Annotated in this window: 102 protein-coding genes and 5 pseudogenes (2 of these 107 only partly in view); 45 read left to right on the top strand and 62 right to left on the bottom strand. The window is 67.0% G+C overall.

The features are described 5' to 3' along the window. From ACWDUM_RS23575 to ACWDUM_RS23540, 8 genes are all read left to right on the top strand, one after another. Positions 1–1,271, top strand: partial view of an alpha/beta fold hydrolase gene (locus ACWDUM_RS23575; RefSeq protein ID WP_450135855.1) — the 3' portion only. The gene continues 1,153 nt to the left of window position 1, outside the view; the window shows 1,271 of its 2,424 coding nt (coding positions 1,154–2,424); its start codon lies off the left edge, out of view; its stop codon occupies positions 1,269–1,271. A 43-nt stretch (positions 1,272–1,314) separates the two neighbouring features. Beyond that, complete coding sequence (locus ACWDUM_RS23570; RefSeq protein ID WP_450135854.1) at positions 1,315–2,073, top strand: SDR family NAD(P)-dependent oxidoreductase; 759 nt, start codon at positions 1,315–1,317, stop codon at positions 2,071–2,073. Beyond that, entirely contained in the window at positions 2,066–3,475 is a 1,410-nt protein-coding gene (locus ACWDUM_RS23565) for an amidase (RefSeq protein WP_450135853.1), read from the top strand. Before ACWDUM_RS23570 ends, ACWDUM_RS23565 begins: the two co-directional genes overlap by 8 nt. Further along, positions 3,472–4,299, top strand: coding sequence for an enoyl-CoA hydratase/isomerase family protein (locus tag ACWDUM_RS23560; RefSeq protein WP_450135852.1), 828 nt, complete (start codon positions 3,472–3,474; stop codon positions 4,297–4,299). The genes ACWDUM_RS23565 and ACWDUM_RS23560 overlap by 4 nt, the downstream gene beginning before the upstream one ends. 9 nt (positions 4,300–4,308) lie before the next feature. Further along, positions 4,309–5,487, top strand: coding sequence for an acyl-CoA dehydrogenase family protein (locus ACWDUM_RS23555; RefSeq protein WP_450135851.1), 1,179 nt, complete (start codon positions 4,309–4,311; stop codon positions 5,485–5,487). Continuing rightward, a complete protein-coding gene (locus tag ACWDUM_RS23550; protein ID WP_450135850.1) occupies positions 5,484–6,278 on the top strand; it encodes a MaoC/PaaZ C-terminal domain-containing protein in 795 nt (264 codons plus the stop codon). Before ACWDUM_RS23555 ends, ACWDUM_RS23550 begins: the two co-directional genes overlap by 4 nt. 86 nt (positions 6,279–6,364) lie before the next feature. Continuing rightward, entirely contained in the window at positions 6,365–7,723 is a 1,359-nt protein-coding gene (locus ACWDUM_RS23545) for an MFS transporter (RefSeq protein WP_450135849.1), read from the top strand. 51 nt (positions 7,724–7,774) lie between these two features. Then, on the top strand, positions 7,775–8,920 hold the full coding sequence (locus ACWDUM_RS23540) for an acyl-CoA dehydrogenase family protein (RefSeq protein WP_450135848.1): 1,146 nt from the start codon (positions 7,775–7,777) through the stop codon (positions 8,918–8,920). A gap of 108 nt (positions 8,921–9,028) precedes the next feature. On the opposite strand, the gene ACWDUM_RS23535 is transcribed toward ACWDUM_RS23540, so the two are convergent. The 8 genes and pseudogenes from ACWDUM_RS23535 to ACWDUM_RS23500 form a co-directional block, all read right to left on the bottom strand. Next, the gene (locus tag ACWDUM_RS23535) at positions 9,029–9,886 is read right to left on the bottom strand and encodes a 3-hydroxyacyl-CoA dehydrogenase (RefSeq protein WP_450135847.1); all 858 of its coding nucleotides are present in this window, start codon (positions 9,884–9,886) and stop codon (positions 9,029–9,031) included. Then, complete coding sequence (locus ACWDUM_RS23530; RefSeq protein ID WP_450135846.1) at positions 9,886–10,521, bottom strand: TetR/AcrR family transcriptional regulator; 636 nt, start codon at positions 10,519–10,521, stop codon at positions 9,886–9,888. Before ACWDUM_RS23530 ends, ACWDUM_RS23535 begins: the two co-directional genes overlap by 1 nt. Positions 10,522–10,817: 296 nt before the next feature. After that, positions 10,818–12,470 (bottom strand): DUF222 domain-containing protein, encoded by a 1,653-nt coding sequence (locus ACWDUM_RS23525; protein WP_450135845.1) that lies wholly within the window; start codon positions 12,468–12,470, stop codon positions 10,818–10,820. Between the two features lie 187 nt (positions 12,471–12,657). Beyond that, positions 12,658–14,247, bottom strand: a complete 1,590-nt coding sequence (locus tag ACWDUM_RS23520; RefSeq protein ID WP_450135844.1) for an AMP-binding protein — start codon at positions 14,245–14,247, stop codon at positions 12,658–12,660. A 291-nt stretch (positions 14,248–14,538) separates the two neighbouring features. Continuing rightward, positions 14,539–15,040, bottom strand: a pseudogene (locus ACWDUM_RS23515) (oxidoreductase); the annotation flags it as partial. Between the two features lie 20 nt (positions 15,041–15,060). Then, positions 15,061–15,363: pseudogene (locus ACWDUM_RS23510) on the bottom strand (nuclear transport factor 2 family protein); the annotation flags it as partial. Positions 15,364–15,640: 277 nt separating this feature from the next. Next, positions 15,641–16,102 carry a nuclear transport factor 2 family protein gene (locus tag ACWDUM_RS23505; protein WP_450135843.1) on the bottom strand — a complete coding sequence of 154 codons (462 nt, stop codon included), beginning with the start codon at positions 16,100–16,102 and terminating at the stop codon, positions 15,641–15,643. Positions 16,103–16,172: 70 nt separating this feature from the next. Further along, positions 16,173–17,675: an MFS transporter gene (locus ACWDUM_RS23500; protein WP_450135842.1), complete on the bottom strand. Its 1,503-nt coding sequence runs from the start codon at positions 17,673–17,675 to the stop codon at positions 16,173–16,175. 604 nt (positions 17,676–18,279) lie between these two features. On the opposite strand from ACWDUM_RS23500, the gene ACWDUM_RS23495 reads away from it, so the two are divergent. Further along, positions 18,280–18,825, top strand: coding sequence for an LLM class flavin-dependent oxidoreductase (locus ACWDUM_RS23495; RefSeq protein WP_450135841.1), 546 nt, complete (start codon positions 18,280–18,282; stop codon positions 18,823–18,825). A gap of 65 nt (positions 18,826–18,890) precedes the next feature. Here the strand turns inward: ACWDUM_RS23495 and ACWDUM_RS23490 are convergent, their stop codons facing one another. After that, entirely contained in the window at positions 18,891–20,372 is a 1,482-nt protein-coding gene (locus ACWDUM_RS23490) for an MFS transporter (RefSeq protein ID WP_450135840.1), read from the bottom strand. 335 nt (positions 20,373–20,707) lie between these two features. Between ACWDUM_RS23490 and ACWDUM_RS23485 the strand changes: the two genes are divergently transcribed. After that, positions 20,708–21,895: a hypothetical protein gene (locus tag ACWDUM_RS23485; RefSeq protein ID WP_450135839.1), complete on the top strand. Its 1,188-nt coding sequence runs from the start codon at positions 20,708–20,710 to the stop codon at positions 21,893–21,895. Positions 21,896–22,063: 168 nt separating this feature from the next. On the opposite strand, the gene ACWDUM_RS23480 is transcribed toward ACWDUM_RS23485, so the two are convergent. The 6 genes from ACWDUM_RS23480 to ACWDUM_RS23455 form a co-directional block, all read right to left on the bottom strand. Continuing rightward, positions 22,064–23,215 carry a Rieske 2Fe-2S domain-containing protein gene (locus ACWDUM_RS23480; RefSeq protein ID WP_450135838.1) on the bottom strand — a complete coding sequence of 384 codons (1,152 nt, stop codon included), beginning with the start codon at positions 23,213–23,215 and terminating at the stop codon, positions 22,064–22,066. Between the two features lie 161 nt (positions 23,216–23,376). Next, a complete protein-coding gene (locus tag ACWDUM_RS23475; protein WP_450135837.1) occupies positions 23,377–24,951 on the bottom strand; it encodes an FAD-dependent oxidoreductase in 1,575 nt (524 codons plus the stop codon). Positions 24,952–25,427: 476 nt separating this feature from the next. Next, positions 25,428–25,757, bottom strand: coding sequence for a DUF202 domain-containing protein (locus ACWDUM_RS23470; RefSeq protein WP_450135836.1), 330 nt, complete (start codon positions 25,755–25,757; stop codon positions 25,428–25,430). Next, entirely contained in the window at positions 25,754–26,068 is a 315-nt protein-coding gene (locus ACWDUM_RS23465; RefSeq protein ID WP_450135835.1) for a YidH family protein, read from the bottom strand. The genes ACWDUM_RS23470 and ACWDUM_RS23465 overlap by 4 nt, the downstream gene beginning before the upstream one ends. Before the next feature lie 85 nt (positions 26,069–26,153). Further along, the gene (locus ACWDUM_RS23460) at positions 26,154–27,638 is read right to left on the bottom strand and encodes an FAD-dependent oxidoreductase (protein WP_450135834.1); all 1,485 of its coding nucleotides are present in this window, start codon (positions 27,636–27,638) and stop codon (positions 26,154–26,156) included. A 382-nt stretch (positions 27,639–28,020) separates the two neighbouring features. Continuing rightward, the gene (locus ACWDUM_RS23455) at positions 28,021–28,872 is read right to left on the bottom strand and encodes a TauD/TfdA dioxygenase family protein (protein ID WP_450135833.1); all 852 of its coding nucleotides are present in this window, start codon (positions 28,870–28,872) and stop codon (positions 28,021–28,023) included. A 153-nt stretch (positions 28,873–29,025) separates the two neighbouring features. On the opposite strand from ACWDUM_RS23455, the gene ACWDUM_RS23450 reads away from it, so the two are divergent. Beyond that, positions 29,026–29,712, top strand: coding sequence for a TetR/AcrR family transcriptional regulator (locus ACWDUM_RS23450; protein WP_450135832.1), 687 nt, complete (start codon positions 29,026–29,028; stop codon positions 29,710–29,712). Positions 29,713–29,741: 29 nt separating this feature from the next. On the opposite strand, the pseudogene ACWDUM_RS23445 reads toward ACWDUM_RS23450, so the two are convergent. The 7 genes and pseudogenes from ACWDUM_RS23445 to ACWDUM_RS23415 all read right to left on the bottom strand — a co-directional run bounded on the left by ACWDUM_RS23445 (position 29,742) and on the right by ACWDUM_RS23415 (position 38,253). Next, positions 29,742–31,239 (bottom strand): annotated as a pseudogene (locus ACWDUM_RS23445) (FAD-dependent oxidoreductase). A gap of 306 nt (positions 31,240–31,545) precedes the next feature. After that, positions 31,546–32,535: an ABC transporter ATP-binding protein gene (locus tag ACWDUM_RS23440; protein ID WP_450135831.1), complete on the bottom strand. Its 990-nt coding sequence runs from the start codon at positions 32,533–32,535 to the stop codon at positions 31,546–31,548. Continuing rightward, positions 32,535–33,587: an ABC transporter ATP-binding protein gene (locus tag ACWDUM_RS23435; RefSeq protein ID WP_450136028.1), complete on the bottom strand. Its 1,053-nt coding sequence runs from the start codon at positions 33,585–33,587 to the stop codon at positions 32,535–32,537. Before ACWDUM_RS23435 ends, ACWDUM_RS23440 begins: the two co-directional genes overlap by 1 nt. A gap of 11 nt (positions 33,588–33,598) precedes the next feature. Continuing rightward, complete coding sequence (locus ACWDUM_RS23430) at positions 33,599–34,714, bottom strand: ABC transporter permease (protein ID WP_450135830.1); 1,116 nt, start codon at positions 34,712–34,714, stop codon at positions 33,599–33,601. Further along, positions 34,701–35,654, bottom strand: coding sequence for an ABC transporter permease (locus ACWDUM_RS23425; RefSeq protein ID WP_450135829.1), 954 nt, complete (start codon positions 35,652–35,654; stop codon positions 34,701–34,703). The genes ACWDUM_RS23430 and ACWDUM_RS23425 overlap by 14 nt, the downstream gene beginning before the upstream one ends. A 100-nt stretch (positions 35,655–35,754) precedes the next feature. Further along, on the bottom strand, positions 35,755–37,371 hold the full coding sequence (locus ACWDUM_RS23420; protein WP_450135828.1) for an ABC transporter substrate-binding protein: 1,617 nt from the start codon (positions 37,369–37,371) through the stop codon (positions 35,755–35,757). Positions 37,372–37,449: 78 nt separating this feature from the next. Next, positions 37,450–38,253: an MBL fold metallo-hydrolase gene (locus ACWDUM_RS23415; RefSeq protein WP_450135827.1), complete on the bottom strand. Its 804-nt coding sequence runs from the start codon at positions 38,251–38,253 to the stop codon at positions 37,450–37,452. A gap of 670 nt (positions 38,254–38,923) precedes the next feature. Here ACWDUM_RS23415 and ACWDUM_RS23410 point away from each other — a divergent pair. From ACWDUM_RS23410 to ACWDUM_RS23355, 12 genes and pseudogenes are all read left to right on the top strand, one after another. Continuing rightward, positions 38,924–39,469 (top strand): SDR family NAD(P)-dependent oxidoreductase, encoded by a 546-nt coding sequence (locus tag ACWDUM_RS23410; protein ID WP_450135826.1) that lies wholly within the window; start codon positions 38,924–38,926, stop codon positions 39,467–39,469. Continuing rightward, positions 39,466–39,906 (top strand): nuclear transport factor 2 family protein, encoded by a 441-nt coding sequence (locus ACWDUM_RS23405; RefSeq protein ID WP_450135825.1) that lies wholly within the window; start codon positions 39,466–39,468, stop codon positions 39,904–39,906. The genes ACWDUM_RS23410 and ACWDUM_RS23405 overlap by 4 nt, the downstream gene beginning before the upstream one ends. A 99-nt stretch (positions 39,907–40,005) precedes the next feature. Continuing rightward, complete coding sequence (locus tag ACWDUM_RS23400; protein ID WP_450135824.1) at positions 40,006–40,878, top strand: alpha/beta fold hydrolase; 873 nt, start codon at positions 40,006–40,008, stop codon at positions 40,876–40,878. A gap of 117 nt (positions 40,879–40,995) precedes the next feature. Then, complete coding sequence (locus ACWDUM_RS23395; RefSeq protein WP_450135823.1) at positions 40,996–42,177, top strand: acyl-CoA dehydrogenase family protein; 1,182 nt, start codon at positions 40,996–40,998, stop codon at positions 42,175–42,177. Between the two features lie 161 nt (positions 42,178–42,338). Continuing rightward, positions 42,339–43,010: a PadR family transcriptional regulator gene (locus ACWDUM_RS23390; protein WP_450135822.1), complete on the top strand. Its 672-nt coding sequence runs from the start codon at positions 42,339–42,341 to the stop codon at positions 43,008–43,010. Positions 43,011–43,210: 200 nt separating this feature from the next. Then, positions 43,211–43,978, top strand: a complete 768-nt coding sequence (locus ACWDUM_RS23385) for an IclR family transcriptional regulator (RefSeq protein WP_450135821.1) — start codon at positions 43,211–43,213, stop codon at positions 43,976–43,978. 336 nt (positions 43,979–44,314) lie between these two features. Beyond that, entirely contained in the window at positions 44,315–45,526 is a 1,212-nt protein-coding gene (locus ACWDUM_RS23380; protein WP_450136027.1) for an NADH:flavin oxidoreductase, read from the top strand. 76 nt (positions 45,527–45,602) lie between these two features. Beyond that, entirely contained in the window at positions 45,603–46,061 is a 459-nt protein-coding gene (locus tag ACWDUM_RS23375; RefSeq protein ID WP_450136026.1) for a DUF3237 family protein, read from the top strand. An 11-nt stretch (positions 46,062–46,072) separates the two neighbouring features. Beyond that, positions 46,073–46,558 (top strand): hypothetical protein, encoded by a 486-nt coding sequence (locus ACWDUM_RS23370; RefSeq protein WP_450135820.1) that lies wholly within the window; start codon positions 46,073–46,075, stop codon positions 46,556–46,558. A 59-nt stretch (positions 46,559–46,617) separates the two neighbouring features. Then, positions 46,618–46,764: a hypothetical protein gene (locus tag ACWDUM_RS23365; RefSeq protein WP_450135819.1), complete on the top strand. Its 147-nt coding sequence runs from the start codon at positions 46,618–46,620 to the stop codon at positions 46,762–46,764. Positions 46,765–47,021: 257 nt separating this feature from the next. Then, positions 47,022–47,945 (top strand): biphenyl-2,3-diol 1,2-dioxygenase, encoded by a 924-nt coding sequence (gene bphC / locus ACWDUM_RS23360; protein ID WP_450135818.1) that lies wholly within the window; start codon positions 47,022–47,024, stop codon positions 47,943–47,945. Between the two features lie 569 nt (positions 47,946–48,514). Then, positions 48,515–48,607: pseudogene (locus tag ACWDUM_RS23355) on the top strand (hypothetical protein); the annotation flags it as partial. Positions 48,608–48,792: 185 nt separating this feature from the next. On the opposite strand, the gene ACWDUM_RS23350 reads toward ACWDUM_RS23355, so the two are convergent. After that, entirely contained in the window at positions 48,793–50,382 is a 1,590-nt protein-coding gene (locus tag ACWDUM_RS23350; RefSeq protein WP_450135817.1) for an FAD-binding protein, read from the bottom strand. Between the two features lie 313 nt (positions 50,383–50,695). Here ACWDUM_RS23350 and ACWDUM_RS23345 point away from each other — a divergent pair, with 313 nt between their 5' ends. After that, positions 50,696–51,478, top strand: a complete 783-nt coding sequence (locus ACWDUM_RS23345) for an IclR family transcriptional regulator (protein ID WP_450135816.1) — start codon at positions 50,696–50,698, stop codon at positions 51,476–51,478. A gap of 343 nt (positions 51,479–51,821) precedes the next feature. On the opposite strand, the pseudogene ACWDUM_RS23340 reads toward ACWDUM_RS23345, so the two are convergent. From ACWDUM_RS23340 to ACWDUM_RS23305, 8 genes and pseudogenes are all read right to left on the bottom strand, one after another. Then, a pseudogene (locus ACWDUM_RS23340) lies at positions 51,822–52,085 on the bottom strand (response regulator transcription factor); the annotation flags it as partial. Next, positions 52,007–52,318, bottom strand: a complete 312-nt coding sequence (locus ACWDUM_RS23335) for a hypothetical protein (protein ID WP_450135815.1) — start codon at positions 52,316–52,318, stop codon at positions 52,007–52,009. The pseudogene ACWDUM_RS23340 and the gene ACWDUM_RS23335, both read right to left, overlap by 79 nt. A 192-nt stretch (positions 52,319–52,510) precedes the next feature. Then, positions 52,511–53,347 carry a mycofactocin-coupled SDR family oxidoreductase gene (locus ACWDUM_RS23330; protein ID WP_450135814.1) on the bottom strand — a complete coding sequence of 279 codons (837 nt, stop codon included), beginning with the start codon at positions 53,345–53,347 and terminating at the stop codon, positions 52,511–52,513. A 73-nt stretch (positions 53,348–53,420) separates the two neighbouring features. Continuing rightward, positions 53,421–53,918, bottom strand: a complete 498-nt coding sequence (locus ACWDUM_RS23325) for a nuclear transport factor 2 family protein (protein WP_450135813.1) — start codon at positions 53,916–53,918, stop codon at positions 53,421–53,423. Beyond that, a complete protein-coding gene (locus ACWDUM_RS23320; protein ID WP_450135812.1) occupies positions 53,918–54,811 on the bottom strand; it encodes an SDR family NAD(P)-dependent oxidoreductase in 894 nt (297 codons plus the stop codon). The genes ACWDUM_RS23325 and ACWDUM_RS23320 overlap by 1 nt, the downstream gene beginning before the upstream one ends. A 46-nt stretch (positions 54,812–54,857) precedes the next feature. Then, complete coding sequence (locus ACWDUM_RS23315; protein ID WP_450135811.1) at positions 54,858–55,721, bottom strand: N-acyl homoserine lactonase family protein; 864 nt, start codon at positions 55,719–55,721, stop codon at positions 54,858–54,860. A 100-nt stretch (positions 55,722–55,821) separates the two neighbouring features. Next, positions 55,822–57,045 carry an ABC transporter substrate-binding protein gene (locus ACWDUM_RS23310; RefSeq protein WP_450135810.1) on the bottom strand — a complete coding sequence of 408 codons (1,224 nt, stop codon included), beginning with the start codon at positions 57,043–57,045 and terminating at the stop codon, positions 55,822–55,824. A gap of 279 nt (positions 57,046–57,324) precedes the next feature. Continuing rightward, entirely contained in the window at positions 57,325–59,886 is a 2,562-nt protein-coding gene (locus tag ACWDUM_RS23305) for a CoA transferase (RefSeq protein ID WP_450135809.1), read from the bottom strand. 191 nt (positions 59,887–60,077) lie between these two features. Between ACWDUM_RS23305 and ACWDUM_RS23300 the strand changes: the two genes are divergently transcribed. Continuing rightward, positions 60,078–60,839, top strand: a complete 762-nt coding sequence (locus ACWDUM_RS23300) for an SDR family oxidoreductase (protein ID WP_450135808.1) — start codon at positions 60,078–60,080, stop codon at positions 60,837–60,839. A 74-nt stretch (positions 60,840–60,913) separates the two neighbouring features. Here the strand turns inward: ACWDUM_RS23300 and ACWDUM_RS23295 are convergent, their stop codons facing one another. From ACWDUM_RS23295 to ACWDUM_RS23265, 7 genes are all read right to left on the bottom strand, one after another. Next, entirely contained in the window at positions 60,914–62,458 is a 1,545-nt protein-coding gene (locus tag ACWDUM_RS23295) for an MFS transporter (protein ID WP_450135807.1), read from the bottom strand. A 263-nt stretch (positions 62,459–62,721) separates the two neighbouring features. Then, positions 62,722–63,405 carry a hypothetical protein gene (locus ACWDUM_RS23290; protein ID WP_450135806.1) on the bottom strand — a complete coding sequence of 228 codons (684 nt, stop codon included), beginning with the start codon at positions 63,403–63,405 and terminating at the stop codon, positions 62,722–62,724. Between the two features lie 100 nt (positions 63,406–63,505). Next, positions 63,506–64,276 (bottom strand): SDR family NAD(P)-dependent oxidoreductase, encoded by a 771-nt coding sequence (locus ACWDUM_RS23285; protein ID WP_450135805.1) that lies wholly within the window; start codon positions 64,274–64,276, stop codon positions 63,506–63,508. Between the two features lie 43 nt (positions 64,277–64,319). Beyond that, positions 64,320–64,757, bottom strand: coding sequence for a nuclear transport factor 2 family protein (locus tag ACWDUM_RS23280; RefSeq protein ID WP_450135804.1), 438 nt, complete (start codon positions 64,755–64,757; stop codon positions 64,320–64,322). Between the two features lie 115 nt (positions 64,758–64,872). Then, positions 64,873–65,316, bottom strand: coding sequence for a Zn-ribbon domain-containing OB-fold protein (locus ACWDUM_RS23275; protein ID WP_450135803.1), 444 nt, complete (start codon positions 65,314–65,316; stop codon positions 64,873–64,875). Further along, entirely contained in the window at positions 65,313–66,401 is a 1,089-nt protein-coding gene (locus tag ACWDUM_RS23270; protein WP_450135802.1) for a thiolase C-terminal domain-containing protein, read from the bottom strand. The genes ACWDUM_RS23275 and ACWDUM_RS23270 overlap by 4 nt, the downstream gene beginning before the upstream one ends. Positions 66,402–66,516: 115 nt before the next feature. Continuing rightward, positions 66,517–67,716, bottom strand: coding sequence for an amidohydrolase family protein (locus ACWDUM_RS23265; protein ID WP_450135801.1), 1,200 nt, complete (start codon positions 67,714–67,716; stop codon positions 66,517–66,519). Positions 67,717–67,967: 251 nt separating this feature from the next. Between ACWDUM_RS23265 and ACWDUM_RS23260 the strand changes: the two genes are divergently transcribed. The 3 genes from ACWDUM_RS23260 (at position 67,968) to ACWDUM_RS23250 (ending at position 71,603) form a co-directional block, all read left to right on the top strand. Next, positions 67,968–69,239, top strand: a complete 1,272-nt coding sequence (locus ACWDUM_RS23260; RefSeq protein ID WP_450135800.1) for an alpha/beta fold hydrolase — start codon at positions 67,968–67,970, stop codon at positions 69,237–69,239. Positions 69,240–69,288: 49 nt separating this feature from the next. Continuing rightward, positions 69,289–70,758 carry an aldehyde dehydrogenase family protein gene (locus ACWDUM_RS23255; RefSeq protein ID WP_450135799.1) on the top strand — a complete coding sequence of 490 codons (1,470 nt, stop codon included), beginning with the start codon at positions 69,289–69,291 and terminating at the stop codon, positions 70,756–70,758. 290 nt (positions 70,759–71,048) lie between these two features. After that, complete coding sequence (locus tag ACWDUM_RS23250; RefSeq protein ID WP_450135798.1) at positions 71,049–71,603, top strand: hypothetical protein; 555 nt, start codon at positions 71,049–71,051, stop codon at positions 71,601–71,603. A 67-nt stretch (positions 71,604–71,670) separates the two neighbouring features. On the opposite strand, the gene ACWDUM_RS23245 is transcribed toward ACWDUM_RS23250, so the two are convergent. After that, positions 71,671–72,603, bottom strand: coding sequence for an LLM class flavin-dependent oxidoreductase (locus ACWDUM_RS23245; protein WP_450135797.1), 933 nt, complete (start codon positions 72,601–72,603; stop codon positions 71,671–71,673). A 35-nt stretch (positions 72,604–72,638) separates the two neighbouring features. Further along, positions 72,639–73,055: a nuclear transport factor 2 family protein gene (locus tag ACWDUM_RS23240; protein ID WP_450135796.1), complete on the bottom strand. Its 417-nt coding sequence runs from the start codon at positions 73,053–73,055 to the stop codon at positions 72,639–72,641. Positions 73,056–73,510: 455 nt separating this feature from the next. On the opposite strand from ACWDUM_RS23240, the gene ACWDUM_RS23235 reads away from it, so the two are divergent. Further along, entirely contained in the window at positions 73,511–73,633 is a 123-nt protein-coding gene (locus ACWDUM_RS23235; protein WP_450135795.1) for a hypothetical protein, read from the top strand. Between the two features lie 711 nt (positions 73,634–74,344). On the opposite strand, the gene ACWDUM_RS23230 is transcribed toward ACWDUM_RS23235, so the two are convergent. Together ACWDUM_RS23230 and ACWDUM_RS23225 are read right to left on the bottom strand one after the other, a co-directional pair. Beyond that, positions 74,345–75,424 (bottom strand): aldo/keto reductase, encoded by a 1,080-nt coding sequence (locus ACWDUM_RS23230; RefSeq protein ID WP_450135794.1) that lies wholly within the window; start codon positions 75,422–75,424, stop codon positions 74,345–74,347. Between the two features lie 129 nt (positions 75,425–75,553). After that, positions 75,554–78,841 (bottom strand): protein kinase domain-containing protein, encoded by a 3,288-nt coding sequence (locus tag ACWDUM_RS23225; protein ID WP_450135793.1) that lies wholly within the window; start codon positions 78,839–78,841, stop codon positions 75,554–75,556. A gap of 234 nt (positions 78,842–79,075) precedes the next feature. Between ACWDUM_RS23225 and ACWDUM_RS23220 the strand changes: the two genes are divergently transcribed. Beyond that, positions 79,076–80,917, top strand: a complete 1,842-nt coding sequence (locus tag ACWDUM_RS23220; RefSeq protein WP_450135792.1) for an AMP-dependent synthetase/ligase — start codon at positions 79,076–79,078, stop codon at positions 80,915–80,917. 72 nt (positions 80,918–80,989) lie between these two features. Here ACWDUM_RS23220 and ACWDUM_RS23215 read toward each other — a convergent pair whose 3' ends face one another. From ACWDUM_RS23215 to ACWDUM_RS23200, 4 genes are read right to left on the bottom strand one after another with little or no spacing between them, the layout of a single operon-like run. Beyond that, positions 80,990–81,505 carry a YbjN domain-containing protein gene (locus tag ACWDUM_RS23215; RefSeq protein ID WP_450135791.1) on the bottom strand — a complete coding sequence of 172 codons (516 nt, stop codon included), beginning with the start codon at positions 81,503–81,505 and terminating at the stop codon, positions 80,990–80,992. Then, a complete protein-coding gene (gene mshA / locus ACWDUM_RS23210; RefSeq protein WP_450116628.1) occupies positions 81,502–82,830 on the bottom strand; it encodes a D-inositol-3-phosphate glycosyltransferase in 1,329 nt (442 codons plus the stop codon). Before mshA ends, ACWDUM_RS23215 begins: the two co-directional genes overlap by 4 nt. Positions 82,831–82,876: 46 nt before the next feature. Beyond that, entirely contained in the window at positions 82,877–83,704 is an 828-nt protein-coding gene (locus ACWDUM_RS23205; RefSeq protein ID WP_450135790.1) for an alpha/beta fold hydrolase, read from the bottom strand. 58 nt (positions 83,705–83,762) lie between these two features. Beyond that, positions 83,763–85,184, bottom strand: a complete 1,422-nt coding sequence (locus ACWDUM_RS23200) for a cation:dicarboxylate symporter family transporter (RefSeq protein ID WP_450135789.1) — start codon at positions 85,182–85,184, stop codon at positions 83,763–83,765. 238 nt (positions 85,185–85,422) lie between these two features. On the opposite strand from ACWDUM_RS23200, the gene ACWDUM_RS23195 reads away from it, so the two are divergent. Beyond that, positions 85,423–87,018, top strand: coding sequence for a sensor histidine kinase (locus ACWDUM_RS23195; protein WP_450136025.1), 1,596 nt, complete (start codon positions 85,423–85,425; stop codon positions 87,016–87,018). Further along, positions 87,015–87,722 carry a response regulator gene (locus ACWDUM_RS23190; RefSeq protein WP_450135788.1) on the top strand — a complete coding sequence of 236 codons (708 nt, stop codon included), beginning with the start codon at positions 87,015–87,017 and terminating at the stop codon, positions 87,720–87,722. Before ACWDUM_RS23195 ends, ACWDUM_RS23190 begins: the two co-directional genes overlap by 4 nt. Positions 87,723–87,876: 154 nt before the next feature. Here ACWDUM_RS23190 and ACWDUM_RS23185 read toward each other — a convergent pair whose 3' ends face one another. Continuing rightward, positions 87,877–88,404, bottom strand: coding sequence for an AAA family ATPase (locus tag ACWDUM_RS23185; RefSeq protein ID WP_450135787.1), 528 nt, complete (start codon positions 88,402–88,404; stop codon positions 87,877–87,879). Between the two features lie 455 nt (positions 88,405–88,859). On the opposite strand from ACWDUM_RS23185, the gene ACWDUM_RS23180 reads away from it, so the two are divergent. Together ACWDUM_RS23180 and ACWDUM_RS23175 are read left to right on the top strand one after the other, a co-directional pair. Then, positions 88,860–89,252 carry a PaaI family thioesterase gene (locus tag ACWDUM_RS23180; RefSeq protein WP_450135786.1) on the top strand — a complete coding sequence of 131 codons (393 nt, stop codon included), beginning with the start codon at positions 88,860–88,862 and terminating at the stop codon, positions 89,250–89,252. 20 nt (positions 89,253–89,272) lie between these two features. Further along, positions 89,273–90,325, top strand: a complete 1,053-nt coding sequence (locus ACWDUM_RS23175; RefSeq protein WP_450135785.1) for a tocopherol cyclase family protein — start codon at positions 89,273–89,275, stop codon at positions 90,323–90,325. A 74-nt stretch (positions 90,326–90,399) separates the two neighbouring features. Here ACWDUM_RS23175 and ACWDUM_RS23170 read toward each other — a convergent pair whose 3' ends face one another. From ACWDUM_RS23170 to ACWDUM_RS23150, 5 genes are all read right to left on the bottom strand, one after another. Then, positions 90,400–92,049: a dipeptide ABC transporter ATP-binding protein gene (locus ACWDUM_RS23170; protein WP_450135784.1), complete on the bottom strand. Its 1,650-nt coding sequence runs from the start codon at positions 92,047–92,049 to the stop codon at positions 90,400–90,402. Positions 92,050–92,137: 88 nt separating this feature from the next. Next, positions 92,138–93,016: an ABC transporter permease gene (locus ACWDUM_RS23165; RefSeq protein ID WP_450135783.1), complete on the bottom strand. Its 879-nt coding sequence runs from the start codon at positions 93,014–93,016 to the stop codon at positions 92,138–92,140. Continuing rightward, a complete protein-coding gene (locus ACWDUM_RS23160) occupies positions 93,013–93,972 on the bottom strand; it encodes an ABC transporter permease (RefSeq protein WP_450135782.1) in 960 nt (319 codons plus the stop codon). The genes ACWDUM_RS23165 and ACWDUM_RS23160 overlap by 4 nt, the downstream gene beginning before the upstream one ends. Before the next feature lie 17 nt (positions 93,973–93,989). Continuing rightward, a complete protein-coding gene (locus ACWDUM_RS23155) occupies positions 93,990–95,588 on the bottom strand; it encodes an ABC transporter substrate-binding protein (RefSeq protein WP_450135781.1) in 1,599 nt (532 codons plus the stop codon). Then, on the bottom strand, positions 95,585–96,871 hold the full coding sequence (locus ACWDUM_RS23150) for an ROK family protein (protein ID WP_450116618.1): 1,287 nt from the start codon (positions 96,869–96,871) through the stop codon (positions 95,585–95,587). The genes ACWDUM_RS23155 and ACWDUM_RS23150 overlap by 4 nt, the downstream gene beginning before the upstream one ends. A gap of 479 nt (positions 96,872–97,350) precedes the next feature. On the opposite strand from ACWDUM_RS23150, the gene ACWDUM_RS23145 reads away from it, so the two are divergent. The 3 genes from ACWDUM_RS23145 to ACWDUM_RS23135 all read left to right on the top strand — a co-directional run bounded on the left by ACWDUM_RS23145 (position 97,351) and on the right by ACWDUM_RS23135 (position 101,465). Continuing rightward, positions 97,351–98,295, top strand: coding sequence for a TauD/TfdA dioxygenase family protein (locus ACWDUM_RS23145; RefSeq protein ID WP_450135780.1), 945 nt, complete (start codon positions 97,351–97,353; stop codon positions 98,293–98,295). Continuing rightward, the gene (locus ACWDUM_RS23140; protein ID WP_450135779.1) at positions 98,295–100,613 is read left to right on the top strand and encodes an arylsulfatase; all 2,319 of its coding nucleotides are present in this window, start codon (positions 98,295–98,297) and stop codon (positions 100,611–100,613) included. Before ACWDUM_RS23145 ends, ACWDUM_RS23140 begins: the two co-directional genes overlap by 1 nt. 108 nt (positions 100,614–100,721) lie before the next feature. Continuing rightward, positions 100,722–101,465: an SDR family NAD(P)-dependent oxidoreductase gene (locus tag ACWDUM_RS23135; RefSeq protein ID WP_450116615.1), complete on the top strand. Its 744-nt coding sequence runs from the start codon at positions 100,722–100,724 to the stop codon at positions 101,463–101,465. Positions 101,466–101,548: 83 nt separating this feature from the next. On the opposite strand, the gene ACWDUM_RS23130 is transcribed toward ACWDUM_RS23135, so the two are convergent. After that, entirely contained in the window at positions 101,549–102,799 is a 1,251-nt protein-coding gene (locus tag ACWDUM_RS23130; RefSeq protein ID WP_450135778.1) for a L,D-transpeptidase, read from the bottom strand. A gap of 58 nt (positions 102,800–102,857) precedes the next feature. Beyond that, complete coding sequence (locus ACWDUM_RS23125) at positions 102,858–103,970, bottom strand: UDP-N-acetylmuramate dehydrogenase (RefSeq protein ID WP_450136024.1); 1,113 nt, start codon at positions 103,968–103,970, stop codon at positions 102,858–102,860. On the opposite strand from ACWDUM_RS23125, the gene ACWDUM_RS23120 reads away from it, so the two are divergent. From ACWDUM_RS23120 to ACWDUM_RS23105, 4 genes are read left to right on the top strand one after another with little or no spacing between them, the layout of a single operon-like run. Continuing rightward, on the top strand, positions 103,969–104,472 hold the full coding sequence (locus tag ACWDUM_RS23120) for a DUF2505 domain-containing protein (RefSeq protein ID WP_450116613.1): 504 nt from the start codon (positions 103,969–103,971) through the stop codon (positions 104,470–104,472). The genes ACWDUM_RS23125 and ACWDUM_RS23120 overlap by 2 nt on opposite strands. A 27-nt stretch (positions 104,473–104,499) precedes the next feature. After that, entirely contained in the window at positions 104,500–105,003 is a 504-nt protein-coding gene (locus tag ACWDUM_RS23115; RefSeq protein ID WP_450116612.1) for a DUF2505 domain-containing protein, read from the top strand. Positions 105,004–105,059: 56 nt separating this feature from the next. Then, positions 105,060–105,560, top strand: a complete 501-nt coding sequence (locus ACWDUM_RS23110) for a DUF2505 domain-containing protein (RefSeq protein ID WP_450116611.1) — start codon at positions 105,060–105,062, stop codon at positions 105,558–105,560. A gap of 9 nt (positions 105,561–105,569) precedes the next feature. After that, positions 105,570–106,355 (top strand): class I SAM-dependent methyltransferase, encoded by a 786-nt coding sequence (locus ACWDUM_RS23105; RefSeq protein ID WP_450116610.1) that lies wholly within the window; start codon positions 105,570–105,572, stop codon positions 106,353–106,355. 18 nt (positions 106,356–106,373) lie between these two features. On the opposite strand, the gene ACWDUM_RS23100 is transcribed toward ACWDUM_RS23105, so the two are convergent. After that, positions 106,374–106,967: a type IV toxin-antitoxin system AbiEi family antitoxin domain-containing protein gene (locus ACWDUM_RS23100; RefSeq protein WP_450135777.1), complete on the bottom strand. Its 594-nt coding sequence runs from the start codon at positions 106,965–106,967 to the stop codon at positions 106,374–106,376. Positions 106,968–107,090: 123 nt separating this feature from the next. Here ACWDUM_RS23100 and ACWDUM_RS23095 point away from each other — a divergent pair, with 123 nt between their 5' ends. After that, positions 107,091–107,861 (top strand): LmeA family phospholipid-binding protein, encoded by a 771-nt coding sequence (locus ACWDUM_RS23095; protein ID WP_450116608.1) that lies wholly within the window; start codon positions 107,091–107,093, stop codon positions 107,859–107,861. Between the two features lie 79 nt (positions 107,862–107,940). On the opposite strand, the gene deoC is transcribed toward ACWDUM_RS23095, so the two are convergent. Further along, positions 107,941–108,621 carry a deoxyribose-phosphate aldolase gene (gene deoC, locus ACWDUM_RS23090; protein ID WP_450135776.1) on the bottom strand — a complete coding sequence of 227 codons (681 nt, stop codon included), beginning with the start codon at positions 108,619–108,621 and terminating at the stop codon, positions 107,941–107,943. Between the two features lie 99 nt (positions 108,622–108,720). Here deoC and ACWDUM_RS23085 point away from each other — a divergent pair, with 99 nt between their 5' ends. From ACWDUM_RS23085 to purU, 3 genes are all read left to right on the top strand, one after another. Next, complete coding sequence (locus tag ACWDUM_RS23085; RefSeq protein ID WP_450135775.1) at positions 108,721–109,245, top strand: GNAT family N-acetyltransferase; 525 nt, start codon at positions 108,721–108,723, stop codon at positions 109,243–109,245. A gap of 69 nt (positions 109,246–109,314) precedes the next feature. Then, positions 109,315–110,133 carry a class I SAM-dependent methyltransferase gene (locus ACWDUM_RS23080; protein ID WP_450135774.1) on the top strand — a complete coding sequence of 273 codons (819 nt, stop codon included), beginning with the start codon at positions 109,315–109,317 and terminating at the stop codon, positions 110,131–110,133. 67 nt (positions 110,134–110,200) lie between these two features. Next, complete coding sequence (purU, locus tag ACWDUM_RS23075) at positions 110,201–111,088, top strand: formyltetrahydrofolate deformylase (protein WP_450116604.1); 888 nt, start codon at positions 110,201–110,203, stop codon at positions 111,086–111,088. Between the two features lie 42 nt (positions 111,089–111,130). Here purU and ACWDUM_RS23070 read toward each other — a convergent pair whose 3' ends face one another. The 6 genes from ACWDUM_RS23070 to ACWDUM_RS23045 all read right to left on the bottom strand — a co-directional run. Further along, positions 111,131–112,177, bottom strand: coding sequence for an alpha/beta fold hydrolase (locus ACWDUM_RS23070; protein WP_450135773.1), 1,047 nt, complete (start codon positions 112,175–112,177; stop codon positions 111,131–111,133). 38 nt (positions 112,178–112,215) lie between these two features. Continuing rightward, positions 112,216–113,133, bottom strand: a complete 918-nt coding sequence (locus ACWDUM_RS23065) for an AurF N-oxygenase family protein (protein ID WP_450135772.1) — start codon at positions 113,131–113,133, stop codon at positions 112,216–112,218. A gap of 144 nt (positions 113,134–113,277) precedes the next feature. Further along, on the bottom strand, positions 113,278–113,571 hold the full coding sequence (locus ACWDUM_RS23060) for a DUF2516 family protein (protein ID WP_450116601.1): 294 nt from the start codon (positions 113,569–113,571) through the stop codon (positions 113,278–113,280). Between the two features lie 74 nt (positions 113,572–113,645). Continuing rightward, the gene (locus ACWDUM_RS23055; RefSeq protein ID WP_450135771.1) at positions 113,646–114,473 is read right to left on the bottom strand and encodes a heparin-binding hemagglutinin; all 828 of its coding nucleotides are present in this window, start codon (positions 114,471–114,473) and stop codon (positions 113,646–113,648) included. Then, positions 114,466–114,903, bottom strand: coding sequence for a helix-turn-helix domain-containing protein (locus ACWDUM_RS23050; protein WP_450117048.1), 438 nt, complete (start codon positions 114,901–114,903; stop codon positions 114,466–114,468). The genes ACWDUM_RS23055 and ACWDUM_RS23050 overlap by 8 nt, the downstream gene beginning before the upstream one ends. Positions 114,904–114,989: 86 nt before the next feature. Next, positions 114,990–115,343: the final stretch of a DUF445 domain-containing protein gene (locus ACWDUM_RS23045; RefSeq protein ID WP_450117050.1), read on the bottom strand. Its footprint extends 909 nt past the window's final position; the window shows 354 of its 1,263 coding nt (coding positions 910–1,263); its start codon lies beyond the right edge, outside the window; its stop codon occupies positions 114,990–114,992.

Here is a 115,343-nt window from a genome sequence, read left to right as displayed (position 1 = left end):
CGCCCTCATTGTTTCTCGGCTACATCGGCCAGGACGAGCTGTACCGCACCTCGTTCACCTCCGACGGCTGGTTCCGCACCGGCGACACCGGAATCGTCGACTCCGACGGCTACCTGAGGCTGACCGGCCGGATCAAGGACCTGATCATCCGTGGCGGCGTCAACATCTCGCCGGTGGAGATCGAGAACGCCGTCGCCGGACACCCGCAGGTGGCCCGCGTCGCCGTCATCGGACGCCCCGACGACCGCCTCGGAGAACGGATCTGCGCCGTCCTCCAGCCGCTCGGCACCGCCCCCGGCTTCGACGAGTTCGTCGGCTGGCTCGCCGAGCGCGGCGTCCCGCGCCGGCTGTGGCCCGAGTCCATCGAAGTGGTCACCGAAATGCCCGAGACCCCCGCCGGAAAGATCCGCAAGAACGTTCTCAGAGACATGATCTCGACAGGAGCAGACATGACCAGCGGCACCACCGATCTCGTCACCGAGACCGTCACACTGCGCGACATCGACGTCACCTACACCCGCGCCGGCTCCGGGCCCGCCGTCGTGCTGATCCACGGCCTCGCCGAGGACCGCCTGAGCTGGCGCACGGTGCAGGAGGCCGGAATCGGCGAGTACACCACCTACGCCTACGACCTGCGCGGGCACGGCCGGAGCACCGCCGGCTCCGGCGACGGCACCCTCACGCAACTGCGCGACGATCTGATCGCCTTCCTCGAGCAGGTCACCGGACCGGCCGTCTGCATCGGTTTCTCCCTCGGCGGCACCGTCGTCCTGTCCGCCGCCGCGCAGCGCCCCGACCTGGTCACCGAGGTCGTCGCGCTCGGCACCTCCAGCGTCGTCGGCCGCGGCGCCGCCGGCTTCTACGCCGGCCGGATCGAACTGTTCCGCGGCAACGACGAGGCCGCACAGCGCGAGGCCCTCCACGCGGACACCGCTGCCGCCCTCCACAATCCGTCCTCCGACGTGGACGCCGTCACCACCGCCCGGCTGGCCGCCGTTGGAGACGCCGCGGGCTACCTCAACGCTTCCACCGCGATGGCCGCGCTCGTCGACGCACCGCTCACCCCGGCCCTCGCCGAGATCGGCACCGACACCCCGGTCACGATCATCGGCGCCGACCACGACAACTTCTGTCCCAGGAAGGCCGCCGACATCGTCCTCGGCGCGATCGGGCACGCGAGCTACGCCGAGATCACCGAAGCCGGGCACCTGATGCTGGTCGACCAGCCCCAGCAGACGATCGCCCTCCTCCGCCGCACCCTCGCCGGCTGACCCCGCGCACCGCGCACCCCTTCCCCCCTCGAAAGGCCTTGCCATGCAAGAACGTCCCACTGCCCTCGTCACCGCCGCCGCCGGAGCCGGCATCGGCGCCGCGATCGCCTCACGCCTCGCCGCGGACGGCTTCGACGTGATCGTCACCGACATCCACGAGCGCCGGTGCGGCGAGCTGGCCGCCAAGCTGTCCGCCGAGCACGGTCGCGAGTTCTCCCACCACCTGCTCGACGTGACCGACGAGGCGCAGGTCGAGGCCGTCGTCGCGAAGATCGCCGAGACGAAGGGCCGCCTCGACGTGCTGGTCAACAACGCCGGCTGGTCGAAGATCGAGCCGGTCGCCGAGATGTCCTCCGAGACCTGGAAGCGCTGCCTGGACGTCGACCTCACCGGCACCTTCCACACGATGCGCCACGCCCTGCCCCTGATGCAGCAGGCCAACTCCGGCGCAATCGTCAACATCTCCTCGATCTCCGCCTACGAGACCAGCACCGAGCACGGAGCCGCCTACTCCGCAGCCAAGGCCGGTGTCCTCGCGCTCACCCGCGTCGCCGCCGCGGAGAACGGCAAGTTCGGCATCCGCGTCAACGCGGTCACCCCCGGCCTGATCTACAACGACTTCCTCCGCAAGATCTACCCCGACGAGTTCTTCTCCGGCTACGCCGAGGACCGGTCCCTCGTCGGCCGCGTCGGCCGCCCTGAGGACGTCGCAGGCCTGGTGTCGTTCCTCGTCGGCCCCGACTCCGGTTACGTCACCGGCGAGGTGTACGGCATCTCGGGTGGGGTGCATCCGCATGGCTGAGTCTCCCCTGTACCTGCCGGTGCGTGAACTCACCGGCGCCTACGCCCGCGGCGACCTGGACCCGGTCGAGGTCACCGAGGAGGTCCTGGACCGGATCGAGCGCCTCGACGGCCGACTCCACGCCTACGTCACGCTCACCCCCACGCTGGCCCGCGCGCAGGCCGCCGACGCCGCCGCCCGCTACCGGGCCGGCGAGACCGGACCGCTGCTCGGCGTGCCGGTGTCCATCAAGGACGCCTTCCACCTCGCCGACACCGAAACCGGCCTCGGCTCCCTCACCCAGCGCGGCCGCATCGCCCGCTCCGACTCCGGGGTCGTCGCCCGGCTGCGTGCCGCAGGCGCCGTCATGCCCGGCAAGACGAACGTTCCCGAGTTCTGCCAGTCCGCCACCAGCGACAACCGGCTCGGCCCCGACACCGGCAACCCGTGGGACGTCACCCGCACCCCCGGCGGGTCCAGCGGTGGCGCCGCGGCCTCCCTCGGCGCCGGCCTGGCCTCCCTGGCACTGGGCTCCGACGGCGGCGGCTCCATCCGCATCCCCGCCGCGTTCAGCGGCCTCGTCGGGTACAAGCCGACCACCGGCATGTGCCCCGACGAGCGCGGGTTCCGGGCGATGACCGACTTCGTCACCGCCGGCCCCCTGGCGTGGACCGTGGACGACGCCCGTCTGATGGTCGAGGTCCTCGCCGACACCACCCTGGTGCGGCGCACCGGGCCGAAGCTGCGGATCGCGTACTGCCCACGGCCCGAGGGCCGTCCGGTGGATCCGGCGATCGCCGCCCGGCTCGACGTGGTCGCGGGCGTGCTGTCCGATCTCGGCCACGAGGTGGTGCAGCGGGACATCCCGATCGACGGATGGAGCGACATCTTCGGTCCGCTCGTCCTCGACGACGAACTGCGCGAGCGCGGGCACCTGCTCGCGAACCCGGACCTGCTCACCGCATACGAGCACGCCAGTCTGCGGGCGGCGAACAGGCTGGCCAGTTCCGACGTCGCCCGGGCCAGGGAGGCGCTGCCGGAGTTCCGCCGCCGAATCGACCTGTTCCTGGGTCGTTTCGACGCGGTGCTCACCCCGACCGTTGCGACGGTGGCGTTTCCGCACGGCGACCGGCCCGAGGCAATCGACGGCGTCGAGGTGGACTGGCTGTGGGGAGCGTTCCCGTTCACCTCCCCGTTCAACGTGGCCGGCACCCCCGCGATCACGCTGCCCGTCGGCCTGTCCGACGGACTGCCGATCGGCGCCCAGCTCGTCGCCGCGCAGGACCGGGACGCGGACCTGCTGAACCTGGCCGAATCCCTCGAATCGGCACTGGCGTTCGACTACAACCCGCTGCGTGAGCGGTGGGCCGTCCCGCGTCTAGACGCCGTCGAGGTCATGCCACAACCGGAGCCGGTGTCGTGACCGGCGGCATGCTCGCCCAGCGCCGGCACGGGGACGTCCTCGAGGTCGTCCTCGACCGCGCCGACCGGCGGAACGCGTTGTCCCGCAGTCTGCTGCGGGAGCTGCGAGACACGTTCACCGCTCTGCCGGCGGACGTGCGGACGGTTCTGCTCACCAGCAGCGGACGCGTGTTCTGCGCCGGAGCCGACTTCGCGGACATCACCGGCACGTCCGCCGACCTGGACTACGACGCCGATCTCGACGCGGCGGCCGCCGCGATCCGTGACTGCGCGGTCCCGGTGGTCGCCGCGATCGACGGACCGTGCGTCGGCGCCGGGGTCGAGCTGGCCACCTCCTGCGACGCCCGCATCGTCGGCGCCGGGGCCTGGTTCCGGGTCCCCGCCGTCGAACTCGGGCTGCTGTACAACCCGAAGTCGATCCGCAGGATCCACGCCACCCTGCCGCGGGCCACCGTCACCCGGCTGCTGGTGCTCGCCGACCGCTTCGACGCGGACGACGCCGTCGCCGGCGGCCTGGCGACCCACCGCGCCGACGGTGAGCCGCGCGAGCAGGCCCTGGCGCTGGCCAACCGGCTCGCGTCGATCCCGCCGGACGCGCTCGCCGCGACCCGCGCGCTGCTGCGCAGTCTCGACGACGGCCGCTACGACGACACCGAATGGCAGGCCACCCGCATCGGCCTGCTCGACAGCCCGGCCCGGCACGCCGCTGTCGCGGCCGCCTCCGAAAGACACGGCGGCAGTGCCGCTGTCACCACAGTCCCCGAACCCACCCCCGGCGGCACCGCCGCCCCCACCCCCGGCGGCACCGCCGCCCCCAAGCGCTGAGGACATTCCATGACGAACACCTCCCTCACCCCCGATCCCCGCGACTTCCTCGCGCTCGAGCAGCTGCTCAGCGAGGAGGAGCGGATGGTCGCGCACACCGTCCGCCAGCTCGTGGGCGAGCAGATCAAGCCGAACGTCGGCGAATGGTTCGAGAACCACGAGTTCCCGAAGGAGATGGCGCTCGAGTTCGGCAAGCTCGGCATGCTCGGCATGCACCTCGAGGGCTACGGCTGCGCAGGCATGAGCGCCGTCGCCTACGGCACGGCCTGCCTCGAGCTCGAGGCAGGCGACAGCGGCGCCCGCAGCTTCGTCTCGGTGCAGGGCTCGCTGGCGATGTTCCCGATCTGGAAGTTCGGATCGGAGGAACAGAAGCAGGAATGGCTGCCGCGGATGGCCGCCGGCGAGGCCATCGGCTGCTTCGGCCTGACCGAACCCGACTCCGGCTCCGACCCGTCGAGCATGCGCACCACCGCCAAGCGCGACGGGGACGACTGGATCCTGGGCGGCACCAAGATGTGGATCACCAACGGTTCCCTCGCCGACGTCGCGGTGATCTGGGCGATGACCGAGGAGGGCATCCGCGGGTTCGTCGTCGACACCAAGACCCCCGGCTACCAGGCCCGCAAGATCGAGAAGAAGCTCTCGCTGCGCGCCTCGGTGACCGCCGAGATCGTCCTCGACAACGTGCGCCTGCCCGGCTCAGCGGTGCTGCCGAACGTCGTCGGGATGAAGGGCCCGCTGTCCTGTCTGAACGAGGCCCGCTTCGGCATCCTGTTCGGCGCGGTCGGCGCCGCCCGCGACTGCTACGAGACCGCGCTCGAGTACACACTGCAGCGCACCCAGTTCGGCAAGCCGATCGCCGGCTTCCAGCTCACCCAGGGCAAGCTCGCCGACATGCTGATCCGGGTCAACCGGGCGCACCTGCTGGCGATCCACCTCGGCAAGCTCAAGGACGCAGGCCAACTGGCTCCGGCGCAGATCAGCTTCGGCAAGAAGGACAACGTCGCCCAGGCCCTGCACGTCGCCCGCGAGGCCCGCGGCATGCTCGGTGCCAGCGGAATCACGTTGGAGTACCCCGTGATCCGGCACATGAACAACCTCGAGTCCGTGTACACCTACGAGGGCACCAACGAGGTGCACACCCTGGTCCTCGGCCAGGCCGTCACCAACATCGGAGCCTTCCGGTGAGCGCCGTCGCCGCCCTCGAGGGCCACGACCTCGGCACCCGGGTCGTCTCCTACACCGAGACCGACGCGATCCTCTACGCGTTGTGCGTCGGAGCGAAGCCGGACCAGCTGCCGCTGGTCTACGAGCGGGACCTGCGCGTGCTGCCCACGTTCGGGCTCGGCCTGGGCCTGTGGGCCGTCGAGGACGCGGGCGGGCTCGGCGCCTACGACCGGCTCGAGTCGCTGCACGCGGCGCAGCAGTTGGTCGTGCACGCTCCGCTGCCGAAGGCCGGGAAGCTCGAGATGCGCGGCTCCGTCGCGCAGGTGTGGGACAAGGGCAACGCCGCCACCATCGACATCGCCGTCGAGTGCGAGCAGTTCACCGCCACCTACGCCATCCACCTGCCCGGCTCCGGCGGCTGGGGCGGCGAGCGCGCCCCGTCGAGCCCACGCGTCGATCTGGACGGCGCCGCCTTCGAGCGGCAGTTCCGGGTCGAGCCGAATCTGCCTGCGCTGTACCGGCTCACCGGCGACCTGCACCCGGTGCACATCGACCCCGAGGTGTCCACCGGCTACGGCTTCGACCGCCCGATCCTTCACGGCCTGGCCACCCTCGGCATCGCCGCCCGCACCGTCGCGGAGGCGGCCGGCGCCCAGCCCTGGGAACTGACCGAATTGCGGGCCCGGTTCGCCGCACCGGTCCTGCCCGACAACACCCTCACCATCCGCGCGCAGGCCGGCGATGGCGGCGTGGACTTCGACGCCCGCATCGACACCACCGGCGTGCTCACCGGCGGGCACGCTCGCTTCTGACCGCTCGCCCAGTTCGAACCGGATTTTCAGCTCTACCGAAGGACCCCCAAGTACCTCGAGAAGTCCCCGCTGAAAGGGCACCTCCCATGACCACACCCGCAGCCTCCAGCTTCGGCACCAAGCAGCAGAAGCGCGCCTTCCTCGCCAGTCTCGTCGGTACCACCGTCGAGTGGTTCGACTTCTTCATCTACGCCACCGCGGCCACCCTGGTCTTCAAGACGATCTTCTTCCCGGCGTTGGGGGGCAACGTCGGCACCCTGGCATCATTCGCCACCCTCGGCGTCGCGTTCCTCGCCCGCCCGGTCGGCGCGTTCATCTTCGGTCACCTCGGTGACCGGCTCGGCCGGCGCACCACCCTGATCACCACCCTCACCGTGATGGGTGCCGCCACCGGCCTGATCGGTCTGCTGCCCACCTGGGATCAGGTCGGCATCTGGGCGCCGATCATGCTGACCGCCCTGCGGTTCCTGCAGGGCGTCGCCGTCGGCGGCGAGTGGGGCGGCGCGGTGCTGATGAGCGTCGAGAACGCACCGAAGTCCCGGATGCGCTTCTACGGCTCGGCGCCGCAGATCGCCAGCCCGCTCGCCCTCGTGCTCGCCACGATCGTCATGTACTTCGTCGCCCGGATGCCCGAGGACCAGCTGATGTCCTGGGGTTGGCGGATCCCGTTCCTGGCCGGCTTCGTGCTCGTCGTGATCGGGATGATCATCCGCCTCGGCGTCGAGGAGTCCAGCGAGTTCACCGAGGTGAAGGAGACCGCCGCCGTCGTCGAGCATCCGATCCTCGAGGTCATCCGCACCATGCCCGGCAAGGTGCTCGCCGGAATCGGCTTGCAGGCCAGCGTGATCGTGCTGTTCTACCTGATCACCACCTACATGCTCACGATGGCCACGAACATCCACGGCTTCACCCGGAGCGACACCCTGATGATCCTGCTGATCGCCGCGACGGTCGACCTGTTCGCGATGATCGGGGTCGGCATCCTCTGCGACAAGGTGCCCGCGTGGACCGTCTTCATCGGCGGCGTGGTGTTCACCGGTGCCTTCGCCTTCCCGCTTTTCGCCCTGTTCAACACCGGCAACATGGCGCTGATGACGGTCGCGTTCACCGGCGCCCTCGTCCTCGGCCACGCCACCACCTACGCCGTCGTCTCCTCGATGACCGCGCAGCTGTTCCCGACCGAGGTCCGCTACAGCGGTGTCGCGCTGTGCAGCGCGTTCGCGGGTGTCGCCTGGGCCGCCCCGACCCCGCTGGTCGCCGCCGCACTGGTACCCACCGACGGCTCGAAGCACTGGTGGCCGCTGGCTGCGGGCCTGGTCCTGTGCGCGATCATCTCGTTCGTGTCCGCGTACAGCACCCGCCGCTCGTTCGTCACCGAGACCGAAGACGCCGTCGGCGAACGCGACACCGTCGCCCGACCGGTTCCCGTCGCAGACCCGGTGTGACCCACCCCGCTGCGGCCGCAGCCCATCTCGCCCATCCAGCCAGGAGTAACCATGACCGTCACGCTCACCGAGGAGCAGCGCGAATTCGCTGCCGCAGTCCGCGACTTCTGCCGCCGTGAGGTCGGTACCCGCGAGCAGCGCGACAAGCTCACCGACTGCGGCCGCGAGGGGCACAGCCTCGAACTGAACCGGCGGATCGCCGAATTCGGCTGGGCCGCCATCAACGTCGCCGAGGAGTACGGCGGCGCCGGTGGCAACCACGTCGACCTGTGCGTGCTGCTCGAGGAGTTGGCCCGCGGCATGGCGCCGGTGCCCTGGCACGGCACCACGCTGATCACCGGCGGCATCTACTCCAAGTTCGCCTCCGAGGAGCTCAAGACACAGGTCCTCGGCCGGCTCGCCGAGGGTGCAGCGCTGGCGATCTCGATGTCGGAGCCGGGCGCCGGATCGGATGTCGCGGCCCTGGCCTGCCGCGCCGAGCGTACCGACGACGGCTGGATGATCAACGGCCAGAAGACGTGGTGCACCAATGCGCACCTCGCCGACAGCATCCTGCTGGTGGCCCGCACCGAGCGCGGCGAGCGCAAGCACCACGGGCTCACCATGTTCCACGTGCCTGCAGGCACGCCGGGCATGGCGGTCAAGGGCATCGACACGATGAACGGCACCGAGGTCAACGACCTCTACTTCACCGACTGCGTGCTGCCCGCCGACGCGGTGGTCGGTGAGGTCGGGCAGGGCTGGGCCCAGCTGATGGCTGGGCTGGCCACCGAGCGGCTGATCCTGGCCGCGCAGCTGCTCGGCACCGCCGAACGGGCCTTCGACGACTGCCTGGCCTTCGTCACCGACCGCACCCAGTTCGGTCAGCGGGTCGGCTCGTTCCAGGCGGTCAAGCACCGGCTGGCGGACCTGGCGACGGAGATCGAGTGCGCCCGGCTGCTGGTGTATTCCGTTGCGGCACAGGCCGACGACCCGGCGAGCACCGGAAACCTCGCGCGGGCATCGTCGATGGCCAAGCTCAAGGCCACCGAGGTCGCCAAGGCGATGTCCCTCGAGGGCATGCAGATGATGGGCGGCTACGGCTACTCCACCGAGTTCGACATGGTGCAGCACGTCCGCACCGCCCTCGGTGCCACCATCTACGGCGGCACCAACGAGATCCAGCGGGAGATCATCGGAAAGTCGTACGGTCTCTGAGCCGCCCGCCGCCTCCCCGGGTGGCCGGAGACCGTCACAGAAGTGGGCGTCGGGCACGGGAAGCGATTCCCTTGCCCGACGCCCACTTTCCGTCGGCGGCTGCCGCGCCTAGGAGGTGTACTTGTAGAAGCCCTCGCCCGTCGCGACCCCGAGTTTGCCCTTGTCGATGTAGTTCTCCTTGATGTACTTCGCGAACCGCTGCTGCGGCTCGTCGCCGGCGGCGGAGATGTTGTAGGCGGTGGTCAGACCGACGATGTCGTAGATCTGGAACGGTCCGAGCGGTGCTCCGGTGCCGATCCGCCACGTCTTGTCCACGGTCTCGGGGTCGGCGATCCCGTCGACGAGCAGCTCGGCGCCCGCACGGAGGAACGGGACGAGCAGCGAGTTGAGGACGTAGCCTGCCTTCTCCTTCTTGAGCTCGATCGGGACCATGCCGATCGCGGTGGCGAAGTCGACGACGCGGCGGTAGACCTCGGGATCGGTGCTGTCGGTGCCCATCACCTCGGCAGTGTTCTGCCGCCAGACGTGGTTCGCGAAGTGCAGGGCCAGGAACTTCTCGGGGCGGCCGGTGAACTCCTTCAGGTCGCTCGGCAGCAGCGTCGAGGAGTTGGTCGCGAAGATCGTCTTCGCCGGCGCCACCTCGCCGAGCCTGGTGTAGGTGTCGCGCTTGAGGTCGAGGATCTCGGGGATGGCCTCGATGACCAGGTCGGCGTCCCTGACGGCATCTGCGAGATCCGAGGAGTACGAGATCCTGTCGAGCGCGTTCTGCACCAATTCGTCACTGGCGCCGGGAACCTCGGCCTTGTAGGTCTCGGCGAGGCCCGCGAACCGCGCCTTCGCCTTCTCGAGGATCTCGTCGCTGATGTCGTAGGCGACGACGTCGACGCCGTGATAGGCGCTCTGGTAAGCGATCTGGGAGCCGAGGACACCCGTCCCCAGCACGGTGATCTTGGTGATGGCGGTCATCAAGCTCTTCCCTTCGTTGACTGCTGTTGTGGACGGCGGGCCTGGTAGCCCGCCACGATCAGTTCGACCTGACGGCGCAGCGCGCCGGAGGCGACGCCGGGCTCGGACGCCCGGACGACTGGCCCTGCGATCTCCAGGTGGAGGACGGCGAAGACCGCCCGCCCGGCGGCGGTCGCGTCCTCGTCCGCAGGATCGCCGCCCGTGAGGCACGCGGCGATCAGCTCCTCGAGGCGGGTGACGATCTGCAGCCCGGCCACCCGGAACGGGGCGTCGGGCGGACCGAACAGCAGGTCGCGTTGATAGGCGACGAGGTTCTCGTCGTGATCGCGGCCCGAGTGGATCACCGGGCCGATCAGCGCGAGCACCCGCTGCACGGGGTCGGCGACTCCCGCCGACTCGACCTCGCCCTGGGCGACCGCCGCGGCGAAAGCCTCGTTGTAGACCATGAGAAGCAGTTCGGCCTTCGACGACGCGTATCGGAAAAGCGTCCCGATCGCGACGTCCGCGCGGTCGGCGACCTGCTGGGTCGTCACGGCCTCGTAACCGTTCTCGGCGAACAGGTCCCGCGCGGCGCGGCAGATCCGGGTCTGCTTCTCGGCCTTGCCGCGTTCACGGCGACCGGAGACTCGTTCCATCGGATCTCACCTCCCGCAGCCACCTGATCGGATTTGACTCATTAATGAGTCTACTCAGTTTTCTGCCTTTGACCCCAGGTAGTGGTGGGTTTCACGCGGCACCACCAAGCCGACCCGAGCCACGACGGCGAATACCACCCTGACACAGATGGGCTAGGTCCTCCGGGTGAACCGAATGCCTGAGCACCTCGGCCAACTCCGATGATCCGGGCGCACGCTTGCGGACATGTGTGGGTACGCGCTCCGATTCGCGGGTCGACATCCGAGCATGTGGGACAGCGGATACATCGGCTTCGTCAGGGCGCGTCGCCGTCGTCTTTCCCTTTCCGGTCGCGCCCCCACCGCCGCCGATGCTGGCGCAGTTCTGCGTCGCGGCGGGCGCGGTGGTGCGCCAGCGCTGCGGCGAGGATGTCGTCGAGGTGGTGGCGGTGATTGACGCGCGGTGTGCGGGTGGGGTCGATGTGCGGTGGTGGGATCCATTCGGTGCGGCCGGCGTGGCCGCTGCGGTCGGGGGTCGTCGCCGCGGTACGGCTGGTGCGGCCTGCATTGCCCGTTGTTTCTGCTTCGGTACGGCGGGAGCAGCGTGCGTGGCCGGTGGCTTCTGCTGAGGTTCGGCGGGTGGTTTCTGCCATGGTGCGGTCGGCGCGGTGGGTTGTGTTTGCTGTACTGCGGGTCTGCCAGCCGCCGGGGCCGTCGTGGACGAGGGCGTGGCAGTGATCGCACGCGAGATCGAGAGCGTCGATGTCGGTGCGGCCGCCCTTGTTCCATTCGGTCAGGTGATGCACGGCGGTCATCGACGCCGGTGCATCGCAGCCCGGCCGCGTGCAGCCACGCGAGGCGGCGATGAGTGCGAGTCGCTGATCAGCCGATGCCAAACGCTTCGACCGACCGAGATGCAGCGGCCGGCCGTCGTGATCGAAGAGCGCGAGCACCGGATGTGCCTTCTCGGCCATGCGCAGCGCATCACGGATCGGGACGAGGCCGCCGGTGGCGGTGGTGGCCACCCCGGATGCTTCCTCGACCTGCCGCACGGACATCGTCAGGATCGCGGTGACGGGCAGTCCGCGGTGACTGCCCAACACCCCGGACGAGAGCAGGTGCCGTAGGGCGACTTTCAGTGCGTCGTGGTTGCGTTGCACGGCGGTGCGGGTGTCTCGGGCGGCGGCTTTCGCCAGCGCCGTTCGGTCGAGGGTGTCGGATTCGATGTCGCCGCAGGGCGATTCGGGGTCGTCGGGGTTGTTCATGCCGGGGCGGGCGAGTTTCGCGAGGACCGGATCGAGCAACGCCTTCGTTTCCGGATCCAGTAATCCCGAGATCGGTGTCATGAGATCGGCGCCCTGCTTCCCGATGCGCAGGCCCCGACGGCGCTTACGGTCCTTCTCGTCGGGACCGTCACCATCTGGGTTCAGGTGCGCGAGCAGATGCACACCGACCTTCGTGACGTCTTCGGGTGGCATGGTTCGGGCGGCGTCGGCCAGGATCTTCTCCGCCACCGCGATCTCGTCGGCGCCGGTGCCGTGGGGGACCTTGCGCATGGTTTTCGCGATCGCCGCGACGTGATCGGGCCCCACGTCGCCGTCATGAACAGCGCGGGCGGTCACAGGCAGGACTGGATCCTGATCGTCGCCGCCCAGGGTGTGCCATGTCCCAACTTTGTTCGCGCCCTTGACTCGTCGGGCGGCGTCGGCGCCGGAGATTCGCAGGGTTTGGGTGAGGAATTCGTTCACCGATCGGCAGTGCAGGTTTCCAGGGATCGACCGCTCCACCGTTTCGACGATCAGCCGGTGTCCGAGTGCGGATGCCTTCCGCAGCGTCACTTCCATTCGCTGCAACGCGTCGATGACCTCACTGTCGGTGAGCCCGGTCAGCGGGTCGGTGAGCAGGCCGTCAACGGCGGCGGCGAGCGCCGTCAGGTGTTCGTCCATCCGCTCGTCACCCCCCCGTGACATCGAACTTATGTTCGAATTCTAGCGAAGAATGGGCTCGATGTATGTACTTTCGCGCGGTCAGCCAACCTCAATCCGCTCGGGAGGCACATTCCTCTCGCACGATCGCGACGGACCACCCGTGAATGACCAGGGCGCCGTCGTCCGGTTGAATCAGACGACGGCGCCCTGCGACGGGACCCGACGAGAACTACCCTTGCGCCTCCGCGGCCCGCAGATCCTTGCGCAGGATCTTGCCCGCCGTGGACTTCGGAACGGTGTCGATGAACTGCACCCGGCGCACCTTCTTGTGCGGCGAAACCCGCTCGGCGACAAATGAGATGACCTCTCCCTCGGTCAGCTCCGCGCCGGGCTGCAGGACGACGAACGCCTTCGGCACCTCCTCGCCCTCGTCGTCGAGGACGCCGATGACCGCGGCGTCGGCGATCTTCGGGTGCGTGAGCAGCAGTGCCTCGAGCTCCGCCGGCGGCACCTGGTAGCCCTTGTACTTGATGAGTTCCTTGAGCCGGTCGACGATGTAGACGTTGCGGTCCGCATCGACGACGGCGATGTCGCCGGTGTGCAGATAGCCGTCGGCGTCCAGGGTCTCCGCGGTCGCGGCGTCGTTGTTGAGGTAGCCGAGCATCACGTTCGGCCCCTTGACCCACAGCTCACCCGGCTCGCTGCGCCCCTCGGCAGGGACCGCTGTCTCCTCGCCGGTACCGGGGTCGACGATCTTGTTCTCGGAGTTCGCGACCGGCTTGCCGACGGAACTGAGCGGCACACCCTCCTCGTCGTACGCGAGGTTGTGGCTGACCGGGCTCAGCTCGCTCATGCCGTAGCCCTGCAGCACCCGCAGGCCGAGGCGGGTCGCGACGGCCTTGCCGAGTTCCTCGTCGAGCGAGGCCGCCCCGGACAGGATGGTGTGCACGCTCGACAGGTCGTACTCGTCGACCATCGGATGCTTGGCCAGGGCCAGCGCGACCGGCGGTGCGACAAAGACGTAAGTGCACTTCTTCTCCGACACCAGCGTCAGGAACTCCGGCAGGTCGAACTTCGCCATCGTGACCAGGCTGGCGCGCTGGTACAGCGAGGCGTTGAGAAGCACGGTCAGGCCGTAGATGTGGAAGAACGGCAGCAGAGCGAGGACGCGGTCGTCGGTATGGACCCCGAGTCGGGGCCGGATCTGGCAGACGTTCGCGACCAGGTTCCGATGAGAAAGCTTGACGCCCTTCGGGTTACCGGTGGTGCCGGACGAGTACGGCAGCACCGCGACCTGGGTGGCCGGGTCGAAGTCGACCTCGGGGGCGACGGCGTCCTCCGCGATCAGGTCGGCCAGAGACAGGTGGCCGTCGGCGCCGTCGAGCACGAAGACCCGCTCGGCGGGGATGCCGACCTGCTCGGCGGCGGAGACCGCCTGGGCCAGCATCGGCGAGACGGTGAACAGTGCCTTCGCCCCGGAGTCCTTGAGCTGCTTGGCGATGTCGGCGGCGGTGTAGAGCGCGTTGATCGTGGTCGCCGTGCCGCCGCCGCGCAGAATGCCGTGGAAGGCGATCGCGAACTCGGGCGAGTTCGGCGAGTGCAGGCCCACGACGTCCCCGACCTGCAACCCACGTGCCGCGAGCGCGCCGGCCACGGCATTGACCTTCGCGATCAGCGTGCGGTAGTCGGTCTCCGCACCGGTTCGGCCGTCGATCAGGGCGACCCGGTCCAGGTCCGCCTCCGCGATCGAGCCGAACAGGAAGTCGTAAAGACCGAGGTTCGGGATCTCGACATCGGCGTAGGGGCTCTTGAAGCTCACGGGACCACTCCTCGTCCGGGTACAGAACTAAGCGCGCGCTCAGTGTCCCGAATCTACTTCAACACGTCCCCACGGCCGATGCCGGGGTGGCGCGTCAGCGCCGGTGGCATCCGTTGCTCACGAGAGGTCGGACAACCACTCCACCACCGACCACCTGGTGACAAACCGCACATGACCTCAGTGCAGCCGTCGCTCGCGCATCTCCCGATCGAAGAACGGCAGCGGAGACCCGCTGCGAATGGTTTCGGCGATCGCCGGATCGGCCAGGTGCAGCCGACCGATTCCGACGAGGAGCAGGTGCCCGTGTCCTCCATGGATCGCGATGCCGTCGAAGCCGACGTCAATGGCATTCCGGGCCAACCGTGCATACGCGGCGATGACATCGGCAATGTCTTCTTCGGTCATCGCTTGCACCGGGACACAGGCGCGTTGGATGCAGTCGGGCGGGTAAACAGTGTGACCGACCGTGCCCCACAGACCCGAGGGGCGCATTGGTCTGATGGCGGGATCCACGTCGACCATCGCGCCCACAGCGGACCGACGTGTCAGAGTTGCGGGACGACGCGCCCGCCGGCGCCATGAACGGATTCATGGCCACGCGGCGCCACCCCGCCAGCGCATCATCACCATGCAGACGTGGAACGTCCGGATTGTCCACCGCCGTCGAGTGGTCGATGGCGACACCCTCGGTGATCAGCAGTCCGGTGCCGCCTTCAGCTCGGCGCCGGTAGTAGTCGACCACCTCGGTAGTGGGGACGCCACGAGGCGAGTACCCCCTGGTCATGGGAGACATCACCAGGCTGATTCGGCAGCGTCAGCGTGGTAATGCCCGTAGCCGTGCAGGTGTTCCTCGGCGTCACCGTTCGTCCACCACAGTTCGTCCTCCATCGCCCAGATGCCACGGGCCGTGGTGTCCGAGGCCAGCTCGATCTCGGGTGTGTGGCCGTGGTGGACGGTGGTGACCCGGGTCGGCCCATCAAGGAGGCCGCTGATTGCCTCCGTCAGCCTTTCCTTGCCCACAATGCGATTTGCCGTTCCATCGGTCTGCGGCTGCTGATCGTCCGGCAGGTCGCCCCACGTCTCCGACACCACGTCGTCCGTGTGCAGCGTGGGGTAGCGGTGAGAGGGGTCCAACGCAACTGTCCGTTCAGTGGACCTCCGCACGATCACCGCGGTTCTCCTTGCCACGTGTTCCGACCCGAGAAATGATCGTTCGCCGAGCCGATCGCAGCACGGGCCCCGGGCCGGCATCGAGCAACACGCGCACGTACCCCTCGGGAGGGGACCGCTAGATCTGCTCGGTGGTCCCGGTCTCGACGACCTCATCAGATCTCAAGACCACCACACGGTCGGCGATCAACCCTCGGTACATCCCACGCCCATGACGGCGGAATCAGTGATTCGCACTCATCGACGCGTAGCGACGGTGGCTGAGCTTCCAACCGTCTTCTGTACGACAGAGCGTGTCACGGTAGTGGCCTACGGCATCGATGACGGGTCGCGGTTTCGCCCCATCGACGATCAGGAACTTCGAATCGGCTTGGGCGGTGTCGTCATCCGATACCGTCACGGCCAGGGTGGTGATCAGGTGCCGGCCGGTCCGGCCGGGACCGAAACGCCCCGAGTCCCGCATCCGCTGCCGATCCGCGAGAATCAGATCCCGCCCCACCAGCCGGGTGTCGAGGTGGCTGCCGCGGCCACCGCCATCGACACGTTCCCAGATCGCGTCCTCGGTGAAGTTGGCCCCGTACACCTCCAGATCGGGCTCCTCATCCGCCATCAGGTACACCCTGGCGATGAGATTTCGAATCTCGAGCTCGTCCACCGCCCGCTGCAACTTCTCCATCGGATCCATCAGACTCTCCGTCCTACTGTTGACATTCGAATCGGCGCGACGCTCGTGGTCGGCCCAAGTCTCGTGGTGATCAGTCGGCGACGAGCGCCGGCTCACGGACCTCGGCCTGCGGAACCCGGATCTGCTCGATTCGCCGGGGAAGGGCGAACAACACCAGGGCGCTGATCACGGCACATGCCGCGGCAATCAGGAAGGCGGCCTGAAATCCACCGACCTCGTAAACGACAGCGCCCTGCGTCATCTCCTCCGGAAGGTCCGCGATGAAGGAGTTGTTCATCACCGCGAAGGCGATCACTGGTGTCACCGCCGAGAGCATGGACTGCACGACGCCGACGATGCTGGCGGTGCTCGCCTGCAGTTGCGGCGGGACGGCCTCGATGAGCAGGTTCGGAATTGCCGCGTAGCACATTCCCATTCCGGTGCCGAAGACACCGGCGGCGAGGATGACGGCAACCTTGCCGTCCGGCACTGCGGCGACACACACCGCGGCCGCAGCCATGAGCAGCGACCCGATCACGATCAGTCCTCTCGGACGGATCCCACGGCCGACGAGCACGCCCACCGCGATGCCGCCGATCACGATCATGCCGCCAAGTGGCGTCTGGAAGATCGCAAAGCCCCCTGCGCTGACACCGAATCCATAGCCGAGCCCGAACACGATGGGGGTCATTGCCAGCATCGGCAGCATCAGCGTGAACAGGCTCGTGGTGCCGTAGACAAAACCGGCACCGAGTGAGGTCAGCAGTACGGGGCGCCGTCCGAGCACGTCCAGATCGATCAGCGGTTCCCGGACCACCCGCGCGGACCAGAACCACGCCCCGATCAACAGCAATCCGGCAAGCAGGAAGATCATCGTTCCGCTGTCCGCCCAGCCCCATGTCGGACCGAAGCTGACGGCGACGAGGACACCGGCGATACCCGTGGCCAGGAGCAGCGCGCCGACCAGGTCGATACGCGAACGCAAACGCACGGTGGACTCGGCGGTCGTGATGCGGATGAAGACGGCGAGGACGGCCAGGCCGACGGCACCGAACCAGAAGACGCTCCGGAACCCGAACGTGTCGATCAGCCACCCGGACAGGAACGGCGCGGGAATCGCGATCAATCCCATCCCGCTGGTCGCGATGCTCACGGACAGTGCGATCGTCTTCGCGGGGAACACGTCCCGGATCAGGGAATAGCTCAGGAACAGGGTCGGCACCATCATGCCGGCGATCGCACGGCCCACGATGAGAACGGAGAAGCTCGGCGCCAGGGCACAGATCAACCACCCGACCGCCGAGATCACCACGCACGCGAGCAGCAGCCTGCGCTTGCCGTGCGTGTCCGCGAGCTTCCCGACCAGCGGCGACGCGACCGATCCGACGATGAGAAAGCCCGTGAGCACCCAGGCACCCTGTCCGGTATGGAAATTCGCCGAAATGGTCGGCAGAGCCATCGACACCATGATGTAGCTGAAGGACAGCATCTCCCCCAGCAGCACGATAGCCGTGAGGGAAAGAATCAGCCTCGGACTCCACCCCCCCGAGATGCCGTTGCCCGAATCCGGGGCAGTCTGCGGTTCCGCGATCACGTTCGAGTTCCTTCCCGATGCCTGGCGAACCAGAAGCCTGACGAAACGCACCCGGACTCGATACCGCGCGCGACCCACATCACAGTTCCCCTGGGTGTGTAGCGCCACCAAAGCTTCCGGACAGCGGGAAATGCCTGAACGACACAACAATTGACCACCCGACGAGTCACTTCCACTCACCGGACCGATCACTCGCCTCCAAGCCGGGGATGGAACACCGTCTACCTAGAGACAGTTCCTGTACCGGAAAGGACACCATGAGGATCGGCATCGACATCTTCGGAACGGATCGACTGTTCGGAGGGGACCTGCGCGGCATGCTCACGCTGGCGGCAGAGGCGGATCGGCGAGGCGTCGATCTGCTGACCACGTCGGACCATCTCGGCTTCACCACCGAGACCCACGCAACACGAGTCCGCGACAACAGTTTTCCGTGGGACCTGGACCAGTCCTGGCCAGAGGCCATGTCGCTGCTGTCCGCGGTCGCGGCGGTGACGGAGCGGGTCCAGCTCGGAGCGTTCGTACTGATCGCCCCGATCGGCCGGCCCTCCTACTCGCCAAGCAGATCGCGACGCTCGACGGGCTCTCCGGCGGCCGCTGCCACATGGGCGTCGGCGTGGGTTGGCAGGAGGCCGAATACGACGCGGCGGGAATGCCGTTCGACAAGCGGTTCGGGCGTCTCGAGGAGACGGTGGCCGCGTGCCGGGCACTGTGGGGGGCGCAGCCGGCATCGTTTTCCGGGAACACAATCGAGTTCGCAGACTTCCACAGCCTGCCGCGGCCCATTCAGGACCGTATCCCGATGGTGTTCGGTGTCGCCCCATCCAAGCGGAACTTCGAACGCATCGCACGAGTGGGCGATGGTTGGGCGGCCGCACCAGCGGATGTGAACCAACTCGAGGAAGGTCTAACGCTCCTACATCGCTGCTTCGAGGAACAGGGCCGCGATCCTCGGGTCGCGGAGGTTCAGATGATCATTCCTCCGGTCAGGGACAACGCCGGCGCAGTGGATTACGGTGCGATGACCACCGCAGCCGAGAAGGCCGTTGACGCCGGCGTGAGTACCGTACTCGTGCAGGGATCCATGCTGGTAAAGACGTCCGACGACATCGACCCGGTGCTCACCTGGCTCACTGGACTCAAGGGTTGAGAGGACCGGGAATCGACATACGGCCACTCAACAAATGACCGTACGTCGAGATGCGTTCCGGAGGTCTACCTCGGCACGGACGCGTCGCTCACGTCCAGGGCAGCGGCGCTGCGCGCCAAACGGCGCGACGAGAAGACCGTCAACAGGAGTACAACCGCAAATCCTGCCGCCCCGAAGATCAACAACGACCCGTTCCGGAATCCGACGGCGCTGTAGGAAATGCCCTCTGCGGTGACCGTGGCACTCGCGGCGAGGACCGCGAACAGGACCACCGGTGCTGCGCTGGACAGTGCACTGAGTGCAACCTGAACGTTCGCGGATATCGAACCTTGGTCCTCGGCTGGTGCGTTCTCGATAACGAGATTGGGCACCGCCGCGAGAGTGAGACCCGTACCGAATCCGATCAACAGAACCGCGATCAAGTACTGGCCATAGCTGTCACTGAGGAAGGCTATCGAGAGACCACCGGCCGCAAGCAGGGTACATCCCGTCAGTAGGCAGATGCGGCCACCGGCACGCCCGACAACTTTGCCGACCACGAAGCCGCCGACCACGATCGCCAGTGACCCCGGCGCCCCCAGCAATGCGTACTGGGTCGGTGTCATGCCCAACCCGTACCCGGACTCCTCGCGTGACGCCATGGCCATCATGGGAAAGGCCACCCCGTAGACCGTGAACGCTGCATAGCCCAGTGCACCTACCACAGTGGTCATGAGAATCGGTCGCGCGGAAAGCAGTCTCAGGTCGACGATCGGATCAGCGATGCGGCGCGCATGGAACCAGAAGACGGTGAGCGCCGTCGCACCTGCCACTACGCAGAGACCGACTCCGACCGATGTCCATCCCCACGAACCGCCCATGCTCACTGCCACCAGAACCGCAGCGATCCCGCCACCAAGGAGGAGGCCGCCCGTCAGGTCAAGTTTGGCGGGGGTGCGCAGAGACGTTTCGGGGGTGGTGGCGACGATGATGACGCAGATTGCCACGAGGACTCCGGCGTCGAACCAGAAGAGGCCACGGAATCCGATGTTCTCCAGCAGCCAACCAACCAGGAAGGGAACTCCAATTCCGAAGACCCCGATACCGGTGGCGCACAGGCTCGCAGCGAGAGGCAGGATTTGCCGCGGGTACACATCGCGCATCAGCGAGTAGGACAGGAAGAGCCCGGCGACCGCCACACCTTCGACACAGCGCCCCAGAATCAGGACGGATATCGAAGGAGCTGTTGCCGAGATGACCCCGCCGATCGCGGCGACAACGAGCACGAGCACGAGTATCCTCCGCTTGCCGTACAGGTCAGCCATCTTCCCGAACAGCGGACTGGTCACCGCTCCGGTGAGCAGGAAGCCGGTTACCAGCCATCCACCCTGGCTCGTGGCAAAATATGTCGTGATCGAGGGCATTGCCATGGAAACCATGGAGACACTGAGCGCAACGTACTCCTGTACGAGGACCATCGCGACGAGCGAGATCACCACGGGCGCAGTCCATCCACCCGATTCGGCGAAGCTCCAGGTCTTGCTGCCGCGCCGTGCGGATTCCGTCATATCCATCTCCTGACACAGTCGATGCAAAGTGGAGGACCCGGAGCGTGCGCGTGCTGTCCCGACGCCCACAGAAGTCATCCACATGCCTTGCAATGCAGATCTTTTGACCGCGCGCCCGGGAAGAGCGCCGGACCGACGCTAGACCCGTGTGCGGTCCGTCACAGATCGAACTTCCCACTGAATGGAAGTTGCCGACGTTCAGGCTCGCGTGTGTTCCCGCTGGGCGGAATTCTGTCGAGCGCAGGCGGACCGACCTACCTACGGTCGACTCACCGCCACTAAGCAGATGTCCGCGGTCCCGAGTCCGGGATACAACACGAACGAGGAGTCCCAAGTTGAGCAATCTGGACGTGAGAACCCGCACCGCATCCGACATCCGGCCACGCGCGGCCGCGACCTTCTTCCAGGACGAGCTGCCTCGATTGCTGTCGCATCGCTCGCATCTTGTCTCCCGAGCTGCAGAACTGTACAGCCCTGGGCCACTGACAATCTCGACGGAGTCGGGATCCTGGACGATCGTGTGTGACTCGTCCGGAGTCCACGTCACCGCACACGAGGAGGGGGCCACGTCGATCCGCCTCACTGACGGGGACTTCAGCGACTTCCTGAACGACCTGACGACGGTGGATATGCTGTTCAATCTAGGAAGAGTCGGACTCGACAGAGGGACTCGCGGGAGCGCGCACTGTTGGGAAGTCATCCTCCGGGCGCTCATCGACGGAATCCCAATGTTCACACCGGGCTCCGTCGTCCTGCGCGATCCACAGGGCGCGCCGCTAGACCTCGATCGCTCGTTCGCCCCCGAAGCCGAGGTCAGCGACATGGCGCACTTCCTGGCCGAGGCCGGCTATCTACACCTGTCGGGATGGCTCGATGTCGACCTGATGCGCGAGATCGCCGAGGACATGGACCGTGAGCTTGTCCGGTGCACACCGACGGACGGCTCGTGGTGGGTGACTGTGGAAGACGGCTCACGGCGACCGGCGCGGATCCTGAACTTTGCCGAGAAGAGTGCTGCTACACAACGTCTGCTCGGCAGTGCCGCCTTCCGACGCGCAACGAAGATCACCGACGACGGATACCTCCATCCGTACGATGTCGAAGCACTGCAGAAGCCGATCGGGGTCGTCAGCGGAACCAGCGACATACCGTGGCACCGAGACTGCGATGGGGGCATGCACTCCTTCCTGTGCCGATCCCTCACGATAGGAATCCAGGTCACCGGCGCAGGGCCGGGCTCCGCACAACTCGGCGTCGTTCCCGGATCACATCGAGCACTCATGCCCATCATCCGATACCACGCAGCCGGAGGCGGACTCGAGCCGCGGTATCTCACCACCGAGACCGGGGACATGACGATTCACGCCTCGTGCCTGTTCCACACCGCGCTTCCCCCGACCGAGCGCGAAAGGAAGGTGCTGTACATCCCACTTACGCTGCCACGGGACTCCGCACTCGAGACTGTGCTGTCGGACATGGCAGCGAGACGACAGAATGTCGGCGCGATGACAACCACCGCCTGACTGCCACGCCTTTCCGACAGCGGTCGGTCCATGGGCCCTGGGCCGTGGACCGACCGTTTCAGTGGCTCTCCACGTCCGAGAGCTGCCAACCTGTCCCGCAGCCGGCCAGCGGCCACAGGACTCCCTGGTGTCCCGGGCTCACCCGTCGGGCGAGCCGGGACACCAGGTCTACTGAGAATCCACCAGGAAGATGCCGTTCTCGACGTTCCTCTCGACCTCCTCGGTCCACACCTCGGTGGCCCGGGACGTGTCGATCTCGAACTCGAATCGGTTGGTCATGTCCTCGGTGATGTCGGCGACGTCCACGTAGAACTGCTCGTACCAACGGCGCAGCTGGTACACGGGGCCGTCCTCACTGCACAGGAGCGGATTGTCGATCTTGGACTTGTCCTTCCAGATCACAACGTCCTGCATGAAGCCGGCACCGATCGCATCGGCGCGAGCCTTCGCTGCCCGATCCGCATCCTCGCGCGACATGTCCTCGTTTCGCTTGACCACGACACCCCACTGCAGCACGAACGAGTTGCTGTCGATCGGGTAGTGGCATGTCACGAGAAGCGACTCCACCTCCGCCTCCTCGGTTCCGCCGTCGAGGTTGCGGTACCAGTTCAGCATGTACGAGGGACCGAAGTAGGTGGCCTCCGAAATCTGCTTCGGGCCCATCGCGTCCATGATGCCCTCCGACACGTCCTTGCGGACCGGCGCGATCGAGAACTGGGTCGCCGTGTGTTCGTCGAAGACGTTCATGAAGTACTCAGGCATCGCGAAATGCACGTAGTAGAAGTGGGCCATGTCGACGACGTTGTCGACGATCTCCCGACTGTGCGAATTCTGGATGACGACCCGATCCCACGTCCAGTCGCTGTAACGGCCCGATGAGTACTCCGTCGCCTCGGGAATCATCTGTTCCTCGATCGGAGAGTTTCCCTCGGGGTCGTTCCACACGAAGACGTGGCCGTGGAGTTGCATCGCATGCCACTTCCGGGTCCTGGCCAGCGGCGGAACCCGACGCGCGTACGGAATGTTCCGGCACTTGCCGGATCCGTCCCATTCCCAGGCATGAAACGGGCAGGCAACCCGGTCACCGATCACGGTCCCGTTGGCGAGGTTTCCGCCCATGTGCCGGCAGTAGGCGTCGAGGACCTGGATGTCGCCCTTCGAGTCGGCGAACACCACTAGGCTCGTACCGAATGCCTTGACCTGGTGCGGCTTTCCGTCGTTGTACTCCCGAACCAGCCCGATACAGTGCCAGCCGCGCGCGAATCGCGTGGGGTTCGCACTGGCCTCGATCGTCCGCACTTCGGCATCCGGTTCGGTCACAGATGGATTCTCGGCCACTTCTACTCCTTTGTTGGTGCGCTGCATTCGCCCAGTCAAGACCGGGACACCGGTCCATTGACAGCAAAGTTTTCGCTGGTTGGGAAAAGAGCGATTCCCTTGCCCTCGCCCGGTCGAGTCACGAATCTCCGTGACTCGAACAGCTACCGTGTCGTCTGCACGGTCTGGAGTGCCTCCTGCATCGCGCGGGCCGCGCGGTAGCCGAACACCATGCCGGATCCGATCGGGACCCCGGGTCCGGGATAGACGTGTCCGGCCACCGACGCCGAGGAACCACCGGCAGCATAAAGCCCGGGAATCGGTGCACCATCCCGATCGAGCACTCGTGCCGAGGTGTCGATTCTGGCGCCGCCCTTGGTTCCGATGTCGCCGAGCACGATGCGCACGGCGCGGAATTCCCCTTCCGAGACCGGTACGAGGGCCGGGTTCGGGCCGGTACCGAGAGCGAAGAAGCGGTCGTAGTCGTCCTCACCCCGATGAAAGTCGGGATCGACACCGGTGCGGGCGAACTCGTTGTACCGCTCGATTGTCTCGGACAGCGCAGCGGCGTCCACGTCCAGTGCCTCGGCCAGTTCTCGGACCGTCGCCCCGCTGCGCCAGATTCCGGCGGAACGGAACTCGTCCTCGTCCACGGGTGCTGCGCAGTATCCAGGGATGTTCGGCGTGTTCGAGTCGAACACCCACCAGAGTTCCGCCTCGGAGCCGTGCTCGCGGAGGTGATCGCGAATCTCGTGTCCGAGCCGGTCGTAGGGCAGCGACTCGTTGGTGAAGCGCTTTCCATCAGGGCCGACGAAGATGCCGCCGCTGATGATAACGGCGAACGCCGCACGACCGTTCGGGAACAGGATCGACGGGCACCACCAGGATTCGTCGAGCAGATCGATCGACGCCCCGACCGATTCGAGAACCGTCAGTGCGTCACCGGTGTTGGAGCCAGCCGGGGACGAGGCCCATTCCGCGCCCGGGAGACCCTGGAACTCCCGGCGACGCTCGGCATCGCACTCGAAACCACCCGCCGCGAGGAGGACTCCGGCGCGGGCGCGGACCTCGTGACCATCGTCACCGACCCGTACACCGGTGACGGCGCCGTCCGTCACCACCAGCGACGTCATCGGTGAGGAGACCCTGATGTCCGCGTTGCCCGTCGAGTCGAGCGCGAGGACGAGCCGGCCGATGAGCGCGTGCCCGCCGTCGAACAGCGTGCGGTCGTCGTGGACGCCGAACGAGTCCTCGGGCGTCTGGCCGCGAATCAGGTCGAGTCGCAACCCCAGCTCGGCGCAGGCCAGCGGCACCGGACGAATAGTGCGTCCGGTCGGGCGGGCACGACCCGGTGCCTCGAAGTAGTCGGGGAATGGATGCGATTCGAACCGGATCACCGGGTTTGACTCGAGGAAGTCGAGTAGTTCGGGGCCAGTGCGGACGTACGCCTCCTGCAGGTCCGAGGGCGTGCGGCCGCCAACGGTCGCGCGGAAGTACGTCAGGCCGTCCTCGACGTTGTCGACGACGCCGTCCCGGGCGAGTGCGGCGTTACCGGGAAGCCACACAGCGCCACCGGAATACGAGGTGATGCCGCCGACCAGTGGCATCTTCTCCAAGACCAGGACCTGCATCCCCTTGGCGGCAGCGGTGTAGGCGCCGGCGAGTGCCGCCGCACCGGATCCGACGACGATGACGTCGACCTCGTCAGGCAGGGTCTGCTGAACTTCGATGTTCGACATTCGAACTCCTTGATCGGATTCGTTGGCGTGATGGCGACGCTCCGTGATTCGCCTCCAGCGGTGCGCCGCGGTGGAGGATCAGTCCACGTCAGGGGTAGGGCGCCATAGGTAGGCGCGGGAGGCGGACGCGCACAGCCGCAACGGTATCCGCCGCATGGAGGCTGGTCGCGGAATTCTCCCGTTGAGTGGAAGCGGTCCCGCGGGTGTCAATCTGAACCGGAGTGCCCCGAATGTTGAGCGAAGGGGACAGTCGGCATCGCACCCGGGTCTCTCCGGCTTGGCGGTAAGGCCCTACTCGTCGAAATCCAAACCGGCCCTTGTTGCGATCATGGCAAATCGCGGGTTGTCGCCGAACCTGACGACCAGAGGCAGAACCGGCTCCGCTGCGGCATTCGTGGTCGTCCGGTCCGGTTCGACGCCGACAAGCACAAGGGCCGCAACGTCGTCGAGCGTTCTTTCCCCACAATCAAGCTGTTCTAACCGTGCGCAATTGCGGCGATCGAAACGGCCACACCGAGCAGCGCGAGCGTTAGGACCAGTCCGACTATCCCGATCAGGGTTGGCCAGCCGTCGCCGCGGTCGTGAGCACGTTCGGCTTCGGGTCCCCGCGCCGATCCGGTCGGGAAGCGGCGGACAGCGAGGACTCCGACGCCAGTGCAGACGACGACCGCGCAGGCGGCCAGGATCGGTGCGTGCAGTCTCACGGCACCGAATCCCGTCATGACGCAGGCAACCAGCACCGCCAGGCCGGTGCGGTGCCACACCAGCGCGGTGCGCTCCGGCTGCAGTCCGGGGACGGCCGTCATCCCGGATGAATCACAGATAGGGCCGCGAATGCAGCCAACCCGACCGACAGGGGGACGATACCGCCGACCAGCCAGAGCAGCGGCAGCGGTGACGGCAGAGGCTGATTGAGCCTCAGTGCGCACTCGTTGCGCCGCCACGACAGGAGGGCGACGAGGGCGAGGATCCCGCCTGTGCAACAGGCGAAGATCGCGACAAGGTGAATGATGACGGAAGCCCCGGAAGCATCGGCCACGGTGGTCAGCGTGACTCCGCCGGCAACCAGCGCAAGCGCGGTCCGGACCCAGGCCAGGGCGGTGCGCTCGTTCGCCAACGAGAACCGGACGTCGGGTTCTTCGCCGACCGAGTAGACAGCGCTCGGCCGGCGCCGAACGGGTGTCACAGTTCGCGCCTGAGATTCAGTACGCATGGCCCGCAGCGGCCGCTCCTGCCCGCCTGCCGAAGAACATGCCGTCCCCGAGTGAGGTACCACTGATGTTCCCCCGCGCATGCAGACCTGACGTGGCACGGCCGGCGGCGAAGAGTCCCGCGACAGGTTCACCCTCGAGATCGAGGACATGACCGTCGACGGTGGTACGGAGGCCGCCGAGCGTGAAGATCTCGGCGCCGCCACCACCGGCTTCACCGTATTCGGGTGCCGCCATGCCGCGGCGAACATCGATCGCGGCGAACGGTGACTCCAGGGGACGCAGCCAGCGCGCCGACTTGTGGAAGTAGGGGTCTGCACCTTCCGCGGCGAACCTGTTGTATTCACCGACGGTCGTCTGCAACGCACCGTCGGGCATTCCGATCTCCCTTTCGAGCTCCTCCAGTGTTTCGGCCACAAAATGCGGCTGCACTCCCCATCGTTCGTCGACCGGGACTTCCTCGTAGGCTTGCTCGTCCAGGATCACCCAGACCTGCAAGCCCTGCTTGAACAGTGCAGCCTGCCCGACCAGGCCCGGGTAGATGTCCTCGTTGACGAACCGTTGCCCGACGCCGTTGACGATCATTCCGCGGACCATCATTGCGGGTACCACCGCCAGGCCGACATTGCCGGCGCCCATGTTCTTCACCGCGGCGCCCGCCGCCTGCGCCATCACGATGCCACGGCCGTCGTCGCCACCGTCGCTGGTGACGCCCAGGCCGACGAGGTGAGGAGCGTGCTGCGCGAGCATCTCCTTGTTGTCGGCGAACCCACCGGTGGTGAGAACGACCCCGCGCCGCGCGCGGTACATCACGGTTCGGTCGAAGTGCCGCGCGACCACGCCGACGACGGTGCCGTTCGCACTGTCGATCACCAGACGGAGGGCGGTGGTGTCGGTGTGGACGGCGACTTCGGTCTCGGCGACTGCGTCGCTGAGCGCAGACATGAGGACCTTGCCGCCGAATCCGTCGGAGGTCACGCGGTGCCCGCGCGGCGCCGGCACGGCGATCTCGTTGAACGGGTACGAGTTCTCACCCATCCACATCAGTCCGTCGTCGGTCGGCGGCACCCAGGTGGGCGAGTCCCACAGCGACGGCTTGAACGGCACGCCGTGGCCGACGAGCCACTCGTAGTGGGCGACGCTCTCGCGACTGTAGAGGGCGATCTTCTCCTGGTCGGCATCGGGACCGAGAGCGGCGAGCAGGTACTTCTCCATGTCCTCGACGGTGTCGGAGAATCCGCACGCCTGCTGGATCTCCGTGCCGCCGCCGAGATAGATCTCGCCGCCGGACAGCGCCGACGAGCCGCCACCACCACTCCGGCCCTCCAGCAGAATCACATCCGCTCCGACAGCGTGCGCCTCCAATGCGGCAGCCGCTCCGGCGCATCCGTAACCCACGACCAGGACATCGGTCTCGTGGTCGTAGGTGTCGATTTCGGCGGCATCGATCGGGGTGATGGGCACGCGTGCACTCAACGGAAACTCCTGTCGTCGGAACCGAAATCTACTGTGACGGCGGTCACCGTAGGTGCCGGCTGTGGCTTCGGGAAGCTGGTTTCCCGATCAGCGGAAGCGCTACGCGGAGTGGCGAGGTCGGGACGGCGGCGAATCCCGGGCGTTCGTCGGCTGCGAGGAAAGGAACGACGAGGATTCCCCAGAATCCGAAGAACGCCTTGACTCTTCGCTCTTGGGAGCGCAGCGGGGAGAATGAGAGCGACTCCGAAGCCCCGGCACGATTCACGGAAGCGCCCGCATGGTCGAGGTGGCCGGCAGTGGCCGCGGCGAAGCGCGGGCGGCCACTGCTGGCCTCTCGTCATCTCCGGCAGATTTTCGTCAGGCGTGATGACCTTTCAGGTCATCACGCCGATGTCCCACCCACGGTGATGCGCCGCATCACGCGTCGGGCGGGAAAGTGATCGTCGACCGCATAGTGCTGTGTCGCGAATTCGTCCCAAATGGCAACATCACCTTCCTGCCATCGATAGCGGCAACTGAATCGCGGGTCTGCGAGATGCTCGAAAAGCAGCGTCAGCAATGCCTGACTCTCGTGCTGCGAGAGCCCTTCGATGTGCGTGGTGAATGCACGGTTCACATACAGCACTTGCTGGCCGGTGACCGGATGGGTGCGCACGACAGGATGAGACACTCCCGGAAACGCCTGCTCGAGTTCCAGTGTCCTGATCGGATCGAAACCTCGTGGGACCAGGTTGGCGCGCATCTTCGGATCATGGTGGGCGGTAAGACCTTCGAGCAATCGGCGCGTGTGGTCGGACAGCCATGTGTAGGCAACGCCCATGTGAGCCCACATGGTGTCACCCCCACACTCGGGCGATTCCAGTGCGCGCAGCACTGCATAGTGGGGTGGTTCCGGGAGATACGTTGCATCGGTGTGCCACTCATTGTTCTTGGGTGCGCTGTGCTCGTTGTCCTCCAGCTGCTGAATCACCGCACCCTCGGAGAAGTACGCAGCCACCGGATGGACCGACGGGCGACCGAATTGCTCGGCTACCCGCAAATGTTCGTCGTCGGACAGGTGTTGCCCCCGGAAGAACAGCACGCCGTAGCGGGCGAGCAGATTCTTCAGCTGTTCGAGCTGCGCCGGCGACCACGCCTCTCGCAGGCTGACGCCCTCGATCACGGCCCCGCACGCAGCCGTCTGCGGGATGACCTTCAACGCGTTCGCACTACTGGGGGCCACTACCTCGGTCATGAACTTCCGCCCTTCTCTCGAGCTCGTACGCTGTGACAGCGCCAGGGATTCAAACGCTGTTTCAAACTGTGTTTGAAACAAACATAGCGTCGTACCAATGCCCACACAAGAGGTGAGTTCGAGCATCCGCAACGAAGCGGTACCATGCGGACCATGCGGATTACCGCGCCGGAGAACGACAGCGGCTCCCCCAAGGCGAACTCGCCTCGTGTGGCCCTGCTGGAGGTTGCAGAGCGACTCTTTGCCGAGTCGGGCATCGATGCCGTGTCGATCCGGGACATCACGGGGGCTGCCGGTGCCAACGTAGGGGCAGTCAACTACTACTTCGGTTCCAAGCTGGGGTTGCTCGATGCACTGGTTGATCGAAGGCTCAAGGAACTCGCAGACCGGCGCCGTCCGTACGTGGAGGCGCTCGACGCCGCGGGGCGATCGCCATCGGTCCGGGCAGTTGTAGAGGCCTTCGTGCGGCCCCTGGCCGAACTCGTCTCCGAAGAGGGGCGCACCGGCCAGTACTACGTCACCCTGCTTGCGCGGGTCACCCTTGCCGATCTCGACCTTCCGTCGTTACGGGATCGCCGACAACTGAGTACCCGCTACCAACAGCTGTACCAGCGTGCCATGCCCGGCATCGATGCTCCGACTGCGGCTGTGCGGGTCGCCATGGCCACGACACTCGCGCTGGAGGTCCTCGGCCGCCCGCTCGGCGACGGTCGGCCGACCTCACTCCTGCTGGGCCGTGACTCGCATGACCTGGCGTCGCCGCTCATCGATTTCATCGTAGGTGGCCTTTCTGGACCACCTTCGAGCGAGAATGCCGATTCGTCCGGCTCGGCCATCTGAATCGGGTCAAGTCCAGGGGCGTGGTGCAGCTACCGGGTCGGCCCAAGGTCCTGATCCGCACCGATGGCGCGTGCGGCCCCAAGCCCGGCCCGCCTGCCGAAGAAGCTGCTGTCGCCAAGGCTGGCACCGCTCGCGTAGCCCCCGGCACACACTCCGGACGTGCATCGCCCTGCGGCATAAAGACCCGATATCGGTTCTCCCGAGATGTGGAGAACCTCGGCATTTACATTCGTCTTCAGGCCGCCCAGCGGGAATCCAATCGTCTCCTTTCGAAGATCGAATACTGCGGCCGGCGCTTCAATGGGCTTGACCCACTCCTGCTTCTTTCCGAACAGTGGGTCTGCACCATCTCTGGCGTATCCGTTGTAAAGGTCGACTGTGGATGTCAAAGCACCTGCAGGAAGACCCATCTCGGCTTCGAGTTCGTTGAACGAATCGCTCACCCAAGTCGGGTTTTCGCGTAGGAGTGCAGTGGTCGATCGTGTTCGCAAAGCCTCTTCGTATGCTCGTTCGTCGATGATCAGGAATGCGTCATCGTTCTGATGAAAGAGCACTTCTTGGGCGACCCGTCCGACATAGGTGTCCTCGGCTATGAATCGCTGACCACGCCCATTTACGATGATCCCGCGGTATAACATCTGCGGGTCCGTGTTGATTGCGACTACTGCCGCATCCATGTGACTCGTCGCAGCGCCCAACGACTGCCCCATCCGGATCGCCGTCCCGTCATGAGCCTCGATTGCGGCCCCTGGACGTCCAACCAGTGACGGCGAATGGTCGCGGAGCATCGATTCGTTGTATGCGAATCCTCCCATCGCCAGCACCACACCACGGCGTGCGCGAACGGCCAAGGTCTTTCCATAGCGTTTGGCGACGATTCCGACTACGCGGGCGGATTGGTCGACGACGAGCGACTGGACGCGAACGTTGTATTCCGCCTGCACACCAAGACCTACTGCAGCGTCCACAAGCGGCTTCATCAGCATATAGCCGCCACCCTTCGCGCCGGACTTCTTGTTCGACATCTGTGGAACGTGGCCTCGCGGCGCGGGTTTGATCAACTCGTTGAAAGGTGCGGAGTTCTCGCCGCCCGTGTACATCAGCCCAGCATCGTTCACTGGTTCATATCCCGGCTCGGACCAGAACTCCGCCTTGAAGGGGACCCCCGCACCAACAAGCCAATTGTAGTGATCAACACTGCCTTCGCAGCGCGTCGACCTTTACCTCGTCCGCGGCAGGGCCGAAGGCGGCCTTCATGAAGGCCTTCATGCTGTCGACTGTGTCGTCGAATCCACACGCCTTCTGCAGCGGCGTGCCTCCCCCTAGGTAGATCAATCCGCCCGACATCGAAGCCGCTCCGCCCCAGTCGCCCGACCTCTCCAGAACGAGAACCTCGGCACCTGACCGAGCCGCTTCGATTGCGGCCGAAGCTCCGGCAACTCCATAGCCGGCCACGACAACATCGGACTCGTAGTCCCAACTCTTGATCGACGATTCCGGGATGGGCCGAACAGCGGGATCGGTCATTGCACTCCTCCTTGACGAAACATGCGCTCGGAACTTTTCGGGGATCGATCGGCCACGTCCTACGGGCGCCCGTCTCGGCGCCGGTGGCCGCCCACGCCGTTGTCGCCGAGACAAACCGGTGCCTCTCTCGAAGACCCACACGGAGAACGTCTTTCGTCGGGTTGCGTCCCGTCGATCATCGGGAATGAAACCGGCTCGTACACCATCGTGATGGCGTACGAGCCGGACGGGGCACGTTCTTCGGTCTCCGGGCGGGGGTGGTCGCCGCCCGATCGTGGGACTTCACGGCCGCACCCGTTCACCGGATCAGACGTTGTGGCATGCGACGTAGTGGCCTTCGCCGACACCGCGCAGCAAGGGTTCTTCGGTGGAGCACCGTTCGGTTGCCAACGGGCATCGAGTCCGGAAGCGGCATCCGGACGGCGGATCGAGCGGCGAGGGAAGGTCTCCCTCGATCTGCGGTGTCTGGGAGGCTTCTCCACGGAGAATGTCCGGGTCCGGAATCGACGACAGCAACAAGCGGGTGTACGGATGTACGGCCTGGTGTTCCATATCGCGACTCGGCGCAACCTCGCAAACCTTGCCCAGGTACATCACCATCACCCGGTCGCTGATGTTCTTGACCACGGCCATGTTGTGGGCGATGAAGATCAGAGTCAGGTCGAAGTCGACCTTCGTTCGCTCGAGCAGATTCAGGATCTGAGCCTGGACCGACACGTCGAGGCTCGAGACCGGCTCGTCACAGATCAGCACCTTTGGCTCGAGCATCATCGCCCGCGCGATGCAGATGCGCTGGCACTGCCCACCGGACAGTTCTCCGGGCACTCTCTCCCACACCATGTCCGGGTCAAGGCCGACGGCGCTCAACAGTTCCCGGCCACGCTCCTCGAGTCGCGCCCGGTCCCGGTAGCCCCACATTCGGGCGCCCTCCGTCACCAGGTGTTTGACCTTTCGGCGCGGATTGAGCGACGAGATCGGGTCCTGCATGATCATCTGCATCCGGGACCGCATCCTACGCAGCGCGGCCGGTGTCAACGTCGTCAGTTCGACTCCGTCGATCTGCACACTCCCGGATTTCGGTGCAGGGAGTTGCAAGATTGCGCGGCCGGCAGTGGACTTACCGCAACCGGACTCGCCGACGATGCCGAGCGTCTCACCTCGAAGTAGGTCGAAACTGATGTCGGACACGGCATGAACGGTCTGGTTGTGCCCGGCGGGGTACTCCACGGTCATGCCCTCGACCGCCAACACCGGGTTGTCGCTGTGCCGCAGGTGCGCGATTCCGCTTCCCGCCATCAGATGACCTCCGCCTTCAAGTCGTGCGAGCGTGCCGCCACAGGTATTCCGAGGTCGGCGACGGTCTCGCCGTCCAGCGGGAAGTGACAGGCAACGTGGTGCAGGTGCCGGGTTCCGGCCGTGTCCGGTGTCACCGTCGGGAGCGGGACGCTCTCACGGCACTTCTGCTGGGCGTACGTGCATCGGGGCGCGAACGCGCACCCCTTCGGAGGTTTCGTCATGTCGGGCAGCCCACCGTCGATGGATTCGAGCGGTGTGTGCGGCTCCTGTTCCAGGCGCGGGACCGCCGCGAGCAGTGCCCGGGTATAGGGGTGCTGAGGCCGGGCGAACAGCTGCCGAGTCGGCGCGGTCTCGACGATCCGGCCCGCGTACATCACGGCGACACGGTCGGTCTGCCCGGCGACGACTCCGAGGTCGTGGCTGACCAGGATACCGGCCATTCCGGCTTCGTCACGCAAGGATTCGAGCAGCTCGAGGATCTGTTTCTGCACCGTGACATCGAGCGCAGTGGTCGGCTCGTCGGCGATGATCAGCTTGGGATCGCACGCCAGCGCCATGGCGATGACGACGCGCTGCCGCATTCCGCCGGAAAGTTCGTGCGGGTACTGGTCGATGCGGCGCGTCGGCTCGGGGATCCGGACCTTGCGCAGCAGTTCGATCGCTCGTTCCCGCGCCTGGGCCTTGTCCAGGCCGAGGTGCACCCGGAGCGACTCGGTGATGTGCGTTCCGATGCGTTTGAACGGGTTGAGGGCGGACATCGGGTCCTGGAACACCATGGCGACGTCCTTGCCCCAGAACTGTTGCTGCTCCTTACGGCTCAGCGCTTGCATGTCGCGACCCATCAAGTTCACGGACCCGGTAACGGTGGTGGTGCGGTCACCGGATACCAATCCCATGATCGTCTGTCCCAGAACGGATTTACCGGATCCTGATTCCCCGACCAGGCCCAGCGTCTCGCCGGCGGCAAGCGTCAGGGACACACCGTCCACGGCCCGGAGCCGACCTCGTTTGGTGGTGAACGCGACTCGCACGTCGTCCACGGTCAAGAGCATTTCGGTGTTGCTCACAGTTTCACCTCCCGGCTGGAGCCGGTGCGCTTCTGGGCCTTCTCACCGATGATGTTGAAAGCGAACACCGTCAGGAAGAGGAACAGCCCGGGCACCAGCACGATGTGCGGATGCTGCTTGAACACGGTTCCCTGCCCCTCGGAGATCATGTTGCCCCAGGTCGGAGACGGTGGCTGAATACCCAGTCCCAGGAAACTCAGCGAGGCCTCGGCAACGATCATCACCGAGATCAGAACCATAGCCAGTGAGGCCAGCGGAAGCACCACGTTCGGCGCAATCTCCCGCACCATTACCCGCCACCGGGTCGCACCCATAGCCCTTGCAGCCAAGACGAATTCACGTTGAGAGAAGACGATCGTGTTTGCTCTGGCGATCCGCACCATGCTGGGAATCGCGAGCACTGCCAGCGCGATGGAGATGTTCAGCAGGTTTGTTTCGAGCACCGACGCCAGCGCGATCAACAGAATCAGCGCGGGCACCGCCAACAACGAGTTCGTCAGGATTCCGATGATTCGATCGATCACGCCACCGAAGTAGCCCGCGAGGATCCCGATCGTGCCTCCGACGAGCATCCCGATCAGAACGGCGGCGACCGCCACTATCAGCGACGATCTCGCGCCGTAGACGGATCGGGCCAGCATGTCGAGGCCAAAGTTGTTGGTGCCCAGAGGGTGTTCGGACAACAGATTCGGCGGCGCGTAACTCTTCGCGCCGAGCGTCTTGGTGGTGTCCTCGTGTTCGGCGAACGGCAGCAAGGGCGCGAATGCCGCCGCCGCCACGAGTACCGCAAGCCAGACGCAGGACAGCACGAACGTCAAGTCGAACGTGGGGCCGACACGCGCCAGACCCACGCGCCGAATACCCGCATACAGCACGCCCAACCCAACGAGAACCGACACGATCCGGATGGGCATCACCAGCGCAGCAGCCGCCCCGCCGCCAGCAACAAGGACCAGCCCGGAGACAGCCAGGGCCGCACCCACTCGATACAGGCGGGAAGGGCTGTTCCGATCCGCGGGTTCGGCCTCCGGCAGAGAATCCAATTCGGCGGCTATCGGACCCACAGCGACCTGCATCTCGGGGTCGGCGGTTGTCGTCTCAGACGTGGGCACGTCGGCTCCTCGGGTCGAGATATCGGTAGGAGAGGTCGATGACGGCGTTGACCACCACATAGATGACGGCGATCACCAGCACCGCGCCCTGGACCGTCGGCATATCCGCCTGCTGGGCCGCGCGGACGATGAGCGATCCCATGCCCGGTAGCGAGAACAGGGTCTCGACGATGACGGTGCTGCCGATCATCGAGCCGATCACGATGCCGAGCATCGTGATGAGCGAGAACGAGGACGGCCGCAGCGCGTCACCGAGGAGCAGACGGGTGTTGGACATGCCCTTGGCCTTCGAGACGAGGATGAAGTTCTCCTTCAGCGTCGTCACGAGGTCGCTACGCAGGATGCGGATGAACATCGCTATCTCCAGCAGGCTGATGGTTATCGCCGGCAGGATCGCGTGATAGAGGTTCTGGCCGAGCCCATCCGAGAGGCGCCCCCACTGCGACCGCGGGAACCACCCGAGGTAGTTCACCATCACCATGATGAGCAGCAGACCCGACAGGAAGCTGGGGATCGACAACACGCCGAAGGTCGCGGCGCTGATCGTACGATCGATCCATCCCCCCTCGTGTCGCGCGGAATACATGGCGAGCGGGACCGCGACGACGAGAGCGATCACCAATCCCATGGTCGCCAGTTGCAGGCTGACGGGCAACGCCGCGGCGATGCTCGTGGAGACCGATCCTTGCGGTGGGACCATCGACTGTCCGAGGTCCCCCCGCAACGCGTCGGACAGCCACGCCCAGTACCTGGTCAGGAAGGGGTCGTCGAGCCCCATGTCCGCACGGGCCTGGGCATACTCCTCGGCTGTCCGCCCTTCGCCGAGTACGGCCACCGCCGGATCACCGGGGATGAACGACACCAGAGCAAATGTCCCGAGGCTGACGACGAGGAGCACGAGGATCAGTTCTGTCAGCTTGTTCAGCACTGTCCGAGGCATCGCGCCACCGCCTCCTTTCGGACTTTCCGATTTGTCGCGCCCGTGGGTCGATCTACGGTGCAGGGGTTCATGTCACACCTTCAGGTCGAATAGTCCTCGGCTACTTGCTGATCCAGGCGTCGTCGAACAGCATGACGTTGTCCGTCGACACCTTGACGCCGTGGACGTCCGGCTGCCATGCGGCGAACACAAGGGTCGGACCCCAGATCGAGAACGGCGCCGTCTCGTTCGCACGCTGCTGGATCGCGTCGATCGCGGCCTGCTCGGCCGCCTCGTCCGGCGCCGACTGAAGCTGCACCAGCAGCTCGTCCATCTTCTCGTCCGCGTAGCCGGAGGCGTTCAATTTCGAATCACTACCGAGCGCGGAGTACAGCCGCACGTACGGAGCCGCGTCGTACAGGGGCGCTCCCGATCGGGCCATGTCGAAGTCTTTGTCCACATAGATCTTGGTGGTGAACGCCGTGGGCGTCGGCTCCTTGCTGATGGCGACGTCGAATCCGACGGCGTTCAGCATCGCCTGCACGCCGAGTGCGATGTTCTGGGTGGCCTCCAGGTTGACCGACACGTAGTTCAACTTGCCGTCGTAGCCGTCCGCTTTGGCCTCGTCGAGCAGGCTGCGTGCCTCGTCCGGGTCGTAGGCGATACCAGGCACATCCGGGTTGTGCCACTTGGATCCCTCGGGGAAGAGCGCCGTGCTGACTGGATTCTTCCCCTGACTGACGCGCTGGTTCAGCGCCTCGGGGTCGATCGCGAGTGCGATCGCACGGCGAACCCGAACATCGCTACCCGGGGTGCCTTCCTGGGCGTTGATGATTCCGATGACACCGGTGCCCTGCACGTCGCGGTAACCTTCCATCCCCGCGTCGATCGCGGTGTCCATCGCTTCCGCACTGTTGTACAGGTAGCCGGCGTTGAGCTGACCGCTCTGCACGGATTCGACGAGCGCGGTCGGATCGGGCGAGGGAACAAATCGCAGCCCGTCCAGGTGCGGCTTGCCACCGACATAGTCGGCACGCGGAGCGAGCTCGAGGACCTCGTTCGGCGCGAACCTGGTCACGGTGAAGGGTCCGGCGCCGGTCGGCGTGAATCCACCGTTCGCAGCTGAGCTCGGCGCGACGATCGCTCCGGCAACGCTCGACAACAACGACGGAAAGTCGTTCCACGGCCGAGCAAGGTGGATGACCACAGTTCGCGGGTCGGGTGTCTCGACTCGATCGACGATGTTCGACCAGGTTTGAGCCTCACTCCGCCCGGCTGCGACAAACCGGTCGAAGCTCCAGGTGACCGCGGCGGAATCCAGCACCGTGCCGTCACTGAAGGTGGTTCCCTCGCGCAGCGTCACGGTCCAGACCTGACCGCCTTCGGAGGATTCGACGCCCTCGGCCAACTGCGGAACGAACTCGTGCTGTTCCGGATCGAAGCGGACCAGCGTGTCGTAGATCGCGGTCAGTTCCGACCCTCCTGTCGAACCGGACATGGTTGACTGCGCCGGATCGAGTACGGCCGGGAATCCGAAGGAGCCGAAGCTCACGACGCCACCGTCGGCCGGGGTGCCCGACGTCTGTTCTCCGATGAATCCGACCGCGAAGTCACCGCCACCGGCGGACGATCCGCCGAGGCTCGATTCGTCCGTCGACGCACATCCGGCGAGTGTCGCCGCACCGACGGCGGCGATTGCGGTCCACCGGGCACAGTTCCGCCACGACTTCTTGTTCATTGAAAACCCTTCCGGGAACGATGTTCGGGCTGGAGTCGATCCAGCGATCATGCAGTTATTCCGTTGATATGAAACGACTTACGTCCCGAGATCGAACACCCAGTCACGACGCCCCTGCCCCGCAACCACACGCCCGAACTGCATTCCCGGGAAATGTGCGGCGGTGACCATTGCATCCGTTCCCTCGAGTTCACGGGCAAGTGCGTCTCGGACCGACTGCGCCATCTCCGGGTCGACATCGACGAGAGCCGCCCAGTCGTCCTCGAGCAGCTCTGCCGGGCAATGGCAGGTGTCACCGAGCAGGAGCGCACGGTCCGCGCCGGAGGACAGCACCACAATGGAACTCCCCGGCGTGTGCCCGGGCGTCCGGCGGATACTCACCCCCGGTGCGATCGTGGTGTCGCTGTCCCAGAGTTCGACGCGACCTTCGATCGTCGTCATCGCATCCTTGATCTGCTGAGGACTTCGATCCCACTCCCCGTGACCGGTGAACGCGGCTTCCGGCCCGACGAAGTAGTCCCAGTCCCGGGTGTCACAGTGGTAGGTGGCGTTCTCGAAAGTCACGATGTCTCCGTGGGCGGCCCACCCGATGTGATCGTGGTGAAGGTGGGTGAAAACGACATCGGTGATCCGATCGGGCCCGAGTCCGCCGGCCACCAGGTTCTCCAGGAGTTGCCCGTCGCCGTACCCGAGATCGACGAGGATGTTCCGGTCCTCCGACCGAACAAGGAAGGCTCCGAAGTCGAGTTGTAGGAGCCCATCAGCATCGAGGAACTCCCGGTGCGACTCCATCCGGTCGAAAGGTGCGGGAAAGACCTTGTCGGGATGCAACCTCAGGGTCTTGTCCAGTACCTGCTCGATGCTGATTTCTCCGACTTTCACCAAGTGTCCTTTCCGATTCGCGACAGGAGTGACGACGACGCCGCGGGGATCGTGCGCGATTACGGACCGACCGGATCCAGAACAACCCCACGGGAAGGAACTCCAACCGGCCCTCGACTGACTGCCGCAGACGATGCACTGGCATCGAGAGACTCCCGGTTCGAAATCCGGGTGTGACGGACCTTACGAGTGTTACGTGGGTCACGCAACGCGCATTTCCCACTGAGCGGCATTTCTCCACGAATACCGACCACATTTCGAAATCGACTGGCATGCAGTGCATGTCGATGCCCGGCGGATGAACTTCCGGCAGACCGGGGACCACGGAACGCAACGGCCGTGGACACCGATCCACTGTTTCCACCACGCGGACATTCCGATTGCGCATGATCCACGCTCGTGTTCTCGTGCGTGGATGTACGTTCGCCCATTGTCGTCGCGACCGTCGGGCCGGGCACTCGCTCCGCCGACTGGGCGCATCCGCTTCCCCCAGGAGATTCGATGAGTACATACGTGGTCACCGGCAGCGCTTCCGGTATCGGTGCCGCCACCGCGACAGCACTCGAACGTGCGGGCATCGCGTCGTCGGAATCGATCTCCGCGACGCCGACGTGACGGTCGACCTGGGCACGACCGAGGGGCGAGCCGACGCAGCCTGCCGGAATGGTCGATGGAACTGACCGAGGCATGCCTGGACGGCAACGAGGAAGCGGCCGGTACCCTCGCCGACGTGATCGGAGGGGAGGCCGGTGGGCTTGCCAATCCCGCAACGAAGGCAGCCATCGCGTACTACACGCAGACCCAGGGCCGCCGAGTACATCGCTCAGGCATCCGACTCAACGCCGTGGCACCGGGCGTCATCGACACCCCGATGAGCCGAACGAACAAAGACGACCCCACGGCCGGGGACGCCGCGGAAAGCTACCTGGCTGCCGTGCCAGCCGGACGGGCCGGGCGTCCCGAAGAAGTCACCTCGGCGATCACCTACCTGCTCGGCCCAGAATCCTCCTACACCGTCGGTTCGGTCCTCTTCGTGGACGGTGGAACGGACGCGAAGTGCCGTGGGATGGACTGGCCCCGGGTCTGGGCCCCGGAATCGTCCGGGTCCACAGCGATCGATAGCAGTGCATCCCGAAGCCGGGCATGCTCAAGCATTATCTCGGCGCACCGATGGCAGCGAAGTCGGCCGCCGAGAAGAAGGGAACGACAGGAATGACCGATTCACAGCGGATGATCGAAGATCTCGTCTACGAGTATGCCGACCGCATCGACGCCGGCGACCTCGACGGCGTGGCCGCGCTGTTCACCCATGGTCGCGTGTGCGGTGTCGAGAACGGCCCACCCGAAACCGTGTTCAACGGCGCCGACGAGGTTAGGCAGATGTACTCGAACGTGATCCTCTACGAAGACGGTACGCCCGGCACAAAGCACATGACTTCCAACGTCCGCGTTACCGTGGATGATCGAGGCGGCTCCGCGCAGGCAACGTCGTACTTCCTCGTGACACAATCCGCGCCCGATCACTCGATTACGATCATCGCCGCCGGACGCTACCGGGACAGCTTCCGGCGGCTCGGCGAGACGTGGTGGTTCGACACTCGTGTCATCATCGTCGATCAGTGGGGAGATCAGAGCCGGCACCTCCGTCCGTGATCCACCGCGTCCCTGCCCGGTGACACAAGTGTGCGGATGACTTCCATCCATCGGGAGGAACATTCGTCCAAGCGCCGCGGAGCTGGAAGCGTTATGGACATGACTGACACCACAATTCACCAGGATGCGCTTCTCGAGCTGCCCACTGAGCAGGGCATCCTGCGGTACCGGGACATAGGTGAGGGCACTCCGCTGATCCTGCTGCACGGGTCCGGCCCTGGAGTGACCGGCTGGCTGAACTACCGGGACGTGGTCGGCGAACTGGCCGAGCGATTCCGATGCCTCATCCTCGAATTCCCCGGATTCGGCGTCAGCGATCCAGGCCCCGGACACCCGATGACGATGGCCCAGTCCGCGGTCGGGCATTTGATGGACGGTCTCGGCATCGACAAGGCCGACGTGATCGGAAACTCGCTCGGTGGGGCTGTCGCTCTCAACATCGCGATCAACGAACCGTCCCGGCTGGATCGGATCGTCACCATCGGTGGCATCGGTCGCAACATCTTGGGCTCCTTCCCTAGCGAAGGAATCAAGTTGCTGGCCGAGTTCACGGACAACCCGACCCGTGAATCACTGGTCCGGTGGCTTCATTCTATGGTGTCCGATCCTGCGACGATCACCGACGAGCTGATCGAGGAGCGTTGGTCGCTGGCGACTGGCGCGGAGACCCTCGAGATCGCCCGCAGAATGTACAGCAGCGCGGCGCTCGCGGCGATGATGGAGGCAAACAAGAGCTCCACGACTCCCCCGTACTGGACACAACTGGGACGAATCTCCTCGCCGGTGCTGGCCACGTGGGGTCGGGACGACCGCGTGAGCCCCGTCGAGATGGCGCTGCTTCCGATGGCGGACATCCCGAACTGCGAGGTCCACGTTTTCCCTCGCTGCGGCCACTGGACGATGCTCGAGGCGCGAGATGCATGGCAGTCAAGCGTCATCGAGTTCCTCAGCCGCGGTCGACAATTCGACTGAGTTGATGGAGCGCGACCCGAGGCTACGTTGCGCTCCCGGCACATAGGTGATGTCGACTGCGGCGATCCCTCTCCGCATTCCACACGGTTTCATCGAAACAAGAGAAGGTTGAACAAGATGTCGAAAGTGTTGGACAACATCCTGCAGTTCGCGGACGAGATCCGAGAGCAGGCCACAGAGGGTGAGAAGCTCACTCGGCTGAGCGACGCGTCCGCGAAGCGACTCCGAGACTCGGGCGTCATCCGCATGCTCGCACCGGCCGCCTTCGGCGGCCTCGAATCGACGCCACGCGAGTTCGCAGAGACCGTTATGGCGATCGGCGCAATCGACGGTTCAACCGGCTGGGTGAGCGGCATCGTCGGCGTCCACCCATGGGAACTCGCCTTCTTCGACGAGCAGGCCCAGCGAGAGGTACTGGGCGAGAACCCCGACACCTGGATGGCGTCGCCCTACGCCCTCATGGGTGTCGCGGTCCCCACCGACGACGGATACATCCTCAACGGGCGGTGGTCGTTTTCCACCGGCAACGATCACAGCGACTGGGTCATGATCGGCGCGATGGTCGGTGACACCGACGGCAAGCCGCTCACACCTATGAAGGCTCTGCACGTACTCGTCCCCAAGAGCGACTACACCACGCTTCACGACAGCTGGAACGTCGTCGGGCTGCGCGGCACCGGCTCGAAGGACTTCGTCGTGAAGGATGCCTTTGTCCCCGAGTACCGCACGCTCGATCCGACCGACGTGATGGAAGGCACCGCATGGAAGGAAAAGGGGCTCGACTCGCCGATGTACCGGATGGCATTCTCCTCGATTTTCCCCCTCGGAATCACGTCTTCGCTCATCGGAATGGCGGAGGGCGCGCTCGCCTGCTTCGTCAACAGTCAGCGCGAACGCGTCTCGGTCTCGGGAACCGCCATCAAGGACGATCCGTACGTCCTGTCCAACATCGGTGACGCAGCCGCGGAGATCGCTGCAGCGCGAGTGGTGATGCTCGACAACGTCGACAGGTTCTGGGACATGGCGGTCAACGGCCGAACCGCGACCTACGAGCAGCGAGCGGCAGGCCGTCGCACCCAGGTTACGGCGGCGTGGCGGGCGGTTGGCGCCGTGGACGAGATCTTCGGCCGCGCCGGCGGCAACTCGCTCCAACTGTCGTCCCCGCTGCAGCGGTTCTGGCGCGACGCCCATGCAGGCCTGTCCCATGCGATCCACGTCCCCGGTGCGGTGCTCCACGCAGCCACCCTGGCTCAGCTGGACTTCCCCGAACCCCCGAACCTGCGTCCGATCATGATCTGACACAACGACAATCAACACCAGCGGTGGTTCGGATGGGAGTTCCGAGCAACTCCCATCCGGACCCGCCGCGCCAGACTTGCGCGTCCACGTTCGGGTGAACCGGGCCGCAGAGGTTAACCCAGTCATGAAATGGACGCAACACGTGATGTTAATGTCGACCGATGGATAGTCCGCGCGCGGCCGACAGGCTGGCTCCATCGAGCCATGCTGTTCTCGCACTGCTCACCCTCAGTGACCACCTCACCGGTAACGACTTCAAGAAGCTGGCCGAGTTGGGCGTCGGAAAATTCTACTGGAGCCCATCCACCAGCCAGGTCTACACCGAGTTGAAGAAGCTCGAGCAGTACGGGCTCGTGAAGTCCGAGGACGTCAGCGAGGCCGGAGTTCGTGGACGACGTGAGTACTGCCTCACGCTCGCCGGCGTCGAGGAGGTTCGACGCTGGGTGAACAGCGAGGATGTCGAGCCGTACATGCTGCGCCACGGAAGCATGCTGCGCATCTGGGCCGGTGCGCTCGCCGATCCTGCCCGGCTGCGTGAGATCTGGCTCGGCCACATTCGGGACATCGAGGAACAACTCGCGGTCGCCGAGCAGAATGCCATCGGAACCGACGGCGAGCCGGCGTGGGTGTTCGCCCACCTCGCGATTCGGTGGACCGCCAAACGATACCGGGCCGAACTGGACCTCGCACGAGAGATGCTGGCCGACCTCGACGACGCCATCGCGGAGGCGGAGCACATCACCGAGATCGACGAACGGGGAATTCCGCAACCCACGTCCCCCCGCCACAAGAGGATCATGGCCGAGGTTCTGGGGCGGTCGCTTCCTAGCTGACCCCGCTCAAGAGACGACGACAGCGCGGGCATTCCCGGCACGTCGGGGTCGAATAGGCATTCTCCTGTGTCTCACTTCACAACGGTGGCGTAGTGTGGCACACTTCCAGCCTGGAACAACCACTTGAACGGCTATTCCATTCTGGAATAGCCGCGGCGGTGCTTCACGGATTCGGGAGAATGTCCATGACTGTCGACACCTTGATCGCGACCGACGACACCCCTTCCAGCGTGCTCGATCGGGTGGCACTGTTGCTCAGCGCCTTCGATGACGAGTCGTCGCTGACCCTGTCCGAGATCGTCGACCGCACCGGCCTACCACGCTCGTCGATCCACCGGATGCTCAACCGGCTCGTGATGCTCCAGTGGCTGCGACGCACCGACCGCAACTACCAACTCGGACGCCGATTCATAGAGCTCGGATCCCTGGCGCGCGAACAGGACACCCTTCATCGTGTCGCGCTGCCCCTCATGCACGAACTGCACCGCATCACCGGCATGGTCGTTCACCTCGGCATCCTCGACGGATGCGACGTGGTCTATATCGAGAAGGTCGGCGGCATCCTCGGAACCACGGTGCCGACGCGAGCAGGTAGTCGATTCCCCGCGAGTCGCTCGGCCCTCGGCAGGGCACTGCTCGCGTATGTGAATACCGACACCGGTCCCGAATGTCGGACCGAGAGCCTTGCCGCGGTCAGAGAGAACGGTATTGCGGTGGAGAGCGGACAGGTGCTGCGTGGATTCAGTTGCCTGGCCGCACCGATCGGCCCTCCGGGTGAGCCGGTGGCCGCGATCTCCATCTGCGGACCGAGCCCGCGAATGAAATTCGATCACCAGTCCGCCGGTCCCGTCAGAATGACGGCGGGAGCGGTCTGGCGCAATCTCAATCACGGCCCCCGGTCCGCCGATACCCGCCGAGTCAACAGTTCGCTGCAGGCGCTTCCTTCCACCGCCGACGCTCGGGGCTGAGCCCAGGCGGACAACCAGGCATCACCACACCACCTCGAGCCCACCACATCGGCTGGCGTATTCAACTGAACATGCTTCATTACAACAACATTCATATTCGCTGGCGAAGAGTTCACCCCTCCCATCCAACGCTTCGGGACCACTTCCACCCAACGGGAATCTTTCTCGCCCGGTGTGCGCAGATGCTGGAATCCTGATGGGACGTACCACGCGCGACAGCCCCCTCGCCGCTGGTACCCCGAGAATTTGCGATCGGCCGAGGACTGGCTAGCGCAATCCCTTCTACCGTCCGGACCGGCCACCTCGACGGGCCAGAGACTGAAAGACGAGTGTTTCATGGATGTTTGGGATCAGTTCAAGCTTGGACCCATCACTCTGAAGAACCGGATCATCAAGGCAGCAACCTTCGAGGGAGCCGCACCGGACGGCGTGGTAACCGACCGCCTGATCGAATTCCATCGCGAGATGGCGGCAGGCGGGGTAGCGATGACTACCGTCGCCTACTGCGCCGTCTCGCCCGGTGGACGAATCCACAAGGACTGCCTCATCCTCGACGAGGCCACGTTACCCGGCTTGCAAAGGCTCACCGAGGCGGTTCACGCAGAGGGCGCGAAGGTCAGCGCCCAGATCGGACATGCCGGCCTGGTCGCCAGCCCGCAGTCGAACGGCGTTCCGAGCGTTGCCCCGAGTTCCCAGCTCAGCCTGGTCGCGCAGGCATACATGCGCGGTGCAACGGAGCAGGACTTGCAGACCGTCATCGAGGACTACGAGCGCGCGACCCGTGTAGCGGTAGAGGCGGGGTTCGACTGCGTCGAGGTTCACATCGGACACAACTACCTGCTCAGTTCCTTCCTCAGCCCCAACCTGAACAAGCGGAAGGACAAGTACGGCGGCGATATCGAGAACCGGGCGCGGTTCCCCCGCGAGGTGTTGCGCCGGGTGCGCGCCGCCGCAGGTGACTCGATTGCCGTGATCGCGAAGCTCAACATGACCGACGGCGTCCCGAAGGGTCTGTGGCTCAACGACAGCATCCCGTTCGCGAAGATGCTCGAAGAGGACGGTTCGGTCGACGCACTGGAACTCACCGCAGGCAGCTCACTGCTCAACAGCATGTACCTCTTCCGTGGCGACGTGCCGCTGGCCCAGATCTCGAGCCTCATGACGGGCATCAAGAAGATCGGGATCAAATTCGTCGGAAAGCAGATGTTCAAGGAGTATCCGTACGAGGACCTGTTCCTGATGCCACTCGCCCGTCAGTTCCGGGAAGCACTGAACATCCCGATCATCCTCCTCGGCGGTGTGACGTCGCTGGCGAATATCGACACCGCACTCAGCGAGGGATTCGAACTCGTCGCAATGGGCCGAACGTTGCTCCGCGACCCCAACCTGATCAACAACATGCAGGCGGGCAGCACCCACTCGAGCACATGTATTCACTGCAACCGGTGCATGGTCGGCTCACTCGACCCGAACGGAACGAGTTGCCCGGTTCGCGACGCCATGCCGGCGTCGACGACCGGACCCACCCTGCCGCTGTCGACGGTGTGATCATCCGCCGATGTCACCGTGATTCGCGGCCGGTGACGGGACGGTCGGAATCAACAGATCAGATCGAGGAGTTGTGATGTCACTGCGATTGGAATCGCTGGGGACCCTCGTAGTTCACATCGACCAATCTTGGCGGGTCGAGAATGGACCCATTGCGGTCCGATCCTGCTCGAGCTTCAAGCAGGTCGTCTGGGAGTCCCCGCTGTTCACCGCGCGTTCGGTGTGGGCCAACGGAGAGTATCTTCAGGGCGATCACGTCGCCGAACCGAACATTCGCATCATGTTCAAGACGGACGACGACTCATCCTTCTATCTCAGTTATGGCGCACGCACCGATCTACCGACACACCATCTGGGTAAGTCCCCGGTGATCATGACCGGACGGATAGAGGCGGGCGAGACGAACCCGAAATACAACTGGCTCAATCGCACTCAGATTGTCGGGCACGGCATGCTCGATGTGGACGCCGGCACCCAGTCCTATCAGATCTCAGTCCTGCGGTGGGACGGAGACACAGGACCTCGGTTCCGGTGAAGGGCCAATCGGTGAAACTCTCGGTGAGCCGGGTCGTCGACGAGGCGAACAGGGTGCGCGTGATCGATCTTGTCTGCGCGCCCGCCGAGCACGCAGAGAAGTTTGCCTACCGGTCTGGGCAGGCGGTCTCCGTGCTGCACTCGAACTCCGACGCACGCAGCGAACGAACCTTCTTCCTGTCCAGTTCGCCCGAGTGTGATCGGTTCATCCAGTTCGTCGTTCCCGAGGCCTACGCCACCGCAGCGAACCTGCACTCAATCGCTGCAGGAGATGTTCTCGAGGTTGCTCTGTGCGACGGATTCTTTCCGGTAGACCCACACATCGATCTGGCAATGTTCGCCCAAGGTTCCGGAATCGCGCCGCTGATCTCGATCACGAAGTCCCATCTTGCATCTGGAACCTCGAAGTTGGTGCTCTTTACGCGAACTCCTGCTCGTCATCGGTACTGTTCCACCGTGAGTTGCAGTTTCTCGCCGAAGACCATCCTGACCGGCTGACCGTTTTTCATCTACTCGAGGACCTGCAAGGGACCCTCGATCCCACACAGTTCGAGTCGATGGCAAGTCCGTATCGCGACCGCGAGATCTACGTGTGCGGCGAACGCGGATTCACCGAGACGCTCGCGACCGCACTGAGGGGCCTCAATGTCCCGGCCGGGCGGATACACGTGGTGCAGCTTCCGGGCCCGGCCCCCGTCGTGTGATCGTCCATGTCCTGCTTCCACCGAACGGGAAGCACCGTTGGAATACTCGACGGATCCGCTTTACATGTAGGCACATTCGACCTCGAACGCAGGCGGCAGAGGTGCATCGTGGCTGATGATGCTCCCCCGCTGTGTCGCCCGCGACGATGCCGGATCAATCAAAGCGTATCGACACTCCGTCGCAGGCCGAACCGAGCCCCGGGGTGAACGTCGCGTGAAGCTCACCGACTGATACGCGACGAGCAAAGGAGACACACATGACTGACAACCACTCGACCCTGATCAAGGGGCTCGGGTATGTCCGGGTCCAGACCACCGAATTGGATGTCTGGCGCACGTTCGCACTCGAGGTACTCGGCTTTGCCGAGGGGACAGGTCCTGATCCGGACGGACTATATCTCCGAGTCGATGAACGGTCCCATCGCATCGCAGTCGTGCCCGGCACGGACGACCGTGTGACGGAGGTGGGATGGGAGGTCGCCGATCCTGCAGCCCTGGAGAGTGTCGAACGCAGCCTCGCAGCTGCCTCGGTGCCGTACAAGCGTCTTTCACAGAGCGAGGTCGACGAGCGGCGTGTCCGGGACGCCATCACTTTTGTCGATCCCGGCGGCACGACGGTCGAGATCTTTCACGGCGCCGTGTTGGACCACAGCCCCGTGGTCACGCCGTACGGAGCCACCTTCATCACCGGTGACCAGGGACTGGGTCACGTGGTGCTTCCCGCACCCGACACACCGGCCGCCTTCGCGTTCTATACCGAAGTGCTCGGGTTCTACCCGCGTGGGTCGTTCCGTCTTCCGGGCGACGAAGGGTCGGCCGTCTCGCGCTTCGAGTTCCTGGGAGTGAACGAACGTCACCACAGCCTCGCGTTGGCACCGGTGGTCCGGCTGCAGGATCCGGGGCTGATTCACATCATGGTGGAGGTTGACACGCTCGACGCCGTCGGACAGGCCTATGACCGGGTGAAGGCAGCCGGCTACCCGATCACATCCACCCTGGGCCGGCACACCAACGACAAGATGGTCTCGTTCTACGTTCGCGCACCGGGCGGGTGGGACCTCGAGTTCGGGACAGGCGGGCGGCGGGTCGACCAGAGTTCGTACTCCACCGAGGAGATCACGGCGGACAGCTACTGGGGCCATCACCAGGCCGGCCTGATGCCGAAGGCCATGTTGCCGTAGCGGACTTCCGCCCTCTGCGGAATCGAATCGATGTTGAACGAGACGAGATCATGCTGAACAAAGTGACGTGCTCGACGTGCTCATCTGAGCTCCTGGTGGAGAAGTACAGTGCCGAACACACCAGCATCCAGTGGGCCGGACCATCCCGTCGGTGCCCGGAGCTGGCGAGACAGAGCCAGGTCGAATCCGGTGCCCTCACCCGAACGTGCGCCACACTGCGCCGCCGGATCGACGAGTTGGTCTCGGATGGGAAGATCCCGATCTCGGCACGCACTTATCCCGTACCAGGGCGGGTGGACCAGGTGATGTGATCGCAGCGCCGCCCGCCGCGGACGACTGGCACCTCGCTCCCAAGCGGTGCCCACCTTCCCCGAAATGCCGTGTGGCCAGTAGATCTGGGCCACACGGCATTGTGGTCTTGCTGTCCCGCGGCCTGCAATCCCCACCCGCTTCGCTTCCTTCCCGTTCCCCGCCTGGGAGTGGGAAGGAAGCGGCATGTGCGCAAACATCCCGTATGCATGCCGGGTACCGCCCATCGCATGAACGTGAGAATCGAAACCTCGCACAGCCGTGAGATCGTCGACAATGTCGTCGATCTCACGGCCCACTTCCACTACGTCCATTTCGCGATGCCGGAGTACTTCGTCAACGTCGACGAGGGCGCTGCCCGCATCCGGGCCACGCCATCGGTTCCGGCTTCGTGCAGTGGAGATCTGGAAGGCAGCAGCCCACAGGGTGGGCGCCGGCAGACCTCGGTTGAAGGACCTCGACTTCGACCCCATATGGGATACCCCGACAGACCGTCGCCTGCCGGGGTATCCCATGCCTGTTCTGCGGTGACCGGAGGTCAGGAACCGACTGCGGCGTCCTCGCTGACAGTGAAGGCATCTGTAGCGAGCATCGCGTTCACCGCCCGGTAAGCGAACACCATTCCGGAGCCGATCGGCGTACCCGGTCCCGGGTAGACGTTGCCGGCGACCGACGATGCGGAGCCGCCCACTGCGTACAACCCGTTGATGGTGTTTCCATCGGTGTCACGAACCTCAGCGGAGGCGCCGGTGACGGCACCGCCCTTCGTGCCGAGATCGCTCAGAACAACTCGCACGGCACGGAAGGGACCGTGCTCGATCGGGATGAGCTGGGAGTTCGGGCCCTCGCCCTGACCGAAATGCAGATCGTAGTCGTCCTCGCCGCGGTGGAACTCCGTGTCGATGCCGATGCTCGCGTTCTTGTTGAACAGCTCGATCGTCTCGCGGAGCCCGTCCACCGAAACGCCGATCTCGGCGGCGAGCCCTTCGACAGTGTCTGCGCTTCGCAGGTAGGGGGTTCCGACGAACTCGTCCACAACGAGACTGGGGACGCAGACGCCGGGCGCATCCTCCTTGCTGGAGTCGAAGACCCACCAGAACTCGCTGTCCTGGCCGAACTCTCGAACCTTCGCCAACATGTTGTGCCCGGCCTGGTCGTACGGCATCGACTCGTTGGTGAAGCGTCGTCCGTCGGGCCCGACGAAGATTCCACCGCGAACGATCGGCAGGAACGCCGCCCGGCCGTTCGGGAAGAGAATGCCCGGGCACCACCATGCCTCGTCCAGCAGATCCACAGCCGCACCCACTGCTTGAAGCGCCTCGAGCGCATCACCCGTGTTGCCACCGGGCGGGCACGACGTCCAGTTGGTGGTGGGCACGTCGTGCAGTTCCCTGCGGCGCACCGGATCGTTGTCGTATCCGCCTGCGCCGACCAGAACGCCGCGGCGCGCACGGACCGTCTGGCCGCCGGCTGCCACGACACCGACGACCGTGTCACCCTCACGAACGAGCGACTCCATCGGGCTTTCGACTCGGATCTCGGCGTTGCCGGTCTTGTCCAACGCAAGGAGCAGCTGGCCGATCAGCGACTGCCCCCCCGTGAGCACGTCACGGGGCTCGTCCACGTCGAACTTGTCGGCGCCGGTCGTCGGACGGAGGTACTCGAGCCCGGCACCGAGGGAGCTTCCTTCGATCGGGCTGGGGCAGATCGACCGCCCTGTCGGCTTGGCCCGCCCCGGCGCATCGTAGTAGTCGGGGAACGGCAGGTACTGGAACTCGAGCCCCCTGTCCTCGAGGAACTCCACCACCTCTGCGCCGGTGCCGACGAATGCCTCCTGGACGTCGCTCGGCGTGCGATCGCCGACGACCGACTTCAAGTAGGTCAAACCAGCTTCCGCACTGTCGTCCACCCCGGAGCGAGCCAATACCCGATTACCTGGAAACCACAGACCCGCGCCCGCATAAGCACAGGTACCGCCCAGGTGTCGTGTCTTCTCGAGTACCAGAACGCTCAGTCCGTTCACGGCGGCGGTGAACGCTCCGGTGAGCGCAGCGGCACCCGATCCGACAACGACCACATCGACCTCGGCCGGCAGGACCGTCGAGGTGTCAACGACAGGTACTGGCATGGCAACTTCCTCCAGATTCGAATTGATGCGACCAATTCTGGCCGATGACAGGCTATTTCGACTTCCCGGAATCGACCTTGACAACTTCTCGCTGAGCGGGAAGACCACGACGCCGGCACTCTCCTCATCGTCACCGATGGATGAGCCACACGGCACCGGTGGGCGAAGCTGTGACCAGCGACAGGCGAACCCTCCCCTGTGCCTCACTTCACAAACCGACAGAGCTGTGACACACTTCCATTCCGGAACACCTAACTGACCACACTCTTCCAGTCTGGAAGTTTTCGGTTCGGTGATTCGTTCAGGTCAGGAGATGCTCATGACAACAAATGCGACACTGCTCACCGAGGAGTCGCCCTCCAGCGTCCTCGATCGCGTGGCACTGATTCTCAGCGCCTTCGAAGACGGGGAATCGCTCACCCTGTCCGCGATCGTCGATCGCACCGGTATCCCGCGGTCCTCGATCCACAGGATGCTCAACCGCCTGGTGATGCTGCAATGGCTGCGCCGAACCGACCGCACCTATCAACTCGGATTCCGGTTCATCGAATTGGGCTCCCTGGCACTACAGCAGGACACACTCCATCGGGCGGCACAGCCGCTCATGCACGAACTCCATCGGATCACCGGCATGGTCGTACACCTCGGCGTGCTGGATGGACACGACGTGGTGTACGTCGAGAAGATCGGCGGCGTGCTGGGAACCAGCGTACCGACACGGGTCGGAGGGCGCCTGCCGGCCTGCAAATCCGCCGTCGGCCGGGCCCTGCTGGCCTTCGCGAACTCCGCATCGGACGACCACCGGCCAGAGTTGACCCGGGTGCGTGAGAGCGGAATCGCGATGGAAAGCGGTGAGGCTCTGCGCGGTTTCAGCTGCCTTGCCGCGCCGATCGGCCCGCCCGGCAGGCCGGTCGCAGCCATTTCCATTTGCGGGCCCTCGCCTCGCATGCATCTCGATCACCGCGCCGCAGCCCCGGTCCGGATGGCTGCCGGCGCCATCTGGCAGACCATGAGCCAACGCCCACGCTCGACTGACACCCGCCGCCGTCTCACCGCACTCCAGGTCCTCCCCTCAGCCGCTTCAGTTGCCGAGTGAATGCGCAACGAGTTGGAGCCCCGTGCCGACGACAAGTCAGACAGGACATGACAATGACATCTCAACTCACCGTGAACCGACGGCCGAGCGCGCTCCTTCGGCACTCCACCATTGGGCACACCGACCGAGCCACCCAGCGTCGGCTCCACCATGCGGGCAGCGAAACACAAAGGGACGCCGCAGAGTTCATCACGTTTGCCGTGACCTGGGCCCCTTACGAGCTCCCTGCGGCGGAAGTGTTCGTCAGATTCGGAATGTCTACGCAACGGTTCACCGAACGACTGTGGGATCTGGTGCACCACTTCGGAAGTGACGACCGTACGCTGACCATCCTGCACCACGCCTATTCGCCTGCGGAACAACGCGCCATGTGACTGGCCCGAAGCCGGCACGCCCATGTGCCACTGGACGAGCCAGGAGGCCAGGCACTCCTCTGCTCGACGATCCACACCGCAAGCTGTGCGCGAGACGAGAACCCCAGCTTGGACATTCCGTGCTCGACGTGACCGTGCACGGTCCGGCGCGAGATCACCAGGCGTGCGGCGATCGCCCTGTTGGTGAGGCCCTCGGCCACGAGCTCCGCCACCCCGCGCACACGCTTGGCCAGGAGCGTCGCCGCTCCGCGCTGGCCGAATCGATGCGCGTCCGCACACCCGAGGCGAAGTTCTTCTCGAAGTCTTCTTGGTGTGCACGTCCGACGAACTCGGCGACGTCGGACGAGACCCCCAGTTCGCGGAGATCAGGAATCGGCGTGGCGGTGATCCAGATGAACTGGGCGACCACGTCCTCGCGCTCATACCACTCGAACACGGTATGGCCGGTGAAAGCTGCTAACAGCACGGACCTTTCATCTCACCAATGCGCTCGAACTCCACACCGGTCGACGTGAACCGAACATCACCTCCGGATCTCGGGAGATGCCTGATCCGAGTCGAGGGACCGATCAGAACTGCTCGGTCAACTGCCGATCCGAGCAGTTGTCGTCAGGAACGTATCCGCGCGGATCGCGCGCACCGCCCGAAGTAGCACAGGTCAGCCTGTCACGCGTGCGGCGTTGCCTGCGTCGATCGGCAGAACCATCCCGCTGATGTGGGCGCTGCCGTCTGCCGCGAGGAAGAGAACGGCGCGGGTGATCTCGAACGGATCGAGCCATGGGACCGGCTGGGCGTGCAAACTCTGGAAAATCGGGGCGACATCGTCGATCGAGGGCTCGTCGAGGTCTGGCCGCATGACAGAGTATTGCGCCGTGTTGTGGATCATGGGGGTCGAGACGTTGCCTGGAGCAATCGCATTCACCGTGATTCCGTGCTGCGCGAGGTCCAGTGCGGCGCTTTTCGTCGCGCCGATGACACCCCACTTCGACGCGGAGTACGCAACCACCCCGGTGGTCCCGGCCCGTCCCAACATCGACGAGATCGTGACGATTCGTCCGTAACCGCGCTCGATCATGCCGGGTGAGACGGCACCGATCGTATTGAAGACACCGGTCAGATTCGATCCGATAACTTCGTTCCACTGCGCGGAGGTCATCGACTGGACGGGTTCCATCAGCGCGACACCGGCATTCGCCACGGCGATGTCGATGCGGCCGAACTCGGATTCGGCCCGGCGCACCAGCTCGTCCATCCCCGGCCGGTCCGCCGTGTCGGCCTTCACCGCGATGCAGCGCGCACCCGTCGCCTCCACCAGACGGACGGTTTCGGCCAGGTCTTCCTCCGTCGCGAGCGGATAGCCGATCACCTCATTGTCCTCACACCGGTCACAGATGACGATGTCGGCACCACGGTCAGCGAACGCGATCGCATGTGACCGGCCCTGTCCCCGTGCCGCACCCGTGATCAGTGCGACCCTGCCCTCGAATTCCTTCATACCGTTCCTCTCTCGCAGCCCAGCTCGATCGAATTACCTGTGCACGTCGCATTCGGTCAGCACAGTCACCACGTCAACGAGGTCCCAGAACGGTGCGGTCGCCGATCTCGTGATGCACCTCGAGGACCAGTTCGCTGACCCGCCAACCGGCAGTGGTCCGACGAAAGTCGAGCCGATAGACGCCGAAGCACTCGTACGGGACGAGCCCGGCCCGCTCACCGGCCCCGAAGTGACAGACACGGGCCTTGCACACCGTTTGTGCCGTGTCGCCGTCGATGGTGACACAGAGGTTCCCCATCAGATGCTGAGTCGGCCCGCACCCGTCCAGGTTGGAGCGAATCAGCCGAACGATGGCTGCCCGCCCGACGATCGGAGGGTCGCTCCGGTCACCGTAGTGAGCGACCGCGTCCCCGGCGAAGAACTCGTCGAGAAGAGGCCAGTTCCGATCGTCGAGTGCATATGCATAACGATTGGCAACAATCGTGACGTCCGCTTGATCACCCTCCGACACAACGATTGCCGAGCGCGGATCACACGATCGATCCTGTGCCCGATCCGCACTCGGACGCATCACTCCTCCACTACGCCGGCCATCGCGGGAGCGACCTGGGCCAGCTCGTCGACGGTCCAGCGACCGGCCTTGCGGACCATCCGGCTACCGGTGACGTCGAGCGGGTTGGAGTAGAAGATCACGTCGCCGCCGGCGGCGTACACGATCTTGCCGCTGATGTCCGCTGCTTCAGGGGTGCTCAGGTAGGCCACGATCGGTGCAACGTCGTCAGGCTCCATCGACTCCGCGGCAGGCACGCCGCCGAGCCGGCGGGGCTTGAGCCCGGGGAAGAGCTGTGTCGCCGCACTGGGCAACAGGGAGTTCACCGTGATACCCGTATCCCAGGTCTCGATGGCGAGAGTCGTCGTCAATCCGAGAATTCCCGCCTTCGCGGCGGCGTACGCCGTGCTCGCCGGCTTGCTGGCCGGCGACTCCTTCTTGCTGGCCGGGACCTGGAAGAACGCGGCCCGGGAACTGACGGTGACGATGCGGCCGTAGTTCTGCTCGAGCATGTGAGGCAGCGCGGCCTTGCAACTGAGGAAGTGGCCGCGCAGGTGGAGGTTCATCAGCGAGTCCCACTGCTCGACGGCCAGGTCCTGGAGCTTGCCGTAGACGGCGTTGCCGGCGCAGGTCACCAGGATGTCGAGCCTGCCGAACCGCTCGATCGTGGCATCCACCATCGCCTGCGAGCCCTCGCTCGTCGTGACATCCTCCGCCAACGCCAGCGCCGCACTGCCGAGGGCCTCGATATCCTTGGCCGTCACGTCCGCCGCCCGCACGCCGGCATCATCCACGTACACGTCGTCGATGGCCACCGACGCGCCCTGCTCGGCGAGGGCGAGCGCGATGCTCCGGCCCAATCCGCGTCCGCCGCCGGTGATCAGTGCAACCTGTCCGTCAAGTGTCTTGCTCATCAGAAGTTCCCTCTCGATTGTGATATTCGGATAGATGTGCCCGGTGCTAGGCCGTGGCAGTGGCTGCGGCGACCAGTGCGAGCAGCGCCCCACCGCCGTCGTCGATCGTCCGCTCGCCGAAGTCGGGGCCGACCTTGGAGTCGTGCGCGGGCACCACCGTCGCACCGGCCGCCTCCAGCGCACGGAGTCGCTCGTATGACCGGTACATGTCGGGGACGTCAACGACGATGGCGACGGGCCGGTCCAGACGCCAGGTGTCGTAGAAGGCCCCGGCATCGGACGCCAGGACCACCCGCTCGCCTCCCTCGGTGTCCACCACGAGCCCCTGCAGACCCGCGGTGTGCCCGGGAAGGAGGATCACCTCCAGTCCGGGAGCCAGCACGGTGTCACCGTCGAGGAGCCGGATCCGGCCCTCGCGGTCGACCTGCTGCAACTGCTCGAGGTAGTGCTGCGAGAAGTTGGAGGCGAACTGGCCCCGCACGCTCATCGGGCCGTAAGCGAACTCCCACTCCGCACGCTGAACGAAAACCTCGGCGTTCGGGAACAGGTCGATGTTGCCGCAGTGGTCGTAGTGCAGGTGGGAGAGGACGACGGTCCGAATGTCGTCCGTCGAGATTCCGAGTTCCTCGAGCCCACGGGCGATGGGCATCGGGGTGGCGTGGGTTCGCCGGCTGGCCTCACCCGCATCGAAACCGGTGTCGAACAGCACAACTCCCCCGGGTGTCTCGATCACCCAGTAGAAGAAGTCGTAGGTGATCGGTCCGTCCGGCTCGCGGTACGTGTAGTACAACCCGTACGTGCTCGACAACTTCGATGTCGCCGTCGAGTACTTGACCGCGTGCACCGCCGTCGGCCTCGCACCGTCGACCGAACGCCCACTGGCGACACCGGATTCGTGATGTGGTGACATTTCCTGGTTCTCCTACTCCCTCTGGGCGGTTGGCTGCCGAGTCGTCACACGCGACCGAAGTACACGTCCCTGAGGATCGCGCGCTGTCGTCGATGCCGGATCAGGAGGCGCCATTGGCCGGGTTGCCGAACTGGCCGTTCACGATTCCACCGGGTGCGATGAACTTCAGCTCGTCCTGCGTCGGGTTCGGACCGTGGTCCTCGGCCGTGAAGTGGTACCGCGACACAAAGGCCGTCTTCGCGTTCTCCTGCACCTCATCTACTTCGAGTGCCCGCGCCAACTGCTCGGCATCGGTGGTGGTGCCTGCCTTCCGCGCGGCCGCCGCCACGAGCGGAAACGCGTCGTAGTTCGACGCCAGCAGAAGCGTCGACGGGATGGCACCCAGCGAGGCCATGGTGTCGACCATCTTGTTCACCGCCGCGTTGCCCGAGTCGTACACCGTGCTCGTCAGGACCTGTGTGACGAGATTCTTCACTTCGGGCGTGCCGAGGACGCCGTTCGGGGGCTCCTTGGTGATCAGCGAGCTGCTCGAGACCGACGGGTTGCCGATCAGCGGCACATCCCAGCTCAATCGCTGCAGGCTCTGCAGGATGTACCCCAGCGGCGCACCGTATGCATCGAGCGCGATCGCCTTGGCGCCGGCGTTCTTGAGCGACTGCAGCTGCGCCGTCATGTCAAGGGCCGTGTACTCGTACTCCTCGTTGCCCGCCTGCTTCAGCCCGGCTTCGTCGAGCTCGGACGCCATCTCGGCGCCGAACAACTCGCCGTAGGCGGTGCTGCCGTGGATGACGCCGATGTCGTTGTAGCCCTTCGCCTTCGCGTGGCCGACGATGCCACGAGCATGGTCCCCCGCGACCGTCGTGATGTCGAAATTGAGCGGGAACTTCGCCGGGTCGTCCGAATCCGCGGTCGGACCGACGTTGAACGAGAGGATGTCGTTCTGGTTCAGGATCGGGAGGACCGCCGAGCTCACCGACGACGGACCCGAGTTCAGGTAGAGGTCGGGCTTCTGCGAGTTGATCGCCTTGCGGAGTTCCGTGACAGCCTTCGTCGGATCACCGCCGTCGTCGACGACTGTCAGTTCGATCCGCCGTCCGTCGATTCCGCCCGCCTCGTTCTGCACCTGCGCGCCGGCCTTTGCCGCGAGGATCGACGTCTGGGCATTCGCGGCCAGCTCGCCCTGCGCGCTGATACCGCCGGTGAGGAGGACCCGATAGGGCTGGTCACCGGACGCGGCTTCATCGGAGTCCGTGCTTCCGCAACCGGTCAACACGACGGTGCACACGCTGACGGCCACAACGGATGTACGACGGAGCGATCCCATGAATCGTCCTTCCTCGGTGATTCTCGCGACGTGCGATGCGGACCGACCGGGACGCGCCCGGACCGTCCGTTCTCTCCCGCCGCGGTGATCCGGGCGGCTGTGTGTCCGTCAACGTATCGAGCGTCACGTCCGTCGCCCAAACGAAACTTCCTCTGAGCGGGAACGCCCGACCCGACACTCGGGGATGGTCGAGATAGGTTGGGTAGCAACAAATACGGCGAGGCCAGAGCGGAATACCGCTCGGGCCTCGCCCTGTCGACGGATCGGGTCGCGACAGGCTCAGATGACCCCGTCCTCGCGCAGTCGCGCGATCTCGGTGGTCGGGTACCCGAGTATCTCCCCCAGGACGTACTCGTTGTCCTCGCCATAGCAGGGGGCGCCGCGGTCGATCAGCCCACCGACGTGCGCCGGCGACTCACTCATCTTCGCCGGGAAACCGGCGACCGGCCAGCGGCCGATCTTGGTGCCAGTCACCTCGGTCAGCCAGTCCAGCTCCGCAAGCTGCGGATCGGACTCGCACCGATCCTCAGCCGTCTGGCACACGCCTGCCGCGACACCGGCCTTCTGCAGTCGATGCATCAGTTCGTAGCGGTCCTGGCCCGCGGTCCACGACGACAGCAGACGATCGAGTTCGTCCTGGCGCGCGATCCGGCCCGCGAGGGTGGCGAACCGCGGGTCGCGGCACCACTCCTCGTCACCGGCCACCGTCGTCAGTGCCGCCCAGTCGGCATCGTCGAAGCACGCGATCGCGATCCACCGGTCCACCCCGGCGGCCGGGTAGATACCGTGCGGAGCCGCGGGCTTGTTCGGGGAGCGGTTGCCGGTGCGCTGCCAGGTGGCGCCGTTCGCAGTGTGGTCGAGCATCGCCAGGCCGGACAGGAAGATTCCGGTCTCGGTCTGCGATGCGTCGATCCACTGACCGCGCCCGGTCTCGTCCCGGTAGTGCAGGGCCGACATCATCGCGACCGAGAAGCTGTACGCACCGATCCAGTCGAGATACGAGTAGCCCCAGCCTGCGGGCATCGCGGGCGACTCCAGCCCGGACATCTCCGTCAGCCCTGACAGCGCTGCCGCAATCGGGCCGACAGCGCGGAACTTGCCGTATGTGCCCGCGGTACCCATCCCCGACTGCTGCGCGTAGATGATGTCCGGCTTGATCGCACGGAGCTCGTCGTATCCGAGCCCCCACTTCTCCATGACACCCGGAGAAAAGCCCTCCGCCACGATGTCGGAGACGGCCACGAGTTCCCGGGCGATCTTCAGCCCGTCGGGATGGCGGACGTTGAGCGAGAGCCCGCGCTTCCCGGGATTCTTGTTGTTGAACTGGCCACCCATGTCACTGTCCGTGACGCCGGGGAGCGGTCCGGTGGCCGCGGCGCGGGCTTCCCGGCCACCGATGGGTGCCATGGCGCCCATACGGGTGTCGGGGTTCGCGGCCCACTCGACCTTGATGCACTCCGCACCTAGGGCCGAGAGGAATCGGGTACCACCGGCGGAGGCGAGGAACCACGTGAAGTCCAGGATCCGGATCCCGTCGAGTGCCATCGGCTTGCCGTGAACCGACCGGCGTCCACGGTGCCACTTGGGCGCGGCCTTCGGCTCCCGGGGAGCGGTGAACTCGGCGACGGTGTCGGCGTCCTCGTTGAGCAGGGGCGCGCGTCGGCCCGGCCGCCACGAGGTCTCCGAGGAGAGCCACTTGCTGGTGACGTAGGTGAACTTCTCGCCATGCTCGGGATGCTCGACCTCACTGAAGGTCTTGCGGGCCTGCCAGTGCGGGTCCTCGAGGTTCTCCTCGGGCTTGCGGATGGGCACACAGATGATGCCGGCCTCCTGCGCCTCGCGCCAGGGGGCGGTCTCGTAGCTGAAGCGCCGGAAGAGTCGCTGCACCACCTCGACGACGTGGTTGTGGGCCTCGCTCGCGGCTTCGCTGCCCGGGATCGCCCGTCCACCCCCGCCTCCGGCGGAGTCCTCGACCACCAGGTCGGCTGCCATTCCGTACTTCTCGAGGAACCGCACCAGGTTGGTGCGGTCGTTCTTCCCGATCAGCAGGAGAACGAACCAGCGACCGTCCTTCGTGTGCACGAGATTGGTTCCGGTCGAGATCTTCTCACCCGCGTGCACCGCGGTCTGCCGGTGCAGCGGCGCGTGCCGCATGACCCAGTTCATCAGGTCGAGTTCGGTGTTCTTCGCGGTGGCGTCGTGCACCGCACACGACACGATCTGACCGTCCCCGGACTGCTGACGGTAGACCAGTGCACCCAGGATCGAGATGAGCAGCTGCTCGCTCGCCACGTGGTAGGCGTGCCACTGCTGCGGTGCGATCGGAGGGAGGTCGTAGGTGCCGTCGGGCTGCGGCGAGTATCCGCAGTTCATCGTCTGTCCGCCGAGCGCCAGGTGCACGAGGTCCGAGCCGCGATAGTCTCGCCACGGCCCGCTCTCCCCGAAGGGGGTCATCCGGGCGATGACCAGGCTAGGGAACTCGGCGCGCAGAGCCTCCGGATCGATGCCCAGCGCACGCTGGGCGATCCGCTCCCGTGGCGGCCGGGAGTCAACCAGCACGTCCGCGTTCGCGAGAAGTTCCCGCAGCGCGTTCGCGCCGTCGACCGTCTCCAGATCGAGGACGACGGACCGCTTGCCGCGGTTGTAGTTCCAGAAGTGGAGCGACGCCTCGGGGTCGGGGGTGCCTCCGTGGAACGGCCCGATCTCCCGCGTCGGACTGCCTCCCGGCGGCTCCACCTTGAGTACGTCGGCGCCGAGCCCGGCGAGCACCAGCCCGCAGTACTCCGCCTGTTCGTCGGCGATCTCGACGACCCGGATCGAGGAGAGGAGGTGAGCGTCCATGGTCACAGAACTTTAGTCTCCAGCCTGTTTGTCTGTCAATGAAAGTGGCTCCACTACAGCGGGTTACAAGGCAAGGACAGGCCGTTCATCCGGCAACGTCCACTGGCCGGAAGCGTCGCGTGATTTTTCCCTTCGTGCGCGGTACAACCGCGCACGAAGGAGTATTCACCGAGATCGGGAAGCAGGACATCGTGGACAGATTGCAGGAAAAGGTCGCCCTCGTCACCGGTGGCGCATCGGGCATCGGGGCCGCCACGTGCCGGGCCTTCGTACGCGAGGGCGCACAGGTACTGATCGCGGACGTCGCCGACGGGGCCGGCCGGGCGCTGGCGGAGGACCTGGGACCGAGCGCGACATTCGTCCACCTCGACGTCACCGACGACGTGCAGTGGCGCGACGTGGTGCATGTTGCGCGAGAACGGTTCGGCCGGCTGAACATCCTGGTCAACGCCGCGGGCATTCTGCGCGCCGCACCGCTCGACGCCTACGACCGCGCCGCCTGGGACCTGACCATCGCGATCAACCTGACTGGCCCCTTCATCGGTATGTCGGTCGCCGTGGAACTGCTCGAGCAGTCCCGGCCGTCGTCCGTCGTCAACATCTCCTCGTACGCCGGAATCCGTGGTGTGGCCGGTCAACCTGCCTACACCGCGTCGAAGTTCGGCCTCACCGGACTCACCAAGTCGGCAGCGATCGAACTGGCCGATCGGGGCGTGCGGGTCAACTCCGTGCATCCGGGCGGCGTCCGGACACCGATGATCGCCGCGGCACTCGAAGCCGCCGCGGAGTTCCTCGACGGAGCCACGAGCACACTGATCCGCCCGGCCGAACCGGATGAGATCTCCTCGCTCATCACGTATCTCGCGAGCGACGAGTCGAGCTACTCCACCGGCGCCGAGTTCGTCGTCGACGGCGGCATGAGTGCCGGAATGTCGCCGGCCTCACCGGTCTGATCACCCGACAGCTCGGGCCGGTGGGGGGATCGACTGCCCGATCCACCCACCGGCCCGGCGCATTCAGCTGGAGATCAACTCGGTGCGAGGACCTGCTCCCCATCCTCCCTGTGCACAGCGGACCGCAGCTCATCCGGCACGCTCACCTGCTCGATCCGACGCGGAAGCAGGTAGGCGATGAGCGCACCGAGCACCGCCACAGCCGCGACGATGAAGAAGGCGATCTGATAGCCCGTCTCCTCGTAGAACACATATCCCTGGGTGACATCCGGCGACAGCGGCGCGATGTACGAATTGTTCATCACCGCGAACGCGATCACCGGCAGAACCGCGGGGAAGATCGCCTGCGACACTCCGACCACGCTCGCGCTGCTCGCCTGCAGCTCCGGCGGGACCGCCTCGATGAGGAGGTTGGGGATCACCGCGAACCCCATGCCCATGCCGAACCCGAACAGCGCCGCCAGCACGATCAGCAGGGGCTTGTTGTCCAGCGCGAATGCGACCAGTACGGCGAATACCCCGGTGATGAGCATGCTGGCGATCATCAGCAGTCTCGGCCTCATGTCACGGCCGACGAGCGTGCCGACGACCAGACCGCCGATCACGAGCATCAGTCCGATCGGAGCCTGAAAGACCGCGTACCCCTCGGCGCTGACGCCGAAGCCGTAGCCCAGACCGAGAGCCGCCGGCGTCATGGCCATCATCGGCATGATCACCGTGAACAGGCCGGTCGTGCCATAGCAGAGACCCGCACCCAGCGTGGTCAGAAAGACAGGGCGCCGACCGAGAACACGGAGATCGATCAGAGGCTCACGCACGACCCGCGCGGACACGTACCAGGCGCCGATGAGCACGAGCCCACCCACCAGGTAGGACAGAGTCGATCCGTTCGTCCAGCCCCAGGACGGACCGAAGCTCACCGCGACGAGGACACCCGCGATGCCGCCACCCAACAGGATCGCTCCCACGAGATCCAGCCGGGTACGCAACCGCAGACTCGACTCCGGAGTGGTCAGCGCAATCGCCGGGCCGAGCACCAAGAGACCGATCGCCATGAACCAGAAGACCCCGCGGAACCCGTAGCTGTCGATCATCCACCCCGACAGGAACGGGGCTGCGATCGAGATGAGGCCCAGGCCACTTGTGGTGATGGAGACGGCGAGTGCGATCGTCCGCTTCGGGAAGACGTCACGGATCAGCGAGTAGCTGAGGAACAGGCAGGGGATCAGCAGGCCCGACAGCGCACGCCCCGCCACTACGAGGGCGAAACTCGGCGCGATCGCCGACACGACCGCACCCGCGCCGGCGAGCAGGACGCAGGCGAGCATCATCAACCGCTTGCCGTACATGTCCGCGAGTTTGCCGACCAGGGGCGAGACGACCGCTCCCACCAGCGAGTTCGCGGTCAGCAACCAGGCACCCTGCGTGGTCTGGAAGTGGGCTGACAAGGACGGAACCGCCGTCGACACCATCATGTAGCTGACCGACAACAGTTCGATCACGAGCACGATCGCCGCCAGAGACAGCCCCAGCCTCAGAGACCAGCCTTCGTCCGCCGCTCGATCGTCGGGTGGGGTGTTCGGCAACGTCGTGCTGCTGTCACTCGGATTGGTGACCATTCGAGATCCTTTCAGCCTCGACCGCGGCGTCGACCACACCGGCCACGGGAGGAATCGTCAGGGGGATGCAACCACACCTGGGACCACCAGGGCGTCGCCTGCATCACACCAACCCGACCACCGTGTCGCCACTCACACTTCCACCCAGTGGGAGTGTGAGTAAGATTCCCGTCCCAAACCCGATAAATCACCGAAATACGCAACGCAATAACGTCTTTCGCGGCACCACGAATCCCGGCCGAGGCTCTGGATCCCGGTGCAGGTCACCTCTCGTCGGCGTCGGCAATCGCCTCGAGTTCGGCGAGAAGCTCCGCCGAGTTACGCAGTTCGTTCTCATAGCCGCGCCGGCAGTACTGCATCACACTGCGATGCCATGCCGTGCGCACCCTGAGCACCTGCAGATCATCCGAGTCCGTGTCCTCCGTCCGGGCGGATTCGCGCTCCCCGAGCCGATCGCGACTCGAGTCGATCTCCTCGTCGAGGGCCGTCAACTCGCCCTCGACGTGCTCGATGTGCCGCTTCAGTGCCTGTAGGACCTGGTGCGCGTTGTCCGCCCGGCGCCCGAGCCAGAGCCGCAGGATGACGGCGTTCTTGATCACGAGGGGGTCGAAGTCGGGCCGTTCGGCCCACTCCGCCAGCGCCTTCGAGCCGAGGTCGGTGATCCGGTACTTCATGGTCCGTTTCACCCTGCCCTGCGGCACCACCCTGGAATCGACGTATCCGAGATCGTCGAGCCTGTTGAGTTCCCGCCGGACGTGACTGAGCGCGGGAGCCCAGTAGAAGTGCCGCAGCTGCTGATGCCCACGGTCCTGGACCTCGACAGCCGTGGACCATTCGTTCGGGGACAGCAGGCCGAGGGTCGCGTACCCGGTCAGCGGAAGGGACTCGGTGATGTCACCTCCGGCCTCCGTGGAGACCGCGGCGCGCGGGGAGGGTCGCTTTGCCATCGTCAATCGATTCCTCTTCCGTCGATGCCGCCGCTACCGAACCCGATCGCTCGAGATCCGCGACCCATCGTAGCAACCCGAGCCCTGACGAAATCGCCGGTCAGACGCCGTAGCCACCGTCGATGTCCAGTTTCTGACCGGTGACGAAGTTCGCCCGATCGGACGCGAGGTAGAGGACCGCCTCCGCAATGTCCGCGGCATAGCCGAATCGGCGCAGCGGGATGTTTGCCTTCGTCACCTCGAGGGCGCGTTCGTCGAGCTCCCCGGACGAGATCAGCCGATCGGCCATGCCGTCGACCAGCATGCCCGGTCCCACGCTGTTGAACCGAACGCCGAAGCGGCCTTCCTCCGCCGCAAACGCCCGCACGAGCGACTCGACCGCAGCCTTCGGTCCGGCCGACATCCCGTCGCGGACCGGGTACCGGCTCGTTGCCGCAGTGGTCACCGCAACCACGGAGCCTTCCGACCGCCGCAGTGCCGGCAACGCCGCGGACACCAGATTGAAGAACGCCTTCACCTCGGCGTCCACCGCCGTGCCGAACTGCTCCGGCGACACCTTCGACAGGTGGGTCATCGGGATATGGGGGCCTGCCGCGTGCACCACAGTGTGCACGCCACCGAACTGTTCGGACACCGCCTCGACCCAGCGTGCGGTCGCCGCCGCGTCCGCCAGATCGAGCGAGTCCGCCCGCACTGTCGACCCGAGGTTCACGATCTCCGAGCTGAGCTTCTCGGCGGCCTCCTGGCGGCTGTGGAAGGTGAATGCCACATTGCTACTCGCCTGGGCGAACTTCCTGCAGATTTCGGCGCCGATTCCACCGGTACCACCGGTGACGATCACTGCGCCGCGGCCGCTCTCGGTTTCTGACATTGGGGCCTCACCCTTCTCGAAACTGATTGAATGGACGTCGCCGTCAGCTCGTGCTGATTCGGCGATGTGCGAGCACCCAGCCCTGCGGGGTGCGCACGAACCGGTCGCGGTACACACCGCTCGACCGGATCGCAGGAGTACCGGGGAGCCCGGTCACGAAGTGCCAGTAGGCCATCGAGGTGGCCGACTCCCCGTCCGCGTTGGGTGTCACCGAAATGTTGGTGACCACATGGAGCGTTCCGGTACCAGGACCCTGGAGTCCACTCTCCCGCCGCTCCCGGGCACCGGTGAGCGCGTCTCCGCGGCCTCGCCGCACCTGGGCCGGCAGATTGTTGGCCTCGACGCCCGGGTACTCCCACACGACGTCCTCGGCGAGAAGCGCGCCGTACTCTTCGAGTGTCCCGAAGTCCGCAGCCTGGGCCAGCCGGGCGTACAGGCTGGCCACGAGCGTGATTTGTGCAGCCTGCTCGATGTCGTTCACCGATACGACCTCTCTCATCTTCGTCGGAGTCCCGAACCGGGACGGTTGTGCGGCCCACCGCAACGGCGGGTGTATCCGTCCCGCTGGACTGATACACCCGCCGATCGCACCGAATTCAGGACGGCGCCAGCTTCCACTGCAGCAGCCGTACCGGGTCCTGGCCAACCCGTTCCAGGGGCGCCGTCCAGCAACCGACCACCTGTCGGCCGATCCGGACCTCGTCGGCAGCCGCGTCGAGGACGTTGCCGACGATGCGGACGTGCGGGTGCGCCTCGAGCTCGACGATGACGACGTTGTACGGCACCCTGTCCACGAGCAGCGGGTGCGTCGCGTGGTGAACGATCGTGTGGCTGCTGATCACCCCGCGCGCGGCGGTCTCGACGTAGTCGAATTCCATACCGCCGCAGGAGAAGCAGAAGTCGCCCGGCGGATGCTGGACGGACCGGCACGCCTTGCACGTCTGCACGGCGAGCGTTCCGCTGGTGTGGAATGCCCGGCTGAACTCGGTGACCTCCGGTACCGGAAATCCGTCGGGGAGGTACCGCGCTTTGTCACTCATGATCGCTCCCGAGAGAACAGGATCGCGCTGCCGGGCGGAGTGCCCGGGCCGGCGACGGACAGACTCAGATCGACTGCGGGAACCTGGTTGACGGATTCCCCACGCACCTGGCGCACGGCCTCGTTCACGAGTTGGAGGCCGTGGATGTACGCCTCGGCGAGGTTGCCGCCACTGGTGTTGATCGGCAGGCCGCCGTTGCGGCCCTGCAACCGGCCGTCGGCGACGAAGTCCGCGACCTCGTCGGGCTTGCAGAAGCCGACGTCGGCGATCGCCATCAGGGTGGTTCCGGTGAAGTTCTCGTAGAACTGGGCCACGTCGATGTCCTCGGGTCGGACACCGGCCCGCTTCCACAGATCCTCGCCGATGGTGCGGTATCGGCCGCTCGGGTAGGCGTCGTCGTTGAACGCCCAGTACCCCCCGTGCGGCTCCATCCCGCTGGCCGCGGCACGGATGTACGCCGGCGGCTTCGCAAGGTCGGCGGCTCGATCGGCGGTGGTCACCACGACCGCGCACGCCCCGTCGCTCTCCTGACAGCAGTCGTAGAGGTGGAACGGCTCGGCGATCCACCGGGAGTCGTGGTACTTCTCGCGGGTGAGCGGCCTGCCGTACATGATGGCCCGGGGATTGTTCTGCGCGTGCGCATAGGACGCGAGCGCGATCTCCGCCAGGGCGTCCTGCGAGATCCCGTGGTCATGCATGTATTTCGTCGACAGGATCGCGTTGAACGCGACGGGTGCACCGAGACCGTAGGGCACCCTGTACGCGGCCTCACCGGAGGCGATTGCCGCGCTGTGACTCTGGCCGTACCGCACCTCCTGCTTCAGTGCCCGGTACACCACGACATTGGTGGCGTAGCCGGCACTGACCGCCGCATCGGCGAGCGAAACGGCGGCGGCGCCGAGATTGCCGCCGCCGCTCGTCGGGCTCGCCGAGAAGCGAAGGTTGTCGATGCCGAGCCAGGCAGCCAGGTTGGCCGAATTCATCGACCGGCTGTCGAGCGGCGTGGTGAACGTGACGAGGCCGTCGATGTCGGCCATCGTCAGACCGGCATCCTCGACAGCTTTCCGTACAGCGGTGGCCGCCATCTGGGCCACCGTGTGGGGCGAGCGTCCCGGCCGGTGGTACGCCGATTCACCCACTCCGACGACCGCAGTCTTTCCGAACACTGTGGTTCGACCTTCCTTCGCTGGTGGTGTCGGGTCAGGCGGGCAGCCGGTAGAGCTTGATGGCGTTCTCGCTCATGACCTTGCGGGTGACTTCCGGACCCCAGGGCTCGAGCACCTTGATACCGTGCTCGACCGGGTTCGGATACAGGCAGGTCGGGTGCGGGTAGTCGGTCTCGAAGAGCACGTTGTCGAAGCCGATCCGGTCGAGCAGACGACTGGGCGCCATCTCTTCGAACCAGAAGCACGAGTACATGTGGTCGCGGAACTTCTGGGTCGGCGAGGTGATCTGGTAGCGGTCGTCATGGGCCTCGAGCATCTGGTACTCGAGGCGTTCGAGGACGTAGGGAATCCAGCCGATGCCGCTCTCGACCGACACCCACTTGATCTTCGGGTAGCGGTCGAAGAGGTCGGCGGTCAGGAGATTGGCCATGATCTTCGCGTTGTGCAGCTCGATCATGGTGGATCCGACGAGGGTGCGCTGCCACTCGCCCTGTCCCTCCCAGGCACTCTTGAAGAACGCCTCCATTCCGAACTCCGAAGCGCCCACGTGGAAGTTCACCACCATCTCCCGGTCGGTGATGACCTCCCACAGCGGATTCCAGTGCTTGTCGAGCAGCGACGGGAGCCCACCTGCGTGCGGTTCACTGCACATCGTGATGCCGCGCAACCCCATGTCGGCGCAACGCTGCACCTCACCGATGGCCGCGTCGAGGTCCCAGAAGGGAAGCAGACCCATGGGGAAGCAGCGGTCGCCCGACTCCTCCTGGAACTCGCTCATCGCCGTGTTGTACGTCTCGGCGATCAGCCGCGCCAGCGACGGATCCGGGATCTTGACCAGCTTGTTCGCACCGAACCCGGCAACGTTCGGGTAGACGATCTGAGCCCAGATGCCCATGTCGTCCATGCGCTCGAGGCGGGTGGGAACGTCGTACGATCCCACGTCCACCTCGTCCCACTGAAGGCCTGCTTCGAGGTTCCAGTTCCAGAAGGACTCCTTCTGTCCGTCCTTCTTGATGACCGCCGCGGCGCCGGCCGGACGCGCGAAGATGGCATCCCCGTTGTAGTACCAGGTGTCCCGGCCATCCTCGCCTCGGACTTTACGGGGAACCCGTTCCTGATCCTTCTTGGCAACGCGCGAGGTCCACAGGTCTGGGGGCTCGGTGATGTGGGTGTCTGCATCGACAACCTTCATGCCGGCGAGGGGGCCGGAGCTCAACGCTTCAGGTGCGGGCATCGATGGATCCTCTCCATGTAATCGACGTGAGATGATGTTCGGAACATTAGTCTTGAAACTATTAGTCTGTCAACGGTCGAGTTACGCGACGTGACATCACGGTCGACCCGAAATGCTTAAGGACAGAACATTTTTCCCGCTCAGTGGACATTGACCGACCTCCGGATCCGGGGCTAATGTTCGAGCTCGTGGGCGGGTGCTCCTGGAGAACGAACCCGGCCCCTCGCCTCATATCGGAAGGTCGACCGACAATGCTTCAACTCGATTTCCCCGCGCTTGTCGCGCAAGCCAATTCGGACCGCGAGTTTCCGCGGGCGGCCCGATACTGGGACGGAATCCTCGAATTCGTGATCGGGGACGATGCAACGTCTCTTCGCGTCACCGACGGGCGGATCGAGGTGGCCGAGTCAGGCACATCTCCCGGCGGTCACGACATCACGATCTCCGCGGATGCCGAGGACTGGTGCAAGCTCCTTTCACCGAATCCGGCCGCCGGCTGGCACGACGTCGCTTCCGCACGCGGTTTCACCGTGACTGCGGACATCCTCGACTTCGGTCCGTACTACGCCGCGATCCGCCGTCTTGTCGCACTGATGACCGAGCAGATCCACGGGCCGTCAGCCTCCTCGTACCGGCCCGCACCGGCCACGCGAAGCCATGACGACACCGTCGGCCGGTACGTCCACCTCGATGTGCTCGGCTCTCAGTACCGGGTCTATTACGAGCAGACCGGACAGGGAATTCCGCTCCTGCTGCTCCATACAGCGGGTGCCGACGGTCGCCAATGGCGACATCTGCTGGAGAACCGCGACTACCAGCAGCGCTACCAACTGGTCGCCGTTGACCTCCCCTACCACGGCAAGTCCCTTCCCCCCACAGGGAAGGACTGGTGGAACGAGGAGTACCTGCTCACCCGCGACTTCCTGATCTCCTTCATGGATGCGTTCACCGATGCGCTCGGACTGAACCGTCCCGTCTTCATGGGCTGCTCGGTGGGCGGCCTGCTCGCACCGGACCTCGCCTACTACCGGCCCGGCAAGTACCGTGCCGTCGTTGCCCTCAACGGCGCTCTCGCGATGCCGTCCACGCATCTCGCCAAGCCGGACAAGGTTCGCAGCTGGCACCACCCACGCGTATCCAACGAGTGGAAGTCGTCGAGCATGCTCGGCTTCATGGCACCCCGGAGTCCCGAGGTCTACCGTCGAGAAACTGCCTGGGTGTACAGCCAGGGCGCCCCCTCGGTGTTCGCCGGCGACATTCACTACTACATGCACGACCACGACCTGACGGCCGAGCAGGCCAGCACGATCGACACAGCACAGACCGGTGTCTACCTGCTCACAGGTGAGTACGATCCGCTCGCACTGAGCGGCCTGAGCAAGAAGCTTGCCGATGCGGTCTCCGGCTCCCAGTTCGAGATCAACACCGACATAGGACATTTCGGGCCATCGGAGAACCCGGACGGCTTCATGGAGGCCCTGAATCCTGTCCTCGACGAAATCGCCGCGAAGTACCCGAACTGACCTCCGATCGATTCGTGAACACTGCCACTACTAGCGGAAAGCCTCAGTGATGCAAGAAAGACTCGGAATCTTCGTCGACGGTCAATGGCAGGACTCGTCCGGATCGGACACCGTCACCATCGTCAATCCCACGACAGAGGAGCCGTACGGGATTGTCCGTGTCGGAACCGCCGCCGACATCGACCGCGCAGTCGTCTCGGCCGATCGCGCACTGGGCTCGACCGCATGGCGCGACGCCACGCTCGACGACCGCTGCAAGATCGTCGCGCGGATCGCCGAACTCCTCGAACAGAAGGCACCCGAACTCGCTCGTATCCAGACCGAGACCACCGGTGTTCTACATCGGAACGCACTGCGCCTCGGCGAGTCGGTTGCGCTCATCGAGATGTTCCTGGAGTCGGCTCGCCGCGTCAACTTCCGGTACCTGCGGCGCGACGCATACGGTGACGCACTCGTCACCCGTCGCCCGGTCGGTGTGGTCGCCGCCATCGTTCCCTGGAACGCACCGATTCGCTCCGAGGTCAAGAAGGTGATCCCCGCGCTGCTGGCCGGTTGCACGGTCGTGGTCAAGCCCTCCCCGGAGGTGTCGTTCGGCACCGCTCTGTTCGCCGAGATCTGCGCCGAAGCCGGAGTGCCGCCGGGGGTTGTGAACGTAGTGCTGGGAGACGGTTCCACGGGTGACGCGCTGGTGCGACACCCGCTTGTACGCAAGGTCGCCTTCACCGGGAGCACACCCACTGGTGCGAAGATTGCCGCTGCGACGAGTGGCTCCTTCACACGGCTCCAACTCGAGCTCGGCGGCAAGTCCGCCGCGATCCTGCTGGACGACTTCGACCTCGACGCCGTGCTCCCGTGGCTCGTCCGGGGAAGCTGGGCGAACTCCGGTCAGGTGTGTGTCGCGCTCACCCGGATCCTCGTCCCCCGCAGTCGGGCCGGCGAGGTCGTCGACGCACTCGCTGCGGCTGCACGGAATCAGGTCGTGGGAGATCCCTTCGACGAGAACACCACCCTCGGCCCGCTGGTCACTTCCCAGCACCGGGACAAGGTACTGGGGCTGATCGAGGCAGGACTGCAGGAAGGCGCCAACCTCGTGACCGGCGGCAGAAGCAGCGACCTCCCCGGCTGGTTCGTCGAACCGACCGTCTTCGCCGACGCCACGAACGACATGCGCATCGCCCGCGAGGAGATCTTCGGACCCGTCGCGACGATCATCGCGTACGACTCCGTGGACGAGGCCGTTGCCATCGCGAACGACTCACCGTACGGGCTTCACGGTGCGGTCTTCGGCGCGGACGAGACTCGCGCGCTCGAAATCGCCCAACGGGTCGAGTCAGGCAGCCTTGGAATCAACCGGGCGCTTCTTCCTCATTCGGCGCCGTTCGGTGGCGTCAAGCAATCCGGAGTCGGGCGCGAGCACGGACCGGAAGGATACGACTCCTTCCTCGAGTACGTCTCGTACAACATCTCCTCCACGCTCGCCGACCAACTGACGTCCGAACCGGCCGACCCCTTCGCGTGAGATCACCACGCGTCCAGGCAATCGACCGCCCGGACGCCGGACAGGAAGGCGCGACCCCCGCGGGTCGCGCCTTCTGGTTCCGATCATCGTTGCCGCAGCGATCTTCCAGGCGGCGCACGGGGTCAACGCGTCCGTTGCACTGCTCAGTTCGACCCTCGGATTCGGGACCGCGCTGGCGATTCCGTTCTCCGCGGGAATCTCGCAGGTCGCAGGCTGGCACCTCACTTCTGGATCACCATGGGGTTGGGGATCGTCCTGACAGCCGTGGCGGCGATGTGCCTCTCGGCAACATGCTCATCACGACACAGTTGCTGCAGGGCCCTGGGGGTGCAGCTGCCGGGTACGGACTGCCGATGCTCACCGCGGCGTTGTGCCAGATACCGGCGAGCATCGTCCTGATCGCAGTCGCGCCGGCCTCGGCCAGTGTCACCGGACGGTTCGGGGCCCGCACCACCCTGCCGATCGGTGCCACGTTCCTGACCGCCGGCTACTGCCTGCACGCTGTCGCCGAAAAGCCACTGTGGGGCGTGATCGCTGCGTTGAGCATCACCGATGTCGGCACAGCCTTCTGCTACAGCACGCTGCCCCTGCTGACCCTCGCAGTGGTGCCGCCGCAGCATCTAGCCTCCGAGAACGGCGTGAACTACCTGCTCCGGACCACCGGTAGCACGCTGTGCAGTGCAACGGCCGCAACGATCCTGGCGGCCTTTGCGCTCGACGGATCCGAGAAGGCCATGTCGTGGAGCGGGTTCACCGTGGCCTACCTCGTGTGTGCGGCGTGCGCGGTCGTCGTGTTCGCTGTGTCGACGCGGCTTCCACGACATCCCGTGTCCCGGGATCGCTGACGACCACTCCGCCGGCCGACGAGGGCCCCGCGCAGTGCACTGCGCGGGGCCCTCGAGATGTTCGCTACTACGGCGCGGTGGCCGCGGTGCTCGGAAACAGTGAATCCAGAGTCGAATTCAGCTCTCGACAGAAGTCTCGGAGTTCGTCCGGCTTGTCGATGTACACCGCCGGCTTGATCGCCAGCATGTCACATCCCTCCGAAACACGCAGCGGCGCGAGCTCTTCGAGTGTCCGTCGAATGTCGGCCGCCGCCCCGCCCGGCGGGAACTCCGGCGGGGCGACCCACCCGACCACCTCGAGGTCCTCGCTGCTGCGACCGACCGCATTCAGCGCTGTCTCGAGGGTGACCCGGTCCTCGTCCGTCAACGGGAATCCGAGGAAGATCCCGTCGGCGTACGTCGCGATCCGGCGCAGCGCGGTCTTGTTGAGCGAACCCCCACCGATCCAGGTGGTGACCTTGCCGGACGGCGGCTTCGGGGAGAAGTAGGTGTCGGAGAACTGGTAGAACTGCCCATCATACGCGGCCGGGGTGTCCCGCCACAGTCGCTGCCAGATCTCCAGGTGCTCGTCGAGTTGCTTTCCGCGACTGGCGAAATCGATCTGAAGGGAGTCGTACTCCTCGACATGCCAGCTCACCGTCGGCATCACGGTCAGCCGGCCGCGCGAGATCAGGTCGAGCGTCGCCAGATCCTTCGCCGCGATGATCGGGTGCCGCAGGGGTGCGATCAGGCCGGCCGAGATGAGCCGTATCTCCGAGGTCGCACCGGCCATCGCGGCCAGCTTGATCAGCGGCGACGGCCACGGCGTCGCCGGATCCTGCATACCGGGCCGAACCCAGTCACGAGGATTCTCGGGCTCGCCGAGCGAATCCGCGGTCGAACCCATGACGACGTGCTCGCTGACGAAAAGTCCCTCGATTCCCTCGGACTCCGCAACCTGCGCCATCTCGATGTGCCGGTACTCGTCCGCGGGGTCCAGCAGGGTGAACAGCTCGCTCATTGCGAGCATCACCTTGGGGCGCCGGCCGGAATTGTTCATTTTCCGGTCTCCGCGACGTCCTTGGCGAGTTGCGCCGCGAGCGTGTCCGCGGTGTAGTCGGCCTCACCCCAGTAGGCACGCATGTACGTGATCAGCCCGTTGTCGTCGAAAGTAAAGGTGTCGATCGGACTGGAGACGTAGGTCTGGCCCTCGTACACGCTGATGACACGGAAAAATGCAGCGGCACTGCTGTCGGTGATCCGCAGTGCGAGCAGCGACGTCCGGAGCTCACTCTGCGACGCCAGATCGAAATGTGCCCGGATTGCGGCGGTCCCCGCCTTCGGCACACTGCCCTCGGGATCCTCGATCACCCCGTCCTCGGCGAACAGCGCGGTGAGCTTCGCCGCATCGCCTTCCTGAAGATACGCAAGGTAATTGGTCACGCCGGCCCGGATGAGGTCAGGACTGGTCACGAGGAGCCTCCATTTCGTCGATGTCCTTCGAGAAGATAGGCCGTGACCATCCGAACAGCCTCGCAGGATTTCCACTCAGTGGACGCCTGCAACCCGGTACATGCACACCCCTCGCACTTGTACGCTGCGGGACCTTTCGTCACGAACCAGATGACGAAGCACGGCGACGACACGGAGTTCTGATGGATCTTCGACTCCCGCACGCCCGGAATCCCCGACTACGCCGCCGCGCCGTGAGGAGTTGGAGAAGGCCGGCCTGTGGCGCACCACGGCCACCCCCGAGGATCCGCCTGCGGCGATCGGTGGTCCCGCCGAGTCCCTACGGGAGGAGATCGACCGGTTCAACGAATTCTCTTAACTGGGAACCGATTCCGACTTCCACCGGGGCGAGCACGACAACGACCGGTTCTTCGGCGCCGGATCCGGCGACAACCCGGCACTGGTGCCCATCAGCGATGGGCGAACTGCACGCCGTCCGCCTCGTGCTCGGCGACTCGATTGCTGCGCCAATCGCCAGAATTGCTGATTTGCTGGCCTATTGGGTGGAGAGATTGAACTTCTGGCAACTGGCGCCCTGACCATTTGGCAACCCTGAGTTTCCGCAGCCACGCCAAAGAGAATCCGCGGCGAGAACTGGGCGCTCCTGCGTCACGTGAGGAGTCGCCCAGTTCACCACGGACGCGAGGCTAACTCGTCGAGAGCCCGCCGGCGTTGACGATGCCAATCACACCGACTACAGCTGCGAGCCCGGCCAAGATTCCGGACGCGACGCCCGCAACCGTGCCAACATCGCCCAACATGGCCATTTCAGATTCACTGGAACCCACTGTGTTTCCTTTCCTAGTGCGCGGAGCATCCGCGCGGAGATCACCCGCCTGCAGGAGTGCAGAGGTCGCGGCTGATCAGGTGAATTGCGGACAAGGACGATCAACGAACTTCACTGGGTGAGTTGGTCCCGATCCGCAGGCGGGTGAACAGTTCACTGAACCGCCGTGACCCACACTACATCCCCGAGCTGTGACTGTACAGATCACATTCGTTGGGACGCAGCCTTTTTCATGATTCAGCGCACGAGAATGAACAATGGATACCGCCCAGCTGAGGACCAGGAGACGACAAGTCGTTCGTGACCGCCATCGATCAGCACCAGCTGGCCAACTCTCGGGCGATCGCCACGCACGCCATGACAGGTCGTTTCCGCCGTTCGAGAGACCCGATCCACCGCCGATGGAAGCGGCGGCTCCCCTGCCCCTTGGGGAGGCTCGACAGCAGCGGGCGCCCACCGGGGGTCAGATCTGCGATCCTTCGTCCCATGGCCCGGGCGCCACTGGTGTGAACTGCTTTCCGCGCATGTAGTACGGGTTCCGGTTTCCCGCATACGACTGGTACGCCTCGTACGGGTACCGCCACGGCCTATCGCTGACCTCGTCCAGCCGCTTCATCTCGTCATCGCTCAGATGCCATTCCGCGGCCGCCAGGTTTTGGTCCAACTGTTCCTCGGTGCGTGCACCGATCAGCACCGAGGTGACACCCGGCTTGCGCACCAGCCAGTTCAATGCGACCTGTACCGCGGTGACCTCCCGGCTCGCGGCGATCTCGCGCAGGACGGCGATGATCGCGGCCAGCCTCTCCCCCTCCTCGCCGTCGGGCAGGTAGCCGTGCGTCCTGGATGTACCGTCCGCGGTGCGGTCACCGTGGTACTTGCCGGTGAGCATCCCGTTGTGAAGCGGCCCCCAGATCACCATGCCCACCCTCTCCTCGAGACCCAGCGGGACCAACTCCGCCTCCACGTCCCGGTTCATGAGGGAGTAGTTCACCTGCTGGGAGACATAGCGATTCACGCCGAGTCGGTCTGCTGTCGCCAAACCCTTCATCAGGTGCCAGCCACTGTAGTTGGAGACGCCGACGTACCGCACCTTGCCAGACCGGACCAGGTCGTCCAGCGCCCGAACCGTCTCCTCCTGGGGAGTCAGGCCGTCGTAGTTGTGCATGTAGTACAGGTCGATGTAGTCCGTGTTCAATCGACGAAGACTGTCCTCGCACGCACGGACGATGTACGAACGCGACGATCCGATGTCGTTCGGCCCCCGGCCGATGCGGTTGTACCCTTTGGTCGCGATCACCGCCTCCGCCCGACGCGTCTTGAGCGCTGCCCCGAGAACTTCCTCGGACCGCCCCTCGGCGTAGGTGTTCGCGGTGTCGAAGAAGTTGACGCCCGCGTCGAGACACTTGTTCACGATGCGATCGGCCTCAGAACCCGTGGACCCGCCCAGGTTCGAGTAGAACCCGTCCGTGCCCCCGAAGGTCATCGCACCGAATCCGAGCGTCGAGACCCTCAGTCCGCTTGCGCCCATGTTTCTGTATTCCACCGCCGCCTCCTGTCGATTGTGCCGCAATCGGCGCGAACCTAACGGCGTGGATGGCGCTGGCCAAGCATACTTCTCTGTCAGCGGGAGACCGCCAGGTCGCCGCGCGGAACTCCGTTGAACGAACCCGGGTCAGCGGCCCCTCTGCTCGACGACCCACGCCGCTATCTGCGCACGGGACGAAAAGCCCAGCTTGGTCATGGCGTGCTCGACGTGACCGTCCACGGTTCGTGGCGAGATCACCAGGCGAGCAGCGATCGCCTTGTTCGTCAGGCCCTCTGCCACGAGCTCGGCCACTTCACGCTCGCGCCTGGTCAGGACCGTCGCCGATCCGGCGCTCGTCGCGGCGGCTCGGGTCCGCTCACCCAAGGCGAATTCGATCGCGGAGCGGAAGCTCAGCGTTCGGCCCTGGGCGTGGGCTTCCTCGAACGCCTTCTGGCCCAGTGCGGACCGCGCACGGTTCTCGCAGTCGTCGTGATGTGCACGCATGTTCGGGGCCACCACGACCGAGCCCCCTGCGTGTCCCTGCGCCTGCGCCGCGCCCAGCAGCGTAGCGGTGCGCCCCGTGTCACCGTCCGCCAAGGAAACCCAGGCGAGGACTTCCAGGCACACGGACACCAGGTGGAAGTCCCTCCGCGACCGGGCCATCTGCAGCGCCTGTCGCGCTGCGTCGCGCGTCCGGTCGACATCTCCGATGCGCCACGCCGAGATCGCGATGCCGCACAGGGCGTGTGACCTCCACACCGACTCGGATCGGGGTTCGGTGACGGCGAGAACCCTGCCGTAGCAATCCGCAGCCCCCTCGGCATCGCCCTGAGACTCCCGTGCCCAGCCGAGTGTCATCAGCGCCAACACCTGCGCCTGCAGATCTCCCTGCGCAGTGAGTGCCTCCACGGCCGCCGTCAAGAATTCGTCCGCACGAGACAACTCATCGGCGAACACCGAATGGTGCCCGTCGGCGAGATCCACGTAGGCGCGCGCGATCGGATCCGACACCAGGTCGCCGAGAGACCGGGCCGTCGCAATCAACACCTTCGCCGTCTCGCCATCGCCCTGAAGATCCGCCAGAAGTGCGCTGTTGCACAACGCTTTCACCCGCACGGCCGATGGCACCTCGCCATCGAGCTCGAGGACACGCCCCAGCCAGTAGCGCCCTTCGCCGAGCCGGCCGGTCGAGAACCAGAACGGGTGAAGCGCAACGGCGAACTCCAGCGCGAACTCGCCGGGGACGTCGCCGGAGTCCGCCCCCAGTGCGCACTCCAGCGCCTCCCGAAGATTGGCTTCTTCGCGGCCGAGTCGGCCAACCCAGTCGAGCTGTTCGGGACCGATCCACCCTTCTGCCGAGTCCATTGCCAGCTGCCGGTACCAGTTCCGGTGGATACGCGCGAGCGCCACATGTCCGACATCCAGATCGGCCTTCGCCCAGCCGTATTCACGAAGTGACTCCAGCATCCGGTAGCGCACGCCGCCGCCCCAGTCCTCGCGCGTCAGGATGGACTTGTCGATCAGTGCGGTCAGCAGGTCGAGTACGTCGGAGTTCTCCTCCGCACCGAATCTCCCGATCTGTTCGGCGGCGTCGAGTTCGAAGCTGCCCGCGAACACGGACAGGCGCACCCATGCCTCTTTCTCCTCGGTGGTGCACAGGTCGTAGCTCCAGTCGATGGATCCGCGCAGGGTCTGCTGCCGGGTCGGCACGGCCCGACTTCCGTGACCGAGCAAGCTGAAACGATCGGTCAGTCGCTGCAAGATCTGGTCGAGCGACATCACTCGCAGCCTCGCCGCGGCAAGCTCGATCGCCAATGGGACGCCCTCCAGGCGCCGGCAGATCTCGGCCACGGTCGACGCAGAGCTCTGATCGAACTCGAAGCCGGGTAGAGCGGCGAGAGCCCGGTCGACGAAGAGATCGACCGCGTCACCCGATGCGACGACGCCACCGTGCTCGTCCGACCCCGGGAAGCTCAACGGCGGCACGCGCATCAACGCTTCTCCCCCGATCCCGAGCGCTTCCCGACTGGTGGCGAGCACTCTCGTCTTCGGGCTCGCACGAAGCAGCTCCTGCAGGAGACCCGCCACGGCGTCCGTGAGGTGCTCGCAGTTGTCGAGGACCAAGAGCAACTCGCGCGCCGCCACGAACTCGGCCAGCACCTCGGTCGGTGGCCGCGCGGTCTGGGACCTGACCCCGAGCACGTTTCCGACCACGTCGGGCAAGAGCGTGCCGTCCTGCAGCTGGTCCAGCTCGACCAGGAACACCCCGTCGGCGAAATCGCGTCGGCTCTTCTGGGCGACGCGCAGTGCCAGCCGCGTCTTGCCGACACCGCCCGGACCGGTCAACGTCACCAGCCGCGAGCGCGCCAACAGCCGCCGCGCCTCGGCCACCTCTGCTCGTCGCCCGACGAACCTGGACACCTCGGCGGGAAGGTTCGCGTTGCGGACCGACGACTTCTCGCCGGAGCGGGGTCCCGCACCGGATGTGCGGCCGGCACCCGACCCGGACAGTTCGGGATCGCCGCCCGAAGGTGCCTGTTCCGTGCTCGGCATGGCCAGGTCGTCGACGCGCAGGCCCCTCCCTTCCTGCAATCGCTGAAGTTGCTCACCGAGTGCGATCGCGGACGGGCGCTCATCCGGATTCCGCGCCATGGCACGTTCGACGATCTCGGCGACGTCACCCGCCACACCCAGCTCGTGTAGGTCGGGAACCGGCGCGGTGGCGATCCTGATGAACTGGGCAATCACGTCCTCGCCCTCGCGCCGCTCGAACACGGCATGGCCGGTGAAGGCGGCGAACAGTGTCGCACCGAGGCTGTACACATCCGATGCGGGTGTCGAGGGTTGCCCACCGAGTACCTCCGGCGCGGTGAAGGCCGGGGACCCGGTGACACTTCCGGTCACGGTGGTGAATCCACCGGTGAGATGAGCGATGCCGAAATCCGACAGCGCCGGCTCACCGTAATCGGTGACGAGGATGTTCCCGGGCTTGACGTCACGATGGATGATGCCGACGCGGTGTGCGGTCGCCAGCGCACCTGCGATCCTCACACCGAGCCGCAGCACGTCCTCGACGGACAACGGGCCTTGCCGCCGGATTCGGTCCTCCAGGGAGCCCTGCGGGTGATACCTCATGACGAGATACGGCCGGCCGCCCGCGATGACCCCGACGTGCAGGACGGCCACGATGTTCGGATGTCCGGTCAGCTGCCCCATCGCCCGCTGTTCGCGGAGGAACCGCTCCGTGTTGTCCTCGTCCAGGTCGCCTGCGAGGACCTTCACCGCAACCAGGCGATCGAGGGACGGCTGGCGGCAGCGGTACACCACGCCGAATCCGCCTCGCCCGATGACCTGGGCATCCTCGAATCCCGCGTCGCTCAGCTCCGCCACAACGCTGGATGCCTCGTCGCGCCGGGTTCGCAACGGATCCGTCATCACACAACACACTCCGGCTGCCGCACCGGGATCGGCGACAATCGGGCGTCACCTCCGGATTCAGGATATGCCGGAGCGGGTGGCACCGACCGTGGCCAGCGGTTCGGCCGGCGTCACCCCGTCACGCGAGCGGCATCACCGGCATCGGCCGGGAGCACGGTGCCACTGGTTCTGCCGCGAAACCGTGACATGAATTCCCGGTCGAGGTTCGGCCGAGTTCCTAGACTCGAAAACATGACAGCTTCGCGCGCGTCAGACGAGGTCGTGGACTGGTCCAAGATCGAGGAGCGGGCGCCGTCGGTTGCCCAGTTGTTCGTCGATCGGGTGGCAGCGACACCGACATCCGAAGCATTCCGATATCCCGCGGGCGACGACTGGTCCAGCGTGACGTGGTCCGAGGTCGGCACACGCGTCCGGACCCTCGCCGCGGGGCTGATCGCGCTCGGCGTCGAACCCGAGCAGCGGGTGGCACTCGCCTCCGCGACCCGGTACGAATGGGTGCTCGCGGACCTGGCGGTGATGTGCGCCGGAGCCGCCACCACCACGGTGTATCCCACGACGACGGCGTCGGATGTCGCGTTCATCGTCTCCAACTCGGGCAGCCGTGTCGTCGTCGCCGAGGACGAGGCGCAGCTCGCGAAACTCCGCGAGCACCGCGCAGAACTGCCGGACGTGCACCGAGTGGTACTCATCGACGGCACCGCGCCCGACGACGACTGGGTCATCGGATTCGACCAGCTCGAACGGATCGGGGAGGTCCTGCTCGACGAGCGTCCCACTGCCGTCGACGAGCGAATCGCCGGTATCTCCCCGGACAGTCTCGCCACCCTGATCTACACCTCCGGCACCACCGGCCGGCCCAAAGGGGTGCGCCTACCGCATTCCGCGTGGACGTACGAGGCCGCCTCGATCGACGCTGTCGGCATCCTCGACGCCGACGACCTGCAGTACCTGTGGCTCCCCCTCTCGCACGTGTTCGGCAAGGTGTTGCTGACGCTGCCGCTGCAGATCGGTTTCGCGACCGCCGTCGACGGCCGGGTCGACCGGATCGTCGACAACCTCGCGATCGTGAAGCCGACGTTCATGGGTGCCGCGCCGCGCATCTTCGAGAAGGCGTACGCCCGCATCGTCGGGACGGTGGAGGCCGAGGGCGGCGTGAAGAAGAGGATCTTCGACTGGGCGATCGGCGTCGGACTCGACGTGTCGAAGGCACGCCAGGCAGGAAAGCCGCTGTCGCGCATGCAGAAAGCCCAGAATGCAATCGCCGACCGACTGGTGTTCAGGACCATCCGTGACCGGTTCGGTGGTCGTCTGAAGTTCTTCATCTCCGGTTCCGCTCCGCTGGATCGCGATGTGGCGCAATGGTTCGACGCGGTCGGCATCATCGTCCTCGAGGGCTACGGCCTGTCCGAGACCAGCGCCGCGTCGCTGGTGAACCGGCCGTCCGCGTACCGGTTCGGGACCGTCGGGTGGCCCATCCCGGGCACCGATGTGAGGATCGCCGACGACGGCGAGATCCTCCTCAAGAGCCCCGGTGTGATGAGCGGGTACCACCACAACCCGGACGCGACCGCCGAGGCGCTCGAGGCCGACGGCTGGTTCCACACCGGCGACATCGGCACGATCGATGCCGACGGCTACCTGCGGATCACCGACCGCAAGAAGGACATGTTCAAGACGTCCAACGGCAAGTACGTCGCACCGTCCGCGATCGCCGCGACGTTCAAGGGCATCTGCCCCTACGTCGGCGAGATCATCGTGCACGGCGAGGGAAAGTCGTACTGTGTGGCCCTCATCAGCCTCGACGGCGAGGCCGTCGCCGAATGGGCGGTCCAGAACGGGATGGGCGACACACCGCTGCGCGAGATCGCCGCCTCCGGAACGACCATCGCGATGATGAGCGGCTACGTCGACCAGCTCAACGCCGGACTCAACCGCTGGGAGCAGATCAAACGGTTCACGATCCTCGAGCGCGAACTCACCGTCGAGAACGGCGAGATCACCCCCAGCATGAAGCTCAAGCGCAAGAAGGTGGTCGACAACTTCTCCGATCGGATCACCGCGCTGTACGGCTGAGCAGTTCCACCGCGGTCGCCTCGGCCGCGCGGCGATCCGTCTCACCGCCGGGGGCCGCCGCGCGACGGACGATCAGCGGAGGCCGGGCTGTCCGCCGTCCTCCTCGACGAGGTGCCGGAACGGTTCGAGGTTCTTCAGTGACTCACCCCGCGAGACGCGCCAATCCCATTCCCGGCGAATGGAACTCGCGAAGCCGAGTTCGAGCAGGATGTTGAAGTCGCCGTCGGCGGCCTCCAGGACCTGACCGAGCACCCGGTCGAGTTCGTCCCCGGTGACGGCGTGCGAGCTGATCCGCCCGACGAGATAGATGTCCCCGATCTTGTCGATCGTGTAGTGCACCCCGTACAGCCGGCGGTTGCGGCGCAGCAGGTATTTGTAGACGCCCTCGAAGTTCTCGTCGGGTTTGCGGCACACGAACGCCTCGACCCGCACCCCGTGGTTGCCGACGGTGAGCAGGCAACTGGTCTTGAGCTTGTGCTCACCGGGCAGTTCGACGACGAACTGGTGCGGGGCGGGCCGCGTGTATTCGAGTTCACGTTCGGTCAACGCGGCGTCGATCAGTGTGGCCGTCTCGGTCACGGCGGTCATGCGCGGACACCTCCCAGTCGTCGCAGTTTCCACATGCCGCGGCCGCGCCGCGGGGCCAGGTCGGGGTTGCGCCGGTATCCGGCGACGGCCCGGTGGTAGCTGTCGAGCAGTCCGTCCGCGGTGTGCTCCCAGGAGAAGTTCGCCGCGTGGACGGGCGCGTTCCGGGTCATCTTCGCCCGCAGGTCCGCATCGACCAGAACGGTGCGCAGCGCGTTCGCCCAGTCGTCGGTGTCGTGCCCGGAGACCAGCAGCCCGCTGTGGCCGTCCCGCACCGCGACGCCGAGGCCGCCGACGTCGGCCGCGACGACCGGGGTGCCGCTGGCCTGCGCCTCGAGCGCGACCAGACCGAACGACTCGGAGTAGCTGGGGACCGCGACGATGTCGGAGGCGCGGTACACCTGGACGAGACGGTCCGGGGGCTGCGGCGGCAGGAATGTCACCCGCGCTGTGATGCCCAGGTCCGCGGCCAGTTCGATCAGAGAGTCGGGGCGGTCGAGGCCGGTGCCGGACGGCCCGCCCACCACCAGCACGCGCAGCGGCAGCCCGGGTTCGCGCTCGTGCAGCGCGGCGGCGGCCCGCAGCAGCACGTCGGGCGCCTTCAGCGGTTGGATACGGCCGACGAACGTGACGATCAGCTCGTCGGCGTCGAGACCGAGTTCGGTGCGGGCGGCGGCGCCGTCCCCCGGCCGGTACCGCGTCAGGTCCGCGCCCGGAGCGACGACGTCGATACGACCGGGATCGGCGCCGTAGATGTCGACCAGCTGCGCGGACTCGTCGCCGGTGTTGGTGATCAGACGGTCCGCCTCGGCGACCACCTGTTGTTCGCCGATCTGGCGGGCGGCGGGTTCCGGGGTGTCCCCGTCGGCGAGGGCGGCGTTCTTGACCGCGGCGAGGGTGTGCGCGGTGTGCACCAGCGGGACACCCCACCGGTCCCGGGCCAGCCAGCCCACCTGTCCGGACAGCCAGTAGTGCGAGTGGATCAGGTCGTAGTACCCGGGCTCGTGGTGCGCCTCCTCGCGCAGCACCCCCGCGGTGAAGGCGCACAGCTGGGTCGGCAGGTCGTGCTTGTCGAGTCCCTCGAACGGGCCCGCGACCACGTTGCGCACCAACACCCCGGGCGCCGCCTCGACCACCGGCGCGTCCGCCGAGGCGGTGGCGCGCGTGAAGATCTCGACCTCGATGCCGCGCCGGGCGAGTTGAAGCGCACTCTGCAGCACGTAGACGTTCATCCCGCCCGCGTCACCGGTCCCCGGCTGAGCCAAGGGCGAGGTGTGAACCGACAGGACGGCCACCCGTCGAAGTCGGTGATTCTGCGCAGGCGTCACGACTCCATCTTGCCTTGCCCGCGCCGGCGCCCTCCAAACAGGCGCATCAGGCCAGCCCGTCGACGAAGTCGCGCACCTCGGTGACGAACCTCGCGGGATCCTCCACGAACGGGCCGTGGTCGTAGCCCTCCCAGTAGGAGGCCGTGGCCTTCGGGATCAGTTCGGCGGCGTGCCTGCCCGCGGAGACGTCCACGACGGAGTCGGCGGTGCCGTGCAGGATGAACGCCGGGACGTCGAGCGCGGCGAGCAGGTCGTCGTGCCCGATCTCCCGTCCGAACAGCGCCGCCCGTACCCGCGGCGGAGTGGAGAGGCTGGTGCCGAACAGTGCCTGCGACGCGGCGCCGACCCCCTCGGCCGCCCCGGTGAGGGCGGTACCGAAGCTGCCGAGCGCCCGGATCGCCTCGCGCGGGTCCTCGGACAGCGCCGCCGGCATCGCCTCGCGCATCGCGGTGCCGACCCGGCCGCCCTTCTGCCCCCGGCCGATGCTGGTGATCGCGCCGACCAGGACGATGCCGGCGACCGCGTCGGTGCCGTGCTGCGCGAGGTAGTCGGCGATCACCAGACCGCCGTAGGACCAGCCGAGCAGAACCGCATCGCTCTCGATCCCCTCGGCGGCGAGGACGGCGGCGACGTCTCCGGCCCAGTTCTTCGGATCGTCGTAGCCCGCGTCGGGAACTCCGGAGTAGCCGTGTCCGCGCAGGTCGACGGCGATGACCCGGTACCGCTGCGCCAGCGCGTCCAGCACCTGCGGTCCCCAGCAGTTCATCGACTGTGCCCACCCGTGCAGCAGGACCAGGGGGCGCGCCCCGTCCGGTCCGGTGACGCGGTAGGCGAGGGAGGTGCCGTCGATGCCGTGTGCTTCGCGAAGTGCCATGAGCCACATTGTGCGCGAACCCGGACCGCCGTCGGCGCCGGGTCCGCGCACCGGTCGATCAGACCCGGTCGAGGGTCTTCGGCGCGGACCGATCGAGCGCCTTCGGCGCGGCGGGCAGCGGGTCGACCTCCGCGACGACCGGCCCGACCGGCTCCCGGGCGGGGTCGTCGCCCTCGGCGAACGCCTCCTCGTCGAACGGGCTCCGGCCGTCCAGCACCTCGCGCACCTGCTTGCCGTCGACCGTCTTGGTCCAGGTGCCGATGAGCAGTGTCGCGACGGCGTTGCCGGAGAAGTTCGTCACTGCCCGCGCCTCGGACATGAACCGGTCGATGCCGACGATCAGTCCGACCCCGTCGACGAGGTCGGGGCGGTGGCTCTGCAGGCCGCCCGCGAGGGTGGCCAGGCCGGCGCCGCTGACCCCGGCCGCACCCTTCGACGCGACGATCATGAATACCAGCAGCGAGAGCTGTTCGGTCAGCGCGAGCGGCTGGTCCAGCGCGTCGGCGATGAAGATCGCGGCCATCGTCAGGTAGATCGCGGTGCCGTCGAGGTTGAAGGAGTAGCCGGTCGGCACGACGACACCGACGGTGGTGCGCTGCACACCGAGGTGTTCCATCTTCGCGATCAGACGCGGCAGGGCGGACTCGGACGAGGAGGTCGCGAAGATCAGCAGGTACTCGCGGGCCAGGTAGCGCACCAGCTTGAAGATCGACACCCCGGCCACCGCGCGCAGCAGTGTGCCGAGCACGCCGAACACGAACACCAGGCAGGTCAGGTAGAAGCCGAGCATCAGCGCGCCGAGCTGCACGACGGCGCCGAGCCCGGTCTGCCCGACGACGTTGGCGATCGCCCCGAACGCACCGATCGGCGCCAGCCACAGGATCATCGACAGGACCTTGAACACCAGCTTCTGCACGTGCCCGATGCCGCGCAGGATCGGTTCGCCCGCCTTGCCCATGCCCTGCAGGCCGAAGCCGACCAGCAGCGCCACGAACAGAGCCTGCAGCACGCTGCCGTCGGTCAACGCGGACAGCAGCGACGTCGGGATGATCGACGCGACGAACTCGGCGGTGCCGCCCGCCTCGTGCGCCTTGTCGGCGAGCGCGGCGCCGCTGCTCGCCATGTCCGGGGTGACGGAGAGCCCGGAACCGGGTTCGAGGACGTTGCCGACGACCAGGCCGATGCCGAGGGCGACCGTGGACATGCCCAGGAAGTAGACGAGAGCGAGGCCGCCGATCCGGCCGACGCTTGCGGCGGCCCGGACCGAGCCGATGCCGAGCACGATGGTGCAGAAGATGACGGGCCCGATCATCATCTTGATCAGTGACACGAACGTGGTGCCGAGGATGCCCAGGGACTTGCCCACCTCCGGCGCCAGCCACCCGACGAGGACACCGGCGACGACGGCGATCACGACGCCGAGGTACAGCCAGTGGGTGCGGTCCCGACGTTTCGACGGCGCGCCGATGGAGCTGCTCATGGTGATTGCCTCACTGTGATGCGGAAGGTCGGTGGGCTCCCACGGGCCGCGCGCCGCACGGGCGTCGCATCGTGTGTCCGGGGTCACCTCACCTCTTCGAACATCGTGGTACCCGGTCACCGCACACTGAAGGTTGCGTGAATTGTGTTCATCGGTGAACCCGCTCACCCGAGGAGACGGGGCCGGCGGTCGGCGCTGCGGCTGAGACAATCGACCGGTGAGGCGACGTCGCGAACCGATGAGCGTGGCCCGGCAGCTGCTGCTCGTGCAGACGGTGGCGTTGGCGGTGGTCGTGCTGGTGGCGGGCGTGCTGTTCGCGGTCGACGAGCGGCGCGACGCGGACTCCGCGACCCGCCGGTCGGTGACCGATGTCGCCGCGACCACCGCCCTCGACCCGGGCGTCGCGGCCGGCATCGTCGGGCCGGACCCGACCGCGGCGCTGCAACCACGGGCCGAGGCCATCCGCACCGCGACCGGTGTCGATTTCGTGGTGATCATGGACCTCGACGAGATCCGGCTCACCCACCCACTCCCCGAGCAGATCGGCAGGCCCTACACCGGCCACACCGCGCCGGCCCGGGCCGGACACACGTTCAGCGAGACCTACACCGGCAGCCTCGGCCCGTCGATCCGGGCGGTCGCGCCCGTGTACGACCCGGCCGGTGCGCTCGTCGGGTTCGTCTCGGTCGGGGTCACCCGGCAGAAGATCTGGGAGCAGTTCCGGACCGGCCTGCCGGGACTGCTCGGCATCGTCGCGCTCGGACTCCTGATCTCCACGGCCGGTGTGTACCTGATCGCCAGGCGGCTGCGCAGGCAGACGCTCGGGCTGGCGCCGGACCAGCTGCGGCGGATGTACGAGCACCACGACGCGGTGCTGCACGCGATCGGCGAGGGGCTGCTGGTGTTCGGCACCGACGGTTCCGGTCCGCCCCGCGTGGACGTGGTCAACGACGAGGCCCGCCGGCTGCTCGGGCTCCCCGCCCACGGCCCGGTGCCCTTCGAGACCCTTCCCGAGACGCTGCGCACCCTCGCCACCGACGAGGGCAACGGCGACACCCGGGACGAGGTGCACGTCACCGCCGACCGGGTCCTGGTCGTCGGCCGCGACCCGCTGTACTGGGAGGGGCGGCGCATCGGCACGGTGGTGACGCTGCGTGATCGCACCGAACTGCGTTCCGCGCTGGGCGAACTGGACTCGGTGCGCGGTCTCGCCGAATCGCTGCGTGCCCAGGCGCACGAGTCCGCGAACCGGCTGCACACCATCGTCACGATGGTCGAACTCGGCCGCCACGACGAGGCGGTCGCGTTCGCGACCGAGGAACTGCGAGTGTCACAGGGCCTGGTCGACCGGCTCACCGCCGCCGTCACCGACCCGGCGCTGTCGGCATTGCTGATCGGCAAGGTCGCGTCGGCCGCCGAACGCGGGGTCGAACTGACCGTCACCGACGACACCGCCCTCGGTGCGACGCCGCTGCGGTCCCGGGACCTGGTCACGCTCGTCGGCAACCTCGTCGACAACGCCATCGATGCGAGCCGCGGCGGTGACACCCATGCCGCTCGCGGTGGTGACGAACCGTGGGTGGAGGTGACGGTGCGTCAGGAGGACTCGACCATCTTCGTCGAGGTCGCCGACAGCGGACCCGGCATGGCACCGGAGACGTTGGCGCGGGCGATGACTCGCGGCTGGTCGACCAAGGCCGAACATCACGGACTGGGGCTGGCGCTGGTCGCGCAGGTCGTCGCCCGGTACGGCGGCACCCTGCGCACGGAGCCTTCCCTGGGTTCGCTGATCATCGCGGAGATCCCGCTCGAACGTCCCGGCGGCGCCACATGATCCGGGTCCTGATCGTCGAGGACGAGCCGCTGATCGCGCAGGCACACCGCGAATACCTCGACCGACTACCCGAATTCACCGTCCAGGAAGTCGTGCACACCGGCAATGCGGCGGTCCGGGTGGCGCAGGAGTCGGTGCGCGGCGGCGAGCCGATCGACCTGGTGCTGCTCGACATCGGCCTGCCCGACACGAGCGGCCTCGATGTCGCCGCTGCACTGGGCACCCTCCGGCCGAGCCCCGACATCATCGCCGTCACCTCGGCCCGCGAACTCGAAGTGGTGCGGACAGCGGTCGCGCGTGGCGTCGTGCTGTACCTGCTCAAGCCGTTCACCTTCGCGGGGCTGCGCGACAAGCTCGACCGGTACATCGCCTACCGCGCCGCGATCGCCGACGAGCGCGGCCCGCTGACCGCCGCCGGCCAGCACGACATCGACCGGGCGATGGCCGCCCTGCGCGGCGCCGCACCCGCGTCGGCGAGCCCGAAAGGCATTGCGCCACGGACCCTGGACGCGGTCGCCCGCTGCCTGCGCGAGGGCGACGGCCCGATGACCGCCGCGGAGGTCGGCTCGGCGGTCGGGGTGTCGCGGGTGACGGCCTGGCGCTACCTGGAACGGCTCGCCGACGACGGAGTCCTCGAACGGCAGACCGAGTACGGCCGCGCCGGCCGGCCGCAGGTGCGGTACACACTCCGCGACCGGCCGTGAGCAGATCCGGCCACCACAGTCACACCGGAACCGACAGCTTCACGGCTCCGGACCTTGGCGACGCGGTGAAGTCCGACCGGGAGCATCACGGGTTCCGGGCAGCATGGGTTCGGCTGCCGGACACCGTGAATTCGACTTCTTTTGAACCGCGACATCACCGGAGGGCGGCGAGGACCGTCTCGACTCGCCCTGTGAGCCGGCCGCTCAATTCGACTACGCGCAGGGACCCGCACAGCTGCAGCGGATCGGCGTAGACCAGGTCCGACAGCGCGTCGTCGACGGCCCGCCGGAGTGCGGGCATCTCCGCCGGCGGCAACATCTGTTCCGCTTCGGCAATGATCGGCACGACGACCAGCAGATCGAGACCGGCCATGGCCGCTCGTACCGCGGGTAGGTCCACCTCGGCCTCCAGATCGACGCCGGACGCGGCCAGATAGGCCAAGAAGTCCAGCGGGGTTCGGTCGAAGACGACGCAGGTGGCAGGCGTCTGCAGCAATCGAAGGGAGCATCGAAGCTGCTTGCGATAGTCGCCGGACGAGGGCGGGAACTCGAACTCGTGACCATCGTCCTCCAGTAGGACATACGGCTCGTCGACCGCCGTATGCCCCTGGAGACGGGCACACAACTCTTCTACCACCGTGGTCTTCCCCGTCCCGTGCGGTCCGGACACTCCGATGCGCATTCGCGAGCCCCTCCAGAAGTGATTTCCGCGATGGTCACCTCACAGCACAGGCGGCCGGGAAGTATTCATCGGCAACGACGACGGACATCCTCCCCCACGCACTTCATGCAGGAGGCGCCCCAGGGTTCATCACTCCCCGCTGGCAGGGCCCGACCGAAGACCAGTTCCCGCCCACAACCGAAGAGACTCCTCTATCAGCGACGACAGGCGTCACGGCATCCTCCATCGACCGGCTTCCTGCGCGTTTCGCTCCCTCAGGTGAACGCACGCCCTGCGGGCGGCCCGTTCCCCGTCGGCCGGACCGAGCAGTTCCACGAGCTCCGACGAACGAGGTGACGAACTCGAATGTGCCGTGGCCTCGCATTCGCTGGATCGATCAAAATTCGGAAATCTCCACCGTCCTGTCGGCAACGCAGACAGCGGAATCCGGCCGCGATCCGGTCTAGCATCCGGACATGGACCTGGATGAGCTGATCGCCTCGATGCCGTTCGCCGTGCACACGGGTGTCGCGCTGACCGCGGCCGCACCCGACGAAACCGTCGGCACCCTCGACTGGGACTCACACCGCACCACCGCCGGCGCCGGAATGCACGGCGGCGCAGTGATGACGCTCGCCGACAGTGTCGGCGCGGTGTGCGCGTTCCTCAACCTGCCTCCCGGCGCCGCGACGTCGACGACGAGTTCGAACACCGTCTTCACCCGCGGGGTCCGCAAGGGCACCGTCACCGCGACCGCCCGCCCCCTGCACGTCGGCCGGTCCACCATCGCGATCACCATCGAGGTGCGGGACGACGAGGGTCGCCTGGTCGCGCAGGTGACGCAGTCGCAGGCCGTGCTCGTCGCCTGAATCACCGCTACCGTGTCCGCATGACACGGTTGCACGGCGACCATGTGTTTCGGCCGCACAGCGCGTACCGAGGGAGCGGCGCCGATCTGCCGTTCGGCGATCCGTTGCGCGCGCACGACGTCGCGATGGAGGGCTACTTCTGGCGGTTCACCGTCCCCGGCTCCGGGGAGGTCGTGATCGCATTGTGCGGGGTGAACCGCTCCCCCACCGGCCACTGGGCGACGCTCGGCCTCGCCGGGCACCCGAGCGGATTCCTGCGCACCGCCGCCCACCCGGACGGGTTCGCGGACCCGCGCCGGCTCGGCGCGTCGGCCGGTGCCGCGTTCGCGGGCGACCCCGACCGGCTGCGGGTCGACCTCGGACCTGGTGCGCGCCTCGACGTGCGTGTCGTCGACCCGGTGCCGTGGCCTCGTCGGATGTTCGGCGGTTCCGGCCCCTTCCACGCCGTTCCCGCGCTGAACCAGTACTGGCACCCGTGGCTGCTCGGCGGCCGGGCCGAGGGGGTCGCGGTCCTCGGCGATCGACGTGTCGACCTCACCGACGCCCAGGTGTACGCGGAGAAGAACTGGGGCCGAGGCGGTTTCCCGGACTCCTGGTGGTGGGGGCAGGCGCAAGGGTTCACCGAGCCGGACGCGTGCGTGGCGTTCGCGGGCGGCCAGGTGCACGTCGGCCCGCTCCGTACGGAGACGACGGCGGTCGTCGTCCGACTGCCCGGCGGCCGAGTGCTGCGCCTGTGCCATCCGCGGCACGTGCGAGCCACCGTCACCGACGACACGTGGACGATCCGCGGCCGCAGCCCGCGGTGGACCGTCTGCGTCGAGGGCTCAGGACCACTCGGTGACGCCCACGTTCTGCCCGTGCCGCTGCCCGCCGAGCGTCGCAACGTCCCAGGCTCGATCGAACACCTCGGCGCCCGCATGTCGGTGACGGTGCGGCGCGACGGCCGCGAGATCTGGTCCGGCACCTCGTCGCTCGCGGCCCTCGAGCACGGCGGCCTGGACCGCGCCCGCGCCGAGACGACCCGGCGCGGCGCGGGCCCGGACGCCGCCGACGCCCCGCCCCTGCCCCGCTGACCGCCTCGCCCTGGTTCCCTAATGTCACATCGGCTCACTTGAGGTTCCCCGATGTGACATTGGGGAACCCGCGCTCAGCCGACCGCGGACAGCACCGCCTCGGTCGTACGGCGGCGACGCTGCAGTTCCGGATCCGGCAGCGGCACCGCATCCAGCAGTCCGCGCGTGTACTCCGCGTGTGGCCGATTGAAAACCGTGGCGGTGGGTCCGGTCTCGATGATCTCGCCGCGCCGCAGCACCGCCACCCGGTCGGCGACCTGGTGCACCACCGCGAGGTCGTGGCTGATGAACAGGCAGGCGAAGCGGTACTCGTCGCGCAGGTCCGCGAACAGGGCGAGGACCTCGGCCTGCACGGACACGTCCAGCGCGCTCGTCGGCTCGTCCGCGACCAGCAGTCGTGGTGCAAGGGACAGCGCGCGGGCCAGCGCGACCCGCTGCCGTTGACCGCCCGACAGTTCGGCAGGGCGACGCTCGGCGAACGCGCGGGGCAGCCGCACCGAGTCGAGCAGTTCCGCGACCCTGGCCCGCAGCAACGCCCCCGACGCGGACCTGTGCACGACCAGCGGTTCGGCGATCGAGTCCCCGATGCTCCGCCGCGGGTCGAGCGACGCGGCGGGATCCTGGTGCACGAGTGCGACGCCGCGGCGCAGCCCCCGCAGCTCCCGCCTCGACACCGTGGTGATGTCCGTGCCGTCGAACGTGACCGAACCGCCCGTCGCCTTGACGACCCCGAGCGCGGCGCGTCCGAGAGTGGTCTTGCCGGAACCGGATTCGCCGACCAGTCCGAGCACCTCCCCCGCCGCGACATCGAGGCTCACCCGGTGCAGTGCGTGGAACTCCCTGTTGCCCAACCTGGCCGGGTACACCACGTCGAGGTCACGGATCGACAGCACCGGCGCCTCGGGCGACTGGGCGGCCGGGGTGTGCTCGTCCGCGTCGTCCTCGGGCAGTCGGGGGACGGCCGCCAGCAGTTGCCTCGTGTACTTCTCCCGCGGGGCGGAGAAGAGGTCGTGGACGCCGCGGTCCTCGACGAGCTCGCCGCGACGCAGCACCGCGACGCGGTCGGCGATGTCCGCGACCACGCCCATGTTGTGGGTGATCAGCAGGATCGCGGTGCCGCGCTCGTCGCGCAGGGCCCGCAGCAGGGTGAGGATCTCGGCCTGCACGGTGACGTCGAGCGCGGTCGTCGGCTCGTCGGCGATCAGCAGATCCGGGTTCCCGGACAGTGCGAGGGCGATCACCACCCGCTGCTTCTGCCCACCGGACAGCTGGTGCGGGTACCAGTCGACGCGGGTCTCCGGGTCAGGGATCTCGACCAGGCGCAGCAATTCGATCGCCCGGTCGCGGGCGTCCGACCGCGAGATCTTGCCGTGCGACCGCAGCGCCTGCGCGATCTGCCAGCCGACCTTCTGGACGGGGTTGAGCGCGGTCTGCGGTTCCTGGAAGACCATCGCGGCACGGGTGCCACGCAGCCGGGCGAGGTCGGCCTCGGAGGTCGCGACGATCTGGTCGCCGCCGAGCAGGATCGAGCCGCGCGCCTCCGCGCCGTCGGGCAGCAATCCGAGGACCGCCTTCGCGGTCATCGACTTCCCGGATCCGGATTCGCCGACCAGCGCGACGATTTCGCCGGCGTCGACGGTGAGGTCGAGCCCGGACACGACCGGCGGGGCATCCGGACCGAACCGGATCGTGAGGTCTGCGATGTCGAGAATCGTCTCGGTCATCGTGTGTACTCCTGTCGATGAGTTCCCAAATGTCACATTGGGGGTCGTCAAGTGACCGAATGTGACATTTGGGAACCGAGGAATGAGGTCAGGCCCGGCGGGCCGAGCCGAGGGCCTGGGCGATGAGCAGGAACCCGAGGACCAGCGCCGCGATGACGGCCAGGGGGCCGATCGCGAACATCGGGTTGGCGTCGAGGTTCGGGACGGCGTCGGCGACGATCGAGCCCAGGGACGGCTCGGGAGGCCGCACCCCGATCCCGATGAAACTCATGGCCGCTTCGACGAACACCGCAACCGACAGCGACAGCGCCAGCTGCACGGCCAGCGGCTCGATGGCGTTCGGCAGCACGTGGGTGCGCAGCGTCCACCACCGCGACGCCCCGATCACCTCGGACGCCTCCACGAACGGCAACTCCCGGATCCGGAGCACCTGGGTGCGGACGGTTCGCCCGAAGACCGGGATCTCGGCGACGACGATGACGATCCCGACAGTGATCGCACCCGGTCCGACAACCGCGGCCAGCGCGATGGCGAGGATCAGTGCGGGGAACGCGAGCACGACGTCGAAGGCTCGTTGCGCAACCACGTCCGCGGCGGGGTGCAGCGTCGAAACCAGCCCCAGCAGGGATCCCAGCAGCGCGCCCACGGGCACGGCAACGAGGATGATCTGCAGGTTGATCCGGATGCCGTGCAACACCCGGGAGTACACGTCGCGGTTGACCTCGTCGGTACCGAACCAGTGCTCGGCGCTCGGTCCGAGCAGGTTGGCCCCGGCGATCTGCTCGTTCGGACCGAACGGCGCGAGCCAGTGGGCCAGCAGACCCGCGATCGCGACGACGAGAACGAGGAGCACTCCGACGAGTCCCTGGCCACGAGTGAGGGCGACGATCGTGGGTCGGCGCCGTGACGGCGGATCGGGCAACCCCCGGTCGGCGACCGCGACGCTGTCGAGGGCCGACACGCTCACGATGCTCCTCCGATCCGGATCCGCGGATCCAGGTAGGCGTGCACGATGTCGGTGAGCAGCTGGACGATCACGAACACCGACACCGCGATCAGCAGCAGCACCTGCACCACCGGATAGTCACGCCGGCTGATGCCCTGTTCGATCAGCTGCCCGATGCCGGGCCACGCGAAGATCGCCTCGACGAGGACCGCACCGCCGAGCAGCTGCCCGGTCTGCAGTCCGAGCACGGTCAGCATCGTCGGCAGCGCGTTGCGTAACGCGCTGCGGGTGACCAGGTTCCACCGCGACACCCCGAGGGCGCGGGCGGTCAGGATGTACGGTTGCCGCATCTCGGTCCGCAGTGCCTCGGTGAGGAACCGGGTGAGCGCGGCGGCGACCGGCAGCCCCAGGCACACCGCGGGCAGAGCCAGGTACTGCAGCGAGATGTCCGGCCGGGCCAGGAACCCGCCCGGGGGGATCCCACCGGAGGGCAGCACCGGTAGCAGCACCGCGAACACGAGCACGAGCAGGACGCCGGTCACGAACGTCGGCAGTGCGACGGCGAGGGTGTTGAAGCCGGCCACCACGCCGGTCAGCCACCGGGTCGGCCACACCACGACGGCCACGGACAGGGCGAGGCTGACCACCAGCGCGAGCAGCAGCGCCGCCCCGGACAGCACCACCGTGTTGACGAGGGCGGTGCCGACCAGATCGGCTATCCGGCCGCCGAGGACGTAGGACCTGCCGAGATCGAAGGTGACCATGTCACCGATCCAGGACAGGTACTGAGCCGGGATGGACCGGTCCAGCCCGAGCGAATGCCGCACCGCGGCAATCGTTTCCGGCGTGGCATCCGGACCGGCGAGACTGGTCGCCGGGTCACCCGGCACGAGACGAAGGACGAAGAAGATCAGCAGCGAGGCCAACACCAGGACCGCGACTGCCGAGGGCACCCGATGCACCAGATAGCGCACCATGAGGGCTCCTTTCGGGGTCAGGTCAGATAGGTGTCGGTCAGCTGGATCTCGGACCGCTTCGTCCACCCGATGTCGCGCACCGTCTCGGCGGCCGCGATCTGGTTGAGGATGACGCCGATCTCGATCAGGAACAGATTGTCGAGCAGTTCGTCGCTGACGGTTCGGTACGCGGCGACGGCCTGGGCCCCGGTGCCGTCCGGCACCTGCCAGGCGGTGTCCGCGGCGGCAATGTACTCGGGACTGTCGAACCGGGAGGCGTTCTTGTGGGCGTTGAACGGGTAGGCGCTGACCGTCAGCGTGGACGGCACGTACTGCGCCCACGAGTGGAAGGTCAGCCACAGCGCGGGGAACTGGGCGCCGATCAGGTTCTTGATGAACGTTGCGCCCTCCTGCGGATCGAGGGTGGTGCCGATGCCGATCTCGGCCAGGTTCGCCTGCACGATCTGCGCCGCCGCCTCGTGGAAGGGGTTGCCCGCCTGGTACGCCAGCGGCAGGTTCGGCACGGCCGCACCGGATTCGGTGAGCAACTGCTTCGCCTTCGCCGCGTCGAGCCCGTAGGTGGAGTTGCGGACCTCGTCGTAGGCGGGGGACGACTTCGGCCACGGCAGATTCACCGGGTAGCCGGACCCGCGGAACACCTCGGTGACGATGCGGTCGCGGTCCAGCGCGTACGCGATCGCCTGACGCACCCGCACGTCGGCGAGTGCCGGGTGTGTGACGTTGGTGCCGACGTACACCTGCAGTTCGGCGCCCTCCAGCGGGATCGCCTGGTAACCGGCGGTCTTGCCGAGGGTCTCGACGTCGCGGTAGTTCAGCCCGTTGACCACCTGCACCTGCCCGGACTTGAGCGAACTGAGCAGCGCCTGCGCGTCCTCGATCACGGACACCTCGACTCGATCGAGGTACGGCCGCTCCGGGATCCAGTAGTTCTCGTTCCGCTCGAACGTCAGCGACGTGTTCGGGGTCCTCGAGGTCAGCTTGAACGGGCCGGTGCCGATGAATGCCTCACCGGCGGTGAGCTTGTCGATGGACTCGCTGTCGAGGATCGGCACGGTGTCGAGCAGGTCGAAGATGTTGCCGAGCGGGTGCGCGAAGGTGAGCACCAGCCTGTGCGGGTCGCTGGTGTCGTAGCCGGTGACGGCGGCGGCGGTGCTGCGCAGCTGCGCGGTCCACTTCGGGTCCGCGTAGGTCCGGATGGAGAACTCGGCGTCCTTGGAGGTGAACGGCCGGCCGCTGTGGAAGGTGACATCCTCGCGCAGGTCGAGGGCGAGCGACTTCCCGTCCTCCGCGAGCGTCCACCCGGTCGCCAGCCGCGGCTGCGGCTCGACCTTGTCGGTCGGGTACGAGATCAGACTGTCGTAGGCGAGCCCGATGACGGTGGTTGCGCCGAGGGTGTTGGTCAGGAAGGTCGCGGGCAGGACGTCGGCGGTGATCCCGGCCTTCAGCGTTCCGCCGCGGGTGGGGGTGCCGGTGCCTGCGGCGCCGGCCTTCTGCTCCTCCACGGCCGAGGAGCAGGCGCCGAGCAGCCCGGTGCCGAGGACCGCCACGGCCGTGAGGCCCGCGCCGCGGAAGAAGGTGCGCCGGTCGAGGCGCGTGAGGTGAGGTGAAGTGCTCACTGGATGGATGTCCTTCGAATGGAAGTGAGGGGGTCGGCGTGGAGGGAGCTCAGCGAGACGACACCCGCCGCGAACTCCTGCACCCGGTTGCCGAAGCCGGTGATACGAATGTCCTTGCGGACCAGGCTGGATGTGCGGGCGAACGCCTCCGCGACGTGGGGGATGCCGGCGGGGTACTCGGTGAAGGCCTGGCCGCCGAGGATCACCCGGTCCGGGTTGAACAGATCCCGCAGCATGGCCACCGTCCGGCCGAGGACACGCGCCCGTTCGACCAGTAGTTCGTGTGCCGCGAGCGAGCCTCCGGCCGCGGCCCGGTAGACCGCGGCGATACCCGGCCGGTCGTCGGACCCGTCGAGGATGCCCGCGTCACGCGCCGCGGCGATCGTCGCGCGATCGCTCACCGTCGCCTCGAGGCAGCCACGCGAACCGCACGAGCACAGCGCCGACGAGCCGGTCGGCAGGTGCACGATGGAGCCGGGCCCGTTCGCCGGGGTGTGCACGCGTCCGTCGATTGTCATTGCAACTCCGGCGGTTTCGCGGGCGTAGAAGTACAGTCCGGTGCCGGCCGCGACATCGTCGCCGGGACGCTGCGGTGCCAGGAGCAGCTCGGACGCGGCCATCGCCTCCACGTGCGGGGCGACGGAGACCGGGAGTCCGAGCCCGCTGCCGATGATCGAGGCGACCGGTGCCTCGGTCCAGCCGAGCCGCGGATGGTCGACGAGCCCGCTGTCACCGTCGACCCGCCCACCGAGCGCGACACCCACCCACAGCGGCCGGCGGCGATGCCAGCGGCCGACGAACATCCGCGCGCTGCTGGTGATCTGGGCGAGAGCCAGGTCCTGCGGGCCGGTCGGGGTGGGAATCTCGACGCCACCGAGAATCCGCCCTCGGATGTCACTGGCGACGATCCCGGTGACCACCGCGCCGATGTGGATGCCGACGGTCAGGTAGGGCTCGTGGTTGACCTCGAACGGAACCCGCGGACGCCCGACCACACCGGAGGCGGTCAGGTCCGCACGCTCACGCAGCAGGCCGGCACCGATCATGGCCGCGACCTGGCGGTTGACGGTCGCGGTGCTCAGCCCGGTGGTCTTGGCGGCGGTGTCACGGGAGATGGGTCCCTGCGAGCAGGCGACCCGGAACACGGCAGCGGCGGGGGAATCGCCGATCCGCAGCTCGGGGCGGACGATCTGGGTGCGTCCCGGTGCGCGACGCGGGGCGCGTGCGGCACGGTGAGCGGTGGGACGCGGGTGGACGGTGGACGGCAGAGTCGAGATGGACACACGAGTTCCTTGCGCTTCGTCCCCACGGGGACATACCTACGGTCGGGAGCGCTGCGAACAGATCCGGGGCTCGACGCGGAGTGCGTCAGGGGCCACACACACCGTCACACCCGGCGGAACACCGGGTGGAGGGGGAGGCGGATGGCAGCGCGGACTAGCGAGAGATACCGCAGGGGGAACAACAGAGTTCCCGCGCAAGAGGCAGACGAGAACCCAGAGCGGCGGTCACGTAGGTGACCCGCATCGGGGACGGTCGGCCTGAAGTCATGGGCGTCAAGTTAACACCCACCGAATTCTCCTGCAAGCGAGGGGAAATACCCCCGAATTCTCCCCCACACGAGGGGAAATCCCCGCCATCGGTGACGACCCGGCCCGCGGTTTGCGATCACCGTGACCGAAAGCCTTGGCCCGCGGGACCCGCAGCTGTTCCATGAGAGCAGCAACGACCAATCCTCACCCGCGACGACGAAAGGTCCTTCATGTCCATCGATTTCGCCTCCCGGCAGAGCGAGACGACCGTCCCGTCCGTCACCCGGCTCGGCGCCCACATCGGCGCCCGGATCGACGGCGTCACCCTCGGCGGCGACCTCGACCCGGCCACCGTCGCGCTGATCCGGAAGGCCCTGCTCGACCACAAGGTGATCTTCTTCCGCGACCAGCACCACCTGGACGAGAACTCCCAGTACGAGTTCGCCCGGCTGCTCGGCGAGCCGACCACCGCGCACCCCACCGTCACCTCCAAGGGCGATAAGATCCTGCCGATCGACTCCGAGTACGGCCGCGCCAACAGCTGGCACACCGACGTCACCTTCGTCGACCGGATCCCGAAGGCGTCGATCCTGCGCGCCGACGTCCTGCCCACCTACGGCGGCTCGACCACCTGGGCGTCGACCACCGCGGCCTACGAAGCACTCCCGGAGCCGCTCAGGGCGTTGGTCGACAGCCTGTGGGCCACGCACACCAACGTCTACGACTACGCGGCCGGCGCCGCCGAGGACGTCAACGCGAACACCGCGGAGTACCGCCGCGAATTCCAGTCCACCTACTACGAGACCCAGCACCCCGTGGTCCGGGTGCACCCCGAAACCGGCGAGCGCACGCTGCTGCTCGGTCACTTCGTCAAGAACTTCGTCGGCCTCGGAACCACCGAGTCGCAGGCCCTGTTCCAGCTGCTGCAGGCGCGCGTCACCAAGCTCGAGAACACCACCCGCTGGAACTGGGCGCCCGGCGACGTCGCGATCTGGGACAACCGGGCCACCCAGCACTACGCGATCGACGACTACGACGGCCAGCGCCGCCGCCTCACCAGGATCACCCTCGCCGGTGACGTGCCGGTGAACATCCACGGCGAGCGCAGCAGGATCGTCGCCGGCGACGCCTCGCACTTCTCGTCCATCGACACCCCGGTCCGGGTCGCCGGCTGATGACCGTTCCGCCGCACGCCCGAGGTTACGAGGGCTTCCCCGGCCGCATCGGCCGCACCATCGACGACTCGATCCCGTCCTGGCCCGAAACCCCCTCGGCCACGCCGGGATCACCGAACATCGTCGTCGTCCTGATCGACGACATGGGGTTCAGCGACATCGGACCGTTCGGGTCCGAGATCGACACCCCGAATCTCGATCGGCTCGCCGCCTCGGGCGTGCGGTTGACGAACTACCACACCACCCCGCTGTGTTCACCGTCGCGCGCAGCGCTGCTGACCGGCGTCAACCCGCACCGGGCCGGCTACGGGTTCGTCGCGAACGCCGATCCCGGCTTCCCCGGCCTGCGCCTGGAGTTGTCCGACGGCACCCAGACGCTGCCGGAGATCCTGCGGGCCGGTGGGTACGCCACCTACGCGGTCGGCAAGTGGCACCTGGTGCGGGACGCGAACATCCGTCCCGGCGCGAGCCGTGACTCGTGGCCGACGCAACGCGGCTTCGACCGCTACTACGGCTCGTTGGAGGGACTCAACTCGTTCTTTCATCCGAACCAGCTGGTGTCGGACAACTCGGCCGTCGACGTCGATGAGTACCCGGAGGGCTACTACCTGACCGACGACCTGACCGACAAGGCCGTCTCGTACATCAAGGATCTGCGCGCCCACGAGGCGGACAAGCCGTTCTTCCTCTACTTCGCGCACGTCGCCATGCACGGACCGTTGCAGGCCAAGGACTCCGACATCGCCAAGTACCGGGGTCGGTACGCGCAGGGATGGGATGCGGTGCGGGAGAACCGTTTCGCCTCCCAGCTCGCGCAGGGACTGTTCCCGGAGGGCACCGAGCAGGTTCCACGGAACGTGGAGGCCGGATTCGATGTGCCCGAATGGGATTCGCTGACCACCGATCAGCAGGCCCGCTTCGCGAGGTACCAGGAGGTGTATGCGGCGATGGTGGACTCGGTGGACCAGTCCGTCGGCCGGATCCTCGACACCCTCGAGGAACTCGGCGAACTCGACAACACCATCGTCGTCTTCACGTCCGACAACGGCGGCACCGCGGAGGGCGGCCCCGAGGGCACCCGCAGCTACTTCGCCGAGTTCGCCCACGTTCCCGATCCGGAGTGGGTGGGCGACGTGCCGCACGCCGAGTCGCTGATCGGGTCGGCCAGGCTGGGTGTGCACTACCCACGTGGCTGGGGACAGGCGTCGAACACCCCGTTCCGGTTCTACAAGGGCCAGTCGTTCGCCGGCGGGGTGCGGGTGCCGTTCGTCCTGTCGTGGCCGGCGGGACTGCGAAAGGAGTCCGGGGACAACGGCGTCCGGGACCAGTTCGCGTACGTCACCGACCTCACCCCGACGCTCCTCTCCCTCGCCGGGGTCCAGGCACCCACCGAGCGGAAGGGGTTGCCGGTCGAGACGTTCGACGGGGTGGACGCGTCGGGGCTGCTGCGGGACCGGACCGCCGCCAGCACGCACACCGAGCAGTACACCGAGATGGTGGGCAACCGCGGCTTCTACCGGGACGGCTGGAAGCTGCTCGCGCTGCATCCCGGCATCGACGTCGACAATCCGCAGTGGCAGCTGTTCGACGTGCGGTCCGACCCCACGGAGATCCACGACCTCGCGGACCGGCATCCGGAGAGGGTCGCCGAACTCGCCGCCGCGTGGGACGAGTCGGCGTGGGCGAACACGGTGTTCCCGCTGGTCACCCCGGCCGGGCTGTTCACTCGCCGGCCCGCCGAGCAGGCCCTGGCGCGCCCGGTGCGCATCCTGCCCGGGACCCCGACCCTGGAGCGGTACCGCTCGTCGAAGCTGATCTCGTTCCGGGACTTCGACATCCGTGTCGAGCTGGGCGACTCCGCGGGCTACTCTGCGGGCGACGAGGGGGTGCTGGTGGCGCACGGCGACGTGCAGGGCGGCTACCTGCTGTACGTCGAGGACGGGCACCTGGTGTTCGGCGTCAACAGCTACGGCCGGTACACGTCGGTCGACGCCGGTCCGCTCCCGGCCGGTGCCCGGGTGATCGAGGTGTCCGCGGTCGTCGCGCCGCGACTGCGCTGGGACTTCACGATCCGGGTCGACGGCGCCGAAGCGGCCGAACTGCTCGGCCAGGTGCAGCTCGTCGGCATGGCGCCGTGGACCGGCATCTCGGTCGGCGTCGACGCGCGCGGGCCGGTGTCGTGGGATCTGCGTGCGCGCCGCGGGCCGTTCCGCTACACGGGCGAGCTGACCTCGGTGACGTACTCCCCCGGCCCGGTCGGCGTCCCCGCGGCCGCGGTCCGCGAGATCGAACGCGAAGCCGAGTACGCCGCCGACTAGAGGCGGCTCCGTCCCCCGCGAGCGGGAGGCGCCCCTGCTCGTGCGCGGTTGGTGAGTCCGCGGACCCGCGAACCGCGCACGGGCGGCACAGCCGCTTACTCTGAGGACATGACCATTACGCCTGAGGACCAAGTCGCCGTCGTCACCGGAGCGAGCTCCGGAATCGGGGAGGCCACCGCCCGGACGCTGGCCGCACAGGGCTTCCACGTGGTGGTCGGCGCCCGCCGGGTGGACCGTCTCGAGCGGCTCGCGAAGGACATCGGCGGCACCGCCCTCGAACTGGATGTCACCGACGAGGATTCCGTCGATGCGTTCTGCGCGGTGCTGCCCCGCGTGGACGTGCTGGTCAACAACGCAGGCGGCGCCAAGGGACTGGCCACCGTCATGGACGCCGACCTCGACGACTGGCGCTGGATGTGGGAGACGAACGTCCTCGGCACGCTGCGAATGACGAAGGCGTTGCTGCCCAAGCTGATCGAGTCCGGTGACGGCCTGATCGTCACGATCACCTCCGTCGCCGCGTTCGAGGCGTACGACAACGGATCCGGCTACACGTCCGCCAAGCATGCGCAGGCCGTCCTGCACCGCACGCTGCGCGGCGAACTGCTCGGACAGCCGGTGCGGCTGACCGAGATCGCGCCCGGAGCGGTGGAGACCGAGTTCTCCCTGGTGCGGTTCGAAGGGGACGAGGATCGGGCCGCGAAGGTGTACGAGGGCATCACCCCGCTGGTCGCCGCGGATGTCGCCGAGGTGATCGGGTTCGTCGCGTCCCGGCCCTCGCACGTCAACCTCGACCAGATCATCATGAAGCCCCGCGACCAGGCCTCCCCCGGCCGGTTCGCCCGGAAGTAGGCCTCCCCGTTCGACTGAAGGGCACCTTCAGTCCGGTTGAACCGGACGAAGGTGCCCTTCAGCCGGGATGCGTCGGGCCGGGGTCAGCTGACGGGAGCAGGCGTCGGGGCCACGGCGGCTGCAGGCGCCGCGGCCGCGCCGGCGCCGGCGGGCAGCGCGGACATCGACTGCCACGTCGGCCAATCGATCGCCCAGTCGTAGAGGTCGCCGTCGGCGGCGGACAGGTCGATGCGGGTGCCGGTCACCTCGACGGGGTCGCCGTACAGCGCGGTCCCGAAGTACTCCTGCGCGTCGGACAACGACAGGTTGATGCAGCCGTTGGTGACGTTCGCCGCGCCCTGCACGCCGGTGGTTGCCGGGTTGGCGTGGATGAATTCGCCGTTGTTCGAGATCCGCACGGCCCACCGTTCGCGCACGTTCTCGTAGTACGGCGGGTTCGACATGAGGAAGTCCTCGTGCTTCTCGGTGACCACGTGGATACCGCTGCGGGTGACGTTGCGGTTCTCGTTGCCCTCGCCGTAGCTGACGGGGATGTCCATGATGGTCTCGCCGTCGCGGACCACCTGCATGCGGTGGCTGGGCGCGTTGGCCTTGACGATCTGGCTGCGGCCGATGGTGAAGTCGACGGTGACGTCGGATTCGCCGTACGCGCCGTCGCCGTAGTCCAGGCCGTAGAGCCCGGCGGCGACGTGCACGGTCGTCCCGGGTGTCCAGTAGTTCTGTGGACGCCAGTGCACCCGCGAGCCACCGTCGTCGGGCAGCCACGCCCAGGCTCCCGGGGTCGGCGGGGTGGTCGTGATGGTCAGGGCCTTCTCGACGGCGGCCTTGTCCGCGACGGGCGCGTCGAACTTGAGGATGAACGGGGCCGCGATGCCGACCTGCTGTCCGTCGCCGATGTTGGTGGTCACGGAGGTGACCGACTGCGGGGCGACGGTGGTGAACGCGCCCTGCACGGGCACGGTCTTGCCGTCGGTGCCGAGCGCTGTGCCGGACCAGGTGTAGGTGGCGCCGTAGCCGAGGGGTTCCGTCACGGTGTAGGTCCGCTGGTCCGGGGACAGTGCCCCCTGCACCACCTTGCCTGCCGGACTGGTCAGGGCCACGCCCTGGAGGGTTCCGTTCGCGACGGTCACCGACACCGGTGCCGTGGGGGCCACGTCCTCGGCGCCGACGGCGGGAGTGTGGGTGACGGCGGCGATCGGCCCCTTCTCGGGTTGCGCGGCAGGCCCGGCGCTGCCCCCGGAGGTGCAGCCCACGATCAGGGTACCCACCGCCGTCAGCAGTACGAGCAGAGACAGCCCGCGTGTCCGTTTCGTCCGAATGCCCTGGTTGACCACGCAATCCACGGTACCGACGACCCCGGGGCGACGACCGCCCAACCAGGTGCCTACCCGATCACACCGTGCAGCCGACCGTGACGGGCTCGGGTTCCAGACGCACCCCGAACGCGTCCTGCACCCCGGCCCGCACCTCACGCGCCAACGCCAGCAGGTCGGTCGCCGTCGCGTCGCCGCGATTCGTCAACGCCAGGGTGTGCTTGGTCGACAGTCGCGCCCGCGCGCCCGGTCCGGGATGCCCCTTCCCGAACCCGGCCCGCTCGATCAGCCAGCCCGCCGACAGCTTCGTGCCCCCCTCACCGGGGAACTGCGGGACGTTGACGTCCCCGACCCGAGCGGTGACGGCGGCCAGGACCTCCGGCAACCGGCCGTCGGGGACGACGGGATTGGTGAAGAAGGAGCCTGCGCTCCAGGTGTCGTGGTCGGCGGCGTCGAGCACCATGCCCTTGCCGGACCGCAGTCCCAGGACGACCTCGCGCACCTTCGCGGCCGGCCGCCGCTCCCCCTCCTCGGCGCCGAGCGCGGCCGCCAGCTCCCGGTAGCGCAGCGGGGCACTGAGCCCGTCGGCGTGCACGTCGAACTCGACGGCCAGCACCACCGCGGTGTCGGTGTGCTTGAGGACACTCGTGCGGTACCCGAGCCCGAGCGCCTCCGGCCCGACCCAGCACACCTCCCCCGACGCGCGGTCCAGGAGTTGCACGCGCCGCAGCAGCGACCCGACCTCGACGCCGTACGCGCCGACGTTCTGCACGGGCGTCGCGCCCGCGGACCCGGGAATCCCGGACAGGCACTCGAGACCGCCGAGACCGGCGTCGACCGACCGCGCGACCACGTCGTCCCACACCGCACCCGCCTCCGCGGACACCACACCGTCGTCCACCCGGACCGCGTCCGACGCGACGCGGACCACGACGGCGTCGACCCCGGCGTCCGCGACGAGCAGGTTCGAGCCGCCACCGAGGATCAGGACCGGGACATCCGCCGCATCGAGCGACCGCACGACACCGACCAGCGCGTCGGTGGTCCGGCAGGTGAGCATCGCGCGGGCCGGGCCGCCCACCCGGAGCGTCGTCAGCCCCGACATCGGCACGTTCACTTCCAGTTCGGCGCCGAACTCGGCCGCCACGTCCTCCGCTACCTGCACGACTGCACACGGTAGCGTGCCCGGCATGGCTCGCCGCATTCCGCATTCCTCCAGTTATCCGCAGTCCGTCGCGCAGGTGCACGCCGCCCTGACCAGCGAGCAGTACTGGCGGACCCGGATCGCGGAGGCGGGCGGGGACCACGCGCGGATCGACCGCATCGACGTCGGGGACGGCACCGTCGCGGTCGAGATGACGCAGGCGATTCCCGCAGAGCACCTGCCGTCGATCGTGACGAAGATCCGTCCCGGCGACCTCGAGATCACCCGCACCGAGGACTGGGGACGCCTCGAGGGCGACCGCGCCACCGGCACGTTCACCGCCCACGTCGCCGGCATGCCGGGCGAGTTGACGGGCACCCTGACCCTCGCCGCCGAAGGCTCCGGCTCGACGGTCACCCTCGACGGTCAGATCCAGGTCTCCCTGCCGCTAATCGGCGGCAAAATCGAGTCGGTGATCGCGGAACGAATCACCGAACTTCTGCAGCACGAAGACGAATTCACGGCTGGTTGGCTGACCGAAAACAAGTAGTCCGGCAGCCATGTAATCTGCCCGACTATGTCACGCCGAATTGAACTGACCCTTACCTACAACGCACCCGCTGCGGCCGTCCACCACGCGCTGACCAGCCGCGAATTCTGGCTCCCTCGCGTCGAGAAGAACGCCGAGAACGGCGTCACCCTCGACCACCTCGACGGCGGCGAGGGCACGATCGACGTCGCGATCAGCCAGGTCCTCGACAAGAACTCCCTGCCGTCGCTGGTCTCCAAGGCAGTCAAGGGCGACCTCGTGCTCACCCGCGGCGAGGCGTGGGGCCCGTTCGCGAACGGCCAGGCCACCGGCACGTTCACCGTGTCCACCACCGGCCTGCCGATCACCGCCAACGGCACCGCCGTCCTGACCGACGCGGGCGCCCAGTCGACGCTGACCCTGCAGGGTGACGTCGAGGTCGCCATCAAGCTGATCGGCGGCGCGATCGAGGGCATGGTCGCCGACCAGGTCGTCGAGATCCTCGGCCGCGACCAGGCCGCCGTCGAGGAATGGGTCGCCGCGAACGCCTGATCCCGGGCACCGGACCGGTGTGGTCGATGCGTGCCGAGCCGGTAACCTTGCCGGTCATGGCTCGCCGCATCGACTACTCCGCCCGCTACACCCACTCCACCGAGCAGGTGTACGCCGCGCTGACCAACCCGGAATACTGGGAAGCGCGGATGATCGAACTGCGGAAGTTCTCGGACAACGACGTGCAGTCCCTCGAGGTCACCGATGCCGGTGTCGACCTGGTGTTCCACCACGTCATTCCCCGCAACTCCCTGCCCGACATCGCGCAGACGGTGATGAAGAAGGACATGATCATCACCCGCAAGGAGCACTACAGCCCGTTCGGCGAACCGGTCACCGGCACCTTCGAGGCGTCGATCCCGGCCGGCCCGGGCAGCCTCACCGGCACGATGTCGCTGTTCTCCACCGACACCGGGTCCACCCTGCGGACCTCCTCGGAGGCGAAGGTGTTCATCCCGTTCGTCGGCGGCAAGCTCGAACAGTTGATGCTGGTCAACCTCGTCGACCTGCTGCGCACCGAAGCCCAGGTCACCGCCGACTGGCTCGCCGAGCAGTAAGCGTCCGACATGAACCACGCCGCCAAACCGGACGGCGTCATCACCCGCGGCACCACCGGGATCAACCGGCTACGACGCAGCGATCGCTGGCTGATGCACCGCCCCCAGGTCGCCGACCTGCTCCGCGCCGCCCCCGACCCGCTGGTGGTCGACCTCGGGTACGGCGCCCGCCCCGACACCACCTTCGAACTGGCGTCCCGGCTACGAACGGTCCGGCCGGACCTTCGGGTCGTCGGGCTGGAGATCGACCCGGCCCGGGTGGTTCCCGGCCGCGACGGCGTCAGCTTCGCGCGCGGCGGATTCGAGCTCGCAGGCCTGCGTCCGGTGCTGGTGCGCGCGTTCAACGTGCTGCGCCAGTACCCGGAGGACGCGGTGTCCGGCGCCTGGGCGAAGATCCGGTCGTCACTCGCCCCCGGCGGGCTGCTCGTCGACGGTACGTGCGACGAACTCGGCCGCCGCTGCGCCTGGGTCCTGCTCGACGAGCGCGGCCCGCTGTCCCTGACGCTCGCGTGGGACCCGTTCGACGTGGCCAGGCCGGGTGACGTCGCCGAGCGTCTGCCGAAGGCGTTGATCCACCGCAACGTGGCCGGCGAAGGGATCCACGACCTGCTGCGAGCGGCGGATCACGCGTGGGCGGCCGCCGCCCCACACGCCCCGTTCGGCCCTCGCGTCCGCTGGCGGGCCACCCTGGAAATGCTTCGCGCACAGGGTGTTCCGGCGGAGGTTCCACGACGGCGACTGCGTGACAACCTGCTGACCGTGCCGTGGTCGGCGGTCGCACCGTCCGGTTCGTGAAGGCTCACAGCGAACCGCTCACGCCCACGTCGACAGCGCCCGCCGCACCCGCTGACGCACCCGCGAGTTACCCGTGTCCGCCCCGGTCTCCAGCTCGCCGCGGTCGAGGCGACCGATCGCGAGCGCGTCGCAGACCACCTCGTCGAGCACCCACTGCGAGACCCCGCCGCCCGCGAGATCGAGCACCGTCCGCAGTGGTGTCGTGATCCGGAACGCGCCGGTGTGTTCGGTGTCGCCCGCGGCGAGGTCGTTGTGGTGCACCGCCACCCGGTCGAGCCGCAAGTGCCCGTCATCCGACGCGGTTACGTGCAGGAAGCTCGGATGCAGGTGACCGAGACCGTGCAGTTCGGCGGCGCTCTGATGGGAGACCACCGCCCCGTCCAGCCGAACGCAGCAGCGCGCCACCTCGTCCAGATCACCCGACCGCCACGGGTTCAGCCGGAACACGCCGGGATCGGGCTGGGTCCACCGCCCGGAGACGACGGCGTCGGCCATGTCGTGCGCCGAAAACCCGCAGGCCCGCGCCTGCGCCGGGGTGAAGTACCCGTCCTGCACTGCCGCCCGCGCACGCAGGGCGCTGCCACGTTCGTCCTGTACCGGGGTCTCGTCCATGCACGCCAGCGTACGGCGCAAATGTGTCTCACGTCACATTCAAGCCTGGCGTGGCGGATTCCACACAATTTCGCCGGGCCGGTTCTCAGAACCGACACAGGAATCTACGGAAGAATCCGTGCAATGGCCTCCACCACGCACGCCCCCGCCGCGAGCACGCGACCCAAGCGCAACCGGGTGCTCACGATCTCCCTCGTCGTGATCGTCGCCCTCGTCGCCGTCCTGATCGGCGGGGAACTGTATGTCCGGCACAACGTCAAACAGTGCATGGCGGACCAGTTCCAGAGCCAGCTCGGCTCCCAGGTCGACGTCGGGCTCAGCGCCAAGCCGGTGCTGCTGCAGGCCGTCGACAAGAAGGTCCCGTACATCACGATCACCAGTGACGACTCGAGCTTCGGCCCGGCGAAGGACATGCACGTGGTCGCCCGCGTCAACGACGTCGACCTGACCACCAGCGACACGTCCGGCGGCACCATCGGCAGCTCGACCGCGGATGTCGACTGGTCCACCGCCGGTATCGCCGCGACCATCCAGGGCGAGGCCTTCGGCACCCTGGTCACCGGTGTCACCTCGGATCAGTCGGCGGGCACACTGCAGTTCCAGGTCCTGGGCAACCTCGCGGAGCTGACCGTCAAGCCGACGGTGTCCGACGGCGTCGTACGGGTGGAGACCATCGGCGCCGAGATCTTCGGCCTCGGCCTGCCGACCGACCTGGTCAGCGGCGTGGTGAACATCCTCACCAGCAGCCTTCAGACCTTCCCGCTCGGCATGACCGCGCAGTCGATCACCGTCACCGACAGCGGTCTGCAGCTGTCGCTGGCCGGTGGCGCGTACACGATGCCGGCCCCGCAGCCCGGCGCCCAGGCCCCGGACAGCTGCTCTGTCCTGATGTGACGGCCGGCTGCTCTGTCCTGATGTGACGGCCGGCTGCTCTGTCCTGATGTGACGGCCGGACGCTCTGTCCCGATGTGAGTCAGTCGGGGAACCCGTCGAGCACAGCGCGGGTTCCCGACAGCCCGAGCCGGGTGGCACCGGCCTCGATCATCGCGCGCGCGGCGTCCGCGGTCCGGATACCGCCGCTGGCCTTGACACCGAGGCGGCCGCCGACGGTCCGCGCCATCAACCGCACCGCGTCGACGGTGGCGCCGCCGGCCGGGTGGAAGCCGGTGGACGTCTTGACGAAGTTCGCGCCGGCCCGCTCGGCGGCCAGGCAGCACTCCACGATCGCGTCGTCGGACAGGGCCGCGGTCTCGAGGATCACCTTGAGCACCGCCCCGTCCGCGATGCCCTCGCGGACGGTGAGGATGTCGGCGAGGACCGCGTTGTAGTCGCCGGCGACGGCGGCGCCGACGTCGATGACCATGTCCACCTCGTCGGCACCCTGCTGGACCGCCAGCCGTGCCTCGGAGCCCTTGATCAGCGAGTGGTGCTTGCCGGACGGAAATCCCGCGACCACCGCGACCTTCAGCCCGTCCGCACGTAGCGGCAGCATCGACGGCGAGACACAGACCGAGTACACCCCGAGCTCGTGGGCCTCGGCCACCAGCGCGGCGACATCCGAGGCGGTCGCCTCCGGCTTGAGCAGGGTGTGGTCGACCATCGCGGCGACGCTCGCTCGCGTGAGGTCTCCGGCACGGGTGGGGTTCTCGGACATGGGACGAGCTTCGCACAACCCTGCGGGCAGATCGCCGCGGGCGGACGTTCGCCGATATCCGGTTGCAGCCGACACCTGGGCGCATCGACACTGGCGGTCATGCTGATCCGCCGCGAACGCACCACCGACATCGACGCCATCGCCGCCGTCCACCGCTCCGCGTTCGCACACGAGACCCCGCCGGGCGCAGACGAACCCGCAGAGGTCGCCTTGGTCGCTGCGCTGCGGGCGTCGGACGCGTGGCTGCCCGCCCTTTCGATGGTGGCCGAGGACGCGGCGGGCAGAGTGGTCGGGCACGTGTGCCTGACCCGGGGCACGGTGTCCGGGCGCCCGGCCCTCGCGCTCGGCCCGATCGGAGTCCGCGCCGACGTGCAGCGCTCCGGCGTCGGGTCCGCGCTGATGCACGCGAGCCTCGGCGCCGCGGACGCGCTCGGCGAGCCCCTCGTCGCACTGCTCGGGCACCTCGACTACTACCCCCGCTTCGGCTTCGTGCCCGCGGCGTCGCTGTCGGTCGACCCCGGAGTCCCGGAGTGGGTGAGCCACTTCCAGGTGCGTCCCCTCGACGCGTGGTCGCCCGAGTACGCGGGCGAATTCCGTTATCCGCAGCCGTTCTACGGCCTCTGACGGGTTCTGCGCGAAACGTTCCGCGCACTCCGGTTCTGTGCACGCGCCACAGGGACTACCGTGGCTGGCATGGGCGCCGAGGAGATCGCCGCCGTGTTCGACGCGGGCGCGCGCGAGTTCACCAGGCTGACACCGACCGTGTGGGGGCCAGCGGGCGCCGCGTTGGCCTTCCAGTTGCGGCTGCGTCCGGGCGAGGCGGTCCTCGACGTGTGCTGCGGGGCCGGGGCGTCCGCGTTGCCCGCCGCCGCGGCGGTCGGGCCCACCGGGCTCGTGCACGCCGTCGACCTCTCCGACGACCTCCTCGAGGAGGGCCGGCTCGTCGCGTCCGACCGGGCCCTGCACAACATCGACTTCGTCCGCGCGGACGCCACGACGTGGGAGCCGCCGAGCAGCGTCCCCCGCGGCGGATACGACGCCCTCGCCTGCTCCTACGGGGTGTTCTTCCTGCCGCACCCCAACGTGGCCGTCGCCCGGCTGGTCCGGCTCCTTCGCCCGGTCTCCAAGGTCGGAGTGACGGTGTGGCGGCGCGGCGCGCTCGAGCAGTTCCTCGGCACCTACTTCGACGCGCTCGCGCGCCACGTACCCGGCGCGCGCCCGAGCCGACCGGCCGCCCTGTCGTTACTCGACACCCCCGACGCGTTGCGATCGTGGCTGACCGGCTTCGGTGCGGCCTCCGTCGAGGTGAACGAACTGTCGAACCTGCTGCCCGCGACGCCGGAACTCTCGTGGGACCTGATCCTCGGCGGCGCGGTGCGATCGACGCTGCAGCCGCTGGACGCCGACACCGTCGAGGCCGTGCGGCGCGAGTTCCTGTCGTTGCTGACCGAGCGGGACATCGAAACCGTCGACGCCGGAACCCTCGTCGCGACCGCGGTCGTGGTGCGATGAGCCCGACGGGTGGACACTTCGCCCGGTTGCGGTTCGGGCCGCTCGGGCACCTGCGAGACTTGTCCGCATGAGTAGGCCCTCCGAAACCGACGACCGCCGTTACGTGCTCACCCTCGGCACCCCCGACCGGACGGGAATCGTCGCCCGCATCTCCACGTTCCTCGCCGACGTCGGGGGTTCGATCCTCGAAGCCGCGTACCACGCCGACCCCGACTCGGGTTGGTTCTTCACCCGTCAGGCCGTGCGTGCATCATCGATCGCGCTCGGCCTCGACGAGCTGCGCGAGAAGTTCGCGGGCGTCGCCGCCGAACTGGGCCCGGACACCGAGTGGACCCTGCACGACACCGGTCAGCGCAAGCGCATCGTCCTGCTGGTCAGCAAGGAGGGGCACTGCCTGCACGACCTGCTCGGCCGGGCCGCAGGCGGTGAGCTGCCCGCCGACATCGCCGCAGTGATCGGCAACCATCCCGACCTCGAGGAGGTCACCCGCAGGCACGGCATCGACTTCCACTACGTCTCGTTCCCGAAGGAGCCCGCCGAGCGTGGGCCCGCGTTCGAGCAGGTGCGCAAGCTCGTCGACGTCCACGATCCCGACGCCGTCGTGCTGGCGCGGTTCATGCAGGTGCTCCCCGCCGAGCTGTGCGAGCACTGGGCCGGCCGGGCGATCAACATCCACCACAGCTTCCTGCCGTCGTTCGTGGGCGCCCGTCCGTACCACCAGGCATTCGCGCGCGGCGTGAAGCTGATCGGCGCGACCTGCCACTACGTCACCGCCGACCTCGACGCCGGACCGATCATCGAGCAGGACGTGATCCGGGTGGATCACTCCGACGAGGTCCGCGACATGGTCCGGCAGGGCCGCGACATCGAGAAGCTGGTCCTCGCCCGCGGCCTGCGCTGGCACCTCGAGGACCGCGTCCTCGTCCACGGTCGCCGCACCGTCGTCTTCAGCTAGCTGCGGTTCGCCGCGCGCCTGTGAGTGAACTCGATCCTTCACTCACAGGCGGCGCAGCCGCCTGATCTCCGCGTTGACCACGTCCGCGGCCTCGACGGTGGACATGTGCCCGATGCCGGGCAGCCGGATCAGCCGCGCCAGGTGGTCGTCGGCGTCGAGGCGCTCGCTCATCCGGACCGCATGGACCTGCGGGGTGAGGCGGTCGGCGGTGCCGACCAGGACGGTCGTCGGCACCGTGAGATGGTCGAGGGCGTCGCCGATGTCGAGGGTGCTCAGCGCCCGGCCCCACCCGCCTCGGGTGGCGGGCGCGCAGTCCCGGACGATGCGCGCACAGAAGTCGACCTCCTGGCGGGTGGATCCCGGCGCCATCGCGACGTACTGAATTCCCCTGCGCGTCAACGGCGTCGAGATCAACGGGGCCGTGGACCCGAGGATCGCCCGCCCCACCGGCAGCGGCACCGCGGGCGCCCGCTTCGGCAGCGGGAGGACGGTCGTCTCGGCGATCAACCGATCGACCCCGGTACTGGCCAGCATCACCGCGCTCGCCAGTTCGGCCACCCGCTCCGGATAGCGCAACGCCCACGACATGATCGACATGCCGCCCATGCTGTGCCCGACCACCACGGCCTTGCGCCCGTCCCGGACGGTCGCGGCCAGCACGGCGTCGAGGTCGTCGCCGAGCAGGTCGGGAGTGAGCGGACTCGCACCGCGCCCGGTCCGACCGTGCCCACGCTGGTCGTAGACGACGACGCGGTACTCGTCTGCGAGCGCGTTGATCTGCGGGTACCAGTACTCGGTCGAGCAGGTCCAGCCGTGCGCGAGCACGATCGGCGGGGCGGCGGGGTCCCCGTATGCGAGCACGTGGATCGGGTGTCCGTCCGCCGAGACCACCGGCACCGTCTCGGGATGCAGGATCGGGTCGGCGAGCGCGGGGTTCGAAACGCCGGGCGGACGCGACGTGGTGGCCCGTCGCGAGCGGGCCACGGCACCGGCCCCCGCCACCGCGGCCACCGCGGCCGCTCCGACCAACACCCGACGCGCCGTAGCGCCAGACCGAACCGACACGGATACTCCTCCAGAACTGGGCATGACCGAACAATCTTCTACGACACCGCCGGTCGCGGAACTCACATGATGTGGGCGCGACGGAGCAGCGCGGTCGACGGGCCGCCGATCAACCCGATGCCGTCGAGGAACTCGATCGTCTTCGCGCTGCCCGTGCGGATCTTGTCGTGGTAGTGCGTGTTCGCCTTGGCCGCGGCCCGCGCCTGCTTCGGATCGAGTCCGGCGGCCTCGTACACCTTGGGGTTCACCAGGCTGGTGACCACGAAGTAGGCGGTGACGCCGAGCGCGAGGCGGATCCGGGCGCGGGTGAATCGGGAGACGTTCGCGACGCGGCGGACGGCCTCCTCGCGCGCGAACCTGATGTGCCGAGCCTCCTCGAGGACGTGAATCCTGCTCACCGTCCGGGTGATCGGCTGCACGCGCTCGTCCTTCATGAAGTCACGCTGCATCATGTCGAGGATCTCCTCGGCGAACAGGGTGCCGCCGTAGGCGAGCGACCCGGTCGCGGTGGCCTTGAACAGGCGGGCGGACTGCCGGATCCACGGTCGCGGTTGGTAGGACGGGATACCGAAGCGGGTCGCCGACTTCGCGAACATCGTCGAGTGCCGGCATTCGTCGGCGATCTCCGTGAGCGCGAACTGGAAGTGCGGCGTCGCCGGGTCGTGCGTGTAGACGTCGCGGAGCAGCATCTGCATCAGGATCATCTCGAACCAGATGCCGGTGCCGGAGATGCTGGCGGCCTCGTGCTTGGTGAGCGTGATCCTCTGCTGCTCGGTCATCGAGTCCCACAGGTCGGTGCCGTACAGGCTGCACCACTCGGGGGTCATGCCGTACAGGTCCTCGGGAACCGGCGCTTCCCAGTCGACCTCGACGAGCGGGTCGTAGGACTTGCGCGCCGCGGACGCGAGCAGCCGGGACGCGGTCTCCTGGCGGTTCCCCACCCGGGTCGTGCGGGACGGGCGTTCGTGGACGATCGACATGGCGACGCTCCTCGTCGAGTGCCTGCGGTCGGTTCAGGTGCCGGTAGTCGGCGCACACCAGGCACACCGACGATCACCACAACCATGCGTCGCCGAGATACCCGTTGTCAACGGGTATCTGTGACTTAAATTCTCACGCAGTTTTCACCAGCGGGGACCGCGCTGGATCTCGTCCACCCGCGGCCGCACGTCGACCAGGTACACGCAGATCGCGACCACCGCGACCAGGCCGAACAGCGACACCACGCCGAACAGGAACACCACCAGCATCGCGACCGCGAGGATGCCGACCCAGATCGGCTTGCTGAGCTTGTCCACCGCGGTGAACGCGTCGGTGCGCTGGCGTATGGCGTGGAACAGCGCAAAGGCGCCGGCGCCCAGCGCGAGCAGTCGCAGCGCAATCATGATCAGCGTGGTCAGGTTGTAGGCCGTGGTCACGGTTCCATCCTATCGGCGCCGGCCCCCACGCAGCGCGCTGCGTGGGGGCCGATCCGCTCGGGTGTGGTCGAGGACTAGGCGCCGGTCGACTTCGGGGCAGCCTTCTTGGCGGGTGCCTTCGCCGGGCTCGCCTTGGCGGCGGTCGGCTTCGCGGGCGCCTTCTTCGCGGGCGCCTTCGCCGGGCTCGCCTTGGCCGCGGTCGGCTTCGCGGGCGCAGGCTTCGCGGCCGTCTTGGGTCCTGCGGCCGCCACCTTGTCGGCAGCCGCCTCGGTGGTCGCCTCGGCCTTCTCACCCGCACCGACGAACCGGCTGGCAACCTGCTCCCCGGCGTCGGCGACCGCGTCGGAGACCTCGTCGGCGACGTCGCTGATCCGCTCGGCCGCACGGCCCGCGAGCTTGGCGGCCTGCTCGCCGACGGCCCGCGTCTGCCGGGCCACGGTCCCGAGCGCCTCCTCGGTCAGCGTCGCGGCGTCCTCGAGCACCGACTCGGCACGCTCGAGGCCCTCCTCGACGGCGGGCTGCTTGCGCAGGCGCTCCACCGTCTCCTCACCACGCTCGGCGAGGGACGTGTAGATGTCCGAGGCCACCTTCAGGTACGCCTCGGCGACCTTGCGCAGTTCCTCCGGGGTGAACTTCTCGCGCAGCTCGGCGAGCTCCTCGGGCAGCTCGGAGGGCAGGCCGGCGAGCCGCTCACGCAGCGACTCGACCCCCTCGGTCAGATCGCCTGCGAACTTGTCGAACCGCTCGCGCGCCGCGTCGACGGTGAGGTCGTCGCCGGCGGTGGCGGCCCGCTCGCGGACCTGGGCGACGACGTCGGCAACCGCCTGGACGACGACGTCGCCGGCACCGACCGCGGCGTAGAGCGGGGTTATCACGTTGTCGAGACCCTTGAGATCAGTCATCTTCGTTCTCCTGTTCATCGGGCTGGGATTCGGTTCGCGGCGTGTTCTCACGCCGGAACGACTCGTAGATTTCGAGGAGCACCTGCTTCTGACGCTCCGTGATGGAGACGTCGGACAGCAGCGCCTCCCGTACCGGACTGGCTGGGCGTTGCTCGAGTAGTCCAGCCCGCATGTACAGCACCTCCGCGGACATCCGGAGGCCCTTCGCGATCTGGCCGAGGACCTCACCGGACGGCTTGCGCAGCCCGCGCTCGATCTGGCTCAGATACGGATTGCTGACTCCCGCCAACTGCGACAGCTGGCGCAGCGAGACCTGCGCTGCTTCACGTTGCGACCTGATGAAGCTGCCGATGTCCTGTGCCGCGGAGCTGACCACCCGGGCCGCAACGTCGCCGGCACTGTCGCCGGCCGACCGGGTTTCGTCGGTCATGTTCCGCTCCCTGTCCCTGTGTGCGTCATCCACGGTACGGGAGGGTGCTAACTCCTGCAAGCACTCGTGCTAGCAGGTGTTCACGATCACGTGAAGAGCAGCTGCGACACCGCGTAGATCGCCAGACCCGCGAGGGCGCCGACCACCGTGCCGTTGATCCGGATGAACTGCAGGTCCCGGCCGACCTGCAGTTCGATCTTGCGGCTGGCCTCCTCGGCGTCCCACCGGGCGACCGTGTCCGTGATGATCGCGGTGATCTCCTTGGTGTAGTTCGCACTGACGTACCGCGCGGCGGTGTCGAGCCAGCCGTCCACCTTCCCACGCAGTTCCGGCTCGTCCCGGAGTCGCTCCCCCAGCCGGATCACCGTGTCCCTGGTCTTCGCCCGCAGTGCGCTGTTCGGGTCGTCGGCGGACTCGAGGATCATCCGCTTGGCCACCTT

The organism is Rhodococcus sp. NPDC003322 (assembly GCF_053589555.1).
This window is presented reverse-complemented; position numbering and strand designations above follow the sequence as displayed.

What these genes read in the sequence shown, in the direction of transcription:
- ACWDUM_RS23440 (WP_450135831.1), bottom strand. Translation starts at nt 32,535, where the DNA reads ATGGCGGGAAGCGGAATCGCGCACCTGCGGCACAGCGACAACCCGGTG.
- ACWDUM_RS23535 (WP_450135847.1), bottom strand. Translation starts at nt 9,886, where the DNA reads ATGACCGCCATCACCAAGATCACCGTGCTGGGGACGGGTGTCCTCGGC.
- ACWDUM_RS23475 (WP_450135837.1), bottom strand. Translation starts at nt 24,951, where the DNA reads ATGTCGAACATCGAAGTTCAGCAGACCCTGCCTGACGAGGTCGACGTC.
- ACWDUM_RS23175 (WP_450135785.1), top strand. Translation starts at nt 89,273, where the DNA reads ATGACACGGTTGCACGGCGACCATGTGTTTCGGCCGCACAGCGCGTAC.
- purU (WP_450116604.1), top strand. Translation starts at nt 110,201, where the DNA reads ATGAGTAGGCCCTCCGAAACCGACGACCGCCGTTACGTGCTCACCCTC.
- ACWDUM_RS23110 (WP_450116611.1), top strand. Translation starts at nt 105,060, where the DNA reads ATGGCTCGCCGCATCGACTACTCCGCCCGCTACACCCACTCCACCGAG.
- ACWDUM_RS23455 (WP_450135833.1), bottom strand. Translation starts at nt 28,872, where the DNA reads ATGACCGAGGTAGTGGCCCCCAGTAGTGCGAACGCGTTGAAGGTCATC.
- ACWDUM_RS23400 (WP_450135824.1), top strand. Translation starts at nt 40,006, where the DNA reads ATGACTGACACCACAATTCACCAGGATGCGCTTCTCGAGCTGCCCACT.
- ACWDUM_RS23220 (WP_450135792.1), top strand. Translation starts at nt 79,076, where the DNA reads ATGACAGCTTCGCGCGCGTCAGACGAGGTCGTGGACTGGTCCAAGATC.
- ACWDUM_RS23410 (WP_450135826.1), top strand. Translation starts at nt 38,924, where the DNA reads ATGGAACTGACCGAGGCATGCCTGGACGGCAACGAGGAAGCGGCCGGT.
- ACWDUM_RS23275 (WP_450135803.1), bottom strand. Translation starts at nt 65,316, where the DNA reads ATGAGTGACAAAGCGCGGTACCTCCCCGACGGATTTCCGGTACCGGAG.
- ACWDUM_RS23365 (WP_450135819.1), top strand. Translation starts at nt 46,618, where the DNA reads ATGGCAAGTCCGTATCGCGACCGCGAGATCTACGTGTGCGGCGAACGC.
- ACWDUM_RS23205 (WP_450135790.1), bottom strand. Translation starts at nt 83,704, where the DNA reads ATGGCACTTCGCGAAGCACACGGCATCGACGGCACCTCCCTCGCCTAC.
- ACWDUM_RS23425 (WP_450135829.1), bottom strand. Translation starts at nt 35,654, where the DNA reads ATGCCTCGGACAGTGCTGAACAAGCTGACAGAACTGATCCTCGTGCTC.
- ACWDUM_RS23310 (WP_450135810.1), bottom strand. Translation starts at nt 57,045, where the DNA reads ATGGGATCGCTCCGTCGTACATCCGTTGTGGCCGTCAGCGTGTGCACC.
- ACWDUM_RS23545 (WP_450135849.1), top strand. Translation starts at nt 6,365, where the DNA reads ATGACCACACCCGCAGCCTCCAGCTTCGGCACCAAGCAGCAGAAGCGC.
- ACWDUM_RS23555 (WP_450135851.1), top strand. Translation starts at nt 4,309, where the DNA reads ATGACGAACACCTCCCTCACCCCCGATCCCCGCGACTTCCTCGCGCTC.
- ACWDUM_RS23285 (WP_450135805.1), bottom strand. Translation starts at nt 64,276, where the DNA reads ATGTCAGAAACCGAGAGCGGCCGCGGCGCAGTGATCGTCACCGGTGGT.
- ACWDUM_RS23215 (WP_450135791.1), bottom strand. Translation starts at nt 81,505, where the DNA reads ATGACCGCCGTGACCGAGACGGCCACACTGATCGACGCCGCGTTGACC.
- ACWDUM_RS23250 (WP_450135798.1), top strand. Translation starts at nt 71,049, where the DNA reads ATGCTCATCACGACACAGTTGCTGCAGGGCCCTGGGGGTGCAGCTGCC.
- ACWDUM_RS23530 (WP_450135846.1), bottom strand. Translation starts at nt 10,521, where the DNA reads ATGGAACGAGTCTCCGGTCGCCGTGAACGCGGCAAGGCCGAGAAGCAG.
- ACWDUM_RS23570 (WP_450135854.1), top strand. Translation starts at nt 1,315, where the DNA reads ATGCAAGAACGTCCCACTGCCCTCGTCACCGCCGCCGCCGGAGCCGGC.
- ACWDUM_RS23125 (WP_450136024.1), bottom strand. Translation starts at nt 103,970, where the DNA reads ATGCCGGGCACGCTACCGTGTGCAGTCGTGCAGGTAGCGGAGGACGTG.
- ACWDUM_RS23305 (WP_450135809.1), bottom strand. Translation starts at nt 59,886, where the DNA reads ATGGACGCTCACCTCCTCTCCTCGATCCGGGTCGTCGAGATCGCCGAC.
- ACWDUM_RS23380 (WP_450136027.1), top strand. Translation starts at nt 44,315, where the DNA reads ATGGATGTTTGGGATCAGTTCAAGCTTGGACCCATCACTCTGAAGAAC.
- bphC (WP_450135818.1), top strand. Translation starts at nt 47,022, where the DNA reads ATGACTGACAACCACTCGACCCTGATCAAGGGGCTCGGGTATGTCCGG.
- ACWDUM_RS23315 (WP_450135811.1), bottom strand. Translation starts at nt 55,721, where the DNA reads ATGTCACCACATCACGAATCCGGTGTCGCCAGTGGGCGTTCGGTCGAC.
- ACWDUM_RS23540 (WP_450135848.1), top strand. Translation starts at nt 7,775, where the DNA reads ATGACCGTCACGCTCACCGAGGAGCAGCGCGAATTCGCTGCCGCAGTC.
- ACWDUM_RS23145 (WP_450135780.1), top strand. Translation starts at nt 97,351, where the DNA reads ATGTCCATCGATTTCGCCTCCCGGCAGAGCGAGACGACCGTCCCGTCC.
- ACWDUM_RS23260 (WP_450135800.1), top strand. Translation starts at nt 67,968, where the DNA reads ATGCTTCAACTCGATTTCCCCGCGCTTGTCGCGCAAGCCAATTCGGAC.
- ACWDUM_RS23085 (WP_450135775.1), top strand. Translation starts at nt 108,721, where the DNA reads ATGCTGATCCGCCGCGAACGCACCACCGACATCGACGCCATCGCCGCC.
- ACWDUM_RS23100 (WP_450135777.1), bottom strand. Translation starts at nt 106,967, where the DNA reads ATGGACGAGACCCCGGTACAGGACGAACGTGGCAGCGCCCTGCGTGCG.
- ACWDUM_RS23115 (WP_450116612.1), top strand. Translation starts at nt 104,500, where the DNA reads ATGTCACGCCGAATTGAACTGACCCTTACCTACAACGCACCCGCTGCG.
- ACWDUM_RS23565 (WP_450135853.1), top strand. Translation starts at nt 2,066, where the DNA reads ATGGCTGAGTCTCCCCTGTACCTGCCGGTGCGTGAACTCACCGGCGCC.
- ACWDUM_RS23170 (WP_450135784.1), bottom strand. Translation starts at nt 92,049, where the DNA reads ATGACCGAGACGATTCTCGACATCGCAGACCTCACGATCCGGTTCGGT.
- ACWDUM_RS23080 (WP_450135774.1), top strand. Translation starts at nt 109,315, where the DNA reads ATGGGCGCCGAGGAGATCGCCGCCGTGTTCGACGCGGGCGCGCGCGAG.
- ACWDUM_RS23225 (WP_450135793.1), bottom strand. Translation starts at nt 78,841, where the DNA reads ATGACGGATCCGTTGCGAACCCGGCGCGACGAGGCATCCAGCGTTGTG.
- ACWDUM_RS23070 (WP_450135773.1), bottom strand. Translation starts at nt 112,177, where the DNA reads ATGCCCAGTTCTGGAGGAGTATCCGTGTCGGTTCGGTCTGGCGCTACG.
- ACWDUM_RS23390 (WP_450135822.1), top strand. Translation starts at nt 42,339, where the DNA reads ATGGATAGTCCGCGCGCGGCCGACAGGCTGGCTCCATCGAGCCATGCT.
- ACWDUM_RS23195 (WP_450136025.1), top strand. Translation starts at nt 85,423, where the DNA reads ATGAGCGTGGCCCGGCAGCTGCTGCTCGTGCAGACGGTGGCGTTGGCG.
- ACWDUM_RS23375 (WP_450136026.1), top strand. Translation starts at nt 45,603, where the DNA reads ATGTCACTGCGATTGGAATCGCTGGGGACCCTCGTAGTTCACATCGAC.
- ACWDUM_RS23505 (WP_450135843.1), bottom strand. Translation starts at nt 16,102, where the DNA reads ATGGATCCGATGGAGAAGTTGCAGCGGGCGGTGGACGAGCTCGAGATT.
- ACWDUM_RS23140 (WP_450135779.1), top strand. Translation starts at nt 98,295, where the DNA reads ATGACCGTTCCGCCGCACGCCCGAGGTTACGAGGGCTTCCCCGGCCGC.
- ACWDUM_RS23180 (WP_450135786.1), top strand. Translation starts at nt 88,860, where the DNA reads ATGGACCTGGATGAGCTGATCGCCTCGATGCCGTTCGCCGTGCACACG.
- ACWDUM_RS23395 (WP_450135823.1), top strand. Translation starts at nt 40,996, where the DNA reads ATGTCGAAAGTGTTGGACAACATCCTGCAGTTCGCGGACGAGATCCGA.
- ACWDUM_RS23420 (WP_450135828.1), bottom strand. Translation starts at nt 37,371, where the DNA reads ATGAACAAGAAGTCGTGGCGGAACTGTGCCCGGTGGACCGCAATCGCC.
- ACWDUM_RS23450 (WP_450135832.1), top strand. Translation starts at nt 29,026, where the DNA reads ATGCGGATTACCGCGCCGGAGAACGACAGCGGCTCCCCCAAGGCGAAC.
- ACWDUM_RS23120 (WP_450116613.1), top strand. Translation starts at nt 103,969, where the DNA reads ATGGCTCGCCGCATTCCGCATTCCTCCAGTTATCCGCAGTCCGTCGCG.
- ACWDUM_RS23265 (WP_450135801.1), bottom strand. Translation starts at nt 67,716, where the DNA reads ATGCCCGCACCTGAAGCGTTGAGCTCCGGCCCCCTCGCCGGCATGAAG.
- ACWDUM_RS23345 (WP_450135816.1), top strand. Translation starts at nt 50,696, where the DNA reads ATGCTCATGACAACAAATGCGACACTGCTCACCGAGGAGTCGCCCTCC.
- deoC (WP_450135776.1), bottom strand. Translation starts at nt 108,621, where the DNA reads ATGTCCGAGAACCCCACCCGTGCCGGAGACCTCACGCGAGCGAGCGTC.
- ACWDUM_RS23190 (WP_450135788.1), top strand. Translation starts at nt 87,015, where the DNA reads ATGATCCGGGTCCTGATCGTCGAGGACGAGCCGCTGATCGCGCAGGCA.
- ACWDUM_RS23160 (WP_450135782.1), bottom strand. Translation starts at nt 93,972, where the DNA reads ATGGTGCGCTATCTGGTGCATCGGGTGCCCTCGGCAGTCGCGGTCCTG.
- ACWDUM_RS23065 (WP_450135772.1), bottom strand. Translation starts at nt 113,133, where the DNA reads ATGTCGATCGTCCACGAACGCCCGTCCCGCACGACCCGGGTGGGGAAC.
- ACWDUM_RS23135 (WP_450116615.1), top strand. Translation starts at nt 100,722, where the DNA reads ATGACCATTACGCCTGAGGACCAAGTCGCCGTCGTCACCGGAGCGAGC.
- ACWDUM_RS23185 (WP_450135787.1), bottom strand. Translation starts at nt 88,404, where the DNA reads ATGCGCATCGGAGTGTCCGGACCGCACGGGACGGGGAAGACCACGGTG.
- ACWDUM_RS23245 (WP_450135797.1), bottom strand. Translation starts at nt 72,603, where the DNA reads ATGAGCGAGCTGTTCACCCTGCTGGACCCCGCGGACGAGTACCGGCAC.
- ACWDUM_RS23495 (WP_450135841.1), top strand. Translation starts at nt 18,280, where the DNA reads ATGGGCGTCGGCGTGGGTTGGCAGGAGGCCGAATACGACGCGGCGGGA.
- ACWDUM_RS23320 (WP_450135812.1), bottom strand. Translation starts at nt 54,811, where the DNA reads ATGAGCAAGACACTTGACGGACAGGTTGCACTGATCACCGGCGGCGGA.
- ACWDUM_RS23050 (WP_450117048.1), bottom strand. Translation starts at nt 114,903, where the DNA reads ATGACCGACGAAACCCGGTCGGCCGGCGACAGTGCCGGCGACGTTGCG.
- ACWDUM_RS23235 (WP_450135795.1), top strand. Translation starts at nt 73,511, where the DNA reads ATGGGCGAACTGCACGCCGTCCGCCTCGTGCTCGGCGACTCGATTGCT.
- ACWDUM_RS23290 (WP_450135806.1), bottom strand. Translation starts at nt 63,405, where the DNA reads ATGGCAAAGCGACCCTCCCCGCGCGCCGCGGTCTCCACGGAGGCCGGA.
- ACWDUM_RS23270 (WP_450135802.1), bottom strand. Translation starts at nt 66,401, where the DNA reads ATGGCGGCCACCGCTGTACGGAAAGCTGTCGAGGATGCCGGTCTGACG.
- ACWDUM_RS23325 (WP_450135813.1), bottom strand. Translation starts at nt 53,918, where the DNA reads ATGCGTCCGAGTGCGGATCGGGCACAGGATCGATCGTGTGATCCGCGC.
- ACWDUM_RS23470 (WP_450135836.1), bottom strand. Translation starts at nt 25,757, where the DNA reads ATGACGGCCGTCCCCGGACTGCAGCCGGAGCGCACCGCGCTGGTGTGG.
- ACWDUM_RS23200 (WP_450135789.1), bottom strand. Translation starts at nt 85,184, where the DNA reads ATGAGCAGCTCCATCGGCGCGCCGTCGAAACGTCGGGACCGCACCCAC.
- ACWDUM_RS23105 (WP_450116610.1), top strand. Translation starts at nt 105,570, where the DNA reads ATGAACCACGCCGCCAAACCGGACGGCGTCATCACCCGCGGCACCACC.
- ACWDUM_RS23055 (WP_450135771.1), bottom strand. Translation starts at nt 114,473, where the DNA reads ATGACTGATCTCAAGGGTCTCGACAACGTGATAACCCCGCTCTACGCC.
- ACWDUM_RS23295 (WP_450135807.1), bottom strand. Translation starts at nt 62,458, where the DNA reads ATGGTCACCAATCCGAGTGACAGCAGCACGACGTTGCCGAACACCCCA.
- ACWDUM_RS23255 (WP_450135799.1), top strand. Translation starts at nt 69,289, where the DNA reads ATGCAAGAAAGACTCGGAATCTTCGTCGACGGTCAATGGCAGGACTCG.
- ACWDUM_RS23525 (WP_450135845.1), bottom strand. Translation starts at nt 12,470, where the DNA reads ATGTCACGGGGGGGTGACGAGCGGATGGACGAACACCTGACGGCGCTC.
- ACWDUM_RS23490 (WP_450135840.1), bottom strand. Translation starts at nt 20,372, where the DNA reads ATGACGGAATCCGCACGGCGCGGCAGCAAGACCTGGAGCTTCGCCGAA.
- ACWDUM_RS23435 (WP_450136028.1), bottom strand. Translation starts at nt 33,587, where the DNA reads ATGCTCTTGACCGTGGACGACGTGCGAGTCGCGTTCACCACCAAACGA.
- ACWDUM_RS23350 (WP_450135817.1), bottom strand. Translation starts at nt 50,382, where the DNA reads ATGCCAGTACCTGTCGTTGACACCTCGACGGTCCTGCCGGCCGAGGTC.
- ACWDUM_RS23330 (WP_450135814.1), bottom strand. Translation starts at nt 53,347, where the DNA reads ATGAAGGAATTCGAGGGCAGGGTCGCACTGATCACGGGTGCGGCACGG.
- ACWDUM_RS23095 (WP_450116608.1), top strand. Translation starts at nt 107,091, where the DNA reads ATGGCCTCCACCACGCACGCCCCCGCCGCGAGCACGCGACCCAAGCGC.
- ACWDUM_RS23405 (WP_450135825.1), top strand. Translation starts at nt 39,466, where the DNA reads ATGACCGATTCACAGCGGATGATCGAAGATCTCGTCTACGAGTATGCC.